The sequence below is a fragment of the Candidatus Halobonum tyrrellensis G22 genome (genome assembly GCF_000495475.1).
GTDB lineage: Archaea > Halobacteriota > Halobacteria > Halobacteriales > Haloferacaceae > Halobonum > Halobonum tyrrellense.
In genome coordinates, this window is record NZ_ASGZ01000064.1 from 1 (window position 1) to 115,343 (window position 115,343).

At 70.5% G+C, this 115,343-nt stretch carries 93 protein-coding genes and 2 pseudogenes (1 of these 95 running past the window's edge); 40 read left to right on the forward strand and 55 right to left on the reverse strand.

The genetic code is table 11. The features are described 5' to 3' along the window. The 3 genes from K933_RS15520 to K933_RS15530 form a co-directional block, all read right to left on the reverse strand. Positions 1-669, reverse strand: a 669-nt coding sequence (locus tag K933_RS15520; protein WP_023395701.1) for a UxaA family hydrolase, incomplete at its 3' end; no start/stop codon positions are given. Beyond that, a complete protein-coding gene (locus K933_RS15525) occupies positions 666-1,022 on the reverse strand; it encodes a UxaA family hydrolase (protein ID WP_023395702.1) in 357 nt (118 codons plus the stop codon). The genes K933_RS15525 and K933_RS15520, both read right to left, overlap by 4 nt. Then, positions 1,019-2,221 carry a UxaA family hydrolase gene (locus tag K933_RS15530; protein ID WP_023395703.1) on the reverse strand — a complete coding sequence of 401 codons (1,203 nt, stop codon included), beginning with the start codon at positions 2,219-2,221 and terminating at the stop codon, positions 1,019-1,021. The genes K933_RS15525 and K933_RS15530 overlap by 4 nt, the downstream gene beginning before the upstream one ends. Before the next feature lie 137 nt (positions 2,222-2,358). Here K933_RS15530 and K933_RS15535 point away from each other — a divergent pair, with 137 nt between their 5' ends. The 3 genes from K933_RS15535 to K933_RS15545 all read left to right on the forward strand — a co-directional run bounded on the left by K933_RS15535 (position 2,359) and on the right by K933_RS15545 (position 3,744). Then, positions 2,359-2,601: a hypothetical protein gene (locus K933_RS15535; RefSeq protein ID WP_049947939.1), complete on the forward strand. Its 243-nt coding sequence runs from the start codon at positions 2,359-2,361 to the stop codon at positions 2,599-2,601. 59 nt (positions 2,602-2,660) lie between these two features. Next, complete coding sequence (locus K933_RS15540) at positions 2,661-3,314, forward strand: ThuA domain-containing protein (RefSeq protein ID WP_049947940.1); 654 nt, start codon at positions 2,661-2,663, stop codon at positions 3,312-3,314. Between the two features lie 103 nt (positions 3,315-3,417). Then, on the forward strand, positions 3,418-3,744 hold the full coding sequence (locus K933_RS15545) for a hypothetical protein (protein WP_023395706.1): 327 nt from the start codon (positions 3,418-3,420) through the stop codon (positions 3,742-3,744). Positions 3,745-3,811: 67 nt separating this feature from the next. Here the strand turns inward: K933_RS15545 and K933_RS15550 are convergent, their stop codons facing one another. From K933_RS15550 to K933_RS15570, 5 genes are all read right to left on the reverse strand, one after another. After that, positions 3,812-4,894 carry an LLM class flavin-dependent oxidoreductase gene (locus K933_RS15550; RefSeq protein WP_023395707.1) on the reverse strand — a complete coding sequence of 361 codons (1,083 nt, stop codon included), beginning with the start codon at positions 4,892-4,894 and terminating at the stop codon, positions 3,812-3,814. A gap of 55 nt (positions 4,895-4,949) precedes the next feature. Next, positions 4,950-6,386 carry a family 4 glycosyl hydrolase gene (locus K933_RS15555; protein ID WP_023395708.1) on the reverse strand — a complete coding sequence of 479 codons (1,437 nt, stop codon included), beginning with the start codon at positions 6,384-6,386 and terminating at the stop codon, positions 4,950-4,952. A 171-nt stretch (positions 6,387-6,557) separates the two neighbouring features. Then, complete coding sequence (locus K933_RS15560; RefSeq protein ID WP_023395709.1) at positions 6,558-7,409, reverse strand: NAD-dependent epimerase/dehydratase family protein; 852 nt, start codon at positions 7,407-7,409, stop codon at positions 6,558-6,560. A 95-nt stretch (positions 7,410-7,504) separates the two neighbouring features. After that, positions 7,505-7,975, reverse strand: a complete 471-nt coding sequence (locus tag K933_RS15565; RefSeq protein ID WP_023395710.1) for a universal stress protein — start codon at positions 7,973-7,975, stop codon at positions 7,505-7,507. A gap of 106 nt (positions 7,976-8,081) precedes the next feature. Beyond that, complete coding sequence (locus tag K933_RS15570) at positions 8,082-9,218, reverse strand: mandelate racemase/muconate lactonizing enzyme family protein (RefSeq protein WP_023395711.1); 1,137 nt, start codon at positions 9,216-9,218, stop codon at positions 8,082-8,084. A gap of 189 nt (positions 9,219-9,407) precedes the next feature. On the opposite strand from K933_RS15570, the gene K933_RS15575 reads away from it, so the two are divergent. After that, positions 9,408-11,072 (forward strand): pectate lyase family protein, encoded by a 1,665-nt coding sequence (locus K933_RS15575; RefSeq protein ID WP_023395712.1) that lies wholly within the window; start codon positions 9,408-9,410, stop codon positions 11,070-11,072. Positions 11,073-11,146: 74 nt separating this feature from the next. On the opposite strand, the gene K933_RS15580 is transcribed toward K933_RS15575, so the two are convergent. After that, a complete protein-coding gene (locus K933_RS15580) occupies positions 11,147-12,394 on the reverse strand; it encodes a mandelate racemase/muconate lactonizing enzyme family protein (RefSeq protein WP_049947941.1) in 1,248 nt (415 codons plus the stop codon). Positions 12,395-12,484: 90 nt separating this feature from the next. Continuing rightward, on the reverse strand, positions 12,485-13,537 hold the full coding sequence (locus tag K933_RS15585) for a Gfo/Idh/MocA family protein (protein WP_023395714.1): 1,053 nt from the start codon (positions 13,535-13,537) through the stop codon (positions 12,485-12,487). Positions 13,538-13,657: 120 nt separating this feature from the next. On the opposite strand from K933_RS15585, the gene K933_RS15590 reads away from it, so the two are divergent. The 3 genes from K933_RS15590 to K933_RS15600 all read left to right on the forward strand — a co-directional run bounded on the left by K933_RS15590 (position 13,658) and on the right by K933_RS15600 (position 17,622). Beyond that, positions 13,658-14,491, forward strand: coding sequence for an aldo/keto reductase (locus K933_RS15590; RefSeq protein ID WP_023395715.1), 834 nt, complete (start codon positions 13,658-13,660; stop codon positions 14,489-14,491). Between the two features lie 100 nt (positions 14,492-14,591). After that, a complete protein-coding gene (locus K933_RS15595) occupies positions 14,592-15,530 on the forward strand; it encodes a dihydrodipicolinate synthase family protein (protein ID WP_049947942.1) in 939 nt (312 codons plus the stop codon). Positions 15,531-15,639: 109 nt separating this feature from the next. Beyond that, entirely contained in the window at positions 15,640-17,622 is a 1,983-nt protein-coding gene (locus K933_RS15600) for a hypothetical protein (protein ID WP_023395717.1), read from the forward strand. Between the two features lie 51 nt (positions 17,623-17,673). Here the strand turns inward: K933_RS15600 and K933_RS15605 are convergent, their stop codons facing one another. Then, positions 17,674-18,450 (reverse strand): IclR family transcriptional regulator, encoded by a 777-nt coding sequence (locus K933_RS15605; RefSeq protein ID WP_023395718.1) that lies wholly within the window; start codon positions 18,448-18,450, stop codon positions 17,674-17,676. A gap of 477 nt (positions 18,451-18,927) precedes the next feature. Between K933_RS15605 and K933_RS15610 the strand changes: the two genes are divergently transcribed. Continuing rightward, entirely contained in the window at positions 18,928-19,650 is a 723-nt protein-coding gene (locus tag K933_RS15610; RefSeq protein WP_023395719.1) for a ThuA domain-containing protein, read from the forward strand. A gap of 2 nt (positions 19,651-19,652) precedes the next feature. After that, positions 19,653-20,318: a carbohydrate-binding family 9-like protein gene (locus K933_RS15615; RefSeq protein ID WP_049947956.1), complete on the forward strand. Its 666-nt coding sequence runs from the start codon at positions 19,653-19,655 to the stop codon at positions 20,316-20,318. A gap of 13 nt (positions 20,319-20,331) precedes the next feature. On the opposite strand, the gene npdG is transcribed toward K933_RS15615, so the two are convergent. Next, positions 20,332-21,000, reverse strand: coding sequence for an NADPH-dependent F420 reductase (npdG, locus tag K933_RS15620; RefSeq protein ID WP_023395721.1), 669 nt, complete (start codon positions 20,998-21,000; stop codon positions 20,332-20,334). A gap of 194 nt (positions 21,001-21,194) precedes the next feature. Between npdG and K933_RS15625 the strand changes: the two genes are divergently transcribed. Then, positions 21,195-22,640 (forward strand): sulfatase family protein, encoded by a 1,446-nt coding sequence (locus tag K933_RS15625; RefSeq protein WP_023395722.1) that lies wholly within the window; start codon positions 21,195-21,197, stop codon positions 22,638-22,640. A 161-nt stretch (positions 22,641-22,801) separates the two neighbouring features. Beyond that, positions 22,802-23,788 (forward strand): LLM class flavin-dependent oxidoreductase, encoded by a 987-nt coding sequence (locus K933_RS15630; protein ID WP_023395723.1) that lies wholly within the window; start codon positions 22,802-22,804, stop codon positions 23,786-23,788. Positions 23,789-23,892: 104 nt separating this feature from the next. Here the strand turns inward: K933_RS15630 and aroE are convergent, their stop codons facing one another. Then, positions 23,893-24,699 (reverse strand): shikimate dehydrogenase, encoded by an 807-nt coding sequence (gene aroE / locus K933_RS15635; protein WP_023395724.1) that lies wholly within the window; start codon positions 24,697-24,699, stop codon positions 23,893-23,895. A 138-nt stretch (positions 24,700-24,837) separates the two neighbouring features. Between aroE and K933_RS15640 the strand changes: the two genes are divergently transcribed. Beyond that, positions 24,838-25,887, forward strand: coding sequence for a glycoside hydrolase family 88/105 protein (locus tag K933_RS15640; RefSeq protein WP_023395725.1), 1,050 nt, complete (start codon positions 24,838-24,840; stop codon positions 25,885-25,887). 175 nt (positions 25,888-26,062) lie between these two features. Here K933_RS15640 and K933_RS19500 read toward each other — a convergent pair. The 4 genes and pseudogenes from K933_RS19500 to K933_RS15660 form a co-directional block, all read right to left on the reverse strand. Continuing rightward, positions 26,063-26,155, reverse strand: a pseudogene (locus K933_RS19500) (RICIN domain-containing protein); the annotation flags it as partial. Between the two features lie 635 nt (positions 26,156-26,790). Continuing rightward, positions 26,791-29,013, reverse strand: coding sequence for an LUD domain-containing protein (locus K933_RS15650; protein ID WP_023395727.1), 2,223 nt, complete (start codon positions 29,011-29,013; stop codon positions 26,791-26,793). Continuing rightward, positions 29,010-29,603, reverse strand: a complete 594-nt coding sequence (locus K933_RS15655; protein WP_023395728.1) for an LUD domain-containing protein — start codon at positions 29,601-29,603, stop codon at positions 29,010-29,012. The genes K933_RS15650 and K933_RS15655 overlap by 4 nt, the downstream gene beginning before the upstream one ends. A gap of 138 nt (positions 29,604-29,741) precedes the next feature. Further along, complete coding sequence (locus K933_RS15660; RefSeq protein WP_049947958.1) at positions 29,742-30,611, reverse strand: amidohydrolase family protein; 870 nt, start codon at positions 30,609-30,611, stop codon at positions 29,742-29,744. Between the two features lie 85 nt (positions 30,612-30,696). On the opposite strand from K933_RS15660, the gene K933_RS15665 reads away from it, so the two are divergent. Next, complete coding sequence (locus tag K933_RS15665; RefSeq protein WP_023395730.1) at positions 30,697-31,005, forward strand: L-rhamnose mutarotase; 309 nt, start codon at positions 30,697-30,699, stop codon at positions 31,003-31,005. 62 nt (positions 31,006-31,067) lie between these two features. Here the strand turns inward: K933_RS15665 and K933_RS15670 are convergent, their stop codons facing one another. The 4 genes from K933_RS15670 to K933_RS15685 all read right to left on the reverse strand — a co-directional run bounded on the left by K933_RS15670 (position 31,068) and on the right by K933_RS15685 (position 35,103). Then, entirely contained in the window at positions 31,068-31,916 is an 849-nt protein-coding gene (locus K933_RS15670; protein WP_023395731.1) for a fumarylacetoacetate hydrolase family protein, read from the reverse strand. Positions 31,917-32,011: 95 nt separating this feature from the next. After that, complete coding sequence (locus K933_RS15675; protein ID WP_023395732.1) at positions 32,012-32,764, reverse strand: IclR family transcriptional regulator; 753 nt, start codon at positions 32,762-32,764, stop codon at positions 32,012-32,014. A 94-nt stretch (positions 32,765-32,858) separates the two neighbouring features. Next, complete coding sequence (locus tag K933_RS15680) at positions 32,859-33,896, reverse strand: LLM class flavin-dependent oxidoreductase (RefSeq protein ID WP_023395733.1); 1,038 nt, start codon at positions 33,894-33,896, stop codon at positions 32,859-32,861. Position 33,897: 1 nt separating this feature from the next. Beyond that, positions 33,898-35,103, reverse strand: coding sequence for an enolase C-terminal domain-like protein (locus K933_RS15685; protein WP_023395734.1), 1,206 nt, complete (start codon positions 35,101-35,103; stop codon positions 33,898-33,900). Positions 35,104-35,820: 717 nt separating this feature from the next. Here K933_RS15685 and K933_RS15690 point away from each other — a divergent pair. The 3 genes from K933_RS15690 (at position 35,821) to K933_RS15700 (ending at position 40,631) form a co-directional block, all read left to right on the forward strand. After that, entirely contained in the window at positions 35,821-36,855 is a 1,035-nt protein-coding gene (locus K933_RS15690; protein ID WP_023395735.1) for a zinc-dependent alcohol dehydrogenase, read from the forward strand. A gap of 99 nt (positions 36,856-36,954) precedes the next feature. Beyond that, positions 36,955-38,481: a right-handed parallel beta-helix repeat-containing protein gene (locus tag K933_RS15695; RefSeq protein WP_023395736.1), complete on the forward strand. Its 1,527-nt coding sequence runs from the start codon at positions 36,955-36,957 to the stop codon at positions 38,479-38,481. Between the two features lie 92 nt (positions 38,482-38,573). Next, positions 38,574-40,631, forward strand: coding sequence for a right-handed parallel beta-helix repeat-containing protein (locus K933_RS15700; RefSeq protein WP_023395737.1), 2,058 nt, complete (start codon positions 38,574-38,576; stop codon positions 40,629-40,631). An 85-nt stretch (positions 40,632-40,716) separates the two neighbouring features. Here K933_RS15700 and K933_RS15705 read toward each other — a convergent pair whose 3' ends face one another. Further along, a complete protein-coding gene (locus tag K933_RS15705) occupies positions 40,717-41,907 on the reverse strand; it encodes an oligogalacturonate lyase family protein (RefSeq protein WP_023395738.1) in 1,191 nt (396 codons plus the stop codon). Between the two features lie 102 nt (positions 41,908-42,009). Here K933_RS15705 and K933_RS15710 point away from each other — a divergent pair, with 102 nt between their 5' ends. The 8 genes from K933_RS15710 (at position 42,010) to K933_RS15745 (ending at position 49,732) form a co-directional block, all read left to right on the forward strand. Beyond that, positions 42,010-42,234 carry a hypothetical protein gene (locus K933_RS15710; RefSeq protein WP_023395739.1) on the forward strand — a complete coding sequence of 75 codons (225 nt, stop codon included), beginning with the start codon at positions 42,010-42,012 and terminating at the stop codon, positions 42,232-42,234. 168 nt (positions 42,235-42,402) lie between these two features. Next, positions 42,403-44,175, forward strand: a complete 1,773-nt coding sequence (locus tag K933_RS15715; RefSeq protein ID WP_235063458.1) for an ABC transporter substrate-binding protein — start codon at positions 42,403-42,405, stop codon at positions 44,173-44,175. 61 nt (positions 44,176-44,236) lie between these two features. Beyond that, on the forward strand, positions 44,237-45,256 hold the full coding sequence (locus tag K933_RS15720) for an ABC transporter permease (protein ID WP_023395741.1): 1,020 nt from the start codon (positions 44,237-44,239) through the stop codon (positions 45,254-45,256). Continuing rightward, positions 45,253-46,254: an ABC transporter permease gene (locus K933_RS15725; RefSeq protein WP_023395742.1), complete on the forward strand. Its 1,002-nt coding sequence runs from the start codon at positions 45,253-45,255 to the stop codon at positions 46,252-46,254. The genes K933_RS15720 and K933_RS15725 overlap by 4 nt, the downstream gene beginning before the upstream one ends. A 112-nt stretch (positions 46,255-46,366) precedes the next feature. After that, the gene (locus K933_RS15730; RefSeq protein ID WP_394295683.1) at positions 46,367-47,359 is read left to right on the forward strand and encodes an ABC transporter ATP-binding protein; all 993 of its coding nucleotides are present in this window, start codon (positions 46,367-46,369) and stop codon (positions 47,357-47,359) included. Beyond that, on the forward strand, positions 47,352-48,473 hold the full coding sequence (locus tag K933_RS15735) for an ABC transporter ATP-binding protein (protein ID WP_023395744.1): 1,122 nt from the start codon (positions 47,352-47,354) through the stop codon (positions 48,471-48,473). The genes K933_RS15730 and K933_RS15735 overlap by 8 nt, the downstream gene beginning before the upstream one ends. 106 nt (positions 48,474-48,579) lie before the next feature. Further along, the gene (locus K933_RS15740) at positions 48,580-48,840 is read left to right on the forward strand and encodes a hypothetical protein (RefSeq protein ID WP_023395745.1); all 261 of its coding nucleotides are present in this window, start codon (positions 48,580-48,582) and stop codon (positions 48,838-48,840) included. Positions 48,841-48,928: 88 nt separating this feature from the next. Then, positions 48,929-49,732 carry an SDR family NAD(P)-dependent oxidoreductase gene (locus K933_RS15745; RefSeq protein WP_023395746.1) on the forward strand — a complete coding sequence of 268 codons (804 nt, stop codon included), beginning with the start codon at positions 48,929-48,931 and terminating at the stop codon, positions 49,730-49,732. A 57-nt stretch (positions 49,733-49,789) separates the two neighbouring features. Here K933_RS15745 and K933_RS15750 read toward each other — a convergent pair whose 3' ends face one another. Next, positions 49,790-51,463: a glycoside hydrolase family 28 protein gene (locus K933_RS15750; RefSeq protein WP_023395747.1), complete on the reverse strand. Its 1,674-nt coding sequence runs from the start codon at positions 51,461-51,463 to the stop codon at positions 49,790-49,792. A 173-nt stretch (positions 51,464-51,636) separates the two neighbouring features. Between K933_RS15750 and K933_RS15755 the strand changes: the two genes are divergently transcribed. After that, positions 51,637-54,444: a family 78 glycoside hydrolase catalytic domain gene (locus K933_RS15755; protein ID WP_023395748.1), complete on the forward strand. Its 2,808-nt coding sequence runs from the start codon at positions 51,637-51,639 to the stop codon at positions 54,442-54,444. Between the two features lie 7 nt (positions 54,445-54,451). Here K933_RS15755 and K933_RS15760 read toward each other — a convergent pair whose 3' ends face one another. After that, positions 54,452-55,504: an SGNH/GDSL hydrolase family protein gene (locus tag K933_RS15760; protein ID WP_023395749.1), complete on the reverse strand. Its 1,053-nt coding sequence runs from the start codon at positions 55,502-55,504 to the stop codon at positions 54,452-54,454. Between the two features lie 52 nt (positions 55,505-55,556). Next, positions 55,557-56,720, reverse strand: a complete 1,164-nt coding sequence (locus tag K933_RS15765; protein WP_023395750.1) for an oligogalacturonate lyase family protein — start codon at positions 56,718-56,720, stop codon at positions 55,557-55,559. 217 nt (positions 56,721-56,937) lie between these two features. Here K933_RS15765 and K933_RS15770 point away from each other — a divergent pair, with 217 nt between their 5' ends. Then, positions 56,938-57,939, forward strand: a complete 1,002-nt coding sequence (locus K933_RS15770; protein ID WP_023395751.1) for a Gfo/Idh/MocA family protein — start codon at positions 56,938-56,940, stop codon at positions 57,937-57,939. A gap of 642 nt (positions 57,940-58,581) precedes the next feature. Continuing rightward, positions 58,582-59,616, forward strand: coding sequence for an alpha/beta hydrolase family protein (locus tag K933_RS17555; protein ID WP_023395752.1), 1,035 nt, complete (start codon positions 58,582-58,584; stop codon positions 59,614-59,616). 267 nt (positions 59,617-59,883) lie between these two features. On the opposite strand, the gene K933_RS15780 is transcribed toward K933_RS17555, so the two are convergent. The 3 genes from K933_RS15780 to K933_RS15790 all read right to left on the reverse strand — a co-directional run bounded on the left by K933_RS15780 (position 59,884) and on the right by K933_RS15790 (position 63,344). Next, a complete protein-coding gene (locus K933_RS15780) occupies positions 59,884-60,927 on the reverse strand; it encodes a zinc-dependent alcohol dehydrogenase family protein (RefSeq protein ID WP_023395753.1) in 1,044 nt (347 codons plus the stop codon). Between the two features lie 147 nt (positions 60,928-61,074). Beyond that, the gene (locus tag K933_RS15785) at positions 61,075-61,716 is read right to left on the reverse strand and encodes a cyclase family protein (protein ID WP_023395754.1); all 642 of its coding nucleotides are present in this window, start codon (positions 61,714-61,716) and stop codon (positions 61,075-61,077) included. A 338-nt stretch (positions 61,717-62,054) separates the two neighbouring features. Then, complete coding sequence (locus tag K933_RS15790) at positions 62,055-63,344, reverse strand: cytosine deaminase (RefSeq protein ID WP_023395755.1); 1,290 nt, start codon at positions 63,342-63,344, stop codon at positions 62,055-62,057. A 106-nt stretch (positions 63,345-63,450) separates the two neighbouring features. Between K933_RS15790 and codB the strand changes: the two genes are divergently transcribed. Further along, the gene (codB, locus tag K933_RS15795; RefSeq protein WP_080509304.1) at positions 63,451-64,836 is read left to right on the forward strand and encodes a cytosine permease; all 1,386 of its coding nucleotides are present in this window, start codon (positions 63,451-63,453) and stop codon (positions 64,834-64,836) included. Between the two features lie 33 nt (positions 64,837-64,869). Here codB and K933_RS15800 read toward each other — a convergent pair whose 3' ends face one another. The 3 genes from K933_RS15800 to K933_RS15810 form a co-directional block, all read right to left on the reverse strand. After that, the gene (locus K933_RS15800) at positions 64,870-66,186 is read right to left on the reverse strand and encodes an MFS transporter (protein WP_023395757.1); all 1,317 of its coding nucleotides are present in this window, start codon (positions 66,184-66,186) and stop codon (positions 64,870-64,872) included. A gap of 257 nt (positions 66,187-66,443) precedes the next feature. After that, the gene (locus K933_RS15805) at positions 66,444-70,919 is read right to left on the reverse strand and encodes a glycoside hydrolase family 2 TIM barrel-domain containing protein (protein ID WP_023395758.1); all 4,476 of its coding nucleotides are present in this window, start codon (positions 70,917-70,919) and stop codon (positions 66,444-66,446) included. Between the two features lie 231 nt (positions 70,920-71,150). After that, positions 71,151-72,212 (reverse strand): TIGR03842 family LLM class F420-dependent oxidoreductase, encoded by a 1,062-nt coding sequence (locus K933_RS15810; RefSeq protein ID WP_023395759.1) that lies wholly within the window; start codon positions 72,210-72,212, stop codon positions 71,151-71,153. Positions 72,213-72,487: 275 nt separating this feature from the next. Between K933_RS15810 and K933_RS15815 the strand changes: the two genes are divergently transcribed. The 5 genes from K933_RS15815 to K933_RS15835 all read left to right on the forward strand — a co-directional run bounded on the left by K933_RS15815 (position 72,488) and on the right by K933_RS15835 (position 78,845). Beyond that, positions 72,488-73,984, forward strand: a complete 1,497-nt coding sequence (locus K933_RS15815) for a uracil-xanthine permease family protein (RefSeq protein ID WP_049947964.1) — start codon at positions 72,488-72,490, stop codon at positions 73,982-73,984. 2 nt (positions 73,985-73,986) lie between these two features. Next, positions 73,987-74,535 (forward strand): hypothetical protein, encoded by a 549-nt coding sequence (locus K933_RS15820; RefSeq protein WP_023395761.1) that lies wholly within the window; start codon positions 73,987-73,989, stop codon positions 74,533-74,535. A gap of 497 nt (positions 74,536-75,032) precedes the next feature. Then, the gene (locus tag K933_RS15825; RefSeq protein WP_023395762.1) at positions 75,033-76,265 is read left to right on the forward strand and encodes a Zn-dependent hydrolase; all 1,233 of its coding nucleotides are present in this window, start codon (positions 75,033-75,035) and stop codon (positions 76,263-76,265) included. Between the two features lie 3 nt (positions 76,266-76,268). After that, on the forward strand, positions 76,269-77,318 hold the full coding sequence (locus K933_RS15830) for an LLM class flavin-dependent oxidoreductase (protein WP_023395763.1): 1,050 nt from the start codon (positions 76,269-76,271) through the stop codon (positions 77,316-77,318). Between the two features lie 147 nt (positions 77,319-77,465). Beyond that, positions 77,466-78,845, forward strand: a complete 1,380-nt coding sequence (locus tag K933_RS15835) for a dihydroorotase (RefSeq protein WP_023395764.1) — start codon at positions 77,466-77,468, stop codon at positions 78,843-78,845. Between the two features lie 3 nt (positions 78,846-78,848). Here K933_RS15835 and K933_RS15840 read toward each other — a convergent pair whose 3' ends face one another. After that, complete coding sequence (locus K933_RS15840) at positions 78,849-80,315, reverse strand: CoA-acylating methylmalonate-semialdehyde dehydrogenase (protein ID WP_049947944.1); 1,467 nt, start codon at positions 80,313-80,315, stop codon at positions 78,849-78,851. A gap of 172 nt (positions 80,316-80,487) precedes the next feature. On the opposite strand from K933_RS15840, the gene K933_RS15845 reads away from it, so the two are divergent. Both K933_RS15845 and K933_RS15850 read left to right on the forward strand, forming a co-directional pair. Next, positions 80,488-81,828 (forward strand): aminotransferase family protein, encoded by a 1,341-nt coding sequence (locus K933_RS15845; RefSeq protein ID WP_023395766.1) that lies wholly within the window; start codon positions 80,488-80,490, stop codon positions 81,826-81,828. Positions 81,829-81,898: 70 nt separating this feature from the next. Next, positions 81,899-82,420 carry an Lrp/AsnC family transcriptional regulator gene (locus K933_RS15850; protein WP_049947945.1) on the forward strand — a complete coding sequence of 174 codons (522 nt, stop codon included), beginning with the start codon at positions 81,899-81,901 and terminating at the stop codon, positions 82,418-82,420. A gap of 652 nt (positions 82,421-83,072) precedes the next feature. On the opposite strand, the gene K933_RS15855 is transcribed toward K933_RS15850, so the two are convergent. The 16 genes from K933_RS15855 to K933_RS15935 all read right to left on the reverse strand — a co-directional run bounded on the left by K933_RS15855 (position 83,073) and on the right by K933_RS15935 (position 102,102). Continuing rightward, on the reverse strand, positions 83,073-83,945 hold the full coding sequence (locus K933_RS15855) for a universal stress protein (protein ID WP_023395768.1): 873 nt from the start codon (positions 83,943-83,945) through the stop codon (positions 83,073-83,075). 288 nt (positions 83,946-84,233) lie between these two features. Further along, entirely contained in the window at positions 84,234-84,677 is a 444-nt protein-coding gene (locus tag K933_RS15860; RefSeq protein WP_049947946.1) for a DUF7577 domain-containing protein, read from the reverse strand. Between the two features lie 146 nt (positions 84,678-84,823). Continuing rightward, the gene (locus K933_RS15865; RefSeq protein WP_023395770.1) at positions 84,824-85,198 is read right to left on the reverse strand and encodes a DUF7344 domain-containing protein; all 375 of its coding nucleotides are present in this window, start codon (positions 85,196-85,198) and stop codon (positions 84,824-84,826) included. Between the two features lie 634 nt (positions 85,199-85,832). Beyond that, positions 85,833-86,252: a VOC family protein gene (locus K933_RS15875; RefSeq protein WP_023395772.1), complete on the reverse strand. Its 420-nt coding sequence runs from the start codon at positions 86,250-86,252 to the stop codon at positions 85,833-85,835. Positions 86,253-86,300: 48 nt separating this feature from the next. Continuing rightward, entirely contained in the window at positions 86,301-87,650 is a 1,350-nt protein-coding gene (melA, locus tag K933_RS15880) for an alpha-galactosidase (RefSeq protein WP_023395773.1), read from the reverse strand. A 120-nt stretch (positions 87,651-87,770) separates the two neighbouring features. Then, positions 87,771-89,624, reverse strand: a complete 1,854-nt coding sequence (locus K933_RS15885) for a DUF2264 domain-containing protein (protein WP_023395774.1) — start codon at positions 89,622-89,624, stop codon at positions 87,771-87,773. 83 nt (positions 89,625-89,707) lie between these two features. After that, entirely contained in the window at positions 89,708-90,487 is a 780-nt protein-coding gene (locus tag K933_RS15890; protein WP_023395775.1) for an SDR family NAD(P)-dependent oxidoreductase, read from the reverse strand. Between the two features lie 279 nt (positions 90,488-90,766). Beyond that, positions 90,767-91,249, reverse strand: coding sequence for a hypothetical protein (locus K933_RS15895; protein WP_023395776.1), 483 nt, complete (start codon positions 91,247-91,249; stop codon positions 90,767-90,769). 10 nt (positions 91,250-91,259) lie between these two features. Next, positions 91,260-93,089, reverse strand: coding sequence for a sodium:solute symporter family protein (locus K933_RS15900; protein WP_049947948.1), 1,830 nt, complete (start codon positions 93,087-93,089; stop codon positions 91,260-91,262). A gap of 3 nt (positions 93,090-93,092) precedes the next feature. After that, on the reverse strand, positions 93,093-93,404 hold the full coding sequence (locus K933_RS15905) for a DUF4212 domain-containing protein (protein WP_023395778.1): 312 nt from the start codon (positions 93,402-93,404) through the stop codon (positions 93,093-93,095). A 144-nt stretch (positions 93,405-93,548) separates the two neighbouring features. Beyond that, entirely contained in the window at positions 93,549-95,534 is a 1,986-nt protein-coding gene (acs, locus tag K933_RS15910; protein WP_023395779.1) for an acetate--CoA ligase, read from the reverse strand. Between the two features lie 190 nt (positions 95,535-95,724). Beyond that, complete coding sequence (locus tag K933_RS15915; protein WP_049947949.1) at positions 95,725-97,374, reverse strand: bacterio-opsin activator domain-containing protein; 1,650 nt, start codon at positions 97,372-97,374, stop codon at positions 95,725-95,727. Between the two features lie 110 nt (positions 97,375-97,484). Continuing rightward, on the reverse strand, positions 97,485-99,434 hold the full coding sequence (locus K933_RS15920; protein WP_023395781.1) for an acetate--CoA ligase: 1,950 nt from the start codon (positions 99,432-99,434) through the stop codon (positions 97,485-97,487). 137 nt (positions 99,435-99,571) lie between these two features. Beyond that, on the reverse strand, positions 99,572-100,870 hold the full coding sequence (gene aceB, locus K933_RS15925) for a malate synthase AceB (protein ID WP_023395782.1): 1,299 nt from the start codon (positions 100,868-100,870) through the stop codon (positions 99,572-99,574). A gap of 12 nt (positions 100,871-100,882) precedes the next feature. Then, complete coding sequence (gene aceA / locus K933_RS15930) at positions 100,883-101,920, reverse strand: isocitrate lyase (protein WP_023395783.1); 1,038 nt, start codon at positions 101,918-101,920, stop codon at positions 100,883-100,885. Further along, on the reverse strand, positions 101,917-102,102 hold the full coding sequence (locus K933_RS15935; protein ID WP_023395784.1) for a hypothetical protein: 186 nt from the start codon (positions 102,100-102,102) through the stop codon (positions 101,917-101,919). The genes aceA and K933_RS15935 overlap by 4 nt, the downstream gene beginning before the upstream one ends. 341 nt (positions 102,103-102,443) lie before the next feature. On the opposite strand from K933_RS15935, the gene K933_RS15940 reads away from it, so the two are divergent. Continuing rightward, positions 102,444-103,577, forward strand: coding sequence for a multicopper oxidase domain-containing protein (locus K933_RS15940; protein ID WP_023395785.1), 1,134 nt, complete (start codon positions 102,444-102,446; stop codon positions 103,575-103,577). 10 nt (positions 103,578-103,587) lie between these two features. Further along, a complete protein-coding gene (locus tag K933_RS15945; protein ID WP_080509305.1) occupies positions 103,588-104,685 on the forward strand; it encodes a halocyanin domain-containing protein in 1,098 nt (365 codons plus the stop codon). Positions 104,686-104,779: 94 nt separating this feature from the next. Here K933_RS15945 and dpsA (K933_RS15950) read toward each other — a convergent pair whose 3' ends face one another. The 5 genes and pseudogenes from dpsA (K933_RS15950) to thsB all read right to left on the reverse strand — a co-directional run bounded on the left by dpsA (K933_RS15950) (position 104,780) and on the right by thsB (position 110,983). Then, positions 104,780-105,355, reverse strand: coding sequence for a DNA starvation/stationary phase protection protein DpsA (gene dpsA / locus K933_RS15950; protein WP_049947950.1), 576 nt, complete (start codon positions 105,353-105,355; stop codon positions 104,780-104,782). Positions 105,356-105,357: 2 nt separating this feature from the next. Beyond that, positions 105,358-105,933, reverse strand: a complete 576-nt coding sequence (gene dpsA / locus K933_RS15955) for a DNA starvation/stationary phase protection protein DpsA (RefSeq protein ID WP_049947966.1) — start codon at positions 105,931-105,933, stop codon at positions 105,358-105,360. 896 nt (positions 105,934-106,829) lie between these two features. After that, positions 106,830-107,686: pseudogene (locus tag K933_RS19505) on the reverse strand (MBL fold metallo-hydrolase). Between the two features lie 80 nt (positions 107,687-107,766). Beyond that, entirely contained in the window at positions 107,767-109,389 is a 1,623-nt protein-coding gene (gene thsA / locus K933_RS15965) for a thermosome subunit alpha (protein WP_023395789.1), read from the reverse strand. Beyond that, positions 109,382-110,983 (reverse strand): thermosome subunit beta, encoded by a 1,602-nt coding sequence (thsB, locus tag K933_RS15970; protein ID WP_023395790.1) that lies wholly within the window; start codon positions 110,981-110,983, stop codon positions 109,382-109,384. The genes thsA and thsB overlap by 8 nt, the downstream gene beginning before the upstream one ends. Before the next feature lie 296 nt (positions 110,984-111,279). Between thsB and K933_RS15975 the strand changes: the two genes are divergently transcribed. From K933_RS15975 to K933_RS15985, 3 genes are all read left to right on the forward strand, one after another. After that, positions 111,280-111,519: a hypothetical protein gene (locus K933_RS15975; protein ID WP_049947951.1), complete on the forward strand. Its 240-nt coding sequence runs from the start codon at positions 111,280-111,282 to the stop codon at positions 111,517-111,519. Positions 111,520-111,684: 165 nt separating this feature from the next. Continuing rightward, positions 111,685-111,873 (forward strand): hypothetical protein, encoded by a 189-nt coding sequence (locus K933_RS15980; protein WP_023395792.1) that lies wholly within the window; start codon positions 111,685-111,687, stop codon positions 111,871-111,873. Positions 111,874-111,965: 92 nt separating this feature from the next. Further along, complete coding sequence (locus K933_RS15985) at positions 111,966-113,159, forward strand: MFS transporter (RefSeq protein WP_023395793.1); 1,194 nt, start codon at positions 111,966-111,968, stop codon at positions 113,157-113,159. Between the two features lie 102 nt (positions 113,160-113,261). On the opposite strand, the gene K933_RS15990 is transcribed toward K933_RS15985, so the two are convergent. Both K933_RS15990 and K933_RS15995 read right to left on the reverse strand, forming a co-directional pair. Beyond that, entirely contained in the window at positions 113,262-114,794 is a 1,533-nt protein-coding gene (locus K933_RS15990; protein WP_023395794.1) for an extracellular solute-binding protein, read from the reverse strand. Positions 114,795-114,917: 123 nt separating this feature from the next. Then, positions 114,918-115,343: the 3' portion of a carbohydrate ABC transporter permease gene (locus K933_RS15995; RefSeq protein ID WP_023395795.1), read on the reverse strand. It continues 402 nt past the right edge of the window; the window shows 426 of its 828 coding nt (coding positions 403-828); its start codon lies beyond the right edge, outside the window; it ends in the stop codon at positions 114,918-114,920.

Consider the following 115,343-nt stretch of genomic DNA (forward strand, 5'->3'; position numbering starts at 1 on the left):
GTCGGCGTCGAGCACCCGGTCGAGCGCGTCGGGGTGGCCGTCGACGCGCGCGCGCGCCGCCTCGGGGTGGGCCGCGAACCGCTCGGCGCCCGCGACCGCGACCCGGCCGCCCGCGCGGGTCACCCGCTCTATCACCCCCGCGAGGAGCGGGTGGGTACGCTCGACCGTCGAGTCGTCGAGGTCGGAGACGACGACACCCACGGTCAGGTCGCCCAGCCCCGCGGGGTCGGCGGTCGCCGCGGCCGCCCGTTCGGAGAGCGCCTCGACCGCCGCCGCGCCGCGGTCGGTACACGCCTCGGTCCCGCCGGCGTCCTGGATGGTGAGTTCGCGCACGGGGAGCCCCCGGTCGTCGACCGCCGCGGCCACGTCGCGGCTGCGCACCTTCTCACAGCCCAGGCCGACCACGAGCGTCCCGGCGACGTTGGGGTTGGAGGCGACGCCGACCAGCGCGCGCTTCGTCTGGTCGCTGTCGGCGCCCAACTGCCCGCAGCCGTGGTCGTGGGGCGCGGCGACCGCGTCGGGCGAGCGGTCGGCGATGCCCTCGGCGACGGTGTGCGAGCAGATGACCGACGGGAGCACCAGCACCCGGTTGCGCACGCCCAGCCGACCGTCCGGCCGGCGGTAGCCGTCGAACGTCCGCTCGCCGCGTTCCGCGCGCTCCGCGCTCACCGCTGGGCCTCCGTCCCGCTCGACTCGTTCCCGTTCGCTCCGTCCCCGTTCGCCGTTGCGGCCGCCACGTCGCCCCGGCCGCGCGCGCTCTCGCAGTTGTGGGTGTGGACCCACTCGCCCGCGCCGACGTCGCGGGTGACCCGGCCGATGGCCTCGCCGTACTTGTAGACGGTCGCACCCGCCGCGTGCGGTTCGAGCGCGAACTTGTGGCCGAACGGCACCTCCTCCGCGAGCGTGACCGTCCGGCCGTCGTAGTCGAGTTCGGTGCCCGCGGGGGCGTCTTCGAGCGCGGTCGCGACGGTGTCGTCGGCGTCGAGGACCAGGCCGACGCCGCCGACCACGACGCCCTTCACGCGCCCTCACCCTCGTTCGCCGCGAGTTCGTTCGGCTGAACCTCGGTGATGGCGAACTCCTCCATCCGGCGGCGCTCCGCGCCGGTCCGCCGCCCGTCGGCGACCGCGAGCAGTTCGTCGTACACCCGCGCGCCCGCCTCGCGGACCGACTCCTCGCCCTCGACGACGGTGCCCGCGTTCACGTCCATGTTGTCGGTCATCCGCTCGTACGTCTCGGGGTTGCCCGTCACCTTGAGCACCGGCGCGATGGGGTTGCCGGTCGTGCTCCCCCGGCCCGTGGTGAACGCGACCAGTTGCGCGCCGCCCGCCACCTTCCCGACGACGCTCTCGACGTCGTAGCCCGCAGTGTCCATCAGGACCAGCCCGCCCCCCACGGGGAGGGGTTCGGCGTAGTCGACCATCCCCCGAATCGGGGTGGTGCCGCCCTTCGAGATGGCGCCGAGGCTCTTCTCCTCGATGGTGGTGAGCCCGCCCTCCTGGTTACCGGGCGAGGGCTGGGCGCCCCGGAGGTCGACCCCCATCAGGTCCGCGGTCGCCTCGCGCTCTTCGACCCGGTCGAGCAGGCGCTCGCGGGTCTCCGCGTCGGCGCACCGCTCCGCGAGGACGTGTTCGGCGCCGATGAACTCGGGCGTCTCGCTGAAACTGGCGGTGCCGCCCGCCGCGACCAGTCGGTCGCACGCCTCGCCGACCGCCGGGTTGGCCGCGATGCCCGAGGTGGCGTCGCTGCCGCCGCACTCGACGCCGACGACGAGTTCGCCCGCGTCGGCGGTCTCGCGGCGCGCCTCGTCGGCGGCCGCCTTCAGGCCCGCGAGACGCTCCGCCCCGCGGTCGAGCGCCGCCCGCGTCCCGCCGGCGTCGCGGACCGACAGCGTCTCGACCGGCTTTCCGGTCTCGGCCACCCGGTCGGCCACCTCGTCGGCCGTCACGTCCTCGGTGCCGAACTCGACGACGAGGGCGGCGCCGACGTTCGGGTTGCGCCCCACGCCCGCGAGGACGCGCCGCGTCTGTTCGCGCGCCGGGTCGGGCTGGGTCGTCCCCATCTGGTGGGGGGTGGCCCGCGCCCACGCGCCCGCGTCGTCGGCGAGTCCGCGTGCGACGCTCGACGCCGCCACCGACGCCGGGAGGACGGCGACGTGGTTGCGGACGCCGACCCGGCCGTCCGCCCGCCGGTAGCCCGTGAACTCGTGGCTCGTATCCATCTACCGAGCGGTTCGGTAGCGCGGGTCATAGGCGTTTCGTCGGCGCCGTCCGCGGTCGGCCGCTCCGTCGTGTGACGGCCGTTCCGTCGCGGTCGGCCGACGGACTCTTCTCCGTCTCCCGTCGAGTTCCGTGTGCGATGACCCGACAGTTCACCGACGACGACCGCGGAAAGGACGTTCTGACCGCCGAGGGCGACCGGATCGGGACCGTGCGCGACGTCGACGGCGACCGGGCGACCGTCGACCGGGACGACGACGCGGCGCTCCCCGAGAAACTTCGCGAGATGCTCGGGTGGGACGACCACGCGTCGAACGAACTCCACGGCGACCACGTCGAGGAGGGAACCGCCGACGACCTCCGCCTCAAGTCGAACTGGTAGCCCGGCCGCACGACCCGCGCGCCGAAACGTTCTTTCTTCCGTCCGCCGAGAGCCGAGTCGTGTCTCCACCCACCGCGCTCGTGCTCGGCGAAACCCGCTTCCCGTTTCACGACCTCGACGACCTCGGCCCGGCGCTGGAGGCGGCGCTCGGCGACGCGGCCGACGCGACGCTCACCACCGACAAGGACGCGCTGACCGACCTCTCGGGGTACGACCTCGTGATAGACTACACCACCGACAGCACGCTCACCGACGACCAGCGGGAGGGACTGCTCGGCTTCGTCGCCGACGGCGGCGGCTACCTCGGCGTTCACTCCGCGTCCGACCTCACCAGCCTCGCCGACGGCGACGGCGGACTCGACCACCGCGACGACCCGTTCCCCGAACTCCGCGACCTCGTGGGGGGTCACTTCACGGGCCACCCCGAGCAGTCGACGTTCGGCGTCGACGTCGTCGACGACCACCCGGTGACCGAGGGGGTCGACGACTTCGAGGTGTACGACGAACCGTACGAGGTCGACGTGGACGACGACGTTCGGGTGCTCGCGCGGATGGACCACCCGGACCTGCCCGACCACCCCGTCGTCTGGGTGAAGCCGTACGGCGACGGCCGGGTGTGTTACGCCTCGCTCGGCCACACCGAAGACGCGTTCGAGACCGACTCCTACCGGCGGCTCCTGCGGAACGCCGTCGGCTGGGTCGCCGGCGCCTGAGCCGTCGGCGCGAGTCCGCACCCGGGGGTCCGCCCCCCGCTCTCGGGGTCTCGACGCCGCGGACTGTCCCGAGGTTTATCCTGCCCGCCCGCGTTCTCGGGGTATGGACTCGACCTCGACCGGCGTCCGGGCGACCGACCTGTCCGTGTTCGTGTTCGTGCTGGCGGCGATGCTGTCGGGAACGTGGCTCGCCGACCAGTTCGGGCCGGGGTGGACGCCGACGTACCTCGCCGTGACCGCGGCCGTCGCGGTCGGGTGGACCGTCTACCACCGCTACCGCATCGCCCCCCACTTCCGCCCGGACGACGACGCCGACGGCGACGACCCGCGCCCGGACGCGGCGGGTCGAGCGGGCGGGTCGCCCCCGTCGGACGCGTCCGACGCCGACCCCCGCCGCGGGCGGGAGACGGAGTCGGGGAGTAGCGAGTAGCGGTCGACGAGTAGGACGCCGGGTGAGACCGACCGCGAACCGGACGGACCGGGGAGCGGTCGGGCGGCTACTCGTCCGCGAAGTAGGGGATGATGGTCTCCTCGTAGTGGCGCACCGTCTCCTCGAAGTCGCCGACCGGGATCACGACGAGGTTGTCGACGCCCGCGTCGCGGAACGCCTCGACCCGTTCTATCGCGCGCTCGGGGTCGCCCGAGACGCTGATGGCGTCGACCGCCTCGTCGGGGATGCGTTCGGCGGCCGCCTCCAACTCGCTCAACTGGTCGTCGTCGAACGCCATCTGCCACATGACCGGCGTCTCCTCGGCCACCTCCTCGTACCCCATCTCGGCGAGCAGCGGCGGCCGGAGCGCGAGGTTGGTCCGGTTGCGCGCGATGGACGCCTCGCGGGCGGCGTCGCCGTCGTCGGCGACGGTGGTGGGGACCATCACCGCGCAATCGAGGTCGGCGGGGTCGCGTCCGCGGTCTTCGGCCACGTTCAGGACGTGTTGGAGGTCCCGCTCGTACACCTCCGGGGAGTACACCCACGGGAACCAGCCGTCCGCGACCGCGCCGGTCAGCCCGCGCATGCTCCGGCCGTAGCCGCCGACCCACAGCGGCGGCCGGGGCTCCTGGACGGGCTTCAACCCGAGGTGGGCGTCGTCGAGTTCGAAGTACTCGCCCGCGAACGACAGCGGGTCGGCCGCCGTCGACGCCCACAGCCCGTCGACCACCGACACCGCCTCGCGGAACCGGGTGTACGGGTCGTCCCAGTCGATGTCGCGGATGGGCGCGAAGTTGAACGCCTCGCCCGCGCCGATACCCAGGCCCGCGCGGCCGTCGGTCATCCGGTCGAGCGTCGCGGTGACGTGCGCGAGTTCGCTCGGGTGACGCCGCACCGAGTCGCTCACGCCGGGCATCAGCAGCGCCTCGTCGGTCCGCTGTGCGATCGCACCCAGCACCGAGAACGCCTCCCAGGCGGGTTCGGTGAGGTACTCCTCGGAGTCGGTCGGGTGGAACAGGTGGTCGGGGACGGTGATGGTGTCGAACCCCGCCCGCTCCGCGCGGACCGCGTGGTCGACCGCCGCCCCGACGTCGCCGTACGTGGCCACTTGACAGCCGAACGTCAGCCCCTCCGCGCGCGTGTCGGTCATCGTCCGCCGTCTCGACCGCCCGGAGTAAATAGCTACCCGCGTCCCGCGGGGGCGTCTACCCCTGGAGGACGTTCGCGTCGAGGTCGTAGTCGCCGAAGTAGTCGCGTTCGGTCTCGACCAGTTCGGCGAACAGTTCGCGCGCCTCGTCGCGCTGGATCGTCACCAGCGGTTCCGCGAGGAACGCCTGAAACGCCAGGTCGAGGTCGCCCGTGAAGCCCGCCTCGATGAGCGTCTCCTGGTTGGTGACGTGTCGGTCGACCAGCGTGCGGACCTGCTCGGGGAGGTCGCCCGCAGACAGCGGCGTCACGCCGCTACCGGTGAGCATGGCGTTCGTCTCGACGACCGCGCCCTCCGGGAGGTTCGCGACCTGGCCCTCGTTGGGGTAGTTGAGGTGGGTGACGAACGGCTCCTCGCCGAGGAGTGCACGCATGATATCGACCGCCTCCTCGCCCGAGTCGTGGAACTCGAACTCCTCGTCGCCCGAGAGGTACTCCTCCATCTCGTCGGGACCCTCGTCGTCGCCGACGCGCGCGGAACTCGGCGTGAGTCGGATCCCCCACCGCTGGACCTCCTCGGGTTCGTCGATGTCGAGGTACCAGGGGACGAACTCGGCGAGGTGGCGGTCGCCCGCCGCGCCCAAGAGCCCGAACCGGTCGTAGAAGTCGAACGCGATCTGTTGGTTGTTGACCCAGTAGGACTCGCCGTCCATGTCGCCCGGTTCGAACCCCGGGAGGGGTTTCCGGCGTTCGAGTTCCTCGTCGAGGTACTCGAAGAGGTCGTGGTCGCGCCAGTGCGCCTCGTCGACGAACGTGAAGTGGTTGATCCCCTTGACCTGGACCTCGACGTCGTCGCGGCTCACGTCGTCGGCGCCGTCGACGTACCGCTCGGCCATCTCCGCGAACAGTTCCTGCGTCTTGAACACCTCGTGACACAGGCCGATCGCGTTGATGTCGGGGTACTCCTCGTAGAGCGCCCGGGTGCACACCGTCATCGGGTTGGTGTAGTTGATCACCCACGCGTCGGGACACCGCTCGCGGACGGTCGCCGCGATGTCGCGGTACTGCGGAATCGCGCGGAGCGCCCGCACCGCCCCGCCGGGACCGACGGTGTCGGCGACGGGCTGGTAGATGCCGTACTCCTCGGGGAGGTCGATGTCGTGTGCGAACGTCTCCTCGGGGGGGTCTTGGGTCGAACAGACGACGAAGTCGGCGCCCTCCAGGGCGTCGCCCATCTCCTCGTACGCCTCGAACGTCCAGTCGCCGACCGCCTCGTCGCGGTCGGTCACCTGGTTGCCCAACTCGGCGTTACGCGCCGCCGCGTCGTGGTCCACGTCGTACAGCGCCACCTCGCCCGCCAGATCCGGACACTGCGCGAGGTCGTTGATCAGCGTGTGCGCCCACCCCTGACTGCCGCCGCCGACGTACCCCAACTTCACCGTCCGGGTCCGACCCGTCGGCTCTCGCTCCTGCTCGTGCTCCGTGAGCTGATACATGTGGTGCGTGCTACCGAAGCGGGCGACAAATAGCTGCTGTTGTCGGTCGGGTTCGCCGGTCCGCGCCGCGCCGGGCGGGCGGGTCGAACCCCACCGGGGCGCGTGCGTCGCGGCTTCGGACGCCGGCGCTCGGACGCCGGCGCTACCGCGTCCGACGACGCGGACGCACGCTCACGCCTCCTCGGGCGGGGCGTCCCACTCCGCGCCGTCGTCCTGCGGCGAGTAGCCCAGCCGCGCGCGGGCGTGTTCGAGGTCGTACCACCGGGTCCGGTTGTCGCTGACGCCCGAGAAGATGCCGAACTCCACGTCGTCGTCGTCGAGACAGCAGTCGACCAGGTGCGCGAAGTCGCGCCGGGACTGCCACATCGCCTTCATCCGCGCGACCCACTCGTCGTACTCGTCGCTGTCGCGTTCGAACTCCCCCTCCTCGACCCGCTGTTCGGCGTCGCCGTACGGGTGGTCGTACTCCGGGCCGTTGACCGTACAGATCCGGAGCGCGTAGAACCGCGTCGGGAACGCCTCCGCCTCGACGTAGTAGCGGCCGAGGTCCTCGCCGAAGCTCTTGGAGGCGCCGTAGTAGGAGTCCGGCCGGACCGGGTCGGTGTGGTCGAGCACCAGGTCGCTCTCCGCCGAGTAGAGCTCCGGTGCGAACTCCTCCTCGTACAGCCCCATCACGTGGTTGGTCGACCCGAACACGAACGACTCCACCTCGTTTTCGCGTGCGGCTTCGAGCGCGTTGTACATCCCGACGACGTTGGGCTCGAACACGTCGCTCCACGACCCGCTCGCGTGGGGGTACGCCGCGAGGTGGACGATGGCGTCGCGGCCCTCGGCGGCCGCCGTCAGCGCCTCCTTGTCGGCGACGTCGCCCACGACGGTGTCGTAGCCGCCGTACGGGTGGTCGTCGTCGCGGTCCGAGCGGTTGTAGTAGGTGAACTCGTACTCCTCGCGGTCGTGGAGGTGGTCGATGATCGCGGTGCCGCAGCGTCCGTACGCGCCCGTCACCAGCACGTCAGTGGCCATACGGGCAACGCGGCGACCAGCGGTAAAACGGTTCCGTCCGCGCCCGTCGGGTTCGACGGTCGCTCGGGGCGCACTCGGGCGGTTCGGGCGCCCTCTCAGCGCGTGGCGACGGTCACGAACCCGTCGAAGTCGAGCACGACCTGCTGGGCGGTGTCGCCGAACAGCGCCTTCCCGGTGGGCGAGCGCTTCCGCCCGGTGACGTACACGTGGTCACAGTCCCGCTCGGCGGCGGCGTCGAGGATGGCGTCGGCGGGGTCGCCGTCGGTCACGACGCTCATCGTCTCGTAGTCGACGTCGCCGTCCACCTCGGCGAACGCCTCCTCGGCCGCGTCGGCCACGAACCGCGAGACCACGTCGCGCGCCTCGCTCGCGTCGAACGACCCCCCCATCGCGTCGCTCATCGACTGGAGCGTCTCGGCGTTCTGTTCTACCTCGTCACGCGTCACCCACGCCAGCAGGACCAGCGGGCGGCCGGTGCCCGCGGCCGTCCGCCCCGCCTCGCGGAGCAGTCGCTCGTTCGCGTCGTCGGAGTCGTCGTCGTCGATAGCCACCAGTGCGGGTTGCATACCGGGCGATGGTGGCTCTCGTAGATAAAAGTACGGCGGACCGCGGGGGCGCGGACGGACCGCGGCAGGGGACGACCGACGCCCGGGCCGCCGTCGCCGCCGACACTCAGCCGTCGGCGCGGTAGCGCTCGACCGCCTCCTCGTCCACCTCGACCCCGATACCGGGGTCGGTCGGCACGGTCACCTCGCCGCCGCTCGGGTCGATGGGCGACGCCAGTATCTCCTCGCGCAGCGGGTTGTCGCTCCGGTCGAACTCGACCAGCATCGGCTCGGGCACGTGCCGGACGTGGGGGTAGTCGTCGACGCTCGCGGCGAACTGGACCGCCGCCGCCAGCCCGACCGCGCTGTTCCAGACGTGCGGGCGGACGGCGACGTTCTCGGTGGTCGCCATGTCGGCGATCCGCCGCGCCTCCGAGAGGCCGCCGCAGCGGCCGAGGTTGGGCTGGACCACGTCGACCGTCCGGTCGTCGATCAGCCGCTTGAACGCGAACCGGCCGTAGTGGGCCTCCCCCGCCGCGATCGGCACGTCGGTCCGCGACTTCACCTCGCGGTAGCCCGAGTAGTTCTCCGGCGGCACCGGCTCCTCCACCCACGCGACGTCGAACTCCTCCAGCGCCTTGATCGTCTCGATCGCCTGCCGCGGCCGGTAGTTGCCGTTGATGTCGACCATCAGCCGGCCGTCGTCGCCGAGGGTCTCCCGGGCGATCCGGGCGCGGCGCACGTCCTCGTCGGTCCCGCTGCCGATCTTGATCTTGACCGCGTCGAACCCCTCGTCGACGGCCGCTCGGACCTGTTCGGCGGCGTCGTCCTCCCCCTCGGTGAAGTACATCGTGGAGGCGTACGCCGTCAGCGTCTCGCGGCGGCCGCCGCCGAGCAGGCGGTAGGCGGGTTCGCCGGCCTCCTTCCCGCGGAGGTCCCACAGCGCCACGTCGATGCCGCTGAGCGCGCTCTGGACGAATGCGCTCGCGCCGAAGTGGTACGGGTCGGTGTACGACTCGGCCGCCAGCCCCTCGGCGTCGAGCGGGTCCATCCCGACGACGGCGTCGCGGAAGAACTCGTCGACGACGGGCGCGACGACGCTGCCGGGCGCGAACGCCTCGCCCCACCCGACTTGCCCGTCGGCGGTCTCGACCCGGAGGAGGCTGGTGGAGCGCGACCGACCGAACCCGCGGGCGTCGCCCAGTCCCTCGCCCTCGGGGAGCGTGTGTGCGATCGGTATCACCTCGACGTCGGTTACTCGCATGGCGGATCCGGCGGCGAGCGACGGGATATAGCTTGCGCTGCCCGTGTGCCGTCCGTGCGCCGTCCGCGCACTGTCCGCGCGCCGCCCGCGTCGACCCTCGCCGGGTGCCGTCGCTCCGCCACCCGGCGCTCGCGGACTCTACTCCTAAGTTTTATACTGATTTACTATTATGATTAGGCGGCGGTTTCGATGAATCACGACAGACGCACGCTCTTACGAGCACTCGGAGCGGCGGGTATCGGCGCCGGCGCGTTCGCCGGGAACGCGGCCGCGGACGACGGCGGAACGGAGTCGGACGGCGGTGGACCAGGAGAGTCGGACGGCGGCGGAGCGAGCGAGTCCGGCGGCTCCGGAGCGGGGTCGTACTTCGACCCCAGCGACGGGTTCGCCGACGCCGCGCCGTGGCTCGACGACGACACGCCGGTGTACAGGGTGACGGAACCGACGCGGGAGGCGTTCGAGGAGGCGGTCAACCGGAGCGGTCCGCGGGTCGTCGTGTTCGAGACGAGCGGCACCGTCGACCTGGGCGCGGAGCGACTCACCATCGAGGAGGACGGACTCTACCTCGCGGGCCAGACGGCGCCCTCGCCGGGGGTCACGCTGATCCGCGGCGGGGTGTGGGTCGACGCGAACGACTGTCTCCTCCGGCACGTCCGGGTGCGCCCGGGCGACGCCGGCCAGGAGGAGGGGTGGATCCCCGACGGCATCCGGACCGCGGACGGCACCGAGAACAACGTGATCGACCACTGTTCGATCACGTGGGCGGTCGACGAGAACGGCTCGCCCGGCTACGACTCGGTGGACACCACCTACTCCAACTGCATCATGGCGGAGGGGCTGGCGGACTCGACCCACCCGAAGGGGACCCACTCGTACGGGACGCTCGTCGGCGACGGGTCGACCGGAGTCGCCCTGCTGGGGAACGTCTGGGCGCACAACATCGGGCGCAACCCCCGGCTGAAAGCCGAGACGGCCAGCGCCGTCGTGAACAACGTGATGTACCACTACGACGAGGCGACCAACGTCGACGACTCGACGGTGGCGAGCATCGTCGCCAACTCCTACCTCCGGGTCGACGACGGCGACTACAACATCGAGGGCGGCAGCGCCGAGGCGTACATCGCGGACAACGTCACCGACCCCGAGACGCCGATGGTCGGTCCCGACCTGATACAGGTCGACGAGCCGCCGGTGTGGCCCGAGGGGCTTGAGCCGCTGTCGGCGGAGGCGGCCGAGGACCACGCGCTCGCGTACGCGGGCGCGCGGCCGGCCGACCGGACCGCCAACGACCGCCGGGTGATCAGCGACGTGCGGACGTTCGGCGGCGAGTGGATCGACAGCCAGGAGGCGGTCGGCGGCTACCCCGACCTCGCGGTCAACACCCGCTCGCTGGACGTCCCCGAGTCGGGGCTCGCGGAGTGGCTCGAATCCCACGCGGTCCGGGTCGAGCAAGCGCAGGTGGAGTACTACCAGGTCGACTTCCTCGGGGGCGAGCCGATAGAGGAGTTGGGCGAGGACGGCCTGTACGCAGACCAGGACCGGCTGATGCGGTTCGCGCGCGGCACGCCCGCCGACGGCATCGTCGACCGCGGGTCGGCGTGGGCCAGCGCGGAGCTCCGGAACTGCCTCGACTACGGCCACATCGTCAGCCACGACGACGGCGCGTCGGCGCACGTCCACTTCACCGTCGCCGACGACTGCGAGGGGGTGGTCCTGTCGCTGGCTGTCCACTCCGCGCCCACCGACGAGTTCTCGGTGGACACCGTCGACCAGCAGGAACTCCTCTCCGCGACGACCGGCACGTACGGCCCGGGCGACCACTCGATCCGGGTCGACCTGCCGAGCGAGCACTGACGCCGTCGCCCTCGGTGCCGGCCGGCGGCGTTTGAGGGAGCGAGGGTCCGCGGGTCGCCGCCCCCCGTTCGGACCTACTCGCCGTCGTAGTGGAACTCCGTCCAGGGACCCTCCTCGAACGGGTAGTCGTCCACCACGTCGAGGTCCACCTCGATCCCGAGACCCGGCCCGTCGGGGACGGTCAGTCGGCCGTCTTCGACCGACGGCTCGCCGTCGAGGATGTCGAACGCGAGGTCGAACGGGTACATCCCCGGGTCGGGGTCGTCGCCCGCATCGAGCACGGGGTCGTCCTCGAAGACGGGGTACTCCAGCAGCGAGACGTCGGGCGCGGCGGCGACCAGGTGGGCGTTCGCGAGCAGGCCCACCCACGTCCCGAAGTTGTGCGGGACGAACTCCACGTCGCGGCCGTCACAGAACTCGACCGCGGGGCGACAGCCCGTGTAGCCGTGGTGGTGACGCACGTCGCCCTGGAGGAAGTCGACCGCGCCCGTCTCGCCGAGTTCGACCAGCCCCTCGGGCGTGGGTTCGCTCTCGCCGCCCGCGAGCGGCGCGCCCGTCCCCGCGAGGTCGCGGTAGCCGTCGCGGTCGTCGGGCGCGACGGGTTCCTCCACCCAGTAGCAGCCGCGGTCGGCGGCGTGCGAGACGATGTCTCGAACCGTCTCGCGGTCGTAGCCGTCGCGGATCTTCCACCACGTGTGGACGTCGAGCATCACCTCCATCCCGTCGGTCGCCTCCGCGAGCAGGTCGACCGTCCGCTCGTCGCCGTCGGGACCGATGCCGGGGCGGTACTTGTAGCCGAAGAACCCCAGTTCTTCGAGGGTCTCTGCCTGCTCGGCGTACCCCTCCGGCTCCATGTACATCCCCGCGCTGGCGTACAGCGGCATCTCGCGGGTCGGCTCCGTGTCGTACTCCTCACAGAGGAGTTCGTAGATGGGCGCGCCCGCCTCCTTCCCGCGGAGGTCCCACAGCGCGACGTCGACCGCGGAGCGGGCCTCGGCGTGGAGCCGTTCGGGCAGGTTCAGGTCGCCGATCGGGTCGGCGGCGTCCGCCGGTTCGTCTATCGTCTCGCCTTCGAGCGCGTCGGCCACCTCGTCGTCGACCACGTCCGCGAACGTTCCCTGCGAGTCGCCCTCGAAGTACTCGCGCATGGCCGAACTGCTCGCGCCGGCGGTGGCGACGCCGCGGTCGCCGCCGGCCGTCTCGACGACCACGAGTACGACGTCCCGCTTCAACAGGCGTCTGACCCCGCCGTGGAACCGGCGCTCCTGGGGCGGGTCGATCGGCGACGAGAGCGCGTGACCGCTGACGTTCGTGATCCGCATACGCTCGGAGTTCCCCCCCAGGAGCATAAGTCCGGGGATGGGTCAGTTCGACGGCGTACGGGTCGGCCGGGGACGCGCGACCGGCCGAGCCTACGCGAACACGTCGTCGGCGAACGGGTACAGTTCCGAGAGGTCGACCCGCTCGTCCCGCCGGCCGGACTCGTAGGCGGCGAGCGTCACCAGCGCCGCCTTCAGCCCGTCGCGGGCGGTCGCCGGCGGCGCCTCGCCCGTCTCGACGGCGTCGAGGAACGCGGTCCCCTTGCTCAGCCGGCGCTCGTACCCCTGGTAGGGTCGGTGTTCGGTCCCCTCGTCGTCGATGACGAACCCGGTGCGGTCGTCCCACTCCTGCCCTTCGAGGTACACCGCGCCCTCCTCGTCCCAGATGTGGACGTGTTCGCGCGTGCGCGCGACGACGCCGGTGTCGGAGACGTTCGCGACGGCGCCCTCCTCGAACTGGATCGTGGTCGACGACTGCTTGTCGAACACCTCCTCGTCGTCGTGGAAGTCGACGTAGGCGTCGACGCGGGTCGGGGTCAGCCCCGTCGTCCAGAGGATGGCGTCGACGACGTGCGTGCCGACGTTGAGGAGGTGGCCGCCGCCCGAGAGTTCGGGGTCCATCCGCCAGTCGTCCATCGTCTCGTAGTACGACCGCCAGTCGTGGGTGATCTCGCCGGTGACGAACCGCGGCTCGCGGTCGCCCTCCGCCCACCGCTCGCGGGCGAGACCGTACGCGGGGTTGAGGTGGCGCTGGTAGCCCACCATGAACGTCCGGTCGCTCGCCTCCGCCTGCTGGGTGAGGTCGTACGCCTCGCGGGCGTCGGTCGCGAGCGGCTTCTCACACAGCACGTGCAACTCGCGGTCGAGCGCCGCCGTCGCCTGCTCGTAGTGGAGGCCGTTCGGCGTGGCGATGGCGACGGCGTCGAGCGGTGCCGCGTCGAGCATCGTCTCGTACGACTCGTAGCGCGACTCGGCGGGCACGCCGAGTTCCTCGCCCGCGGCCGCCAGCCCCTCGGGGTCGACGTCCGAGAGGGCGACGAGTTCCGACCCCGCGAGTTCGACGAACTGCCGGCCGAGCCTGATCCCGATGCTGCCGACCCCGACGAGACCGACCGCGACGGTGGACGGGTCTGTCTGGTGTGTCATGTGGCTGGCTGCGGCTACGGAGATCGGTCCCATAACTGTTGTCGTCGGCGAAACGGCCCCCGCGGCGTCGACGCGGCGCGCCCGCCGCGTTTATACCCGGACTGCCCGACCGTCCACACGATGGTCGACGACACGTTCGAGATCGGCGGCGAAGACGAGGTGCACCGACTGGGATTCGGCGCGATGAGCCTCGCGGGGTCGGGGAACTTGGGCTGGACCGACGACGTGGAGGCGGCGAGACGCGTCGTCGAGCGCGCGGTCGACTCGGGGGTGGACTTCGTCGACACCGCGGACATGTACGGCAACGGGTCGAGCGAACTCGTGGTCGGCGAGGCGGTGGACGCCTCGCGCGACGACCTGGTGGTCGCGACCAAGGGCGGCATCTGCAAACAGCCCGACGGCGACACCGTGCTCAACGGCTCGCCGGCGTACCTCAAGAACGCCGCGCTCCGGAGCCGCGTTCGGCTCCGGGTCGACGAGATAGACCTCTACCAGTACCACCGCCCCGACCCGCACGTCCCGTTCGTGGAGTCGGTGCGCGCGCTCGCGGAACTCCGGGACGACGGGGTGGTCCGCCACGTCGGACTCAGCAACGTCACCGTCGACCAACTCGAAGCCGCGCGCGACGTGGTCGAGGTGGCGACCGTCCAAAACGAGTACAGCCTGACGAACCGCGACGACGAGGAACTGCTGGAGTACTGCGAGTCGAACGGGATCGGGTTCGTCCCCTACTCGCCGCTCGACAAGGCCGACCTCGACGCGCGCGCGGAGGCGCTCGACGAGGTGGCGGCGGCCCACGACGCCTCGCGCTACCAGGTCGCGCTCGCGTGGCTGCTCCACCGCTCGCCGGTGTTGCTCCCGATCCCGGGGACGGCGAGCGTCGACCACCTCGAGGAGAACCTCGCGGCGGCCGACATCGACCTCTCGGACGACGAACTCGACCGGCTGGCGTAACCCGTCGACCCGGCACCCGCGTCGGCGGTCGCCCCCGTTTCGACGCGGTCGGCCCCCGCGAGGGACGAAGGTTTATGCCGATACACATGGATCCGTGGGTATGCCACTTTCCGACGACGGGGTGCGCGAGCACCTGCGCGGCGTCGCGGCCGGGCTCCTCACCCCCTTCGACGGGGATTCCGAGATCCAGCACGCGAAGATCCAGGAGAACGCGGACGCGCTCTACGATTCGGGCATCGGGACGTTCCTCGCGGCGGCCAACATCAGCGAGTACCACTCGCTCTCCCGGGAGGAGCGCGTCGACGTGACGGAGTCGGCGGTCGACACGCTCCCCTCGGACGCGTGCGTCCTCGCGGGTGTCGGCGGCAGCACCGCGGAGGCGCGCGAACTCATCCGCGCGTACGACCGGGTCGGCGTCGACGGCATGATGGTCATGCCGCCCGACCACTCGTACATCCACGAGGAGGGGCTGATCCGCTACTACGAGAAACTCGACGCGGCGACGGAGACGCCGCTGGTGCCGTACGTCAAGGGGTTCGACCCCTCGGTGCGCTACCTGCGGAACCTGACGCACGTCGACGGCGTGGTCGGCATCAAGTACGCCATCGAGGACGCGGTGAAACTCGGCGCGGCCGTCCCCGGGTCGGCCGACGACGTGGTGTGGGTCGACGGTCTCGCCGAACCGTTCGCGCCGTCGTTCTGGGCCGAGGGCGCCGAGGGGTTCTCCGCGGGCGTGAGCAACTTCCGCCCCGAGGTGGGGCTGGCGCTGTTCGACGCGCTCTCGAACGAGGAGTGGGAACGCGCACGCGAGATCCGCAACGTCGCGCTCCCCTACCAGAACCTCCGGGAGGGAACCGGCGAGGGGAACACCATCGCCAACGCGATCAGCGTCCCCGTCGTGAAGAAGGGGCTCGAACTCGCGGGTCTCAACGGCGGTGCGGTGCGTGAACCGATCCAGGGGCTCTCGGAGGCGGACGAGCGGCGCGCCGAGGAACTGTACGACCAACTCGACGACGACATCGAGCGGGTCATCGGCTGAACCGGCTCCCGACTCCGGTACCGACTCGACGGGGTGGACGGACACGAACGCGGCGTCGGTCGCGCCGGGACCGCACAACGCTTATTGAGCGACGACCCGCCCAACGGGTATGTTCGAGACGTTCGACGCGGAGGCGACAGCCGACGCCACGCACCCGCCCGCGTGGGCGCGGGAGCAACGCGACGTGTTCGACCTGCTGGCGGACGCCCGCGACCGCCTGCTCGACGACTACGTCGACGCCGACGGCACCCCGCTCTGGCCGCCGGACGACCACGTCGGCGTCGACGGGTTCGACGACGTGATAGAGGGGTTCTACAACTGGCCGCTGGTGTACGCGATGGGCGGCGACCGGGCGTTCCTCGACGAGTCCCGCCGGGTGTACGAGGCCGCCTTGGAGCGCGGCGCCGACACGCCGACCCCGTTCGGCCACCCGATGGTGGTCGACGAGTTCGAGCAGTGCCGCGACTGGTTCCACCTCGGCGAGGGGAACCTCTACACGTACAACATGGGGCTCGCCGCGCCCGGCGACGAGGCGGTGCGCGAACGCGCCGAGCGGTTCGCGGGGCTGTACTTCGGCGACCACCCCGCGGACAACTACGACGCCGACCGACGGCTGGTCCGCGGGCCGATGAACGGGAGTATGGGACCGGAGTTCTGCGACTTCTCGGCGTACGACCACCACCCGTACGGCGCGGAGTACCGCTGGGCGCGTCACGGCCTGCCGTGGCGCGACCTGGAGTTCGACGAGGCGGCGGACCTGCTCGACCCGGACAACGAGGAACGGCTGTTCGAGGTGTTGAACGAGCGGTGTGCGGCGGGCGACATCCCGCTCAACCTCAACGTCACGAGCCTGATGACGAACGCGTACCTCCACACCGGCGACGACCGCTACCGCGAGTGGGTCACCGACTACCTGGCGGCGTGGCGCGAGCGGACCGCCGACAACGGCGGGCTGATACCCGACAACGTCGGCCGGTCGGGTGAGATCGGCGAGCACCTCGACGGCTCGTGGTTCGGCGGCTACTACGGCTGGTCGTGGGGCGGGTGGCACTACGTCGGCATCGGCCCGACCGTCGCCGCCGAGAACGCCGTCCTCCTGGAGGGCGACCGCGAGTACCTGGAGTTCCCCCGGTCGCAACTCGACCGGCTGATCGACGCGGGTATCGAGGTGCCCGAAGACGACGTACACAGCACGCTGTACGTCCCCCACAAGTACGGCGCGCCCGGCGACTACCACTACGACGCGTCGGGGGGCGTCCTCACCGAGGACGACGGCGAGGTGCTCCACCGGGACGGCTGGTACGAGTTCAAACCCCACCAGGACGACCCGTACGCGGTCCACCTCTGGTACGTCTCTCAGACGGAGGCGGACCGCGAGCGGGTGCGCCGACTCCGCGACTGGGGGGCGCGCGACTGGAAGCGGGTCGACCCCCGCGCGTCGAACAAACACGGCGACGGCCACGAGTACGCCTGGCTGGCGTACCTCGACGGCGAGTTCCCCGACTACCCCGAGCGGATCCTCGACGCGACCCGCGAGCACGTCGGCGAGCGCCTCGACCTGATGGACGCCGAGGGCGGCGAGCCGACGACCGTCGACGAGGACTACCTCCGCGACCGCAACCCGGTGTTCCACAAGCCGCTGCTCCAGCTCACGATGGGGGCGCCCCAGCCCGTCTACTACGGCGGGCTGGTGATGGCGCAGGTCCGCCACTTCGACCCCGAGCGCGAGCGCCCTGGTCTCCCGCCGGGGGTGGCGGCGCTCGTCGAGGACGTGTCGGCCGAGGGGGTGGAGCTGACGCTCGTCAACTGCGGCGGGCGCGACCGCGACCTGTTGGTCCAGGCGGGCGCGTACGGCGAACACCGGTTCGGGTCGGTCACCCTCGACGGCGGGCGGGCGACCGGCGGACCCGAGAGCGGCGGTGAGACCGGGAGCCGGACCGACAGAGGGGAGGGCGCGGACGCGCTCCGGGTCGTACTTCCCGCGGGGAGTCGGCTGTCGGTCCGCGCGGCGCTCGACCGGTTCGTCGACGACCCGACGTACGCGTTCCCCTGGGACCGAGCGGACGGACGGACGGCGGCGGACGGGGAGTGAGGAGGGGAGAGCGACCGCCGGGGCCGACCGGATCGGTCCGCCCCGACCGGGTCAGTCGGCCGAGAACTTGGTGTTGAGTTCGATCACGTTCGCGGCCCGGCGCACCTGGTCCGCGAGTTCGCCGTGGAGTCGGTCGTCGGTGAACCGGCTGGTCGGGCCGGAGACGCTGACCGCGCCCAGCACCGTCTCGTCGTTCTTGACCGGCGCGGCGACGCAGCGGAGCCCGTCGATGTTCTCCTCGTTGTCGATGCCGTAGCCGCGCTCGCGGATCTCGTCGAGTTCCTCCCGGAGCGCCTCGGCGCTCGTGATCGTCTTCGCGGTCAACGGCTCGAACTCGCAGTCGTCGATGATCCGGTCGCGCTTCTCGGCGGGGAGGTGGGTGAGGATGGTCTTCCCGAGCGACGTGGAGTACATCGGCTGGTGGGTGCCGACCCGCGATGCGGTCTCGACCGCCCGGGCGCCGCGGGCCTTGTAGAGGTACGACACGCGGCCGTACTCCTCGATGCCGAACTGGGCTATCTCCTCGGTCTCGGTCGCGAGCGCCTCCACCTCCTCCGCTATCACGTCGTAGTTGCCGATCTGGGTGCGGACGTGCTCGGCCATGTCGAGGATGCGGAGGCTGAGTCGGTACCCCTCCTCGGTCGGAACGACCATCTCCTCGTCGACGAGCGTCCGGAGGTGGCTGTGGACGGTGCTCTTCGAGTAGCCGAGTTCGTCCGCGATCCCCGTCAGCGTCATCTTCTCGTCCCGCTGGAGCAGGTCCACGATCGAGAAGGCGATCTGAACGCCCCTGATCCGCCGTCCGGGTCCGTCGGGTTGCGTGTCCATACAGCGATCCCTGTCCCGCACCGACTTAACTCTGTTCCCGCTACGGGAACGTGAGATCGGCGGATATCCGGCGATACGGGGCGTCGCCGTCCGCGGTCCGTCGGCCGGAGCGCCACTGATCGCCGGACGGCCGGCGGAACCGCCGACACCGAACCCGCGACGGCCGGCGAAACTCGTTCTCGGCACGGGAACGTCCGTCGCCGCCGGCCGCGCGAATACTGCCGGAACTCGCCGGTCGGTCGGCGCGTCCGTCCGGAGACTGACACGCGTATCGGTGTCATTCTGGGTCCGGGACCGGGTGGTGTCACGTCCGGCCTGGCACCCCCTCGGGCGCGCCCGGCGGTTCGGACCCCGTGCGGCGCGGACCGACGGCCGTCGGACGAATTCCCCTCAGGGGAACGTCGGGGTGCGGCCCGACGGGGCGAGCGCTCGGGGGCCGACGCTAGGGTTTATGCCGGCCCGAGAGGTGGATCGCGTATGACGATACGGGTCACCGTCTGGAACGAGAACGTCCACGAACGCGAGGAGCCGTCGGTCGCCGAGCGCTACCCCGACGGCATCCACGGCGCCGTCGCCGACGCCGTCCGGGGGGAGAACCGTGAGGTGCGGACCGCGACGCTCGACCAACCGGACCACGGACTGGGCGGGGGGACGCTCACGGAGACCGACGTTCTGGTGTGGTGGTCCCACTGCGCGAACGACGAGGTGAGCGACGAGGTGGCCGACCGCGTGGTCGACCGGGTCCACGAGGGGATGGGGTTCGTCCCGCTCCACTCGGGGAAGAACTCCAAGCCGTTCAAACGCCTGATGGGGACGACGTGTGACATCAAGTACCGCCACGGCGGCGAACGCGAACGGGTCTGGGTCGCCGACCCCGGCCACCCCATCGCGGACGGTCTCGACGAGCAGTTCGAGATCCCGAACACGGAGACGTACGGCGAACCGTACGACGTGCCCGAACCCGACCGGACCGTCCTCGTCTCGTGGTTCGAGGGCGGCGAGGTGTTCCGGTCGGGCATCTGCTACCGGCGGGGTCGGGGCCGCATCTTCGCGTTCCGCCCGGGCCACGAGGAGTACCCCATCTTCCACCAGGAGGAGGTCAGACGCGTGGTCGACAACGCGGTGGCGTGGGCGGCACCCACCGAGGGGGCGTCCGCGCGGTACGGCGAGACCGACCCGCTCGAACCCACGGGGGAGTGAGCGTGGCGACGTACGAAGTCCGGCACGCGGAGGGACCGATACCGCTGTCGGGCGACGCCGCGGACGACGCGTGGCTGCGCGCGAACGCCGCCCACCTCGACCAGTTCTCGTGGGGGGAGTCGGGTCCCGACACCGCGGTCCGGGCGCTCCACGACGGCGAGGCGCTCTACCTCCAGTTTCTGGCCGACGACGACCGGATCCACGCCGACGTGACGGAGTTGAACGGCCCGACGTTCGAGGACAGTTCCGTCGAGTTCTTCGCCACCCCCGGCCCGGCCGGCGGGACGCGCTACCTCAACTTCGAGGCGAACTGCTGTGGCACGTTCAAACTCGGCTGGCAGGAGCCGCGGTGGCGCGAGCGCGGGGTCGGCCGCGACCTCGTCCCCCCGGGACTCGCCGACGAGATAACCGTCGAGACCTCCGAGCCGGGACCGACGCGCGACCCTCGCCCCGACGACGACGGCTGGTGGCTCGCGGCGCGGATCCCCGAGTCGACGCTCCGGTCGCTGACGGGCCGCGAGGTGACGGTCGGGTCGGGCGCGGTCTGGCGGGGCAACTTCTACCGGAGCGGCGTCCCCGACGAGCGGAAGGCGACGTGGAGTCCGCTCCCGCTGTCGACGCCGGAGTACCACTCGCCGGAGTTCTTCGGGTGGGTCGAGTTCGAGTAGGGCGGGCCGACCCTCAGACGAACTTGACGCCCACGTGTTCGAGGTCGTCGGTGTAGCGGGCGACGTTGATGACCAGCGGCGTGAGCGACTCCACCTCGGCGGCGTTCGCGAGCGGGCCGGCGTCGACCGCACCCAGTCCCTCGACACCCTCGGCCAGGTCGGCAACCCGCGCCTTCGCGTCGTCGTCGTCGCCGACGAGGGGCGTGTCGAGGTCGAACTCCTCGTCGAGGTCGGTGAGGCGGTCGGCCGAGAGGTTGGTGAACGCCGCGACCACCGGCACCCCCTCGGGCGCCGCGTCCGCGACGAGTGCCGCGACGCTGCCCGCCGACGGCGGGTGGTAGTGGAGGCCGTCGCCGTCGCCCTGCATCCCGACGGCGGGGCTGACGAGGACCGCGTCGTCGCCGACGGCGTCGCCGACCGAGTCGACGGTGTCCTCGGCGTGGTACGGCGGGACCGAGAGGATCACCACGTCCGCGCCCTCGACGGCCGTCTCGTTGTCCGCGCCCTCGATGGAGCGGTCGATGCCGCGGTCCGCGAGCGTCTCCTCGTACGCCGCCGCCGCGTCGGCCGCCTTCTCCGCGGTCCGCGACCCGACGACGAGTTCGTGGTCGGTGTCGCGGCCGAACCGGAGCGTCAGTCCCTCGCCGATGTCGCCCGTTCCGCCCACGAGTGCGATCTGCATACGTGACCCTCCGTCGTGCGGAACAAACCGGTTTCGGTCGCCCCCGGCCGCCGCGCGGATGCCCGACGGTAGCGGCGACCGGCTACCGGCCGGCGACGACGGCGACGACGGTAACGACGGCGACGGCGCCGACGACAGCGACGACGGCGACGAACGCCGCACAGTTAACTACCGCGCGGTCGAACCGGCCCGCAATGTCCTCCCGGCGGCCGAACGTCCTGTTCGTGATGACCGACCAGCAGCGGTTCGACACGGTCGGCGCGCTGGGGTACGACCACGTCGACACGCCCAACCTCGACCGTCTGGTCGACCGCGGGGTCGCCTGCACGAACGCGTACAGTAGCGCGCCGGTCTGCGTGCCCGCGCGACACAACGTCCGGACGGGCTGTGACCCGACCACGACCGGCTACCTCGGCAACGACAAGCGCCCCGCCGACCACCTCGAAGACGCCCACGGGCCGTTCCTCGCGCGCGCGATGTGCGAGCGGGGTTACCGGACGTTCGGGGTCGGGAAGTTCCACGCCCACCCCGACGGCATCGACCTGGGGTACGACCGGCGGCTGACCGGCGACGACTACGCGGCGTACGCCGAGTCGGTCGGCGTCGACCCGTCGGCCGACACCGGCCGGCTGGCGGCGACGAACTTCCTGCCGCAGTCGTCCGGGATCCCGCCCGAACACCGCCGGATGGCGTGGATCGCCGACGAGACCGAGGCGGAACTCCGACGGGAGGACGACCGCCCGTTCTTCGGGCTGGTCTCCTTCTCGAAACCCCACCCCGCGTGGAACCCCTCGCCGCCGTTCGACGACTACTACGACCCCGACGACGCGCCCGACCCGATACGCGGCGAGCGGACGGTCGACCACGCCGACGAGAAGGTGCCCGCCCAGAACCACCACTTCTGGAAGGCGCGCGACGACGACACGGGCCTCCACACGACGCGGGTGGCGCGCGCACACTACTACGGGCTGGTGACCCAACTCGACCGCGAGGTGGGACGCGTCCTCGACGCCGTCGAGGCGCGCGACGACGCCGCGAACACGCTGGTCTGTTTCTTCTCCGACCACGGCGAACTCCTCGGCGACCACCGCGGCTGGGGGAAGACATCGTTCTTCGAGCAGTCGACGCGCGTCCCGTTCCTCCTGAGTTGGCCCGCCGAACTGGAGGCGGGTCGCCGCTACGACGGCCTCGTCTCGCTGACCGACCTGTTCGGGATAGCGACGACCGCCGCCGGAGCGGGGGAACTCCGCGACGGGGCGGACCTGCTCGGCGCGCTGACCGGGACGGCACCGCCGCGCGAGCGGCTGGTCGGCTGTCACGAGACGCCCCGCGAGACGGACGCGTTCTCCATCCCGCACAACGCCACGGCGATGGTCCGCGAGGACGACTGGAAGTACGTCTACGCGGTCGACGGCGGCCGCGAGCAGCTGTTCGACCTCGGCTCGGACCCCCGCGAGACGGCCGACCTCTCGGCCGACCGGCCGGCGGTCGTCGACCGACTCCGGGGGGCGCTGGTCGAGCATCTCCGCGGGAGCGCGGCGGCGCGTCTCCTCGACGGCGACGGCCTCCTGTCGACTCCCTACGAACGGATCGACATGGGCCGGTACCACCCCGAGACGTACGGGCCGTTCGCCGAGTGACGGCGGGACGGGCGCAGTGAACGCGGAGAGGCGAGCGGACGCGGTGACGTGGACGCAGGAGCGAATGCAGTGACGGCGACGCGCGAGCGGATCCGGCGACGTGCGGGGCGAAGGATGACGAACTATTATGTACTCGCTCCACCGAGGCGACAGCGTACGCAATGAAGTTCGGAATCTTCCCCATCGAAGGGGGCGACACCTGGGAGGGCGTGGTCGAACAGTGTCAAGTGGCCGAGAACGTCGGCTTCGAGACCTGCTGGGTCAACGACCACCAGGCGACCGAGGGGGACAACTACTGGCCGTCGCCGCTGACGAGACTCACCAGCATCGCGACGGGCACCGAGGAGCTCGAACTCGTCACGTCGGTCCTGATCCTCCCGCTGTACCACCCGCTCCACGTGGCACAGCGCGCGGCGATGCTCGACAACATCTCCGACGGGCGGCTCACCCTCGGCGTGGGGCTGGGCTACGTCGAAAAGGAGTTCGGGGCGTTCGGCGTCCCGATGGACGAACGCGCCGGCCGGCTGATCGAGGGGATCCAGTTCATCGACGAGTTCCTCTCCTCGGAGGAGCCCATCTCGTACGACTGCCCGTTCTTCGAGGTGGAAGACTGGCAGCCGCTCCCGCAGACCATCCAGAAGCCGCGGCCGCCGCTGTGGATCGGCGGGTGGGGGGACAAACAGCTCTCCCGCTCCGTGAAGTTCTCCGACGCGTGGGTGCCGGGCGTCGTCGCCGACTTGGAGGCGGTGGAGGTCCGTAAGGAGAAACAGCGCGACATGGTCGAAGACAGCGACCAGAACTGGGACGAGATGGACCACCCGCTGATGCGCGAGGCGGTCATCGCCGAGACGGAGGAGGAGGTCATGGAGCGCAAGGAGTACGTCCACCGGACGTACCTCGACGAGTACGGCGGCGAGTTCTCCCACCCGCTGATGACAGCCGACTCCGTCGAGGACTTCGAGGAACTCGCGGACGACCGGTTCGTCTACGGCACGCCCGAGCAGGTGGTCGAACAGATCGAGGACATGCGAGACCGGTTCGCGCTCGACCAGTTGACCCTGCGGTTCCACCACTCGGGGATGCCCAAGGAGATGGTCGAAGACCAGATCCGGCTGTTCGGCGACGAGGTCATCCCGGAGTTCAACTGAGCGGCCGCCGCGCTCGCCGTTTTCGGGCGCGACGCGGTCGAGACCGGCCGACGGACCCGAGTCGGGCGGCGCTTCCGACCCCGGCCGGGGGTCGGATCGCGGTGTTACTCGGCGAGACGCTCGCGGAGCGCGTCGTCCATCGCCTCGACGGGCGCGTCGACGCCCGTCCACGTCTCGAACGCCTCGACGCCCTGAAAGAGCAGCATCCACGCGCCGTCGATGGTCTCGGCGCCGGCGTCGGCGGCGTCACGGAGGAATCGCGTTTCGAGCGGCGTGTACACCGCGTCGAACGCCACCTGGTCGGCGTGCCACGCGTCGGCGGGCGCGACCGACTCGTCGGACTCCAGCCCGACGCTGGTGGCGTTGGCGACCACGTCCGCGTCGGCCATCAGGTCGGGCAGGTCGTCGAGTCCGTGCCCGCTCGCGCCGGGCACGTCGTCGGCCAGGGCGTGCGCCTTCGACTCGGTGCGGTTGGCGACCGCCACCTCGGCGCCCGCCTCCTCGAACCCGAACGCGAGCGCGCGGGCGGCCCCGCCCGCACCGACGACGACGGTCCGCGCGCCGTCGAGGCTCACGTCGTGGTGGTCGAACGCGCGGACCGCCCCCGAGAGGTCGTAGTTGTGGCCGGTCGGCGGGTCGGTTGCGAAGTCGACGGTGTTGACCGCGCCGACGCGGCGCGCCCGGTCGTCGGGTTCGGAGAACTCCAGGGCGTCGCCCTTGAACGGGAGCGTGACGGTCAGGCCGTCGACTCCGAGCGCCTCGGCGCCGGCGAACGCCTCCCCGATCCGGTCGGGGTCGGCCTCGAAGGTGACGAACGCGGCGTCGATCCCTCGTTCCTCGAAGGCGGCCTCGTGCATCGGCGGCGACAGCGAGTGCTCGACGGGGTTCCCGATGATGCCGTAGACGTCCATACCGGTACCCGTTCGCGGGCAGGGGCAAAACGACTTCGGTGCGCCGGACTCCCGCGGCGACGCTCGGGGGAGAAACCGGCCGCCGGAACTCCGGTCGGGGGACATACGCTTATCACCCCGTCGGCCACAGGATCGGGTATGGTCGAACAGCGATCACTCGCGGAGTTGCTGCCGACGGTCGCCGACTACACGCTCGAACTCGACTTCGAGGAGTTCATCCAGGGCGAGCGGCCGATGGTGTTGCGCGGCCTGCTGGCGACGGACGACGACGACCACACGGCGGTCGCCGAGCGGTACGTCGACCGGGCGGTCCGCTCGCAGTCGAGCAAGGGTCAGATGGCGTACGGCTCCATCGACGTCGTCCCCGAGTGGGACGAACACCGGGTGTTCCGCCCGGTGCCCGACGCGGGCGCTGTGGCGTACCTCGCGCTCGACGTGTACGAGGACGGCGGTCCCGACTTCTACCTCGACGCGTGCCGCCGGCAGTTCGAGTACTTCCACGAGGACGCCCCCCGGACCGAGGACGGCGGCCTCTCGCACCACATCGACGGCGTCGAACTCTGGATCGACGCCATCTACATGATGTGTCCGTTCATGGCGCGGTACGGGCGGATCACGGACACCCCCGAGGCGATAGACGAGGCGCTCGACCAGATACTCGTCCACGCCGATCGGCTCCGTGACCCCCACTCGGACCTCTACCGGCACATCTGGCGGGAGACGCCCAACAGCTTCCCCGACGGGTCGCTGTGGCTCCGGGGCAACGGCTGGTTCGCGGCGGGCCTTCTCGACACCCTCCGGTACGTCCCCGACGACCACCCCGACCGCGACCGGGTGGAGGAGCTCCTCGTCGACCACCTCGAGAGCATGGCGGGCTACCAGGACCGCAGCGGTTTCTGGCACCACCTGATCGACGACCCGAGCATGTACCTCGAAACCTCCGGCACGCTCCAGTACGCGTACGCGTTCGCCGAGGCGGTCGAGCGGGACCTCCTCGACGACGACTACCTCGAACACGCCGAACGCGCCGTCGGCGCCGCCAAGACCGTCGTCACCGACGACGGCGCGGTCCAGCGGAACGCCGCGATGCCCGGCGGTCCCGAGGCGCCACAGGCGGTCAACCTCTACGGACAGGGCTGGTTCCTGATCGCGGGGACCCGGCTCCTCGACTCTGACGTCGACGCCTGAGGGCGCGATAGCGGTCGAACCCGAGGTTCGCCCGGACGGGTCGAACGGACCCGGTTCCGCGAGGGACGTGGAGTCGAACGGACCCGGACTCCGGGACGCGACCCGATGCTAGTGTTCCGGAGTGACGACGCGGACGCCGACGCGCTCTGACGGTCCGAGACGACCGGCGAGCGGCCTCCGCCGGGGAGCACGTCCACCGCTGGTTCGCGCCGCCGCCGTCGGACCACTGCACCACGTTCGCGCCGTCGGCCGTCGAGGCGCCGTCGACGAAGCGTCCGGGGCTGGCAGCGACCGGGCGCGAGTGTTCTCACGACGTTGATGGGTTCGGCGACGTCACAGCGATCGGAGACGAGCGCGGCGGGCCGACGGTTCTACCGGGTCGGGTCGCGGACCACCACGTCCCGGTCGGACCGCCGTGCGATCCGCGCAGGTGGGTGTGGCCGATGGCGGACGCGAGGGGTTCGACGCTGCGCCCGCCGTCGAGTTCGACCCGGACGGGTTCGTGCCCGAGACTCCGGTTCTCGTCGACGACGACGACCCGCGTCACGTCCCGTCGCTCGCCGCACGCGCCACAGACCGCTCGGACCACTGCGTCACGCCGTCGACCTCACCGGGGCCGTCGGCTCACTCGACGGACTCGGCGTCGGACTCGGACCGGAGGCGGGAGCCGAGAGGAACGTTCGGATTCGTCGTCGGAGACGGCGTCGGAGCCGTGTTCGGCGTCGGTCGCGCTCTCACCGTTCATAGCCGGAGGGAGACGCGGAACGGGCATGGACGCTCCGTCCGTACCGAGGGAGGGGGCGCTCCCATCTCGGCCGGCGCGGGCCGCCCGCGCCGCCGGCCCGCCCTCCCGGACGAGTCCGCCCGCGCCGAGCCGACGTATCGGGCGAGTAGTATACTACGCTATCTTACGTTACGTTCCTCCGACCGGTCGTCGAGGAGTTGGACCGGGTGGCGGCTCTCGCGGTCGAGCAGGTGGTCGAGTTGGTCGAGACACGACGTCCCGCTGGCGACGACGGTCCGGTCTTCGGTGTCGTCGGCCGTGAACTGCGCCGCGAGTTCCTCGCCCGCGGCCACGCTCACCTCGTAGTAGTCGCGCTTGTAGCCGAAACTCCCCGCCATCCCGCAACACTCCACGTCGGAGGTGGCCACGTCGAACCCGCGGCGTTCGAGCACCGCCGTCGTGTACGCGTCCCCGCCGAGCGTGCGTTGCTGGCAGTGGCCGTGGTAGGCGACGCGCTCGCCCGCCCCCTCCGCGAGCGCGTCGGCGCTCGCGCCGTTCTCCAGTAAGCCGTACACGTACTCCAGCACCTCGTAGCTGTTCGCGCGCAGGCGGTCGTGCCTCTCCGCGGGCAGCAGTCGCTCGTACTCGCGTTCGAACAGCGCGTGGTCGCTGGGTTCGATGACCACCACCTCCCGCCCGTCGTCGACGTGCGGGAGGAGCGCGTCCGTGACGCGTTCGGCGTGGTCGCGCGCCGTCGCGATCATCCCCTGTGAGAGCGGCGCCCGACCGCTCGACGGTGCCGGCGGCACCACCACGTCGACGCCGAGCGCTTCGAGCACTCTCACCGCCGCCTTCCCGCGTTCGACCTGGACGTGGTTGGTGTACAGGTCGGGGTACAGCACCGCGCGCCGGACGGGGTCGTCGACGGTCGCGTCGCGGTCGGCGAACCACTCCACGAGCGTCTCGCGCTCGAAGGAGGGGAGCTCCCGCCGGGGGTCGATGCCGAGCACCCGGTCCATCGCCCGGCGGGCGAGTCCCGTGTCGGCGACCCAGTTCGACAGCGGCGCGGTCGCGCTCCCCAGTTTCGCGACCGTCTCGAAGTTGCCGAAGAACCGCTTGCCGAGCGGCGGCGACCCGCCGTCGTCGTCCTCCCGGCCCTCCGCGTCGGGGGTCAGCCCGTCGACGAGGAAGTCGAACCGCTCCCCGTCCGACCGGTTGATCCGGTCGCGGACCACCGTGTTGATCCACGGGATGTCGATCCCCACCGGACAGGCGTTCACACACCGAGTGCAGCCGGTACAGAGGTCGTTGAACTCCGCGGCGGTGTCGAGTCCCTCGATGCCCGTCTCCCACCCGGTGGCGATGCCGCCCGAGTACGTCTCGCCGCCGAACGCGTGCCCACCGACCTCCTGGAAGTTGGCACACGAGTTCGAACACGCCGAACACCGGATGCAGTAGAGCGTCTCCTTCAACTCCTCGTCGTCGCGCATCGCCATCCGACCGTTGTCGATGAGGACCAGGTGGAACTCGCGGTCCGCGTCGAGTTCCGACAGCGGCGTCTCGTCGTCGGCGAAGTCGACCGTCGGCGTCCCCACCGGCGGGGTCAGAAGCGAGACGTACGACGTGATGTCCTGTCCGGTCCCGGAGCGGCCGATGAGTTCGACGAAGGGGCGGAGGTCCTCGACGCTGGGGACCACCTTCTCGACGCCCGCGACGGCGATCTGAGTGTCCGTCCCCGCGACCGTCTTGCGCGCGTTGCCCTCGCTGGTCACGAGCGCGAGCGTCCCCGTGTCGGCCGTGATGAAGTTCGCGCCGGTCATCCCCACCTCGGCGTCGTCGACCAACTCGCCGAGGTGGTCGCGGGCGAACCGGGTCAACTCCTCGGCGGTCTCTAAGGGTTCCTCGGGGTCGAACCGTTCGTTGAACAGGTCGGCGATCGCCTCCCGCGACTTGTGGATCGCGGGGGCGACGATGTGGGAGGGCGCCTCGTCGGCCACCTGCAGAACCCACTCGCCGAGGTCGGTCTCGACCACGTCGACGCCGTCGGCTTCAAGCGCGTCGTTCACCTCTATCTCCTCGGAGGTCATCGACTTGCTCTTCGCCACCCGGGAGGCGCCGCGGTCGGCGACCACCTCCCGGACGTACCGGTTGGCGTCGTCGGCGTCGTCGGCGACGTACACGGTGCCGCCGTTCGACTCGATGGTCGTCCGCAACTGGTCGACCAGCGCGGGGAGGCGCTCGATGGCGTCCTCCTTTATCGTGCGCGCCTCCGTCTTCAACTGCTCGTAGTCGGGGAGCCGCGCCGTCGACTCGTAGCGTCCCCGGTTGAACCCCCGGGTGTTCACGCCGACCGCCTCGCCCTCGCTCGACATGATCTCGCGGAGTTCGGCCGCGTCGGTCATCGGTCGTCGCCTCCGCGCTCCGTGCCGGATTCGTCCCCCGTCGTCTCGTCGCTCCCGTCTCCTGCTCGCTCCGCTCCCCCGTCTCCTCGTTCGACGAGGACCACGCGAACGTCGCTCGGGCCGTGCGCCCCGCGGACGAGCGCGCCCATGTCGGCGGTCGCGCTCGGCCCGGTGGCGACGATGGCGCTCAACCCGTCGGCGCGGATGGTCTCGCCGAACCGGTCGAACGCCGCCTCCATCCCCGGCAGTACGTCCCGGGCGTCGACGACCGCGACGTGTCTGTCGACGTAGAGGCTCACGAGTTCCGTCCCGTCCGCGGCCGACGGGATCACGACCGAACCGTAGTCGGCGACGGCGAACGCGCCGGTCGTCACTCCGGTGTGGGCCGCCTTCAGTTCGGCTGGCGTCGGGTCGACCGTCACGTCGGTTCCGGCGAGCGAGACGCCCGCGCCGTCGAGCGACACGCCGACCGCCGGGCTTCCGAGGTGGGGGGCGAGCGCCTCGTCGAACCCCTCGGGGGGCGTGCGCTCGACCGGAACGTCGAGCGACCCGAGCGACGAGACGAGCGTCTCCACCGGCGTTGCGGACATGGACTCCCCTACCGGACGGGGCGGCATGTACGTTACGGATACACACGCAGCCGACCGGTCGGTCGACCCGACCGACGGCCGCCCCGGTCGGCGGTCGCCCGCGCCCGCGTGCACGTGCGCGGTCCTCGTCCTCGGGCGCTACGCCACGCCGACGTGTTCGCGGAACGACCGCCCGAGGAGCCACTCGCGGTCGGCCGCCGACAGCGTCTCGACGTGCCGGAGCCAGTGGCGCGCCTCGCCGTACGTCGCCACGTCGCTGACGTTGGGGTAGTCCGACCCCCAGACGACGCGCTCGCGGCCGAACTGTTCGAGGAACCACCGGACGTGGTCGTGCATGTCGGCGTACGGGAACCCCTCCTCCGACCGGTGGACCACCTCGGAGACCTTGACCGCGGCGTTGTCGTACGCCGCGACGTCTTCGAACCGCGCGAGCGTCCCCTCGTCGAGCGGCACCCCGGGACCGGCGTGCGCGAAGTGGTCGAACAGGTACGTCAACTCGGGGTACGCGTCGAGGAGGTCGAGCGCCTGGTCGAGTTGGCGGTGGTCACAGAGTATCTGGACGGCCGCGTCCGTCTCGACGGCGGCGTCCCAGAACTCCGTCTCCTCGACGGCGTCGCGGAGCCACGTCACGCCCGGGTCGAACGTCTCCCACATCCGGTCGTACGGACAGGCGGCGCCGAGGCGGACGCCGACGACGCCGTCGACCGCCATGCACTCGCGGAGGCGGTCGGCCGCGCCGTCGGCGAACGGGTCGACCATCACGACTCCGTACAGCCGGTCGCTCGACTCGACCGCCTCCAGCGTGTAGCTGTTGTCCCGCCAGTCGCAGATGGGGTAGCCGACGACCACCGCCTCGTCGACCCCGTTGCGGTCCATGTCGCCCAGCAGGCGGTCGGCCGTGTACACCGCGGACACGTCGAACCCGTCGACGGCGGCGGCGATAGCCCCGTTGACCCACGGGCGGTCCGGACTCGGCGGTCCCCACGCGTGTGTGTGTGTATCGAGCACCATCGCTCCCACCGAGGGGTGAGCGGCTACTAAAGCTTGCCCGGCCGCGAGTAGAACTAAGCCGGCCCGCGCCGAACGGTCGGCGATGGCTCGGATAGCGTTCCACCTGGAGATCACGGACGGACAGCGCGAGGCGTACCGCGACGAACACGAGAGCGTCCCCGAGGCGCTCGAAGCCGCGTATCTCGACTCGGGTGCGGGGCTGGAGACCTACTCGGTGTTCGAGTCCGACGGCCACGTCTTCGGGTTCATGGAGGTCGACGACCCCGAGCGGATCCGCGAGGTGATGGCGGAGAGCGACGCGCAAGCCGAGTGGGACGAGGTGATGGACCCGATCCTCGAACCGGTCGACGGCGACAACCAGTGGATGGACGAGGTGTACCGGATGGTCTGAGCGGGGAGCTGCGGCGGAGGGAGCGAGGGCCGGGTCGGCGTGTTCGGCGACCCGCGAGTGCGCTACTCGTCTTCGGCGACGACCGGGTTCGAGAGCGTGCCGATACCCTCGATCTCGATCTCCACCTCGTCGCCCGGTTCGAGCAGTTCCGGCGGGTCGCTGAACACGCCGACGCCGCCGGGCGTCCCCGTCGAGATGACGTCGCCCGGCCGGAGCGTGGTGAACCCGCTGATGTACTCGACGACCTCCTCGACGCCGAAGATGAACTCCTCGGTGTTCGAGTCCTGTCGGGTCTCGCCGTTGACCCGGCACGCCACGTCGAGGTTCCCGGGGTCGAGATACTCGTCGGGGACGAGCGTCGGACCCATCGGCGCGAACGTGTCGTAGCTCTTCCCGCGGAAGTACTGCCCGTCGTCGAACTGGGCGTCGCGGCCGCTCACGTCGTTGACGCCCGTGTAGCCCGCGACGTACTCGCGGGCCTCGTCGGCCGAGACGTCCTTGGCGGTCCGACCGATCACGATCCCCAACTCCACCTCGTAGTCGACCTCCTCCAGTTCGGCGGGGTGGACGATCGGGTCCTCGGGGTTGGTGACCGATGTGCTCGCCTTCGAGAACAGCAGCGGGCTGTCGGGGATCTCCTCGTCCTGTTCTTCGGCGTGGTCGTGGTAGTTAAGACCCACGCAGACGATCTTGCTCGGCCGCGGAACCGGCGCGAGCAGGCGCGCCTCCTCGGTCGGGACCGTGCGTGCGCCCGCCGCCTCGACGGCGTCCTCGACGACGCGGAGGAAGCCGGGGCTGGACAGTTGTTCGTACGAGACCTCCTCGCGGAGGCCGGCGAGCGAGACGACTTCGTCGTCGCGGCGGACGCCCCACTCGGGTGCGCCGCCAGTGGTGTACCGAACCAGTTGCATGGTGTCTCCCCATGCTACTGCCGGGGTGGTAACTGTTGTGTTCCGCCCCACCGCCGCGGCGCCCGGGGTCCGGCCCGCGGCGGGCGCCGCACCGCTCACGAGTAGGTGAGGTTGACCTCGATCACGTTCGAGGTCCGGAGGACGAGTTCGGGAATCTCCTCGGTGAAGCGGTGCTCGCGCATCCGGCTCTCGGGTCCCGAGACGCTCACGGCGGCGATGGCGCGCCCGTCGTCGTCGGTGATCGGCGCGGCGACACACCGCATCCCCTTCACCCGCTCGGCGTCGTCGTAGGCGTACCCGCGCTCGCGGACCGCGTCGAGTTCCTCGAACAGGTCGTCGCGGTCGGTGATCGTGTTCTCGGTCACCGGCGGGAGACCGTGGCGGTCGACGATCGCATCCACCTCCTCGCGCGGGCGGTGGGCCATGATCGACTTGCCGAGCGCCGCGGTCTGGAGCGGCACCCGCATGCCCGCGTGGGTGTCGAGTTGGACGGCGTCGTCGCCGCGCGCCTTGTAGAGGAACACGCCAAGACCGTGTTCCTCGATCATCAGGTTGGCGTGCTCGCCGGTCTGGTCGGCCAAGTCGTCGACCTCCGGCCGCGCGATCCGGAACGGCTTGGTGCGCGCGCGCGCCTGTTCGCCGAGTTGGAGGAAGCGCGTCCCCACGTGGTACTCCCCACCCTCCTTGACGAGGTACTCCTCGGCTTCGAGCGTGCGGAGGTAGTCGTGGACGGTGCTGGTCGGTCGGTCCAACCGTTCGGCCACCTCCGAGACGCCCGCCCCGTCGAGTTCCCGAAGCGTCTCGACCACCTCGAACGAGACTTTCGCCGCGTTGATCGGGCCTGGCATACCCGCCCCCACGTGTTGCCGGAAGAAAAGCGTTTCCGATATAGTCGGATTCCCGCCCGAACACCGTCGATCCGCCCCACGACCGGCGGTCCGCTCACGCGAACTGCGGCATCACCTCGTCGGCGAACAGTTCCATCCCCTCGAAACCGGGGAAGTCGACGAACCAGCCTTGGAACTTGGTGACGCCCGCGTCGACCCGACGTTCGATGGCCTCGGCGCACTCCTCGGGCGTCCCCATCACGAAGTACTCGCGGGCGTCCGCTTCCGTCCGAATGGGCGCTTGGTCCTGGTACTCCTCCTCGAACTGGATCGGGAGCATCAGGTCCAAGAGACGGTCGAGTTCCGCCTCGTCGCGCGTACAGATCACGTGGCCGTCCCACGAGTACTCGATGTCGTCGGGGTCGCGCCCCACGGTCTCGCAGTGCTCCTCGATCACGCCGATCTTCCGCCTCAGGGTCTCGACGTCGCCGTTGAACACGTCGGTGTTCCACACGTCGGCGTGTTTGGCGACGAGTTTGAGCGTCACCTCCTCGCCCTGCCCGCCCACCAGGATCGGCGGGTGGGGATCCTGTACGGGCGCGGGCGCGCACGCGGCGTCCTCGATCCGGTAGCGGTCGCCGTCGAAACTCGCGCCGTCGGGACCCGCCTCCCACATCCGCTTCATCAGGCGGATCGACTCGTCGAGTCGCATCAACCGCTCGAACCCGTCGCGGTACTCCCAGCCGTACGCCTCGTACTCGGGTTCGTGCCAGCCCGCGCCCAAGCCGAGTTCGAGTCGGCCCTCGGAGACCACGTCGAGCGTCGCGGCCATCTTCGCGACCAGCGCGGGGTTGCGGTAGTCGTTACACAGCACGAGCGACCCGAGGTTGATGTCGTCGGTGAACCCCGCCATCGCCGACAGCAGGGTCCAACACTCGTACTCCGCGCGGTCGCGACCGAGCATCAGGTGGTCGGGCGCCCACGCCGCGTCGAAGCCGAGTTCCTCCGCCTTCTCGATGCCCGCCCGCGTCGTCTCCCAGTCGAGCGCCTCGTACTCGGGGGTGTCGCGGTGGACCGGTTCGTCGTCGCCCTCGTCGGGTGCGCCCGCGAAGACGGGCACGTTGTACTCGAAGCTGATCTCTGATTCGCTCATCTTACTCGTGTGCGAAGTGGTCGAGCGCCTCGCGGTTGAGTTCCGAACTCAGCCCCACGCCGTCGGGGAGTTGGATGACCCCGTCTTCGGCGTTCGGCGGGTTCGCGTAGATGGCGTCGGCGTACGTCGACTCCTTCTCCTCGCGTTGCTCGGTGTACCACTCGGGGATCGGGAAGTACTCCGCCATCGGCGCGTTGGTCGACCCCGCGATGAAGTGGAGGTGCGGGTTCGTCCCCGAGTGGGGGACCACCGGCACGTCGTGCGTGCTCGCGAGCGCGTCGATCTTCAGGAGTTCGGTCAGGCCGCCACAGCGGTGGACGTCGGGTTGGAGGATGTCCACGGCGTCGCGTTCGAGCAGGTCCTCGTGGCCCCACCGGGTGAACTCGTGTTCCCCGCCCGAGATGGGCATCGGCGCCGCCTCCCGCACCGCGGCGTAGCCGTCGATGTCGTCGGGGATGACCGGCTCCTCGACCCACTCCATGTCGTACGGCTCCAGCCTGTCGAGCATCTTCTTGGCGTACCGGACGGTCCACCCCATGTACGCGTCGCCCGCGATCCCGATCTCGTCGCCCACCGCGTCGCGGACGGTCTTTACGATCTCCTCGTTCTCCTTCATCCCCCGCCGGCCCGCCTCGGGACCGTGGCGGAACCGGAGCTTCATCGTCTCGAACCCGGCGTCGGCGTACTCCTGCGCCTCCCGCTCTAACGTCTCCGTGTCGACGGGGTGGAGGTTGCTCGCGTACGCGGGGATCTCGTCTTTCGTGGGACCGCCGAGGAGTTCGTACACCGGCTTGCCGGCTTCCTTGCCCGCGATGTCCCACAGCGCGCAGTCGACCGCACTGATCGCTTCGATGGCCGCGCCCTTCCGGCCGAACGGGATGGTCGCGCGGTACATGATGTCCCAGAGGCGTTCGCGCTCCTGGGGGTCCTCGCCGACGACGAGTTTCGAGAGCGTCTCGTCGACGATGGTGGCGATGGCGCCGGTCGCCCAGTTGCCGTGGCCCACGCCCGTAACTCCGGCGTCGGTCTCGACTTCGACGACCACGTCACCCACCGGGCCCATCCACTTCCGGCGGGCCTGCTCGTTGTCGCCGTCGGCGTTGTTGTACTCGTCGTACTGGCTCATCACGGTGACGAGCGGGAACTCGACGAACTCGCCCCACGACTCGGTGCTCACTTCGGTTGCGGATATGTCGGTGATCTCCATCGTGTCTCGGGTCGAACCCCGTTGGTCACGAAAGCGGCGAACAGCGACTTAACTCTTTGTAGATGATGGACTCCCGAGATACTCGACGACCGCACGGCGGCCGCGTCGGGGCGGGTCGAATCTTCCGACATGCTCGGAGCGATCCGTTCGCCGAAGCGAAATTCGAGCGCCCGTTCCGGCCCCACACCCGCCCTCGCGGCCGGGAACCGGCGAAGAACCGCACGTCAGCCTCGTCCGCCCCGCAGTCGCGGCTGTCGACGGCCCGGAGCGGCCTCGGCCCGCTCTCACACCGTCCGACAGAGTCGGAAACCCGACTCGAACGCCTCGTCCACCCCGATACCCGTCGATCTGAAGTCCAGACTCCCGGTCGCGGGGATTACGGTGGTACGCGTGTAATCCGCAGCATTTGCCGGTTCGACCCGGCGTGAGCGTGGATGTATGGCTCTTTGGGCCGATCCGGCCGACGGCGGACCCCCTGTCCAGATCGGTCCGACATCGTCGGATAATCGTCCGGCAGTGCCGTCCGGTCGTTCTCCGCGTCGCTCCGCGGCCGGACTGCGACTCGAGATCGGATCTGCGCACGCCCGACGGACGACGGATCGACCGAGTTAGCCCCGGAAATGCCGGAGTTCGGCAGGTCTGGCTTACTCCCAAGATTATTAACCACCGGTTCCGTACGGAGGGTGAGACGGCTTGCGGAGAGCCTCCCAGAAACCCATGAAAGCAATCGTTCAGACCGGACCCCGCTCCGTCGAGACGCAGGAACGGGCGGTGCCGACCCCGGCGACGGATGAGGTGCTCGTGAAAGTCCACACGGCCGGGCTATGCGGAAGCGACGCCCACGCGTACAAGTACGACGGCGGCTACGAGTGGATCCAGATACCCCGCGTCGTCGGCCACGAGTACTCGGGCGAGGTGGTCGACGTCGGCGCGGACGTCGAGGGGTTCACCGAGGGCGACAAAGTCATCGAGGAGCCCATCCACCACTGCGGCCGCTGCTTCCAGTGTAAGAACGGCCAGCCCAACGTGTGTCAGAACTTCTCGATCACGGGGATGCACCGCGACGGCGCGTACGCGGAGTTCGTCGCGGTCGGCGCCGACCACCTCCACGCCGTCCCCGACGGGGTGCCGCTCCACCAGGCGGCGATCACCGAACCGACCAGCATCGCCACCCGCGCGGTGCTCACCCGGTCGGGAACGAACCCCGGCGACAACGTCCTCGTCGAGGGGCCCGGTCCGATCGGCGTGCTCGTCGCCGCCGTCGCGGACTCGCTGGGGGCGAACGTCGTGGTGTCGGGACTCGACCGCGACGCGGAGTACCGCCTCCCGCTGGTCGAGGACCTCGGTATCGAGACGGTCAACGCGGCGGTCGAGGGGGCCATCGCCGACCGCGCGGAGTCGATGACCGACGGTATCGGCTTCGACGTGGTGTTCGACTCGACGGGCCACCACTCGGGCATCTCGACGGGGATCGACTACGTGCGGAAGGGCGGGGAGATCGTCGTCGTCGGCATCCCCAACCAGGCGAGCGAGGCGGACCTCGCGCCGGTCGTCCGCGGCGAGGTGGACGTCAACGGCTCGTACGGGTCGACGTGGACCAACTTCGAGCAGGCGCTCCGGCTGATGGAGCGCGGGGAGATAGCCGTCGACCGGATCGTCGACACCTCCTACAGCGTCGACGACCCCACCGCGGCGTTCGACGCGTTCCTCGACTCGCGGACCTGCAAGCCCGTCTTCCAGTTCGACGGGTGAGCCGGCCGGTCGGCCCGCCCGGAACGCGAGTTCCGCGCCGCTGATCCATCTATACTATTACATAATTATTATAGTGCCTCTTTCTGACGATACTGATGTATGGCCGACAGTGACAGCCGCAGCCGGCGGGACGTACAGGCGGACGAAGCGAGCGCCGAGAGGACGTGGTCGGGCGACGTCGACGCGAACGGTCACGCGCTCGGGAACCTCGGGGCGGTCGAGGTCGACCGGGTGTACACGGCCGCCCGCGAGGCGGACGTGGTGGTGTGGAAGGACGACGACGGCACGTTCTACGCGGACGGCCGCGACGGCCCGGTCGCCGAGGGCGAGCGCGTGCTCCCCGTCGCGCAGGCGGCGGTCGACAGCCTCTCGGAGGGGCGGAGCTCGGCCGAGAAAGTACTCGTCGCCTCGCCCGGCGAGGTGACCGCGGCGGACGAACCGCTCGACCTGCCGAGCTACACGACGCTCGACGCGCCGGTCACGCTCACCGGCACCGAGGGGGCGCCGCTCGTCGTGCAGGCGACCGGCGCCGAACACGTGACCGTCGAGTCGCTCTCCGTCGAGGGACCCGCCGGCGGGATGCGCTTTACGAGCTGTTCGAACCTCCGGATCGGCGACGTGAACCTGGTCGGCGTGACCGGCGACGGCATCCGGATCGACGGCCGCGGGGACGCCCCGCGGACGACCGACGTACAGATCGACCAGGTGTACGTCGAGGGGAACGGCCACCACGGCGTCGAGACGTACGGCGTCGACCGGATCCAGATCGACCAGGTGATCGGGGTCGACCCGGCGAGCTGTGTCGTCCTGCTCAACGACACGACCGACGCCACGGTCAACAGCGTCGTCGGGCGGGAGCCGGGCGTCCCGCCGGGCTACGCGACGTTCCGCGTGGCCAACGGCGCCCACGACGTGACCGTCGGGGAGGTGGTGAGCCGGGGCGGCGCCCGCGGTATCTTCGGCGTCTCGGAGTGTTACGACGTGACCATCGGCGAGGTGAACGTCGTCGGCGCGCGGGACCAGGGGATCTTGATCCAGAACTGCCAGAACTTCACCGTTGAGGGCGGCGTCGTCAAGAACACCGACGCCGACGCGGTCCGCGTCGACTCCCGGAACGACGGCGAGCAGATCCCCGCGGAGGGCGTCTCGATCAGCAACCTCCGCGTGGTCGACGACCGCGACGACCCCGCCCAGACGTGGGCCATCCTCGAAACCGGGCCCGCCTGTAACCACAACCGGTTCGTGAACAACGACGTCCGCGGCGGCGGCACCGACGGGCTGATCGGCGTCTTCTCGAACTCGACGGTCGTCCGCGGCAACGTCGGCGGCGGCTTCGCCGACGGGACGACGACGCTGACGACGGGCGCGTCGCCGGCCGCCCGCGTCGAGGGGATATCCGAGTTCGACGACCGCACCATCCCCGGTAGCGTCGACGAACTGGAGGAGTTCGAGCAGTCGGCGTTCGAGACGCGCGCGGAGCCGACGGACGCGCCCGACGCGAGTTACGCCTGGGAGACGTTCTACGAGTGGGACGCCGACGCGGGCGCGTGGGACCTCGTCTTCGAGTGGCGGGTCGACCCCGGCACCGACCTCGAACTCGACTACGTGGTCGACAAGGTTCGCTGAGCGGGCGCGGCCGGTCGGCCCGTCGTCGCGTTCGGTCGGCCGGCTCCCACCTACACAATTATTATGTATATTCGCTCGAAGAGTACAGGAGCATGCCACCAAGCGACAGCCGCGAGCCGCGGAGCGGACGCGACGGCGACGACCGGTCGGGACTCACGCGCCGGTCGACGCTGGCGTTGCTCGGCGCCGCCGGGTTAGCGAGCGGGCGAGTGTCCGGCGCGCCCGGGACCGCCGAGGCGAACGGGACCACGACCGACGACGGCGCGACCGGGAACGTCGAGACGACGTGGAGCGGCGACGTCGACGCGAACGGTCACGACCTGTGGGACCTCGGCGCCGTCGAGGCGGACCGCGTGTACGCGTCCGCACGGGACGCCGACGTAGTGGTCTGGAGCGACGTCGAGGGGACGTTCTACGCTGACGGCCGGGACGGCCCGGTCGCCAGCGGCTCAGACCCCATCGCCGTGATCCAGGCGGCGGTCGACAGCCTCTCGGAGGGGCGGACCTCGAACGAGCGGGTGCTGGTCGCCTCGCCCGCGACGGTCGGGCAGGACGCCGACTTCCCGATTCAGCTCCCGAGTTACACGACGCTCGACGTACCCGCGGGCATCCACGTCGAGGGGGAACCCGACGAGGAGAGCGCGGTGGTGGTCCGGGCGACGGACGCCGACTCGGTCGAGCTACCCAGCCTCACCGTCACCGGCTACCCCAACTTCTGCGTGTGGATCCAGAGCTGTTCGAACGTCCGCCTCGGCGACGTCTCGATCCGACACGCCGAGGACGCGCTGTCGAACACCGTAGTCAGGATCGACGACTTCGGCGAGACCGGGCGGACGACCGACGTGCAGGTCGACCAAGTGTACGTCGAGGAGGGCGGCCACCACGCGTTCGAGACGTACGGCGTCGACCGGATCCAAGTCGACCAGGTGACCGGCGTCAACCCCGACGGCTGTGTCGTCCTGCTCAACGACACGACCGACGCGACGGTCAACAGCGTCGTCGGGCGCGAACCCGGGGTTCCCGCGGGCTACGCGACGTTCCGCGTGGCCAACGGCACACACGACGTGACGGTCGGCGAGGTGGTGAGCCGGGGCGGCGCCCGCGGTATCTTCGGCGTCTCGGAGTGTTACGACGTGACCATCGGCGAGGTGAACGTCGTCGGCGCCGAGAACGGCGTTCTCGTCCAGAACTGCCGGAACTTCGCCATCGAGGGCGGCGTCGTCAAGAACTCCGGCGGCGACGGCGTCCGGGTCGACACGCGCGACGACGGCGAGCAGATCCCCGCGGAGGGCGTCTCGATCAGCAACCTCCGCGTGACCGACGACCGCGAGGAGCCACAGCAGGCGTACGGCATCCGCGAGACCGGCCCCCGCACGAACCACAACCGGTTCGTGAACAACGACCTCCGCGGCGCGGGGACGGAAGCCGCCCTCGCGGTGTTCGCCGACTCGACGGTCGTCCGCGACAACGTCGGCGCGGGCGTCGCCGACGGGAGCGTGACGCTCCGCCCCGGTCGGTCGCCCGCCGCGCGGGTCGCGGGCGTGAGCGACCTGCCGGGGGTCTCGCCGGAGGTCCGCGCGGAACCCGTCGACGCGCCCGACGCGAACTACGCGTGGGACCACTACTTCGCGTGGGACGGCGACGCGGGCGCGTGGGACCTCCACTTCGAGTGGCGGACCGACCCCGGCGCGCCGGTCGAGGTGTCGTACGTCGTCGACCGGAGCGACGCGGGCGCGCCCGGGACGCTGGAGGTGCCCGCGCGGTTCTACCAGGTGGACTTCGTGGCGGGCGAACCCATCGAGGAACTCGGCGAGGAGGGGCTGTACGCCGAGCAGGACCGGCTGATGCGGTTCGCGTTCGGGTCGGTCGAGGAGGGCATCACGGAGAAGGACACCGCGTGGCCGAGCGCGGAACTACGGGACTGTCTCGACTACGGTCACATCCGCGAACACGACGACGGCACCGCCTCGGTCACGTTCACCGTCGCCGACGACTGCGAGGAGGTGACGCTCTCGCTCGCCACCTACTCGCTGCCCGGCGAGGAGTTCTCGGCGGACACCGCCGACGAACAGGAACTCCTCGGGGCGACGACCGAGACGTACGGACCGGGCGAGCACACCATCTCCCTCGACCTGCCGAGCGGGGAGTGAGCCGCGCCGGGGGTCACGGTTCGACCCTGCCGGCCGCCGGTCGCGCGGACCCGCCGGAGTGCGGGACCCCTCGGGGCCGCCGGGGTCAGTCGAGTTCGTCGGCGCGCGGAAGCGCGTCGAGGTCCGCGGGCACGTCGACGAGGTAGACGTCGCTCCCGTCGCCGCCGCGGGCACTGTCGAAGACGACGGTCGACCCGTCGGGACTCAGCCGCGAGTGGGGGTGGGCGTCGTCGTCACCCGCCCACCCGTGGCCGGCGAGTTTCCGGGGAGTGTCGTACGCGTTCTCGCTCTCGTCCCACGCCCACAGCAGGAGGTACGGTACGCCGCGGTCGACGTACGTGCCGTCGCCGACGACCAACTCGCGGGTGTTGCTGTGGAAGTGGGTGTAGATGTCCGGCGCGGGCGCCTCCCGGCGGTCGGTGTCGTCGTACCGCACCTGCCCGAAGAACGCGTCCGGGTCGTCGCGGGTGCCGCGCCAGCCGTGGTAGCCGACGGTCTCGCCGTCGGCCAGCCAGTACTCGTGGCCGACCGCCTCGTCCGGCCCGGTCGGGCGGACGCGCCACGTCTCGTCGGTCGAGAGATCGAGCGCCCACACCCGGTCCACCTGCTCCCACGGTCCCTCCTCGCAGTAGGTGACGAGGTCGGGTCGGGTCGGCGAGGCGTTGACGTGGTTGAGCCACCGGTCGTCGTCGACGTGGACGGTCGGGTCGCCGCCGTCGGTCGGCACCGACACCACCTGCGAGTGGGGGCCGGCCGCCATCCGGCGTTCGATCCAGTCCTCGCGGTCGCCGTCGCCGCGGTCGACCCCGAGTTCCGCGTCGGTCGCCGACAGCGCGGTCACGACCCGGTCGCCGTCGGCGGTCGCCGCGAGGTGGCTCCCGCCGTAGCCGTCGGGGAGGTCGTACAGCGCGGTCACCGTCAGCGTCTCCAGGTCGACCGAGCAGAGGCGGTCGTCGTGCCAGACGTACGCGACCGGCTCGGAGGCGCACCGCGTCACGCCCGAGACGCGGCCGGGGAGGTCGGTCACCTGCGTGAGCGTCCCCGTCCGGAGGTCGGCCGAGTGGAGGTCGAGCGTCCCGTCGCCGCGGTCCGACAGGAACAGCAGCCGTCGGCCGCCGTCGTACCAGCCCGGTTCGGTGAAGTAGAGGTGGCTGTCCTCCCCGGGACCGGCGGTGAGACGCGTCACGCGCGCTCCCGTCTCGGGGTCGTCGTACCGCTCGGACTCGGACGGCCGCTCGCGCCCGGCGTCGGGTCCCTGCTGGGTCTCGGGGGGCATCTACCGTCCCATCCGCGAGCGAGCGGAAAAAGCGCTCGCCCCGCGCGCGGCGCTCCCCGACACGTAGCAACACTTGTGAGGGAGGAGCGTCTCGGCGTACCCATGGCCGACGTGTCGTTCGTGGACGTGCTGTGCGACTTCCGGAGACACCTCCGCTACCTCTTCATGATCTCCGTGCTCTCCATCGTGGTCCTCCTCGCGTCGCTCGTGTACGTCGACCCCGGGTCGGGCGGGTACGTCCTCGCGGTCGTCCAACTCGTCTCGTTCGGCGTCGTCCTCGTCCTGTCGGGCGGCGGGATGGTCGTCTGCGGGCGGCGGGCGGAGTAGGTCAACCCCGACGATCGTTCCCCTAATAAAGGATACAATAGGTATATACGTGTGTACGTGTACACCCAGGTAGCGGCAATGAGTGACAGTAACAGGTACTGGAACCGACGAGCGTTCGTCGGGGCCGGAGCAGGCGGCTTGGCGACGATACTGGCGGGTTGCGCGTCCGTGAGCAACGGCGACGACTCGTCGGGAGAACAGTCCACGATGGGCGGCGGGTCCGACTCGACGGGCACGACCGGGACGGGGTCGGAGGACGGCGGGAGCGACGGTGGCTCGCTGGTCGAACCCCGGTTCGACTTCGTCGGCGGTCGTACCCCGACCGACGTCCAGATGAACCCGTGGAACCTCGCGAACTTCGGACACACCTACCACATCTACTGGACGACCCCGATCGCGTCGGCGTACGCCGACGGGACCATCGCGTCGGACTACCTCGAGGACATGACCGCCGACGGGAACGAACTCGCCTTGACGTTCCCGGACGGCTGGACGTTCTGGAACGGCCGCGACCTCACGGCCGAGGACTTCTACGTCCAGATGGAGATCGAACGCTTCCAGGACCCCGAGGCGTCGCAGTTCGAGAGCGTCGAACTCACCGACGACAGCACGGTGACGCTCACGTTCAAGGCCGACGTCACGCCCAACCTGATGAAGGCGGCGATGGTCGGTAAGTACCAGATCACCCCGCGGTGGATCTACAACGACTACCTCACCCGGTACCAGGAGGCGTCCGGGTCGGAGGACCGCTCCGCGGTCACGGAGGAACTCCTCCAGATGACCGTCCCCGTCGAGCAGTTCGTCGACGAGGGGCTGGGTAACGGGCTCTACCAGATCGACAGCTTCGGGTCGGCCGAGACGCTCGCCTCGAAGTACGAGGACCACCCGTACGCCGACCGGACGAACGTCCCCGAGACGCGGATCATCCCGGTGGGCGACAACACCGAGTCGCTGGCGACCAACAACGAACTCGACCGGGTGTCGTGGATCCGCGAGCGGCAACGCCAGCAGTACCCCGAGGACCTCCAGAACCAACAGCAGATCAAGTGGTTCCGGACCCAGAAGTTCATCCTCAACTGGACCAACCCCCACCTCGCCAACCGCTCGGTGCGGCGGGCGATCATCTCGGCGATCGACCTCCCGTCGATCACCGCGGCCGCACGGCGCTACATCGCCGAGCCGACGCAGGTCCAGACCGGACTCCGGTCGTCGATCCACGACCAGTACCTCGGGAGCGACTTCGTCGACCAACTCATCGACTACCCCGTCGAGACGGACACGGAGACGGCCGCGAGCTACATGGAGCAGGCGGGCTACTCCCAGCAGAACGGCACCTGGACCAGCCCCGACGGCGAGACGGTCAGCCTCGACATCCTGACGCGGACGCAGACCGGCCAGGCCCAGCCCACGCAGGTGATGAGCGACCAGTTGAACACGTTCGGCATCGAGACGAACGTGAACGCTGTGGGCGAGAACTACTACACCAAACTCCAGGAGTGGGACTTCGACATGGGGTGGGTGTGGCACGTCGCCCGCGCGCTGTGGCACCCGGTCGCGTACTTCTCGAACGACTTCTACGGCGTCAAGGCCGACGACGTCGGGTCGGACGGTCCGGGACCGACGGGCGTCCCCGACACGGTCACCATCCCCGAGGAGGTCGGTGCGAAGGAGGTGTCCGGGTCGGGCGTCGAGTTCAACCCCGCGGAGCTGATGAACGAACTCCCCTCCTCGACCTCCCAAGACCAGGTCGTCGAGCGCACCCGGACGCTCTCGCAGTGGTTCAACTACGACCTCCCGGCGATCGTCTACATGCAGGAGAACACGGGCTACGCGGGCGACTCGGCCCACTTCACCTTCCCCGGCGACGACAAGAAACTCGACACCAACTACCCCGGCCGCGTCGCGTGGATGAAGGGGTGGATCTCGGGTCAGACCGAGTAGTCGCACGGCCGCGACTCACCGATGATTTTTAGTACGAACTGAGGATACTACACCAAAAACAATGTCAACGAACTACGCCACGAAACGGGTCGGACAGGCCGTGTTCACGTTCTTCGTCACGGTTTCGCTGTCGTTCTTCCTCTACCAGGCGATGCCCGGTGGGCCCGTCGAGGCACTCAAGAACATGATCCTCTCTCAGCAGTCGACCAGCGCCGGGACGGTCGACCTCGAACGGATCAACCGGCTGGTCAACCTCTACACCAACCTCGAACCCGACGCGCCGCTGTACGTCCAGTACTTCCAGTACTGGGCGAGCCTCCTGTTCGAACAGGACCTCGGCCGCTCCATCTACCAGAACGAGGACGTGACCGCGCTCATCTTCCAGCGGGTGCCGTGGTCGATGTTCATCAGCGTCTACGCGCTCGTGATCGGCTACGCCGGGAGCATCTTCATCGGCGCGCTGATGGCGTTCAAGGAGAAGTCGCGGTTCGACTCCGTCTCGTCGGTGCTGATGATCGTCCTCAACTCGATCCCGTACTACATCGTCGGCGTCGTCCTGATCCTGTTCGTCGCGATCCGCTGGGGATGGTTCCCCTACGGCGGGCGAGCGGCGTCGTCGCTCACCCCCGGGTTCTCCCCCGAGTACCTCTGGAGCATCGCCTACCACGCCGCACTGCCCGTCTTCTCGATGAGCATCCTGGGGTTGGGCGGCGCGCTCACGATGCGTGGTAACTCAGTGCGCGTCCTCGGCGAGGACTACCTCCGGGTCGCCGAACTCCGCGGACTGCGCAGTTCGCGGATCGCCACCCAGTACGTCGGCCGGAACGCGATCCTCCCGATGTACACCCAGTTCATGATCGGCATCGCGGGCGTGCTCAGCAGTTCGGTCATCGTCGAACAGATATTCTCCTACCCCGGCGTGGGGCTGCTGTTGTACCAGGCGATCCAGGTGCGCGACTACCCGCTGTTGATGGGCGGGCTGATCATCTTCACCACCGTGACGATCGTCGGCATCCTCGTCGCCGACCTGACGTACGGGTTCATCGACCCGCGGATCTCCGCCGGAGGTGACGACGCATGAGCAACCGAACTACCGACGACCCCGTCGACCTCGAGGAACTGTTCGACACCGACGTCGACCACGAACCGACTCCCCGGCGCGTGCAGTTGAAGCGGAGCTTCGACCTGTACGTCGCCGCGCCCGCTCGCGTCGCCATCCACGACTGGCGCGCGCTGGTCGGGATGTTGATCGTCGGCGCGTTCCTGCTCGTCGGCACCGTCGGCGTGTGGCTGGTCGAACAGCCGATCAGCGGTGACGCGCCGATCCTCGTCCAACCGTTCCAAGACCTCAGCTACATCCTCGGGACGGACACGCTCGGGCGGCCGATCGGCGCGCAGTTGATCCACGCCACGCCCGGGATGCTCAAGATGATCTTCGCTGGTGCGGTCGTGAGCATCGGCCTCGCCGCCCTCGTCGGCGTCCTCTCGGGGTTCATGCGCGGCAACATCGTCGACACCGTCCTGATGGCGGTGACCGACGTGATCATCACGATCCCGGGGCTGCCGCTCGTGATCGTCCTGATCGCGATCTTCCAGCCCGAGAGCCCGTACGTCGTCGGCGTCCTCCTCGGACTGGACAACTGGCCCGGTCTCGCACGCACGGTCCGCTCGCAGGTGCTGTCGATCCGCGAGGACTCGTACGTCGAGGCGTCGCAGATCATGGGGCTCCCGACGAGCACCATCCTGCGGCGCGACATCATCGGTCAACTCATGCCGTACATCACGGTCAACTCCGCGCTCGCCTCCCGCCGGATCATCTTCGAGTCGGTGGGGCTGTACTTCCTCGGGATCCTCCCGTTCACCAGCTTCAACTGGGGCGTCCTGATGAACCTCGCCTACCAGGGCGGCGCGCTCACCGACCCGCAACTGCTCCACTGGCTCGTGTTCCCCATGCTCACGATCATCCTGATGGCGTTCGGTCTGGTACTGCTCTCACAGGGGATGGACAGCGTGTTCAACGTCCGCCTGCGGGCGCGGCACGCGACCACCACCGGCGACGAAGCGACGGGGGAGGAGTGAGATGTCCGGAGACGCCCGCCGGTCGGTCGGCGCCGCCCCGGACGCCGCGGACGCCCCGAACGACCGCCGCGATACGGTGTTCGAGGTCCGCGGCCTCGACGTCGCCTTCGAGATGAGCCGCGGCCGCTCGCGGGTGGTCCGCGACGCCGACATCGACATCTACCGCGAGGAGACGCTCGGAATCGTCGGCGAGTCGGGGTCGGGCAAGTCGATGCTCGCCTCCTCGCTGCTCAACGCCGTGGTCGAACCCGGCGTCACGACGGGCGACGTGACCTACTACCCGCCCGACGGGGGCGACCCGGTGTCGGTGCTCGACCTCTCGGAGTCGGAGCTGAACCGGTTCCGCTGGGAGGAGGTCGCGATGGTGTTCCAGGGGGCGATGTCGTCGTTCAACCCCGTCACCAAGGTGAGGACCCACTTCCGCGAGACGCTCCAGGACCACGAGCGCAACATCCCCGCGGGGATGGACCGCGCGCGCGACCTCTTGGAGAGTCTGTACCTCGACCCCGACCGGGTGCTCGACTCGTACCCGCACGAACTGTCGGGCGGGATGAAACAGCGCGCGCTCATCGCGCTGTCGCTGATCCTCGAACCCGAGGTGCTGGTGATGGACGAGCCGACGGCCGCGCTCGACTTACTGATGCAGCGCTCCATCGTCTCGCTGCTGCGCGAACTGCAGGCGGAGTACGACCTGACGCTCGTGTTCATCACGCACGACCTCCCGCTCTTGACCAAACTCGCCGACCGCATCACCGTCATGTACGCGTTCAACATGATCGAGACGGGCAGCACCGACGAGATACTGTACAACGCCTCCCACCCGTACACGCGGGCGCTGCTGGCGGCGACGCCCGACCTCAACGTTGCGGTCGACGAGATGCACGCCATCGAGGGGAGCAAACCCGACCCCGTCGAGTCGATCCGGGGCTGTTCGTACCACCCGCGGTGTCCGCTCGCGGACGACGACTGTCGGTCGGAGGAGCCGTCGATGTTCACCGTCGAGTCGGGCCACGAGGTCGCCTGCTACCACTACGAGCAGGCGGCGGAGGCGATCCCGCTCCGCGGCGACGCGAACAGCGGTCGGGGAGGTGGGACGGATGAGTAAGCCCGACCCGACCACCCCCGTCGTCTCGCTGGAGGACGTGACCGTCGAGTTCTCCGACTCCGGCGGCCCCCTCGGCCTGTTCGGCGACGAGGAGGTGGTCACCGCCGTCGACGACGTCAGCCTCGACATCGGCGAACGCGAGATCGTCACGCTGATCGGCGAGTCGGGCTGCGGCAAGTCCACGCTCGGCAAGACCGCGATCGGCGCACAGCGCCCGACGGGCGGGAGCGTGAAGTACCGCGGGCAGGACGTCTGGGAGGCGAAGGACGGCAACGGCGACGTCCCCTTCGAGGAGATCCGCCGCTCGCTGCAGATCATCCACCAGGACCCCGGGAGCGCGCTCAACCCGAACCAGCGGGTCATGACGTCGCTGATGCTGCCGATCAAGCGGTGGAACCCGGATCTCAGCCGCGAACAGCGCGAAGAGCGGGTGTACACGCTGCTCGAACGGGTGGGGATGTCGCCCGCTGAGGACTACCTCAACCGCTACCCCCACCAACTGTCGGGCGGGGAGAAACAGCGGGTGGTGCTGGTGCGGGCGATGCTGCTCAACCCCGACCTAATCTTAGCCGACGAGGCGATCAGCGCGCTCGACGTCTCGCTGCGCGTCGAGATGATGGACCTGATGCTCGAACTGCAGGACGTGTTCGACACGTCGTACCTGTTCATCAGCCACGACCTGTCGAACGCGCGGTACATCGCGGAGAAGGCGGGCGGGCGGATCGCGGTGATGTACCTCGGGCAGATCGTCGAGATCGGGACGGTCGACGAGATCATCGACGACCCCACCCACCCGTACACGAAGGCGCTCAAGTGGGCGACGCCCAACCTGTTCGGCGAGGAACCCGACACGGAGTTCCCCATCCGGACGATCGACGTACCGGACCCGACGAACCTCCCCGACGGCTGCCGGTTCCACACCCGGTGTCCGGAGGCGCGCGAGGTCTGTACCCGCGAGGACCCGCCGCCGTTCGAGATCGGGGTGGAGGAGCACCGGGCGCGGTGCTTCCGGGCGGACCCGGACCACGAGTACTGGGACAGCCCCGAGATCACCGACGACGACACCGAGGCCGGTCCCGGCGCCGGCGCCGTCGGCTCGGAAGCGGGCGACTGACGCTCTCCCGCCGGTCCCCGCTCCTCCAACACGTCGGGGTCCCCGCCCGGCGCTTCGCTCCGCGCGGCACGGTACAACTATGTGGGATCGACACGACCGGTCGATCATGGCAGTCACGAACGAGTCACAGCAGGACGAGTCACCGCGGGGCGGGTCGCGCGCCGAGAGCGGGGGCGGGCCGTCGCTCCTCCCGAAGAGTCGACTGTTCTGGGGTGCGGTCGGGTTCGGACTCCTCTTGATCCTCCTCGGGATGTTCCTGATCACCGGACCGATGGCGGCGATCGTGGGCGTCTGGGGCATCTCGCTCATCGGCGCCGCGGTCGTCGGATTCGCGCTGTTTCAGGTGTGGTACCGAATGGGCACGTGAGTCGGTCCGGGCGGCCGGACCGACCGGAGGGGCGCGGGCGGTCGATTCGCGCCCCCGGCGGGACTTTCGTGACGCGCGAGGGCCGGCCGTGACCGCGGGGTCGGCGACGTACGAGTTCACCGACCGGGTCGCGGTCGTCACCGGCGGGAGTTCGGGTATCGGTCGGGCGGTCGCGCGCCGCTTCGGCGAGGCGGGCGCACACGTCGTGGTCGCGGACGTGCGCGAGCGACCGCGGGACGCGGACCGCCCCACCCACGAGGCGATACGCGACGCCGGCGGCTCCGCCGACTACGTCGACTGCGACGTCTCCGACCCCGCCGAGGTGGAGTCGGTCGTCGAGGCGGCCCGCGAGTACGGCGGCGTCGACGTGATGGTGAACAACGCGGGCGTCTACCGGCACGCGCCGCTGGTCGAGGCGGGCGTGGACGCGTTCGACCGCCTGTACGCGGTCAACGTCCGCGGCGCGTTCGCCGGCTGTCGGGCGGCCGCACGCGACATGCTCGACCGCGGGGAGCCGGGCTGTATCGTCAACACCGCCTCGATCAGTTCGCGGTACGCGCAGGTCGGCCACGCGGCGTACGACGCGAGCAAGGGCGCGATAGCGATGCTCACCAGGGTCGCGGCGCTCGAACTCGCGGGGTCGGAGATCCGGGTCAACGCCGTCGCGCCCGGGCGGGTCGACACCCGACTCGGCGACGGCGACGACGCCGACGCGTCGGCACCCGAGTCGGTCGAGGGGTGGGACGCCCCCGAGTTCACCAAGGACGTCCCGATGGGGCGGGCGGCCGACCCCGAGGAGGTCGCGGGAAGCTACCTCTTTCTCGCCTGCGAGGATGCCTCGTACGTCACGGGTCACCTGCTGTACGTCGACGGCGGCTACGCGGTCCTCTGAGTCGGACGCCGGCGCGTGACCGTCCCGACGCTCGTCCGCCGTCGGGCCGCCGGACGCTCACTCCCGTTCGCCCGCGTCGCCCGACGGGTTCGACCCCCGCGGCGGGAGGTTCCCCCGCGTCGTGAACCCGTGTTCCCCCTCGATACCGACCGCCGCCTCCGCGAGGTCGTTGTTCGCGAACAGCCGGTCGTCGTCGGTGTCGGAGACGGCGAGGAACGCCCCCGTCCCGGGGCGGGCGCGGCCGTTCCGGACCGTCGCGCCCGTCGTCGCCCGGAGCGCGACCGCGGGGTCGGGGTCCCCTCCCGTGTCGTCGCCGGACGCACGAGCGTGCGCGCCGCGGCCCTCGAACCCGTCGACCACGACACCGTCGACGCCGACACAGCGGAGCCCCTCCGCGTAGTACGGTTCGGGCGCGTCGCCCCACTCGACGGTCAGGTCGCGGACCGCGAGGTCAGAGACGTTCTCGCAGTGGAGCGCGGGGATGTCGCGCTCCCACACCGGCGGGACGACGCTCGTCGGCTGGAGGTCGAAGTTGCCGCCGACCGCGTCGGCGTGGGGACTCGACCCCACCCGGAGGCGGACGCCGTCGAGGCGCACGTCGCGCACGTCGGCCGTCTCGTGGGCGTAGACGACGCCGCCGTTGTCGGCGTCGGCGACGACGTCCGAAAAGTGCACGCCGCTGACCGACCCCAGGTCGGTGCCCTCGTCGCGCGGGACGGACGTGACGTAGACCGGTTCGGCCTTCCCCCACCACGGACCCGGGCGGAGGCGCGTCTCCACCGTGATGTCCGAAAAGCGGACGTTCTCGACGGACCCCTCGTCGCGGTGTTGGACGCCGAGTCCCCGGTTGGACGAGCGGACGACGCAGTTCGACACCAAGAGATCGGAGACGTCGCCGGCCGTCTCCGACCCCACCTTGACCGCGCAGGCGCTCGACGAGAGGACGCAGTTGGTGACGACGACCCCTCGGGTGGGCCGGTCGACGCCCGCGCGGGCGCCGACGGTCACCGAGTCGTCACACGAGTAGATACGGCAGTCGGCTATCCGGACGTCCTCCGAGTTCATCACCGAGACGCCGTCGCAGTTGGGCACGCGCATGTGGTTGTCGACGGTGACGCCCCGAACCGCGGCGCCGTCGCAGTCGTCGAGCGCGACGGTCCAGGCGGGCATGTCGCGGAGGGTCACGTCCGCGACGAGGACGTTCTCGCAGCCGTCGAACAGCAGCATCGGTCCCGGGCGGAACGCACCCTTGGCGACGGGCCACTCGTCCGTCCCGGCCGAGCGGTCGAGGTAGTCGTCGCCCTGCCGCGCGCGGTGTGGGCCGTTCGAGACCAGCGGGTGGGCGTCGCTCTCGGCGGAGTGGCCCCGGATGGGGTCGTCCATGTCGAGGAAGTCGGCGCTCCGGCCGTCGATACACCCGCGGCCGACCACCGCCACGTCGGCGCAGTCGTCCGCGAGGAGGAACGGCGGCTCCCCCTCCGGACCCGGTCGGTCGTCGGTGTACTCGGCGGGGTCGCGCGCGGCGTACACCGTCGCGCCCGCCGCCAGCCGGAGCGTCACGTGGTCGCGGAGGCGGACGGTGCCGGTCTCGTACTCGCCGGCCGGGACGGTCACGGTGCCGCCGCCCGCGTCGGCGACGGCGTCGACCGCGGCCCGGAACGCGTCGGTGTCGGTCGGAGCCGCGGGGTCGGTGTAGTCGGTGACGGCGACGCTCTCCGTCGGCGGTGACATACGCGGAGCGTCGACCGCGCCGCCGTTAGCTGTTCCGGTCGGGGTCGTCCGCCACGGCGGGCGACGAGCCGGTACGGCGAAGGGTCGGCGGGCGACCGCCGCCGCCGCAGCGAGCGGTCCGCGTCGGAGATGAGCACGCTTTAGCCCCGGGACACCCACGCACGGATATCCACATGAGCGACCAGCTACGGCCCGCCCGTCTACGGACCGAGTTCGCCGAGAACCCCCCGGGTATCGACGCCCGGACGCCGGACCTGCGGTGGCGGGTCGACGCCGACCGGCGCGGCGCGCGACAGACCGGTTTCCGCCTCCTCGTCGCGTCGACGCCCGAGACGCTCGCGGCCGACGAGGGCGACGTGTGGGCCGTCGAACGGCGGGGGTCCCGGCCCGCCGTCGAGTACGACGGACCCGCGCTGGAGTCCGAGGCGACGTACCACTGGAAGGTCCGGGTCCGCGACGAGGCGGGCGAGTGGGGACCGTGGAGCGACCCCGCCCGGTGGGGAACGGGACCGCTCGACGCCGACGACTGGGAGGCGGCGTGGATACGCCGCTCCGGGGAGAACGCGTTCGAGCGCGGCCAGTTCAGCTACTTCCGCCGGTCGTTCGACCTGCCGGGCGCCGACGCGAACGTCGGTACGGACGGCGACGCCGAACGCGAGGTGGTGCGCGCGCGGGCGTTCGTCTCCGCGAGCCACCAGTACACGCTGTCGGTCAACGGCGAGACGGTCGACCGCGGGCAGGCGTTCGACTACCCCGACTCCCAGTACTACCGGACCGTCGAGGTGGGCGACGCGCTCCGAGCGGGCGAGAACGTCGTCGGCGCACTCCACACGTGGAACGGCGAGGGGCAGGGCCGTCCCGCCGCGGAGCCGGGGTTCCTCCTCCGGCTGGTCGTGGAGTTCGCCGACGGGAGCCGACGGGTCGTCACCACCGACGACTCGTGGCGGGTCCGCGAGGGACCGTGGCTCGACGCGCCGCTCCGGAACGACGAGATAGCCGAACCCGTCGAGCGCATCGACGGCCGGCGCGTCCCGCACGGGTGGGACGAACCCGGGTTCGACGCCGACGCCGACGACGGCGAGTGGGCCGACGCCGCGGCGGTGGGGACTCACCCGACCGAGCCGTGGGAGCGACTGGTCGCGCAGGTCCGCGACGTCGACCGGCGGGCGGTCGACCCCGAGTCGGTCACCCGGCTGGATTCGCCCGACGCGGACGGCGACGTGTACGTGGTCGACTTCGGCCGGGTGTACGCGGGCGTCCCGGTCGTCCGGTTCGCGTCGGGAACCGACGGCCACCGCGTCCGGATGCGCGCGGGCTACCGGCTGGACGACGACGGCGACGTCGACCCGACCGAGGGCACCCAGTGGACCGACATGCGCTACGCGTACGTCCAGCCCGACGGCGCGAGCGAGTTCCGCCCGTTCAACTACCTCGGGTTCCGCTACCTCCGGGTCGAGGCGCCGGGGGAGGAACTGAGCGAGGAGCAGGTGGGGCTAGTCGCGTCGCACAACGCGGTCCCCGACGAGCGGGCGGCGACGTTCGAGTCGAGCGACCCCGGCGTCGACGACGTGTTCGAACTCGCGCGCCACTCCGCGCTGTACGGCTCCCAAGAGCAGTTCGTCGACACGCCGACCCGCGAGAAGGGGCAGTTCCTCGCCGACTCGCTCAACGTCTCGCGGGTCACGACGCGCGCGTTCGGCGAGCGCCGGCTGAGCCGCGCGTCGGTTCGCGAGTTCGTCGAGTCGCACTACCGCTACTGGGCGAGCGAGGGACGGCTGAACGCGGTCTACCCGAACGGCGACGGCAAGCGGGACATCCCCGACTTCACCGTCTCCTTCCCCGAGTGGGTGTGGCAGTACTACCGGACCGCCGACGACCCCGCGACGCTCGTCGCCGCCTACCCCGTGGTGCGGGCGATCGCCGACTACGTCGTCAGACACGTCGACCCCGAGACGGGGCTGGTCACGCGGCTGTCGGGCGGGGAGGGCGGCCCCTACGAGGAGGGTATCGTCGACTGGCCGGCCGAGATGCGCTACGGCTACGACCGCGAGTGGCCCGCGCGAACGACGGTCAACTTCCTGAGCGCGAACGCGCTCCGACGCGCGGCCGACGTGGCGGCCGAACTCGGCCAGCCCGAGGCGGAGCGGGCGTACTACCGCGACGCCGCCGACGGGATCGACGCCGCCATCGACGACCGACTGCGCGACGGCGAGCGGTACGTCGACGGCGCCGACGCCGCGGGAGCGAGCGACCACGCCTCCCAGCACGCCAACGCGCTGGCGCTCGCGCTCGGGCACGCTCCCGACGCCGCGGCCGACGCCGTCGCCGACCGGGTGGTCGAAGACGGGATGGCGATGGGCCCGATGATGGTGCCGTGGCTGCTCCGCGCGCTCGACGCCGCCGACCGGCCGGCGGCGATGGTCGACCTGCTGACCGACCCGACCCACGACGGCTGGGCGGACATCCTCGCGGAGGGCGGGACGTTCACGTGGGAGACGTGGGCGGCGCGCGACCCCGACCTGCCGGACGACGAGCGGCACAACCGCAGCGAGTCGCACGCGATGGGGGCGACGGTGCTCGTGTCGATACAGCGCACGCTCCTCGGGGTGAGCGTCGCGGAGTCGGGCGGCGCGCGCGTGCGGGTCGCCCCGCCCGCCGAGGGGCTCGAAACCGCGTCCGGCACCGTCCCGACCGAGCGCGGGCCGGTGTCGGTCGCGTGGGAGCGCGCCGACGGGGCGTTCGAACTCGACGTCTCGGTGCCGGTGAACGCGGCGGCGACCGTCTCGCTGCCCCCCGCCGACGGCGCCGCGGTGACGGTGAACGGCGAGACCGTAGACCCCGGCGCCGACTCGGCCGCCGGTAGCTCCGACGACGACGGTGCCCGGTCGCTCCCCGAGGGCGTCGACGCGGTCGGGTCGAGCGACGGACGCGCCGAGGTCGAGGTCGGATCGGGCGAGTACGCGTTCGTCGCCCGCGAGTGAGCCGGGATCAGTCGACCAGCGGGTCGAGTTCCGCGGCGACGTTCTCGGCCATCCGCGTCATCGCGTCGTCGCCCGGGTGGACGAGGTCGGTCGTGAGACCGGCGATGTCGGGGAGCACCTCCTGCCCTTCGAGCAGGTGGACGTTGTCGCGGTCCGCCTCGGCCACCACCTCGCGGAGCGCCCGCCGGTAGCGCTCACAGCGGTCCGGGTCGCCGCCCTCCGCGCGCACGTCGTCGGAACTCCGGTAGATGGTGATGGGGACGACCGGGTCGTCGGGGTGGGCGTCGGCCACCGTCTCGACCAGGTACGCCGCCCGCTCGCGGAACGTCTCCACGTCGAACGTCCCGACCATGTTGACCGACACCGCGAGCGTCGCCACGTCCCAGTCGTCGCGGGCGGCGACGTGGTCGGCCATCGCCTCGTCGCAGTAGGCGGTGCCACAGGAGCCGAGGTTGACGAGGTCGGCGTCGAGCCGTCTGGCGGTCTGGCTCACGTACGTCAGGTGTTCGGCGGTGGCCGCCTCGCCTTCGGTGATCGAGGTGCCGTACGCGAGGTACGTCCGGTCGGGGAGTTCCTCGGCGCGGGGCGGCCGCAGGTCGCCCGAGACGCCGTGGTAGTAGACGTGCCCGCCGCGGTGCTCGCCGGGGAGGCGGACCCGACAGACCCGCGGGTCGAACGCCAGCCCCTCGGTCTCCTCGGGGCGGAGGTCGCCGAGTTGTTCGGGGAACTCCAGCGTCACGGGCTCGGGGTCGGGACCCACCTCGAACGTCCGGTAGCTCTCGATCGGACCCCAGAACACCCGCGCGGTCCCCGACTCAGCGCCGTTACACGCCCGCGTCGAGAGGCTGAGTTCGACCGGGCCGTCGGGGACGAACCGGAGTTCGACCCCCGCGGGGTGGCACATCCGGTCTTGCCCGCCCTCGTTGAGGTCGGTCCGGACCGATTCGGGCACCCGCTGGAGGCGACGGCCCTCGTGGCCGTCGACCGCGCGGAGTTCGGCGGCGTTGTGGAACTCGATGCCGTCGCGCCGGACGGGGCCGGCGGTGTCGGTGTCGTCCATGGCGACGCCTCGGCGCGGCGCGGCAAGTAGCCACCGGAGCCGGCGGTCCGACTTACGCGTCGGGACCCCCGGGGTCGAACGGCGGGAGGTCGTCGAAGGCTGGCACGTCGACGAGGTAGACGTCGTTGTCGCCCGCGGGGTCGGCGTCGAAGACGACGGTCGAGCCGTCGGGCGAGAACCGCGAGTGGGGGTGGGGACTCTCGGGGTCCCACGCGTGGGTGGCGAGTTTTCGCGGGTCGCGGTAGCCGCCGTCGCCGTCGGCGTCGTACAACAGCAGGTGCTGGGTGCCGGTGTCGCCGTCGCAGACGAACCGCGAGCGGTCGTTGGCATGACAGTGTGTCTCGCGGACCGGGATGGGCGTCTCGCGTCTGTCGGTGTCGTCGTAGCGGACGGTTCCGAAGAACCGTTCGCCCGACTCGCGGCTCCCCCGCCAGCCGTGGTAGCCGACGTGTTCGCCGTCGCGGAGCCAGAACTCGTGGCCGACCGCCTCGTCGTCGTCCGTCTCGCGGAGGCGGTACGACTCGCCCGTCTCCAGGTTCAGGACGTGCATCCGGTTGTCGACGTGGTCCCACGGCCCCTCGTGACAGAACGTCAGGAGGTCGGGCCGGGTCGGCGAGGCGTTGACGTGGCTGATCCACCGCCCCTCCTCGTGGACGAGTTCGGGGTCGCCCCCCTCGACGGGGACGACGAACACCGCACAGTGGGGGCGGCGCTCGCGGGTCGCCTCGAACCCGTCGACGTCCGTCCGCTCCGTCGCCTTGATCAGGAGGCGCTCGTCGTCCGCGAGGACGTCGTCGACCGCGAGCGCGTAGCCGTCGCGGTAGTCGGGCGGTAGCCCCGTCACGTCGCGTACGGACAGGCGGTCGAGGTGGACCGCGACCACGCGGTCGCCGTGGGTGACGTACACCTCGTTCCGGGCGGGGTTGACCCGCGTCGACCCGTACACTTGCTCGGGGAGGTCTGTCACCTGCGTCAGGGTGTCCGTCTCCAAGTCCAGCGAGAACAGGTTGCGCCGGCCCTCGCGGCGCGACCGCAGGAGGAGGCGGCGGCCGTCGTCGTACCAGCCGTCGGTGGTGAAGTAGAGGTGGTGGTCGGCCGCCCCCGGCTGGTCGGTCAGCCGGCGGACGCGCGCGCCGGTGTTCGGGTCGACGTACGAACTCGTCTCGGCCGGCCACTTGACGCCGGCTCTCGGTCCCTGGCGTAGCTCCGCGGACATACCTCCCGCGTCGGCGGGCGGTCGTATAAGCGTTCGCGCGCCGGCACGGCGGCACGGGGGAGTAGGCGGGACACGGCGGCGCGTCGACCCGGGTCGGCGCACGCGGGCACGCGAGGCGCGCGGCACGCGTCGTCGACGGTCCGCGGCGGCGCTCGACCGCTCTCGGCGGGCGCCGATGGGAAACGCTAACTGTCGTCCAGCCGGCGGTCGAGGGGAGATGCTCACAACCGGCCTCATCGGACTCGGGGGGATCGGGTCCAACCTCGCCGCCGAGGTCCGAACGCACCCCGACGCCCGACTGGACGCCGTCGTCGACGTGAACGAGGAGTCGCTCGCGCGCGCGACCGACGAGTTCGGTCTCGACGAGTCGGCGTGTTACACCGACGAGACGGCGATGTACGACGAGCGCGACCTCGACGCGGTCGTGATCGCGACGCCGCCGGCGTTCCACTACGACCAGATCCTCGACGCGTTCGACCGCGGGCTACACGTGCTGTGTGAGAAGCCGGTGGTCGTCGACACGGCGGAGGCGCGTGCGGTCGCCGAGCGCGCGGCCGACGAGCCGACGGTGCTGATGGCGGGCTACCAGCGCCACCTCAACCCGGGGTTCGTGGCCGGGCGCGAGCGGTGGGCCGAGGGCGACCGCGAGCCGACGTTCCTCACGGGCGAACTCACGCAGGACTGGCGTCACCACTTCGAGGCGGGGACGAACTGGCGGCTCGACCCGGAGGTGGGCGGCGGCGGCCACCTGTTCAGCGTCGGCACGCACGTCGTCGAGTCGGTGCTGTGGATGACGGGACTGACGCCCGCGTCGGTCGAAGCGGAGATGGAGTTCTACGCCGACACGGACCGGATCGACACCCGCTCGGCGCTGAACGTCCGCTTCGAGAACGGGACGGTGGCCAGCCTCGCCGACTCGGCGGTCTGTCCCGTCACGCGCGAACACATCCACGTCTGGGACGACGCGGGCGCGGTCTACCTCGACGGGAAGGACTGGGAGCGGCGGACGCTGACGCTCGTCGACGCCGACGGGTCGGAGTCGACGCCCGACCTCGCGTACGACGAGGCGCCGACGAAGGTGGAGGCGTTCGTCGAGTCGGTCCGTACCGGTTCGGCCCCCCCGGCGACCGCCGAGGACGCCCTCCGGGTGACGGCGCTTTTAGACGCCGCCTACGAGTCCGCGCGAACGGGCGAACGAGTCCCCGTGACCGGTCTCTGAGCTGACTCCCCGCCGACTCCGCTATCGACCGTTTCGCTAAAGGGAACAAATGAGCGATCGTTCTCCGGAAAGAGAACTGCCGTTCTGTGTCTCTCACCCTCATACTAGCGCACAAACGAAGGGATATTGTCCTTAGATCGTGCGACAACCGTCTTTCGGTGGTAAAACAGTTAGTTCCCGTAGAGCGAACTTACCTGTGCGGTATGTATCTATTTCGTCCGGTATCATCGGCGGAAAGGCTACATACGCGGAGCGACGACGGGTCGCGGTCGGCATCGGGAGAATGCGTTCCCGATATGGGAACGACAGATCGAGCTCGTCGCGGGCGTCATTGTCGAGTCGCGAGCCCGTCCCGGTTACCGAGACGGCACCGCTCACCGCGCCGGCGCCGCAGATGGGGCGCCCGAGCGTGAAAACACCTCGTAGTACAGCCCCCGTTCTGGACCGTCTACCGCGGGGACCGTTCCGGTCGTCCGGTGAGAGGGATTGGGCGACGCTCGATTACGCACGTACGACTGTAACTGAATCACGACTCCGAAAACGACGTTCGGCGGCGCAGGCGCACGGGTATCCCGTACGACGTGGGTGGGCGGGGGAGGCACGCACCTTTTAGCCCTCCCTCCGTCGAACTGTGGTCGAACCATGGGCGACGAGACGGCGGGCGAACCCCGGACGACGGACGCACCGTACCACGATACCCGGCGGACGCGGGCGTACGACGGACAGACGGGGGCGGCGCTCGCCGCGTGGCGCGAGCGGTTCCGGGGGGACCTCCGGGGAGTACTCGGCCACGACGTGGTCCGCGAGCGGGCGGTCGCCGACCCGGCGCCCGAACGGGTCGGCGAGGGGTCGCACGAGGGCCACCGCCGACAGGAGTGGACGCTCGCGACCGAGGCGGGGTTCCGGGTTCCGTTCTCGCTGCTCCTCCCCACGGCCGGCGACCCGCCGTACCCCGTCGCGCTCGCACTCCACGGCCACACCGACCTCGGTCGGCGGCTGGCGGTCGGCGAGGTGCCGGACGACCGGCGGGCGGAACTGGTCGGCCGCGAGCGCCGGGACTTGGCGGTCCAGGCGGTCGAACGGGGGTACGCCGCGCTCGCGCCCGACATGCGGGGGTTCGGCGACCTCGCCGACCCCGCGGCCGACACCGACGGCCGGGCGTGTACGCGACTCCAGAAGACCGCGCAGGTGTACGGCCGGTCGCTGGTCGGCGACCGAGTGTGGGACGTCCTCCGCCTCCTCGACTGGGTCGAGGGGCGGTCCGAACTCGACGCCGACCGGGTCGCCGCCGTCGGCCACTCGGGGGGCGGCGCGGTCGCGCTGTTCGCGGCGGCGCTCGACGAACGGCTCTCGCCGGTCGCGCCGAACGCCTACGTCTGTACGTTCCGCGACTCCATCCTCGCGGTCGACCACTGCGCGTGCAACTACGTCCCCGGCGTCGCCCGCCTCGGCGAGATGTGGGACCTCGCGGGGTTGGTCGCCCCCCGCCCGCTGGTGGTCTCGACCGGGGCGGACGACCCCATCTTCCCGGTCGGGGGGACGCGCCGGGCGTTCGACCGCCTCCGGGAGATCTACGCCGCTGCCGGCGCCGAAGACCGGTGTCACCTCCACGTCGGCGACGGCGGCCACCGCTTCTACCCGGCGGGCGTCTGGCCGTTCGTCGACGCCCACCGCTGACCCCCGTCGTGGCTCGGGCTGGCGTTCTCCACCCTCGGGTTCGCGTCGCCCGGGTCGTTCGGCCGACGCGCGGCGGCGCTTCGACGGCACCGTTCGGACCGCGGGCGTCGGAACGACCCCCACCGCCGAAGCGGCGGTTCGGCCCGAAGAGCGGCGGGGAGTGAGTCGGGTAGAGGGCCGGACCGACGCCAGGAGAATATGTCGAGCGAATAACGCCGAGTCGGATAGATAACTACTCTGTCTGGAGATACCCGGCGGGCGGGCGAGTTACGCGTCGATCCGGACCATCACCTTCACCGCCTCGCGTTCGTCCATCGCCTCGTACCCCTCGGGGACGCCGTCGAGGTCGACCGTCTTCGTGAATATCGGTGACGGGTCGAGCGTCCCCTGGAGTACGTCGGCCATCAGGTCGTCGACGTACGCGCGGACCGGCGCGACGCCGCCCTCCAGCGATACGTTCTTGCCGAACATCGTCCCCAGGAACCCGGTGGTCTCGACGCCCGCGGGTACGCCGACGTAGCCGACGGTGCCGCCGGGGCGGGCGACGTCGGCGGCGGTCCCCATCGACGACTCCGCGCCCACGCACTCGAGGACGTGGTTCGCGCCGCCGTGGGTGAGATCGCGCGCCTCCTCGGCCGCCTCGTCGCCGCGGGCCGAGACCACGTCAGTCGCGCCGAACTCGCGGGCGATGTCGAGGCGGTCCTCGTGGTGGCCCATGGCGATCACCCGCTCGGCACCGAGGCGGTTGGCTGCGAGCACGCCACAGAGACCGACGGCGCCGTCGCCGACGACCACCGCGGTGTCGCCCGGGCCGACGCCGGCGCTGACGGCGGCGTGGTGGCCGGTCGACAGCACGTCCGTCAGCGGGAGGAGCGATTCGAGGACGTCCTCGTCGTCGGCGTACCGGTCCGGGACGCGGACGAGCGTCCCGTCGGCGTGGGGTGTGCGGATCCGCTCCCCTTGCGCGCCGCTCTCGTCGCCGCCCCACCCGCCGCCGTTCACGCAGGAGGTGTGGAGCCCCTTCCGGCAGAACTCGCAGTGCCCGCAACTGATCGAGAAGGGGGCGAGCACGCGGTCGCCGGGTTCGACCGAGCGAACGTCGTCGCCGACCTCTTCGACGATCCCCATCGGTTCGTGGCCGACGGGTGCGCCCTCCTCGTAGTCGGTCTCGCCCCGGTAGAACCAGAGGTCGGACCCGCAGATCGCGGTGTGGGTGACCCTGACAACCGCGTCGGTCGACTCCTCGATCTCGGGGTCGGGGAGCGATTCGATTCGCACGTCGCCCGGACCGCGGTAGACTGCGGCTTGCATGGTCGAACGCGTGAGACTGGGTCCGCGCGACGGATGAGTGTGCACCTACCGGCAACCGTCAGCGCCCCGCCCGCCCCGCCGTCGTACCCTCCCCGGAGAGAAGTACCAAAATAGAACTATGTGTGCCGATACGATTTTTTTTATTGTCTACTCGTAGCGCGCGACCGCCCTGACCGGCGCGCCGTCGCCGCCCGCGAGGTTCAGCGGGAACGCGAGGAACTCGAACCGGTCGGGCAGTCCCGCGAGACCGGTGAGGTTCTCGAATATCAGCCGGTCGTCGCCCAACAGCGCGTGGTGGGCGGGGACGCCCGCGGGTTCGTCCGGCGGCGCGTCGTCCGTCGGCGTCGGGTCGACGTTGAGCGCGTCGACGGCGACGTCGTACCCCCGGTCGGCGCAGAACGCCGCCGCGTCGGCCGTCAGGTACGGGTGGTCGACGTACCGGTCCTCGCCCCAGTGGTCGTCCCACCCCGTCTGGACGACCAGCAGGTCGGCGTCGACGGCCGGGAGCGCGTCCGCCCCGATGGGCGCGCGGGGGGCGCGTCCCCGGCAGTCGACCCGGACCGCGTCGCGGACGAACCGGTCGACGCCGAGGGCGTCGACGTCCCGACCGTCGGGTTCGGTGTGACTCGGCGCGTCGACGTGCGTACCCGTGTGGCTCCCGCACGCGACGGCCGACACGCGGTAGCCGTCCGCCTCGTGGGTCGCGTGGGGGTCGACGCGCACCTCGGGGTCGCCGGGGAACACCGGCATGCCCGACTCGACTGCGTGCGTGAGGTCGCGGTGGTTCACGGTCGTACCTCCGCGAGCGGACACAAAACCGCTGTGCCGACCCCGCTCCGACGACGGGTCACCGACCGCCCGTCCCGAACTCCCGTGGGATTCGCCTCGCCATCGCCGCCGGTTCCGCTCCGTTCCGACTGCTCGGGGGTGGATCCGACCGATCGCGAACCGAACCGGGGGCGGAATCTGACGTTTACGCGTATGTACACCCCGAGCGGATCGGTAACCCCTACCCAGTCCTATTACAGATATACCGGTGTAACGGGTGGGGGCCGGTCACCGACGGGAGTGGTCGCGGCCGGCGGTCGGGAGACTCCCGGCGGTGCGCCGTGGGCGACGGCCCGGCGTCAGCGCCCGTAGTCGACCGACCGCGCCTCCCCGTCGCGGTACACCTCCGTCTCCGCCGGCCGGGTCCGCGCCACCGCCTCGCCGCGGTGGAGCACGAGCGTCCGCGGCGCGCGCGTCCGCAGGGCGTCGAACGGCGTCGGCGCGTCGTAGACGACGAGCGACCCCTCCGCGCCCTCGGTGAGCCCGTAGTCGTCGTCGTCCACCCCGAACACCGCCGCGTTGGCGTCGGTCAGCATCTCCCACAGCGTCGGCACGTCGCCGTGGCCGCTCATGTGCGCGTAGTGGAGCAGGATGAACGCCGCGTCGAGTTGGTCGGCGACGCCGTAGTGGTACCACGGGTCGAGCACCGAGTCGTGGCCGACGCCGACGGTCACCCCCGCCTCGCGGAGTTCGTCGACGCGGGTGTGTCCGCGCCGGCGCGGGTAGTCGTCGTACCGCCCCTGGAGGACGATGTTGTCCGGCGGGTTGGTGACGACGGAGACGCCGGCCTCCGCGAGCAGCGAGCACACCTTCCGCGCGTACGCGTTGGGGTACGAGTGCATCGCGGTGGCGTGGCTCGCGGTGACGCGGTCGCCGATCCCCCGCTTGAGAGCCTCGCTCGCGAGCGTCTCGGTGAACCGCGACCCGGGGTCGTCGGTCTCGTCGATGTGCAGGTCGACCGGCAGGCCGTGGCGTTCGGCGGCGTCCATCGCCACCTCGACGGCGGCGACGCCGTCCTCTCGGGTGTGTTCGTTGTGCGGGATGCCCCCGACCACGTCGACGCCCATCCCGACCGCCTCGCGGAACAGGTCCTCGTGGCTCTCGTCGGTGAGGAGGCCGTCCTGGGGGAACGCGACCACTTGGAGGTCGACTACGTCGGCCACCTCCTCGCGGAGTTCACACAGCGCCTCCACCCCGGTCAGGCTGGTCTCGGTCGTGTCGGCGTGCGTCCTGACGCGCGTGACGCCGTGGCTCACCAGCCACTGTATCGTCCGCGTCGCGCGCTCCTTCACCCCCTCCTTCGTCAGCGACTCCTTGCGGTCGGCCCAGATATCGATCCCCTCCGCGAGCGTCCCCGACTCGTTCCAGCGGGGGTCGCCCGCGGTCCCCGTCGCGTCGAGGTGGATGTGCGGTTCGGTGAGGCTCGGCGTCACCAGTCGACCCCCGGCGTCGTACCGGCGGTCGGCGGCGACGGCCGCCGGGTCGCTCTCCCCCGCGTCGCGGACCGCCTCGACCCGCCCCTCGGCTACCTCCACGTCCACGCGCCGGCCGTCGAGCGTGCGGGCGTCCCGCAGCAAGTACTCTCCCATGCAGGCAGAGTCGCGGCCCGGGTGAAAACCCTGCCGTCCGCCGGCCGAGTTGACGCTTCCGATATTCTTATGCTCCGAGCTGCGGGCATCCGCACGTCACCAGAGAATGTCGTCACAAACGTCCTCGGAACGGTTGAAACGGTTCGTGTTCGGGCGTTCGGAACTCGACGACCCCGACTGGCCGGTCGACCACGTCCCCGAGAGCGAGCGGCGGGGGCTGTGGAGCATCTCGGCGGTGCTGTTGGGGTTCGTCTTCTTCGCCGGCACCATCTACGCCGGCGCGGAGGTTGGCACCGCCGTCGGGTTCGGGCGGATGCTCGGCGCGATGGGGGTTGGGTACGCCATCCTCGGTGCGTACGTGGCGACCCTCTGTGCGATCGGCGCGAAGGCCGGACTGACGACGGTACTGCTCTCGCGGTACACGTTCGGCCGCCTCGGCGCGAAGTGGGCGGACCTCCTCCTCGGCGGGACGCAGGTGGGCTGGTTCGCGGCGACCATCCCGATGGTCGCCGAACCGACGGCGCGCTTCTTCGGTGTCGACACGCCGACGTGGGTGGCCGCGCTGATCCTCGCGTGGGGCGTGCTCCACCTCGCGACGGCGTACGTCGGCTACGATGGGATGGAACTGCTCTCGAAGGTGGCGGTTCCCGCGCTCGTCGTCACCGGTCTGCTCTCGATGGGTATCGCCCTCGGCGACGTCGGCGGGTTCGACGGCCTGTTCGGCGGCGGGACCAACGAGATGGCGTTCGGCGCGGCCGTGACCGTCGTCGTCGGCACGTTCATCAGCGGCGGGACGCAGGCGCCCAACTGGGCGCGGTTCGCACGGAACGGCCGAGTCGGCTTCTGGGCCGGCCTGGTCGCCTTCCTCCTCGGGAACGGCTTCCTCTTCTTCAGCGGCGCGGTCGGCGGCGCGGCGTACGACGTGACGCCCGCGGGCGACCTCTACGCGGTGCTCGCGGCGCAGGGACTCGCGGCGCTCGGGCTGGTCGCGCTGATACTCAACATCTGGACCACGAACGACAACACCGCCTACGCGTTCGGCGTCGCCGGCAGCGAGGCGTTCGACTACGGCCGCAAGCGCCCGTTCGTGCTCGCGGGCGGCGCCGTCGGTATCCTCCTCGCGCTCACCGGCGTCGCCGACGCGCTCGTGCCGTACCTCAACCTGCTGGGCCAGTACGTCCCCCCGCTCGGCGGGGTGATCATCGCCGACTTCCTGCTCTGCTGGCGGCTGGAGATCCCGCGGATGGAGGACGTCGAGTTCGCCCCGCTGCGCGTCTCCGCGCTCGCGGGCTACGTCGTCGGCTGTGCGGTCGCCGCGCTCACCGCCGGGTCGCTCGTCCCCGGCGTCGCGCTCCCCGAACTCTTCCCCGGGGTCGCGTCGCTCAACGGGCTGGTCGCGTCGGTGGTCGTCCACACCGTCCTCTACTACGGGCTGGAACGCCGCGGGCTGCTCGGCGGTCACGACGTCGCCGACGACGCCGACTACTGCTGAGTCGACCCCCGGCGTCGGCGGACCCCGCTCGGCTCACTCCTCGCCCGCTCCGCCCGCCGCGTCCGGACGGTCGGTGCCCCCGCTCCCGGCTCGGGAGGGTTCGTCCATCCGGTAGCCGACGACCGCTGCGGCGAGGCTCGCGGCCGCCAACACGCCGAGCGCCGGGTCGAACGCCCCGGCGTAGTCGTACGCCGCCCCGACCGAGAACGGCCCGAGGAACCCGCCCACCTCGCCGACGGTGAATATCAGCCCGGTGGCCACCGCGGTCAGCCCCGGGCCGATCCCCGCCAACTCGATCGGGATCGCCCGCACGAGCGGCGACAGCCCGCCGATGGCGAACACGCCGACGAGCGCGAGCGAGGCGGACAGCGTCCACACCGACCCGGCGAACACCAGCCCCACGAGTCCGGCCGCGCCCGCGACGCCGCAGACCATGATCGGGTAGCGGCGCGTGCCGTACCGGTCGGAGAGTGCGGGAACGACCACGATGCCGACGACCCGGACGAGGACGAACGCGCTGGTCAGCGCGCCCGCAAGCGCCGCGGGCACCCCCCGCTCGTCGAGGATGGCGGGGAGCCAGTTCGACAGCCCGTGGCTGATGAACAACTGGGCCGTCCCGACCACCACCACGAGCAGCAGCCCGCGGTGGGTGACCACCTGACGGAGGTCGCTCCCCATCGACGCGAGCGTGAACGCCCGGCCGTCGTCGGTCTCCGAGAAGTGGTCGACCCGGCCCCAGAGTCGGCCCGAGACGACCAGCCAGACGAGCGCGAACGCCGCGACGAACCCGCCGGTGTAGCGGAAGAACTCCTGCCAGCCGGCGACCCGCGGGTCGACCAGCGGCCGTGCGACCGCGAACACCGTCGCGTTGCCGAGCGTCGCGCCGACGGTGTACACCGACGACATCGACCCGGCGCGCCCGGCGGGGAACAGCTCCGAGACCAGTTTCGGCAGCCCGAACGTGACCGCGGTGCCGCCGACGCCCAACAGGAGGGTGGCGGCAACGAGCGTCCCGAACCCCGTCGCGACGCCCCGGAGGACGTGCGCCACGCCGATCACGAACAGCCCCGCGCCGAGCGCGCGCCGCGACCCGAGCCGGTCGATGGCGAGCCCCGACACCAGCGCCAGCGGGACGTAACTCAACTGGACCGCGCCGGTGACGACGCCCGCCTGGGTCCCCGACAGCCCCAGCCCCTCCATCACCGGGACGAGGTACGCCGCCAACGAGAACCACGCGAACGTGTACAGGAAGTAGCCCGCGCTGGCGAGACCGAGCAGGACGTACGACCCGGCGGACACCTCGCGTTCCCGGTCCCGCTCGCGGGCGGCCTCCTCGGCCGCTCCGGTCACGCCAACCTCCCGTCGGGGCGGCCCGCTCGCTCGACTCTTCTGCCTCCGAACCCCGGCGGGGCGGAACCGAACCGGCCGACGGGCGGGGGGCGGGCGGGCGCGCGGTCGTCGCGCGTGCGGTGCACGCTCGGTGCCTCGGACGGGTGGGTGATAGGTGCTGAGGTCTCGGCGTTTACGACGGGCGTCGGCCGAGGGGGCCGCCCCCCGTCGACCCCCGGTCGAGAGCGGGGCGGGTCGACCGCCCTCGGACCGCCCCGTTACTCGGTCGTCCCGCCGGGCAGGTCGACCGTGATTGTGTGCTCGCCGGGACCGAACGTCTCGGTGGTCGCCCCCAGGAGTTCCTGTTCGTCGGCGGTGCTCGCGGAGAACTCCTCGCCGGGCATCGAGTAGGTGACCAGCGAGAGCGTCATCTCGTCGCAGTCGTCGGCGACGGTGAACGTGACGCTCGCGGTGCCGTCGTCGTGTTCGCGGATGTGGCCGTAGTCGAGACAGTCGCGGATCTCCGCGCTCGGCCACGCGGTGTCCTTCTCCGTGATACCCTCGTCGGCCGACCCGAACGCGAACCGCATCAGCCGGTCCTGCTCGGCGTACAGCCCATCTTCACCGAGTTCTTCGATCGGTTCGCCCGCGGCGAAGTCCACCTGATACCCGGTCGGGCCGAAGTCGACCCACTCGCGCGGGAGGCGACGCTTGCCGAGTTCCATCGGCGACGCGCCGTCGTCGCCCGCGCCGCCGAACGGCCGGAGACCGACGAGGAACGTCATCGGCTCGGGCTGGACCTGGTACTGCGGCAGCGGCGGCTGGGGCGTCCCGCCGACGCCCGTGACCGCGTGGTCGAGGTGGACCGTCGTGACGCCCTCCTTGGGTTCGAGTTCGGAGACGTGCTCCGCTTCGGCCAGGTTGTCGTAGCCGTTGAGGTTGACGTGGACGTCGGGGTGGCCGAACGACGCCAGCCCGACGCCGTCGTCGTTCGACAGCGCCGCCCACCGGGTGTCGGCCTTGTTGCCGTTGTCCGATGGCGGCTGGTAGGGGACGAACTGGTCGTCGACCGTCCCCTCGTAGACGCCGACTTCGGCGCCCCACTTCCGGTCGGGGTACGTCTCGTGTGGACCCCGACCGTACCACGAGAACTGCCCGAGACCGTCGGGTACGTCCATCGCGACGCCCACCCGCGGCAGCCAGTAGCTGATCGCGTCCACGAGCGACTCGGTCGGCTCGACGTCGACGCCGAGGAGGACGTCGCCGCTCCCGAACAGTTTGTAGCGGTACTCGGTCCGGAAGCCGGCGTCGCTCCCCGACCCGGTCACGAGACTCTCGACGGCGACGTGGACCACCGACTCGCCGGCGCGTTCCACCTCGAGTGACTCCACCTCGTGTTCGAGGTCGTCGAGACCGACGTCGTACCACTCGTTCGACTCCGCGGCGCCCCAGCTCTGGATCTCGTTTTGGATCGGCGGCCGGAAGAACTCCAGTTGCGGGCCGTCCGCGACGACTTCGGTCCCGCCGTACGTCGCCGACGAGAGCGTCCCGCGCTCGCGGTCGAACGCGTACTCGAACCCGTCGCCCGAGACGGCGACCGCGTCGCCGGCGTCGTCGACCGACAGCGCGGCCATTCCCTCGACCGACACCGTCGACGGCTCGGGCACCTCGAACGGCACCTCCATCTGCTCGAACGCGACCTGGTGGCCCGCGTCCGCCCACCGCGTGTCCTCGGTGGTGGTAAAGCGGAGCGTGAGCCAGTAGTCCACGCCGGGTTCCGGATCCGGCCGGTCGAACGGCACGGTGACCTCCGCGCTCTCGCCGGGCGCGATATCGGGCGAGAGCGACCCCGACTGGACCACCTCGTCGTCGGCGGCGAGTTCCCACGACCCGTCGAGCGCGTCGAGGTTCGCGAAGTCGAGGTGGTTCGTCACCGTGACCGTCCCCGCGACGAGGTCCGCGGGCACGACGCCGACCGGCTGGTGGCTCTTCTTCAACTCCTGGAGGCTGGGCTGGGGCGTCCGGTCCTCGAAGACGACGCCGTTGAGACAGAACGGGTTGCCGTCGTAGAAGCGTTCGACCGCCGGCTCCCCGTCGGATCCGGCGCGGTCGCGGTACACCGCCTGGTCGACCCAGTCCCAGACGAACCCGCCCTGGAACCGGTCGTACTCCTCGAACCGGCGGAACTCCTCGCGGGTGCCGTACTCGTCGAACTCGAGCCAGAGCACGGCGCCGTCGGACGGCGACGTCGCCTCGGCCGCGGATGCGACCTCCGACGCCGACAGCGCGCGGTCGTACACCCGGGCCTGACTCACCGTCGCGTCCGCGTAGCGGTTCGCCTCGGCGTTGTAGCCGACGGTGAGCGGGTAGCTGTACTCCTCCGGCTTGAGCGTCGTCGCGTCGTGAGCCGTCTCGCCGACGAGTTCGCCGTCGACGAACAGCCGCAGCGTCGAGTCGGTGGCGACGCCCGCCACGTCGTGATAGCCCTCCGACCAGCCGTCCGGTACGGGGACGTTGAGCGTCTGCCACGAGTTCTCGCGGTCGTAGACGAAGAACTGGAGTTGCGGCTCGGGGTCCCCGGGCACGATCTTGAGCGCGTACTGGCGGTCGCCGCGCGCGACGTACGGGTCGTCGTCGTCGGTCGCGGGGTCGGCGACGCGCGCCCACACGGTGAACCCGGGTTCGTCGAAGTCGAGGCTGTCGTTTCGTCCGACGTCGACGTAGCCGTCGTTGTCGAACGCGACCGCGCCGTCGTCCTCGTCGAGTATCTCGGGGTCGCCCACGACGGTCCCGTCGTTGCCCGCGGCCGACGCGTCGGCGAACACCGTCTCGGTCACCGTCCGGTGGTCGGGCTGGGCCCACTCCCAGAAGTCGTGGAACAGGCCGCCGCTGTTGCCCATCGCGTGGGCGTACTCGCCCATGATGATCGGCTCACCCTCGGGGTCGGCGTCGATGGCGGCGCGCATCGCGTCGGGCGCCGGGTAGCGCGGCCCGGCGATCGGCGAGTACTCCGCGGTGCCGCCGAACCCGCCGCCGAAGCCGTCGGCGTTGTCCTGGTGGTAGAGGAACCGGGTGGGGTCGACTCCCTTCCCCGCGTCGCCGTCGCCGTCCTCGTCCTCGCCGGTGACGTACTCCGCCATCTCGTAGTGGACGTCGTGGAGGCCCGCCTCGTTGCCCGTGCTCCACGTGAAGATGGACGGCCGGTTCTTCTCCGACTGGACCATCCGGCGGAACCGCTCGAACGCCTGGGCGTCCCACGCGTCGGTCTCGCCCAGCAGGTTCGTGTTCCAGTGGGTCTCGACGTTGATCTCGTCTTGGACGTAGAGGCCGTACTCGTCGGCGAGGTAGTACGTCGACGGGTCGTTGGGGTAGTGGGAACACCGGAACGAGTTGACGTTGTGCGACTTCATCAACTCGAAGTCCTCCATCACCGTCTCCAGCGGGACGTGCCGGCCGTGCTCGGGGTGGTGTTCGTGTTTGTTCACCCCCCGGATGTCAACCGGCTGGCCGTTGACCCGGAACTGGTCGTCGGCGATGGAGAACTCGCGGAAGCCCACGGGTTCGAACATCGCCTCGGCGGTCGACACCGACCCGCCGGTCCCGTTCTCGCCCGGCGCGAGGTGTTCGAGCACGAGCGTGTACAGCGTCGGCGTCTCCGCCGTCCACGTGTCGGGGTCCGATACCGGCGCGCTCGTCGAGAGCGTCGCGCCGTCCGGACCGACGGTCGCCGACGCCTCGAACGTGGTCACCTCGGCGCCGTCGTCGTCGAAGAGGTGACCCCGAACGGTGTGAGACCCCTGTGCCGACCCGGTGTAGTTGGCGAGTTCGGCGTCGACGCGGAGGGTGGCGTCCTCGTAGTCGTCGTCGAGGTCCGTCCGGACGAAGAAGTCGCGGAGGCGGACCTGCGGCGTCGAGTAGAGGTACACCGACCGGTAGATGCCCGAAAAGCGGAACATGTCCTGCGTCTCGAGCGCCTCGCCGTCGGAGAACCGGTACACCTGGACGGTGAGGCTGTGCTCGGAGCCGGCGGCGACGTAGTCGGTCAGGTCGAACTCCGCGGCCGTCATCGACCCCTGGTTGTAGCCGACGTACTCGCCGTCGACCCAGAGGAAGAACGCCTGCTTGACCCCTTCGAAGTTGACGAACGTCCGCCGGCCGTCCCAGTCGTCGGGCACCGAGAACGTCCGCCGGTACGTCCCGACCGGGTTGTAGTCGTCCGGGACCTGTGGGGGCGTGGTGTTCGTCGCCCGGTCGAGCCCCTCCCACGTCAACTGCGTGTTCCGGTAGACGTACTCGTCGTACCCCTCGGTCTGCCAGCAACTGGGGACGGTGATGGTGTCCCAGTCGGTCGAGGCGTACGAGTCGGGGACGGCCGCGGGGCGAGGGTGGAACGCGAACGCCCACTCGCCGTTCAGCGACCGAAAGCGGTCCGACTCGCCCAGCCGGCTTTCGAGCGCCGTAAACGGGGTGTTGGCCTCCCGGGCGGCCGTCACCGAGTCGAACGGGACCGCGGTGTGGACGCGCGGCGGCTCCTGGTTCTCCGCGAACGTCGTCGGCTCCTCGATGTAGGCGGCGAGGTTCGACACCGCGCCGGGGCCGTCAGAGGTGGTAGGCGCCGCGGCCGCCGGCCGGGAGGCTGACGCCGTCGTCACCCCCGCCAGCCCGCCGAACCCGGCCGCCTTGAGGAATCTGCGTCGGTTCGTCTCGATCGCTCGGTTCGTCCCGTCCGCCGAGTCGCGTTGGTTCCGTGTCACGGTTGGTCCGTGTGACGCGTTCACGCCACGCCGACACGTGCTCGCGGCGTGCACTTGAACGTACACGAAAGATGTGAGATATCCGGTACCGGTGGCTTGGAGAACGGGGTGTTCGGCGGCGCCGATCGACCGACTTAACGGTTGTGGATCCTCGGGGTGTCACCCGTCACCGTCGACGCCCGCGCGACTCGCGTCCGACCCGACTGCGACCGTCAGCTACGCCGTCGGACTTCAGGATTCGATCCCCGCCTCCGCGTAGCGCTTCCCGTCGACGAACTCCGGGATCACGTCCCGGCCGTAGCGCTCGACGTGGCGGGCCTCGTCGCCGGACATCAGGTAGACGTTGAACTGGTCGACCCCCTCCGCTTCGAGCGCGCGCAGTTTCTCGACGTGGTCGTCCGCGGTACCGACGACGCCGAACCGGTCGATGATCGACGGGGGGACCCACTCCAGGTGGTCGGCGTCCGCCTCGGCGTGTTCGGTGTAGTCGTACCCCTCGTCGGCGCCCTCGCCCTCCCGGCCCTCGATGTAGTCCGTGAGTTCGTCGGGGAGGTGGTCGCCCTCGTGGTGTTTGTCGACCAGGTCCGCGACGTGGTTGCCCACCATCGCGGGGAACCACCGCAGGTTCCGCCGCGCCTCGTCGACGTCGTCGCCCAGCCAGACGGGCGCACACGACATCACGGTGACCTCGTCGGGGTCGCGACCGTGTTTCTCCGCGCCCGCGCGCACCTGGTCGACGAACCAGCCCACGAGGTACGGGTCGGATATCTGGAGGACGACCCCGTCGGCCACCTTCCCCGCGATTTCGAGCATCTTCGGCCCGTAGGCGGCGACCCACGTGACCAACTCGGCGTCGGTCCACGTCAACTGCACCTCGTCGCCCGTCTCGGGGTGGTCGACCGGCTCCCCCCGGTGGAGGTGGCGGATGGCGTCCACCTCGGCTTCGAACTCGTGCCACGGCACCGGCCGCTTGCCGAGCATGCGGAGCGAACTGTCGCCGCGACCGATCGCCATCTCGGCGCGCCCGTCCGACTGCTGGTTGAGCGTCGCGTACGAACTCGCGGTCACGGAGACGTCTCGCACCTTGGGGTTGGTGACGAGCGTCCCCGTCTTCAGCGTCTCCGTCCGCTCTAACAGCTGCGCCATCTGGGGGTACGGGTCCTTCCAGAGGACGTGCGAGTCGTAGAACCACCCGTAGTCGAAGCCGGCGTCCTCCGCGAGCGTGCCGAGTGCGGCCGTCCGCTCGGGGGACATGTCTCCCTTGAACGTGATACCGAACTGCGTCAGCGCCATTCGACTGTACGAGCGCACGGTGAACGCATTAATCCTGTGGGTGCTGTCGAATACTGCTCGACGGGACCGACCGATCGACCGGAAGAGGTGGGACGAACCCGGCAGTCGGGTGGAAAACGCTCGCGCGTTCCCCTAACTATAAATACTCGTTCCCGTATCGATGACGTGCGATATGATCACACCCCAACGGTACGGCCGTCTCACCCCGGCTCGCGACGGCACGGAGGAGGCCCGTGGCTGACACCGACACCCCCGGAGCGGTCGAGGAGGGGAGCATGGTGACGTACGGTCTCGACGACAAGCCGCCGCTCGGCGAGTCGGTCCTGCTCGGCGTCCAACACTGGCTGACGATGGTCGGCTCCACCATCGCGATCCCGCTCGTGCTCACGGGCGCGCTGGGGTTCGACGCGGCCCAGACCGCCCAACTCGTCGGCACGTTCTTCGTCGTCTCGGGGGTCGCCACCGTCGCGCAGGCGACGGTCGGCAACCGCTACCCGATCGTCCAGGGGGGGACGTTCTCGATGCTCGGTCCCGCCCTCGCCATCATCAGCGTGCTCGCGGCGAGTAACGCCTCCCCGACGGTGATGATGCGTCAACTCCAGGGCGCGATCATCGTCGCGGGTCTCGCCGAGGTGGTGATCGGCTACCTCGGCGTCTTCGGTCGGCTCAAGAAGTACATGGGACCGATCGTCATCGCGGTGGTGATCGGCCTCATCGGGCTGGCGCTGATCAGCGTCGGCCAGATCACGTCCGCGACGCAGAACTGGTATCTCGCCGGGCTGACGCTCGCGCTCATCGTCCTGTTCTCGCAGTACCTCAACACCCACTCGCGGTGGCTGAAGCTGTTCCCGGTGCTGCTCGGTCTGGGGGCGGCGTACCTGATCGCCGTGCTGCTGTCGGTCGCAGGCGTGGCAAACATCGTTGACCTGAGTCCGGTCGCGTCCGCCCCGCTGATCCGGCCGATCGTCCCGTTCCAGTGGGGGATGCCGCTGTTCACCGGGTCGTTCATCGTGGGCATGATCGCGGGGATGCTCGCGTCGGCGATCGAGAGCTTCGGCGACTACCACTCCGTCGCCCGGATGGCCGGCGAGGGCGCGCCCAACGAGCGCCGGATCAACCACGGACTCGGCATGGAGGGGCTGGGTAACGTCTTCGCGGGGATCATGGGGACCGGCAACGGCTCCACCTCCTACACCGAGAACGTCGGCGCGATCGGTATCACGGGCGTCGCCTCCCGCTACGTGGTCCAGGTCGGCGGGGTCGTGATGGTGGTCGTCGGCTACGTCGGCTACTTCGGCGCGTTCGTCACCACCATCCCCAACCCGATCATCGGGGGGCTGTTCCTCGCCATGTTCGCCCAGATCGTCGGCGTCGGCCTCTCACAGCTCCAGCACGTCGACATGAACCAGAACCGCAACGTGTTCGTCGTCGGGTTCGGGCTGTTCGCCGGGCTCTCGATCCCCCAGTACGTCGCCAACGTCCAGGCCGCCGCCGACGTGAGCTTCCAGGCGGGGCTCGCGTCCGTCCCGGTGGTCGGGGCGGTACTCGGGATCCCCGAGGTGGCGAACGCGGTCCGGATCGTCCTCGGCACCGAGATAGCGGTCGGCGGCATCTCGGCGTTCGTCCTCGACAACACGATCCCCGGCACGCGCGAGGAGCGCGGCCTGACCGCGTGGGAGGAGATCACCGAGGACGACGACGCGTTCGTCCCGTTCCACGAGGAGTTCCTCTCCGACGGCCCGTCACGCGAGCGGCAGGTGGGGGACGACTGACCGTGTCTCACCCCAACGCACACGCCTCGGCGCGCGCCGCCGAGGACCGCGACGACGCTCCGGGGTCCGACCCCGCTCGCGGCTCCGCCCCGCGCGGCGACGAGGCTCACGGTGGCGGGACGGCCGAGTCGACCGACCGCGACCCGGCCGGGGCGGCCGATGGCGAGGTGGCGGTGCGACGGATGCCGCTCCGGGAGGGCGGCTGGGTCGGCTACGGCGACGACGCCGTCTACGTCGTCCGCGACGACGAGCCAGTCGAGGTCCGGACCGACGACGTGGTCCGCGTGTCGCTCCGGACCGTCGAGTGGGACCTGGCGGTGATGAGCCTGCTGCTCGTCGGCGTCGGCGGCTACGTCGCGGCGACGCGGAACCCGCTCGTCGGGGCGGCGTTCGCGCTCGTCGGGGTCGCCAGCCTCTATCGCACGTACGGCCACCGCCACCAGCTCCGCATCCACGTCGAGGGCGGGGCGAAACCCCTGACGCTCCACCCCGAACACCCCGCGGAGTGTCACGACACCCTCGCCGACCTGGCCGGTCTCCGGTCGGCCTGAGCGGCTACGGCCCGCGACCGGCTCCCCCCGTCGCCTCGGCCGTCGTCGGTCTCCCGACCGCGCCCGACCGCCGGCGTCGTCCGCCCGGCCGCTCTCCTCCCCGCCACCCCCGGCGACCGCGAGACGCGCGCGCGATCCGGTGGACAATTTTGATCGAGAGAGCGAGCGAAGTTTACAACGTTCTCTACCTCGACCGATCCGTACGTAGATATTCGACCGACGCCCGTATCGATCGGACGAATGAAGATATATCCGCTACCGAGCGGACGGGAGTCCAGATACGACTCCGTTACAGCGGTATTACTGTAATTCCTGGGCCGGACGGGCGGGCGGCAGGCGACGTGTGGACGCAACCTGGTATCCGGCGAGTAACTTCTACGTTCGTCCGGTCGGGCCGCTCGCGTCGGTCGGCGGCGCGGTCCGAACCCCGCCGGCGGTCCGGTTGGCGGCCGACGTCGGGGGAATGTTTATGTGACCGTCACCGTTCTCTCGAACGCATGTCTATCGAGGCAGACAGAGAGCGCTTCGTCGCCACGATGAGAGAGCAGGCGGAGATCGGCGGCACCGAGGACGGCGGTCTCCACCGGCTCACGCTCTCCGAGGAGGACGAACGGGTCCGCGACTGGTTCGCCGAACAGGCGGAGGCGGCGGGACTCGACGTGACCGTCGACGAGTTCGGCAACATGTTCGCCTACCGCGAGGGGACCGACCCCGACGCCGGCACCGTCCTCGTCGGGTCCCACCTCGACTCCCAGCCGTACGGCGGCATCTACGACGGCGCGATGGGCGTCGTCGCGGCGCTCGAACTCGTCCGGACGCTCGACGACGAGGGGATCGAGACCACCCACCCGATCGAGATCGTCAACTGGACCAACGAGGAGGGGTCGCGGTTCCAGCCCGCGATGCAGGGGTCGGGCGTCTGGGCGGGCGAACACGACGTCGACGAGGAGTACGCCAAGACCGACCCCGACGGCGCGACGTTCGAGGAGGAACTCGAACGGATCGGCTACAAGGGGGAGGTGGCGGCGGAACCCCAACGGGAGTACGACTCCTACCTCGAACTCCACATCGAACAGGGACCGTACCTGGAGGAGAGCGACGCGGACGTGGGCGTCGTCACGGGCATCGTCGGGTTCACGTGGGGGGCGATCACGTTCCACGGCGAGGCCGACCACTCGGGACCGACGCCGATGCAGTACCGGAGCGACGCCCTCGTCGCCGCCGCGGACGTGATCACCCAGATCCGGCGCATCCCGAGCGCGCTCGGCGAGCGCACGGTGGGGACGACGGGGTACATCGACGCCGAGCCCAACTCGATCAACATCATCCCCGAGGAGGTGACGTTCACGTGGGGCTTTCGCGACCCGACCGAGGAGGTGATAGCGGAGGCGCGCGCCCGGGTGCTCGCGGAGGCCGAGTACGCCGCCGACCGCGAGGGGGTCGACTGGGAGTACGAGGACCGCATGTGGGCCGACCCGGTGAACTTCGCCGACCGGTGTGTCGACGCCGTCGCGGACGCGACCGACGACCTGGGGTACGACAGCATGCGCATCTTCAGCGGCGCGGGCCACGACGCCCAGCACATGCACAAGCTGATGGACACCGCGATGGTGTTCTCCGTCTCCGAGGGGGGCAAGAGCCACAGCGAAGACGAGTACACCAGCTGGGACGACTGCTACACGGCGGCGAACACGCTCGTGAACGCGGCAGTCGACCTCGCGACGGAGTGAGCCATGGGGGCGAACTTCGACCGCGAGTTCACGCGCGCGGGCATCTGGAACTGGGAGAAACCCCGGATCGAAGACGAGATCCGGTACGCGCAGTACGCCGAGGAGGCGGGACTCGACTCGGTGTGGCAGGGTGAGTCGCGGCTGGTCCGCGACGCGATGACCGTCATGGGGGCGTACACGCAGGCGACCGACGAGATAGACATCGCGCCCGGCGTCACCAACTGCTACACGCGCAACGTCGCGCTGATGGCACAGACGTTCTCGACGCTGCACGAACTGTCGGGCGGGCGGACCAAACTCGGGATCGGCGCGTGGTGGGACCCGCTCGCCTCGAAGGTGGGGGTCGAACGCGAGCGTCCGCTCCGGCGGATGTGGGAGTACTGCACCGTCGTCAAGCGCCTGCTCGACCTGGAGACCGTGACGTACGACGGCGACACGCTCGGCGTCGACGGCATCGAACTCGACTTGGTGCGCTCGGAGGCCGGGCCGCGGGACGTCCCCATCTACGTCGGCGCGACGGGTGAGACGATGCACAAACTGACGGGCGAACTCGTCGGGACGGGCGTCGCGGGCGGCGTCTTCATGAACTACCTCATCCCCCCCGAACACAACCTGAAGGGGGTGGAGAAGCTCCGGGAGGGCGTCGAGAAGCAGGGCGGCGAACTGGCCGACGTCGACCGCCCCCAGTTGATCGCGGTGTCGATGGACGAGGACGCCGACAGGGCGATAGACGAGGCGCGCGGACTCGCCACCCAGTACATCGGCCAGCAGCCCCACATCACGAAGGCGTCGGGCATCGACGAGGAACGGGCCGCGCTCGTAAAGGAGGAACTCGGCGGCTGGCCCGCCACCGCCGCCGACATCGAACGCGCCTCCGAACACGTGAGCGACGACGTGGTGACCAACATCGTCGCCGCGGGCACCCCCGACGACGTGATCGACCGCGTCCGCGACTACTGCGAGGCTGGCTGTACCGAGCCGGTGGTCTACCCGCTGACCGACAACATGGAGGAAGTCATCGACGCGATGGCGGAGGCCAAAGCCGAGGGGTGACGGCCCCGTCGGGCCGACGCCGCCGACTCGCCCGTGACGCCTCGGACGACCAGCCCCGCCCGGGTAGCCTGCCGACCCGGTAGCCCGGCGCTCGGCGGCCGTGTCCGCCGGGTAACCTTTTTCATCCACCCCGCGAGTCACTGGTGTATGCCGGCCGACACAGTCATCAGCGGCGGTACGGTCGTGACCGCGACGGACACGTTCGAGGCGGACGTGGCGATAGACGGCGGCGAGATAGCCGCCGTCGGCGCGCCCGACTCGATGCCCGACGCCGACGAGACGGTCGACGCCTCGGGTCTGTTAGTCATGCCCGGGGTCATCGACCCGCACGTCCACGTCGACGACATGTTCTCCATCGACACCCACGAGACGGCGTCGGCGGCGGCGGCGCTCGGGGGCGTCACCTCCTACGTCGACTTCGCGTGGCAGGCGTGGGAGGGCGACCTCTCCATCTTCGACGAGGCGGGGACGCTACTGGAGGGGATCGAGCGGAAACGCGAGAAGGCGGCGGACGCACACGTCGACTACGCGTTCCACGCCGCCATCACCCGCGAGGACCCCGCGGTGCTCGACGAACTCGCCGACGCCGTCGAGGCGGGCGTCTCGTCGTTCAAGATGTTCACCGCCTACGAACACGGGCTCTCGAACGGGTTCATGCACCGCGTGATGGAGGAACTCGCCGACCTGGACGCGGTCGGGGTCTACCACACCGAGGACTCGACCATCACCGACATGCTGACCGAACGCTTCCAGGCGGAGGGGAAGGGGGACCCGACGTACTACCCCAAGTCGCGGCCGGACTACGCGGAGGCGATGGCCGCCGAGGACGCCGTCCGGATGGCGGCCGAGACGGGCGCGAAGTACTACGGTATCCACACCACCTCGCGGAAGGCGGCGGAAGTGATCGACGACTTCCGCGACGACGGCTCGCAGGTCCGCGCGGAGACGTGCACCCACTACACCACGCTCACGGACGACGTCTTCGAGGAGATGGGCAACCTCCCGATGATCGCGCCGCCGATCCGCAAGCGGGACGACGTGGAGGCGATGTTCGAGTACCTCTCGGACGGGACGCTCGACGTCGTCTCGACCGACCACTGCGGCTACGAGCGCGAGTCGAAGGAAGTCGAGAACTGGTGGGACTCCACGTTCGGCGCGAACGCGCTCCAGACCTCGCTGCCGGTGTTTCACGACGAGGCGGTCAACGAACGCGGGTTCTCCTACCCGTTCGTCGTCCGCGTGATGAGCCGGAACCCCGCGCGGGTGTTCGGGATGGCGGGGAAGGGGACGCTCGACCCCGGCACCGACGCCGACGTGGTGCTGTTCGACCCCGACGAGACGTACACGGTCACGGCCGACGACAACGCGTCGAACGCCGACTTCTCCATCTACGAGGGGCGGGAGGTCACCGGGAGAGTGGCGAAGACGTTCGTCCGGGGCGAACTCGTCGCCGACGACGGCGAGGTGGTCGGCGACGCGGGCCGCGGCGAGTTCGTCGAACGCGACCTGCCCGACTGGAGCGTCTGAGCTTCAGGCGTCGGGCCAGCGCTCGATGTACACCGCGGCGTCGGTGTAAAAGTGGATCATGTCCTCACCTTGTGCGTGGAGGTCGCCGAAGAAGGAGTCCTTCCACCCGCCGAAGTGGAAGAACGCCATCGGCGCGGCCGTCCCGGCGTTGACCGCGAGGTTGCCCGCCTCCACCTCGTGGCGGAACCGTCGGGCGTCGGCGCCGCGGTCGGTGAACAGGCTGGCGGCGTTGCCGAACTCGCTGCGGTTCACGATGGAGACGGCGTCGTCGAAGTCGTCCGCGCGCACCAACGCGAGCACCGGGCCGAATATCTCGTCACACGCCACCGTCGCGTCGGGGTCGACGTCGCCGAACACCGTCGGGCCGAGGAAGCTACCCTCCTCGGGTACGTCGGCGTCGCGGCCGTCGTACAGCAGCGTGGCGCCCTCGTCGATGCCCATCTCGACGTACCCCTCGACCGTCTCGCGGTGGTCGTCGGAGACGAGCGGTCCCATCTCGACGCCGTCGGCCATCCCCTCGCCGACGGTCATGTCGGCGACGATGTCGACGAGGCGGTCGACGAACTCGTCGTAGACGGCGTCGTCGACCACCGCGACCGGGTTGGCGAGACACCGCTGGCCGGTGTTGGCGAACGCGGAGCCGACGGTCTGTTCGGCCGCGAACTCGAGGTCCGCCGACTCGGCGACGACGACGTGGTTCTTCGCGCCGCCCTGCGCTTGCACCCGCTTGCCGTTCGCGGCCGCCGTCTCGTAGACGTGCTTCGCGACGGGGGTGCTGCCGACGAACGAGACGCCCTCGATGCCGTCGTGACCGAGGATGGCGTTCACCGTGTCGACGCTCCCGTTGACGAGTTGGACCACGCCGTCGGGGAACCCCGCCTCCGCGGCGAGTTCGACGATGCGCTGGGCGGTGACGGGCGTCTTCTCGCTGGGCTTGAGCAGGAACGCGTTGCCGGTCGCCACCGCGTACGGCATGAACCACAGCGGGATCATCCCGGGGAAGTTGAACGGGGTGACCGCCGCGAACACGCCGAGCGGCTTCCGCACCGCGGTCTCGTCGATGTCGGGGGCGGCGTTCGGCAGGTGACCCCCCTGCATCATCGAGGGGATGCCGCAGGCCACCTCGACGTTCTCGATGCCGCGGCGCAACTCGCCTTTCGCCTCGTCGAACGTCTTGCCGTGTTCGCGGACCAGCGTCTCCGCGAGGTCGTCTTGGTGGTGTTCGAGCAGCGACTTGAGTTCGAACAGCGGCTGGATACGCTCCTCGACGGGCGTCTCGCGCCACTCCTCGAACGCCGCCTGCCCGGCGGCGACGGCGTCGTCCACGTCGTCGTCGGTGCTGAATCCGACGTGGGTGACCGCCTCGCCCGACGCCGAGTCGACCACGTCCCGTCCGTCGTCGCCCGACGGGGCGCGCCACTCGCCGTCGACGTAGTTCCGCACGTCCTCCCAGGGAGTACTCTCTGTCATCTGCTAGGTGGGCGTTCCCGCCCCGCTCAATAAGTCTTTTCGACGATTTCCGAACGAGTCGGGAGAGACCGGACGCTGTCCACGGGATCGGCCGGTTCGAGCGACAGCGTCGTGTGAACCGCGTCGGAGGGCAAAGATTAATCAGCGGCACGCGACCACGTACCACGCACGGATGGCCGACTCCGACTCCCCCGACGCGCCGGGACCGAACCGGACCGAACAGACCGACAGGGAGCACGTCTTCGGGACGTGGTCGTACCAGAAGGACGTCGCGCCGACGGAGGTGGTCGACGCCGACGGGGTGCGTTTCACCACCGCCGACGGCGACGAGTACCTCGACTTCTCCAGTCAGTTGATGTGTTCGAACCTCGGCCACTCCGCCGACAGGGTCGCCGACGCCGTGGCCGACCAGATGCGGGAGGCGGCGTACGTCGCGCCGTCGTACACGACCGAGGCGCGCGCGCGCCTCGGGGAGATGCTCGCGGAGGTGACGCCGGGCGACCTCACGAAGACGTTCTTCTCGACCAGCGGGACCGAGGCCATCGAGGCGGCGATCAAGATCGCGCGCTTCTACACGGGCAAACGGAAGATCGTCTCGCGCTACCGGTCGTACCACGGCGCCACCTACGGGTCGATCAGCGTCACCGGCGACCCCCGGCGGCTCCCCGCCGAACCCGGCATCCCGGGAGTGATCAAGGCGCCCGACCCGTACGCGTACGGGTCGACGCTCGACCCGATGGAGAGCGTCGAGTACATCGACGAGATGCTCGAACTCGAAGGCGACACGGTCGCCGCGGTGTTGGTCGAACCGATCGTCGGGTCGAACGGCATCCTCGTCCCGCCCGCCGAGTACCTCCCGCGGCTGAAGGAGGTCGCTCACGACCACGGCGCGCTGCTGATCTGCGACGAGGTGATGTCGGGGTTCGGCCGGACGGGCGAGTGGTTCGGCTGTGACGTCTTCGGCGTCGAACCGGACATCGTGACGATGGCGAAGGGGCTGACCGGCGCCTACCAACCGCTCGGCGCCACCATCGTCTCGCCGTCGATCGCCGACCACTTCGAGGAGAACATGTTCTGTCACGGCCACACCTACTCGGGCCACCCGGCGGCGGTCGCCGCGGGCGTCGCGGCCATCGAGACGTACCGCGAGGAGAACCTGATCGAACGGGCGCGCGAGACGGGCGAGTACCTCGGCGAGCGGATCGACGATCTGGCGGCCGACCACCCGAGCGTCGGCGACACCCGGGGCGTGGGGCTGTTCCGCGGGATCGAACTGTCGAAGCGGGCCGACGAGCGGGTGCCGTTCGGGACGCGCGAGGACAAGGTGAGTTCGGGGTCGACCGTCGTCGACGAGGTGGCCGCGGCCGCCGCCGACCACGGCACCTACGTGGCGAACATGATCAACACCCTGATCGTCGCCCCGCCGCTGACGATCACGGACGACGAGGTGGACGAGGCGATGGACGCGCTCGACGCCGGACTCGACGTGTCCGACGAGGCGATGGAGGGGTAGCGTCGGGACCGCCGACTCGCCCGGCCGCCCGCGACGGGGAGTATAAGTGCGAGCGGGACCACCCCGAACCGTGTCCCGCCCCGTGGCGTCCGACGTGGAGTTCGACGAGACCGACCTCGCGCTGCTCGAACAGGTCGAGGGGGACTTCGACGTGAGCCTCGAAACCCTCTCCGACCGGCTCGAACTCTCGAAGTCCGCGGTCCACTACCGGCTGAACAAGTTGAAAGACAGCGGCGTCATCACCGGCGTCACCGCCGACCTCGACCCGCTCGCGTTCGGGCTCGACATGGTCGCGCTCACCGAGGTAACCGTCGACCACACCGAGGGGTACTCCGAGACGGTCGGCGAGCGACTCGACGCGGTCGAGGGGGTCGAACGCGTCTACTACACGATGGGTGACGTCGACTTCGTCGCCGTCGTCCGGGTGCAGAACCGCGACCAGATGAACGACGTCATCGACGACATCGTCGCCATCGACGCGGTCGACCAGACCTCCTCCCGGTTCGTCCTCGACGAAATCGGGGGCGACGCCGGCGTCGTCGGCAACGTCCGCGACGAGGCGACCGACGCGCTCCTCGACCGGGAGGGGTAGCGTCGCTCGCGCTCCCCGGTCGCCGAGCCGACCGCGCCGGCACCGTCGGTACGATCGCAATACAATATACATTATCACTTTCATATAATTGTAGTTGACACTCGGCATCGGGCCGGGACACGAACCCGTCGCGGGTGGGTCCGCCGCCACGCCGCACTCGGCGGTTCCCGACCGGGACGTGGCCTGCGCGTCTCACGCCGGCGCCCGCCGTCACGGCACGCTCACCGGTCGTGCCGGCACGCCGCCACGCGCCGCGAACGCCTCGGGCGTCAGAGCCCTCCGTCGGCGTCGACCCCGATCCGAGCGCGGCCGTCGACGAGTGAACCCGGAGCGCCGCGACCGGCCGGCCGACCGCCCCGTACGCCCACGAGTGCGACCGTTCCGACCGCTCGGGCGCCGTCGGCGGGGCGGAGTCGCGAGCGACGGACCGGGTCGCGAGCGCGACGGTACGGCTCGTAGAGGTCACGGAGCGCGTCTCGACGCCGTGTGACCGCGTCGAGACGCCGGATGGTACGACCGGCCGCGAATAGTATCGACTATCATATATAACGATAGACGTGACGAGCTACTGTATCGTCCGTCCCCGCCGCGATCGTCGAACGGGAGCGGTCCGGGCGGGCGGCACCGTGACGGGTCGCTCACCGGGCCGGGGTCACTGCTCGTTCGCCTTGATCGCGAGGACGGGTGCCTCGGCCTGGCGGACGATCCGCGTCGTCGTACTCCCGAGGATGTACCGCTCGAACCCGGTCCGGCCGTGCGTGCCCATCGTGATCAGGTCGATGCCGTTGTCGTCGGCGTAGTCGAGCAGGTCGTTCGACGCGTACCCCTCGCGAACCTCGGTGACGACCTCCACCCCGTCCGAGCGGCCCCGGTCGGCGACCGCCTGCGTCGCTCGCTCCCCCTCGGATTCGAGGCGGTCGAGCACCTCCGTCGGGTGGACGAACCCCGGGCTGACCGCGATCGACCCGATGTCGACGATGTTGACCGCGTGGACGCGCGCGTCGGCCCGCTCGGCGACCGCGAACGCGTGGTCGACGGCCGCCGCCGCGGGGTCGCTCCCGTCGGTGGGGAGGAGGATCTCGTCGTAGTCGTCGTCGACGTCGCTCGCCTCGGTCTCGCGGGTCGTGAGTACCGGCACGTCGGCCATGCGGACGACGCGCTCGGTCACGCTCCCCTCGACGTACCGTTCCAGCCCCGTCCGGCCGTGGGTACCCATCGCGACCAGGTCGGCGTCGTGGTCGTCGACGTAGTCGACGATCCCCCGCGCCGGCTGCCCCCGTACGACCGCGGTTTCGACCGGGACGCCCGCGCCCGCGACGGCTTCGACCGCCTCGACCGCCTCGGCGCCCTGCTGTTCGAGGTGGCCGAGCAGTTCGTCGTTGACCGTGCCGACCGTATCCGGCATCGTGACGACGTTGAGTACGTGGACCGTCGCGTCGAACAGTCGTGCCAGCGCGTACCCGTGTTCTGCGGCCCGAATCGCGTGTTCGCTCCCGTCCGTGGGGACGACGATGGTGTCGTACATGACAGCCGTCAGGTCGCTTTCAGTCATCATAAATCACGACGATAGTTCCCACGCGCCGAGGACCACGCACGGCGCGGAAACGGGCGCGTTCCGCCGCCACGCGGCGGCGCGTCCGCGTCGGGCCGTACCCGCGGTCCGTTCCGTCCCGTTTCCGTCCCCCGGTCGGTCGCGTCAAGACACTGCGTTAACACGTCGTTTCTCCCCTCCCGTCCCTCTCGGAGGGACGGGAACGAGGGTCGACTCCCTGCCAGTTTTCGAGATCGGTGGTCGGGGGCGGCGACGCGGCTCTCACCCGGGGTCGGGGAGCTGAGCCGAGCAGTTCCGGCAGTAGTCGAACCCGGGTTCGTTCCGCGCGCCGCAGTCCGGGCAGGCGACCGCGGCCCGGTCGCCACCGGACCGTTCGTCCGCCCCGTCGGCGGGGTCGGACGAGTCGGGCGGGACGCGGTAGCCGAGCCGTTCGAGCGTCGACGGCTCGGGCCGCCGCTGGGGCGGACCCGGGAGGCCGGCCCGGCCGGTGCGGTCGTCGCCCGCCCGACCGAGGAGGAGTCGCCCCGAGAGGAGGATCCCGAGGCTCGCCGCCACCGACAGCAGGTAGGAAGTGGGGAGACGCTCGGGCAGGCCACCCGCACGGAAGAGTAACTCCACCGTCAGCAGGCACGCGGCGGCCGTACCGAGGAGGTAACACGCCAGGCCGACCCCGTACAACACCAGGCTCGTCGTCCGCTGACGCACCTCTCACGCTCGGGACGCCAGCAGTATCAACCTACGCCCGCCCCGAGCGGCCGCGACGCGACCGGTCGAGCCCCGGCGCGGACGGCGCTCGGCGGGGGTGTCGACTCCCTCCCGCGTCGGCCCGAATCGGCGGGACGGGCGTCCCGTTATCGACGGCCTACGGACGGTTGCCACGGCCGGGACTGGCCGTCGGCCGACCCGTTCTCGGAGGCGACGAACGTGCGGAGCAACGGCGTGATGTCGTCGAAGTTCGGCCCGCGGCGGAGCCGTTCGTCGCCGATATCCCAGTCGACGTACCCCCTCTTCGCGAGCTTCGGCAGGTGCGAGTGGACGAGCTTCGACCGCAGGAGGTCGGCGTCGTCGTCGAGCGTGTCGGACGCGGCCAGCGCCGTCGCCACCTCCGTCTCGGCGAGCGGACTGTGCTCGGAGAGGGCGAACAGCACCGACCGACGGTACGGACTCGTCAACAGCGTCAGCGTACCGTCGAGGAAGACCGGGTCCGAGCCCGGAGCGTGGGACATGTCTACGTGGACGGCCGCCCACGGTATTGTAGTACACCGACTACCGGTCGGTAGGCCCGGATTTACGACGGTTCCGTCCGGCGATACGTTTTCAACCGTTCGAAACGGACGGAACGAATCTCCTCTCCGACCGAACGTCATCGTCGTTCGTCCACGAATCGGCGTTGGACTCGGGGGCGGCGCTCACGGCTCTACTCGCGAGCGCCGACGGGAGGAACACGAACCCGGAGAGGAACGCCGCCGTCCAGTGGAGGAGTCTCGACTGGACCGTCTTCCGGAGTACGCCCACGGCCACTCTTCACCGTTCGGTGGGTATCGTCGCGACTCTCGCCGGTGACGGCCGTAACCCGGTCGAGCGGGACGAGGGGACCCGACTCACACCCGTGCGTCCGTAGAACCGTCTGAAACCGTTCGCCCCTTCGTCGACCACAGGGTACCCGGTGACTCGACGTACGACCGGATCTGCCGCCGTGACCCCGCCGCGGGCACCGTCGACTCCGCGACGGTCACCGCCGCGCGCGACGCCGCCCCGGACGAGGGGGTGTACCCCACTCGCGTCCGGGTTCGGTTCACGGCGACGCGTCGACCCCGCCCCGTCCGGGTTCGAGTCGATAGGGGGCTGACGCCGCCGGGGCTACGGCTCGAGCAGTTCGACCAACGTCCCCTCGGGGTCGCGGACGAACAGGATCCGCGCGCCGCTGTCGGTCGTCTGAGGCGGGCTGAGCGTCTCGACGTCCTCGGGGAGGCCGTCGTAGAACGCGTCGACGTCCGACACCGACAGCCCCAGGTGGGTCGCGCCGGCCTGGTTGACCGACTGGTCGTCGACGGCGGCGCCCTCGGGGTCGTACTCGATGAGTTCGACGCGCACGCCGTCGGCGTCGAGGTGGACGAACGACCCGGTCGCGCCGTCGACGCCGACCGCCGTCGCGAACGACTCGTCCGACAGCGAGAACTCGTCGACCACGTCGAGTCCGAGGACGTCCCGGTAGAACTCCAGCGCTCGGTCGAGGTCCGCGACCGTGACCGCGTAGTGGTGTGCCTGCAGGTCGGTCATCACTCCGGCTTCGACCGGCGGGGTCGAAAGTCCTCCGACACGCTCCAGTCAGCGGCCGGCCGTCGCCTCGGCCGCCCGGCCGACGAGTTCGTCGGGGAGGTAGTCGGCGTTGGCTTCGAGCAGGTCGTCGACCATCGCGTCTATCTCGTCGAGCGTACACGCGGCGGCCGTCAACGGGTCGAGTTTCACCGCCTGCCGGAGCGCCCGCTGGTCGTGGTCGAGCGCCGCCGTCACCGCGAGTCGCTGGACGTCGACGTTCGAGCGGTCGATGGCGGCGAGTTGCGGCGGGAGGTCGCCCACCGCACACGGGGTGACGCCGCGGTCGTCGACCAGACACGGCACCTCGACGCACGCGTCCGATCCGAGGTTCGAGACGGCCCCCTCGGAGTTGCGGACGTTGAGGTTCATCCGGCGGCGCTCGCCCGTCTCCATCGAGTGGATGACCCGCGAGCCGTACTCCTCCGAGCGCTCTATCTCCGGGTCGATCTCGGAGGGGTCCATCTCGCGGGCCTCCTCTTGGTACTCACACCAGTGTTCGAAGTAGCGGCCGGTCGGCATCCAGTCGACGAAGTAGTCGTCGTGGTCCGCCTCGACGACGTACTCCTCGATGGTCGCCTCGTCCGTCCGGAAGTAGGGGACGTACTCGCTCATGTGGTTGCTCGACTCGGTGACGAACGCGTCGAAGTGCCGGAGGATCTCGAAGCGGACGTTGTCCCGGCTGTACGTCTCCGGGTCGTCCATCGCCTCGTAGAGCGCGGGGTACACCGACTTGCCGCCGTGTTCGGCTTCGAGGAACCACGCGACGTGGTTGATCCCCGCCACCGTGTACTCCAGGTCCTCCTTCGGGACCCCGACGTAGTTCGAGATGGCCTCGGCTGTGTGTTGGACGCTGTGACAGAGGCCGACCACGTCGATATCGGTCGCCTCGTCGACCGCCCAACAGAGCATCGCCATCGGGTTGGTGTAGTTGAGCAGTAGCGCGTCCGGACACAGTTCCTCCATGTCGCGCGCGATGTCGAGCATCACCGGCGCGGTGCGCATCGCGCGGAACACGCCGCCGGGTCCGAGCGTGTCGCCGACGGCCTGATTCACGCCGTACTCCTGTGGGATGCGGATCTCGTTTTCGAACGGTTCGCGTCCCCCGACGTGGATGGTGTTGATCACGTAGTCCGCGCCGTCGAGCGCCGCTCGGCGGTCCGTCGTCGGCTCTATCGTGGCGTCGACGTCGTTCTCCGCGACCATCGCGTCGGCCGCCGCCACGGTCCGGTCGAGGCGCTCCTCGTCGACGTCCATCAGCGCGAGCGTGCTCCCCCGGAGTTCGGGGAACGAGAGGATGTCCCCCATCAGGTTGCGCGCGAAGACGATGCTTCCCGCACCGACGAACGCGATCTTCGGCATGCGAACCGCCACGCGGGAGACTGTCATAAGTCATCGGCCGGGTTCGGGCCGGCCGCCCGGTGACGAGCCGTCGGCGTGCACGCCGGGCCGCCGCACGCCTCGTCGACGGCGCGGCGCGCTTCAGCGGTCGGACGGCGAACAGCGGAGCAGTGTCTCGCCGTCGGGCGTCTCGACCACGGCGGCGTCGCCGTCGACCGCGAACGTCGGCCGGCCGTCCGGGGCCGCCTCCGCGCCGGGGCTGGCGGCGACGGCCGCCGCCGTCCAGTGGGTGCCGGGCTGGTACGTCCCCCGGAGCGTCGGGACGACGGTCCGCGGGTGCAGCAGGTTGGTGTTCGGCTCCGCGGCGACGACCGTCGGCTCGCGGCCGCCGAACCCGTCGGCGATACAGCTCACCCCCGCGGGGTAGCGCGCGAGCGCCGTCGCCCCCTCCGTGCGGTGGGTGTACGCCCCCTCGTCGTCGCCCGTCCGGTCGAGCGGGAACCCGCCCTCCTCGGCGTGTAACGTCCGGTCGGTCTCGACGCGGTGGACGCGGACGTGCCACGGGAGGTGGGGCGCCAGCCAGGTGCGGACGGAGACGCCGTCCCACGGCTCCCAGCGGGTGGTGAGCGTCGTTCCGTCCACCGCCGTGTCCGTCGCCGTCGCGGGCGTCGCGTACCGCTCGCCGTCGAGGCTCAACGCGAGCGCGCCGTCGTGGCCCGCCCGCCCCGGTCCGGGCCGGCGGCTCGCGACCGAGAAGCCGAACCGCGCGGAGTAGGCGAACTTGGTGTACTTCTCGCGGCCGTGGACGCTCTCTTGGGGGACCGACAGCGCGAACAGGTGGTCGTGGTCGGCGTCGCCACCCTCGTCGCTCCCGCTCCGACAGAGCACCTTCCCCGCTTCCGGCTGTGCGGTCACGTCCGGGCGGTCGGGCAGCGGCGCCTCGTCGGCCCGCCAGAACGCGTGGTCGGCGGGGAGCGCCAGCGGCAGGAACGCCTTCAGCGCCCAGTAGGGCGAGTTGGGCGAGTTGTAGCTCTCCGACGTCTTCAGCGTCGGGTAGCGGTACCCGACCGACAGCAGCCCCCCGTCGGTGAACACCGGCTGGTCGAGCCACCAGCGGACGTTCCGCGCCCACAGCCCCCTGACCTCCCCCCACGAGAGCGCGTCGGGTTTCGCGTCGCCGAGCGCGAGCGCGCCCCAGAACGCCGCCTGCGCGAACCGGTAGGTGAGGCTCCGACCGTACGGTATCGCGCGCCCCTCGTCGTCGAACCAGTCGACGTGGTGGGTCGCGAACGCCGCCGCGCGCGAGCGGAACCGCTCGGCGCGCTCGGGGTCCTCGTCGCCCGCGAGGTGGGCGTACAACAGCCCGTAGAGGTGCATCGCCCACGGCAGGTAGTAGTCGACCGCGCCCTCGTCGGCCGGCCCGTCGGTGTACCAGCCGTCGCCCCGGTAGAACGACTCCAGCCGGTCGAGCGATTCCTGCGTCCCCTCCCAGTCGTGGCGCGCGCCGACCGCCCGGAGACCGACGTTCACCATCACCCGGAAGAACAGCCAGTTGTTGTCGTGGAGGTCGGCGTCGTTCACCTGCGTCAGCCACGCGACGAGTCGCTCGCGCTCGTTGGCCGACAGCGGCTCCCAGAGTCGTTCGGGCGTCAACGCGAGACCGACGCCGACCGCCGCCATCTCGACGTGTTTCTGCGAGTAGTCGCCCGCCGTCCCCCAGTATTCGTCGTGGGACGGGTCGGTGCCGTGGACCAGCCCCGCCCGGACCGTCTCCCAGTGGCCGAAGTCGGCGTGGACGCCAAGCGGGACGACCCCCCACAGCGGCCGGGCGAACCCCTCCAACTCCGCGGCGACGTCGGGGAAGTGTGCGCCGGTCGCCGTCGGCCGCACCCGCGCGCCCCCCGGGCTGACGTGTGCGAGCAGCGGTTCGACCAACTCGACGACCGCGCGTTCGACCTCCGATCGCGTCCGCAGCGACGACTCGACGGGATTCATACCCCACGGTCGACCATGCGGAGAATAAGCGTGGCGACCGGTCGCGGGCTGTCCGCGTCGTTCCGGGACGGCGCCGACCCGGTCTACCGGTTGTCGTGTTTCCAGCTGTCGATGGGGACCTGCCCGCCGTCGACGCGGAGTTCGTGGCCGTTGACGTAGTCGGCGGCCGGCGAGGCGAGGAACGCCACCGCGTCGGCGATGTCCTCGGGTTCGGCGTACCGCCCCAGCGGGTTGAGCTCCTTGATCTGTTCGTGCGTCTCGTCGGTGAACCCCTCGGTCATCCGCGTGTTGACCCACCCCGGTGCGACCGCGTTGACCCGGACCCCCTCGCGGCCGAGTTCGAGCGCGAGCGACTTTGTCAGCCCGAGCAGCGAGAACTTCCCCACGTCGTACTCGGGGGACATTCCGACGCCGTTCTTCGTGTGGATGGAGGTGATGTTGACCACCTTGCCGTAGCCGCGGTCGACCATCCCGTCGACGACTTCGAGCGTGCAGTTGATCGACCCCCAGAGGTGGACGCCGATGTTGAGTTCGAACCGCTCGCGGAGCGACGCCTCCTCGCCGAGGAACGGGCCGGCGTCGCCGACGCCCGCGTTGTTCACGAGGACGTCCACCGACCCCAGCGCGTCGGTCCCCTCCTCGACCATCGCCTCGACCGCCGCCTGGTCGCTGACGTCGGCCGTGACCGCGACCGCCTCGCCGTCCTCGTTCAGTTCCTCTGCCACCGCCTCGGCGGGGTCGGCTTCGAGGTCGTTGACGATGACGCTCGCCCCGAGGTTCGACAGTTCGCGTGCGATCGCCCGGCCGTTGCCGCGCCCCGCACCCGTCACCAGCGCCGTCCGACCCGAAAGATCGAGATCCATACGAGGGCGTCTCGCGGGCGACTCTTAATCACTGCGTCCGTCCGCGGTCCGTCGGGGCGGCCGTGGCGCCGCCACCGAATCGGGGTCGTGAACTGAGAACGTGCGAATAGCACGAATAGCACCCAATTCGGGATGTTCGTGCTATTCTACCGACTGTCGGTCGGTCCCGCTGTGGTCGGTCCGTCGCGCGAGACGGCCCGGGGTCCGGGACGGGTCGGCCGCGTCGGCGGCGTCGTCCAGACCGGCCGGGGACTCGACCGTCGACGCCGTCCCGCCCGGCTACGCCGGGGCGCAGTCGCGGTCGGCGTCGTCCGCGGGCTCTCGCCCGCGGTTCCGCTCGCGGTCCGCTTCAGCCCCGCCGTCGTCGCCCTCGTCGGACTCGCGGACGAACGTCGACCCCAGCCAGGCCGCCAGCGCGAAGATGGCGTAGATGGCCATGTCCGAGCGCGCCCCCTCGATCACCACCTGGAGGACCACCCCGATCCCGAGCGCCGGGACCGTGAGCAGCGCGGTCCGGACGACCCGCGGTATCCCCTGGTCGGCGGGGAGCGGCGAGGCGAAACTGAACGCGACGCCGAACGCGGTCCCCGCGAACACCAACCCGAGGATGAGGAGGACGTCCGCGGGCGCGAGGAACGGGTAACCCGACAGGTAGTGCAGGGCGATGTAGAACGCGTACAGCGCCACCGACACGCCCAGCGCTCGCCGGACCGCCAGCAGGGCGAGGCGGGGCGGGTCGGGGGAGGTGCGGTTCGTACTCATCCGGTCAGCCTCACCGGTCCTCCGTTTCCGGCCGGTCGGTCGTGTCGGTGTCGACCTCGGCGTCGGTTCCGCCGTCTGTCTCGACGTCGACGCCGCCGTCGGCTTCGACCCCCTCGCCGGTCACGACGTCGCGCGACCCGCGCGGGAGGCGGACCTCCTGGACGAGTTCCTGAATCTCCTCGGGCGGCGCGGGGGTGAACCGCGACACCACGAACGCGACGACGAAGTTGAGGATCGACCCGTAGATGCCGACCCCGAGCGCCCCGAGACCGAGGAACGTCTCGAGGAACGGCTCCTCCAGTCCGAGCACCACGTTCGCGCGCATCAACACGACGAGCACGAGCGTGAAGGTCAGCCCCACGAGAAGGCCCGACACCGCACCCTCCTTGTTCATCCGCTCGTCGAAGATGCCGAGCAGGATCGGCGGGAACAGGCTCGCGGCCGCCAGCCCGAACGCGAGCGCGACCACCTCCGCGACGAACCCGGGCGGGTTGATGCCGAGGTAGGCGGCGACCACCGCGGCGACGAGGATGACCACCCGCGCGACGATCAGCCGCTCGCGCTGGGTGGCCTCGGGGCGGAAGATCTTGTAGTAGATGTCGTGACTGACCGCACTCGACATGGCGATCAGCAGGCCGTCGGCCGTCGAGAGCGCGGCCGCCAGCCCGCCCGCGGCCACGACCCCGATGACGATGGGGGCGAGTCCCGCCACCTCAGGCGTCGAGAGCACGATGATGTCGGGGTCGATGAACACCTCGCTGGCGCTCGCGGTCAGTCCCTGGGTCATCTGGATCACGCCGTCGCCGTTGGCGTCACTGATCCTGAGGAGGCCGGTTTCGGTCCACCGCTGGACCCACGGGATCGACCGCGCCTCCGATACGGCGGTGCCGTTGAGCGTCCGGATCAGGTTGAACTTCGCGAAGATGGCGAGCACCGGCACCATCAGGTAGAGGATGGCGATGAAGAACAGCGCGTAGCCCGCCGACAGCCGCGCCTCCGACGCGCTCGGCACGGTGTAAAAGCGCATGATGACGTGCGGGAGACCGGCGGTCCCGATCATCAGCGTGAGCGCGATGGCGAACACCTGCAGTTGGCTGTACTCGCGGAACGGGACGATGTACTCGCCCATCTGGATCTCCGCTTGCAACTGGGTGAGCCGTCCCGCGATGTCGCTGGTCACGAGCGCCATCTGCGGGAACGGGTTGCCGGTGAGGTTGAGCGAGATGGCGCAGGTCACGATGACGAACGCGACGATGAGGACGAAGTACTGGATCGCCTGCGTCCACGTGATCGCCTTCATCCCGCCGAGCACGCCGATCAGCGCGACCAGCGCGAGCGCCGCGAGGATGCCGAGCACGATGTCCACCCCCAAGAACCGGCTGAGGACGATCCCGACGCCGCGCATCTGGCCCGCGATGTACGTCAGCGAGACGAACAGCGTCGCGAGCGCGGCGACGCCGCGCGCGGTGTTCGAGTAGTAGCGGTCGCCGATGAAGTCGGGGATGGTGTACTCGCCGTACTTCCGGAGGTACGGCGCGATCAGCAGCGCAAGCACGACGTAGCCGCCGGTCCACCCCATCAGGTAGATGGTGCCGTCGTAGCCGAGCGTCGAGACGATACCCGCAAGCGAGATGAACGACGCCGCCGACATCCAGTCGGCCGCCACCGCCGCGCCGTTGACGCTCGCGGGGATGGTCCGGCCGGCGACGTAGAAGTCGTCGGTGTCGGTGACGTGCATCAGGATGGCGACCCCGAAGTAGACGACTAGGGTGCCGACGATCAAGATCAGGCTCCAGGCGTCGACGCCGAGACCCAACTGGAGCGGCACTGCGGGGGTCATCGGTCAGTCCTCCACCCCGAACTCGCGGTCGAGCGCGTTCATCCGCCACGCGTACACGAATATCAGGACGACGAACACGATGATCGACCCCTGCTGGGCGAACCAGAACGACAGCGGGACCTGGCCGAAGGAGACGTCGAACAGCGGCTCCGCCAGCAGGATGCCCGCGAGGAACGACACCGCGAACCAGACCGCGAACAGCGCCCCGATCAGCCTGACGTTCCGCCGCCAGTACTCGCGGAGTTCGGCCTCGTCGGTGGTCCGCTCGGTCGCCTGGTCCGTGGCCGTCTCGGCTCCGGTTTCGACTTTACTCATCGCCGCCGCCTCCCGTCGTGGTGGTGGGTGTCATCGGTCTCGTGTCCGCGTTCGGAGTCGTACTCGCGTTCGTCCGCCGGTCGACGCTCGCGTCTCCGCGTCCGTCCGCCCGCACCGCCGCTCGCTCTCGTGGTCGCACGCGGATCACGCTCCCCGCTTCGCCTGGATCTCGTCGACGATTTCGGGGTTGCGCAGCGTGGAGGTGTCGCCGATGTCGTCGCCGTTGGCGATGTCCTCCAGGAGCCGGCGCATGATCTTCCCCGACCGGGTCTTCGGCAGTTCCGGCGTGAACACGACCGCTTCGGGTCGGGCGATCGGTCCGATCGCGTCTTCGACTGCGGTGACGATCTCGTCGCGGAACTCGTCGGACTCCGCCTGGCCGTCCTCGACGATCACGTACGCGTAGACGGCCTCGCCTTTCACCTCGTGGTCGCCGCCGACCACGGCCGCCTCCGCGACGCCCTCGACCCCGACGATGGCGGACTCTATCTCCATGGTACCGAGGCGGTGGCCCGAGACGTTGAGCACGTCGTCGACGCGGCCGAGGACGGTGATGTAGCCGTCGTCGTCGACTTTCGCGCCGTCCTCGGGGAAGTACACCCAGTCGGCCATGTCCTCGGAGTCCGTATCGGAGTACTCCCGCCAGTACTCGTCGACGAACCGTTCGTCGTTGTTGTACAGCGTCCGCAACATCCCCGGCCACGGCTTCTGGACCGTGAGGTGACCCGCACGCCCGGGGTCGACCGCCTCACCGCTGGGGTCGACGACGCGGACGTCCAGTCCCGGGAGCGCCGGACCCGCGGACCCGGGCTTCATCGTCCCGACCCCCGGGAGGGTGGTCACCATCATCCCGCCGGTCTCGGTCTGCCACCAGGTGTCGACGACGGGACACTCCTCGTCGCCGATATGGTGGTAGTACCACTTCCACGCCCGCGGGTTGATCGGCTCTCCGACCGTTCCCAGGAGCCTGAGACTCGATAGGTCGTGGTCGTCGGGGTACTGGTGGCCCCACTTCATGAACGACCGGATCGCCGTGGGTGCCGTGTACAGTTGGGTCGCCTCGTACTCCTCGATGATCTCCCACAGCCGGTTGCGGTCGGGGTGGTCGGGCGTCCCCTCGTACATCATCGTCGTCGTCCCCAGTGAGAGCGGCCCGTAGACGATGTAGCTGTGGCCGGTGATCCAGCCGATGTCCGCCGAACAGAAGTACGTGTCCTCGGGCTTGATGTCGAGCACCGAGTGTGAGGTCCACGTCACCCACGAGAGATACCCCGCCGTGGTGTGTTTCACCCCCTTGGGTTCGCCGGTGGTACCGGACGTGTACATCAAGAACAGCATGTCCTCGGCGTCGCGGTCGACGGGGTCGACCTCCGCACCCTCGTGGTCGGCCAACAGGTCGTCCCAGTCGTGTTGGGAGTCGTCTAACTCGTGGCCGTGGCCGTCGTCGCCGAGGCGGTCGACCACGACCGTGGTAGTGTCGTGCTCCACGGAATCGAGTCCCTGGTTGGCCTTCTGGAGGTGGTCGAGGGGGTCGCCGCGGCGGTAGTAGCCGTCACAAGTGACGAGGTACTCCGAGTCGGCCGCGTTCATGCGGGTGGCGAGCGCCTCCGCGGAGAAGCCCGCGAAGACGACGCTGTGGGGGGCGCCGATGCGAGCGCACGCGAGCATGGCGACGGGGAGTTGGGGGATCATCGGCATGTACATCGTCACCACGTCGTCCTCGCCGACGCCCATCTCGCGGAGCGCCGCCGCACACTCGTTGACCCGTTCGTACAGGTCGCGGTAGGTGAGGGTGACGTTCTCCTCGTCGGTGGGTTCGCCGACCCACTCGATGGCGGGCTGGTCGCCGCGTTCCTCCAGATGCCGGTCGAGGCAGTTGGCGGAGGCGTTCAGTTCCCCGCCGGTGAACCACTCGTAGAACGGTGGGTCGGAGGCGTCGAGCACTTGGTCGTAGTCGTCGGTCCAGTCGAGCATCGAGGCGGCCCGCTCCCAGCAGTCGGGCCAGTTCTCCTCGAACTCGTCGTAGATGTCCGAATCCGAGACGTTCGCCTGCTCGGCGAACGCGGCCGGCGGCTCGAACGCCTCCTGTTCGGCCAGTCGGGTCTCCAGTTCGACGTCTTGATCCGGCATGGGCGCGTTCACCTCTCCGTCGATGTCTCATAAACGACCATGCTAATTACTCAACGAGCGTGATGGATCGGACGTACCGCGTCGATTCAGCCGATAGAGCGCCTCTCTAGCGATCGTGTCCCTGTGGACCGTGGAGTGGATGCGCGTACGAGGCGTCGGCGGGGAGCGAGAGAGGCTAAACAGTTAGATATCAGTCGTCTTCGAGGAACGCCCGGAGCAGTTTCTGCTGGGCCGTCCGGAGGTGGCGGTGGAGCGTCGGCGAGGAGACGCCGAGCGAGTCGGCCAACTCCTCGCCCGTGGAGTCGCGCGGCCACTCGAAGTACCCCCCGTAGTACGCCGACCGGAGCGCCGCCGCCTGCCGTTCGGTCAGGTCGTCCGCGAGCCGTTCGCGCACCTCGCCGCCGGAGGCGGCTTCGGGTTCCGCCTCCCGCTTGGCCGTCAGGTGGACGCCCGGAAACGAGCCGGTCACCGCCTCGACGACGCTCCGGGCGTTCGCGTCCGTCGACAGCTCCGCGACCAGCCGCCCGCCGCGGGGGGCGACCCCGTAGGAGCGGACGTCGCCGCCGGAGTCGGCGATGGTCCGGACCGGCGACGACGCGAGTGCGAGTTCCAACAGGACGCCCACGGCGTCGCCGCCGACGAGTCGGACGTTCCCGACGGCGTCGGTCGCGGCCGCGTACTCGGAGACGGCGTCGGGCGTGACGTCCCGCGCGTCGACGTAACACAGGAGGTCCTCGGCGGGGACGATGCCGACCAGGTCGAACTCGCAGTCGAGTTCGGCCGCGGCGCTCGCGAGCGGCGCCGCCCCGCTCGCGACGTCGAACGTGAGTTCGGTCACCGTATCCGCGAGCAGTAGGCGTTTGTGCTCGACGGCCGCGAGCGCGGCTCCGACCTGCGCGCCGAGCGCCGACAGCGCGTCGCGTTCGGCGGCGCCGACCCCGTCGGCGTCGACGCCGACCCCGAGCAGCCCGCGGACCGACCCCCCGCCCGTCAGCGGAACCGCGACGACCGTCCCCGTCTCCGTCTCCGCGACGCGCGCCGTCCGGTCGTCCGTCGTCGCCGCCACCGCCGCCTCCCGGTCGGCGAGGGTTCGCTCGACCGCGTCGGCGTCCGTCCCCGCCGCCGCCCGGAGTTCGACCCCGTCGCCGGTGGCCGCCGCGGTCCACGCGAACCGGTAGGCGTCCGCGGCGGCGACGCGCTCGCAGACGAGTTCGTGCACGTCGGCGGACGTGGCGGCGTCGGCGAGCGCGTCCCCCACGGCGGCCGCGACGGTGACCGCGGCTTCGAGCCGCGCCGGCGGGCGGTCGGCCGCGCTCGCGTCGCCGGACAGCGCCGCCGCGACCCGCTCGGCGTCCGGCGAGTCGAGGTGGGGTTCGAGCGTCTCCAGCCGGTCGTAGGCGGTCACCGCGAGCACGACGCGGGGGTCGGTTCCGTCGTCGAGCAGTCGGCAAGCGTGTGCCGCCCGGAGGTCCCGGGTCGACACGTCCCGGAAACGGCCGTCGTCGGTCGCGTCGGCCGCCCGCTCGCCCGTCTCGCGGACCAGCATCTGGACCCGGCGCTCGGAGACGTCCACCAGCGGGTCGGCGTCGTCGACGGAACGGGCGTACTGCTCCAACGTGTGGGCCACCTCCGCCGGGAGGTACGCGTCGCGGCCGCCGGCGTCGAGAAAGCGCGCGTCGCCGACCGCCCGAACGTCGTCGGGACCCACCGACACCACCTCGCTCGGGCGGAGCCCCACCTCGCCGCAGAGTCGGACCACGAGGTCCGCGCGGTAGGTCCGGGTCGCGCGCCGGAGTCGGTCGTACCCGCCGGCGACGAGGAACCGAGCCATCCCGGGCATGATTCGGATCGTTTTGCCGAAACGAAATAGCTGTTACGCCGTAGCCGGCCGCTCGCAATCGATCTGTGATAGAGGGGTCGGCGCGACCGGAAGCACAGTTTCGGATCGAGCTACCGATCCGAAACGTCGCCGCCGTCCGACCCCGCGCCGCCCGACTCCAGTTCGCCGACGACCTCCGGGTTGCGGAGCGCGCTGATGTCGCCGTACTCCTCGCCGTTGGCGATGTCCTCTAGCAGCCGGCGCATGATCTTCCCCGACCGGGTCTTGGGGAGTCGCGGCGTGAACACCACCCGCTCGGGGGCGACCATCGGGCCGATGGCGTCCTCGACGGCCCCGACCACCGCCTCGCGCAGGCGGTCGTCGTCCGCCCGTCGCGCCTCGGGGGTGACGTACGCGTGGACCGCGGTGTCGCCGGCCGGCCGGTCGACGCCGACCACCGCAGTCTCGGCGACGCCCTCGACGCCGACGACCGCGCGCTCTATCTCGCCGGTGCCGACCCGACGGCCGCCGACGTGGAGCGCGTCGTCCGCGCGGCCGATCACCCGGACGTAGCCGTCGTCGTCGACCACCGCCTCGTCGCCCGCGAGGTACCACCAGTCGTCGCCGGCGGCGGCGTCGGCACCCCAGTCGGTCGCGGCGGCGAGTTCCCGCGGCATCCCCGGCCACGGCGACCGTATCGCCAGCAGTCCCGCCTCGCCGGGCGGTCGCTCGGTGCCGTCGGAGTCGACGACGGCGGCGTCGATGCCGGGCAGCGGCGGTCCCGCCGAGCCGGGTTTCATCGCGTCGACGCCCGGCAGCGTCGACACCAGAATCGCCCCGGTCTCCGTCTGCCACCAGGTGTCCACGACCGGACAGTCGCCGCCGCCGACGTGTTCGTAGTACCAGCGCCACGCGCGCTCGTCGATCGGTTTGCCGACCGTTCCCAACAGCCTGAGACTGGAGAGGTCGTGGTTCGCGGGGTACTCCGGTCCCCACTTCATGAACGATCTGATGGCCGTCGGGGCGGTGTAGAACACGTCGACCGCGTTCCGCTCGATGATCGAGAAGATACGGTCCTTCTCGGGGTGGTCGGCGGTCCCCTCGTACAGCGTCGTGGTGGTGCCGAGCGCGAGCGGGCCGTAGACGATGTAGCTGTGGCCGGTGATCCAGCCGATGTCGGCCGAACACCAGTAGGTATCGGAGGGCTTGATGTCGAGGACGTTCCGCGCGGTCCACGCGACGTGTGCGAGGTAGCCGCCGGTGGTGTGTGCGACGGACTTCGGTTCGCCCGTCGTCCCCGACGTGTACGAGAGGAACAGCACGTCGCCCGCCTCCCGCGCCACGGGGGCGAGTTCGCTCCCCTCGTGGGCGGCGACCAGCGCGTCGTAGCTCCGGTGGCCGTCGCCGCGGCGGCCGCCGTCCGTCCGGTCGCCGTCGAGTCGGTCGACCACCACCGTCGCGGTCAGGTCGTGGTCGACCGCCAGCCGGGCGTTGTCCGCCCGGCGCTTCTGGTTGATCGCGTCGCCGCGGCGGTAGTAGCCGTCGCAGGTGACGAGATACCGCGAGTCGGCCCGCTCCATCCGCGCCGCGAGCGCGTCCGCGGAGAACCCCGCGAACACCACCGAGTGGGGCGCGCCCAACCGGGCGCACGCCAGCATCGCCACCACCAGTTCGGGGACGACCGGCATGTACAGCGTGACCACGTCGTCCTCCGCGACGCCCAACTCGCGCAACCCCGCGGCGAACGCGTTGACCTCGCGGTACAGATCGAGGTAGGTGTAACTGCGCGTCTCGCCGTGGTGGCCCTCCCACCGGAGCGCGAGGTGGTTCTTCCGCTCGGCGACGTGTCTGTCGAGACACTCGTGGCTCGCGTTCAACCGGCCCCCGGCGAACCAGTCGAACGGCGGCTCCTCCCCCTCGCCGGCGAGCACCGCGTCGTACGGGTCGAACCAGTCGAGCAGGTCCCCAGCCTCGTCCCACGCCCCGGGCCAGCCGTCGGCGAACCGCCCCCGCGGGTCGGTTCGGAGGTTCGCCCGCTCGCGGAACGCCGCCGGCGGCCGGACCCCGTCGTCGGCCTCCATCGAGCGGAGGATCGGCCCTCGCGGAGAAAAGCGTTCCCACGACGGGCGACGGGCCGTGGTGCGCCCGCCGGTTCGCGGTGGCTCCCGTCCCCGCGGTGCCCCGTCGCTCCCGAACTCGTCGTCGCCGGGCGTCCCGCTCAGCCCACCGTCGTCGCGCGCTCGACCACGTCCTCGCCGTACCGTTCTTCGAGTTCCTCGCGCTGGTCCGGCCGGTGGTCGTACACGTCCTGGAACAGCCTGATCGGCGTCATCGCGGCCTGGTACGTCGCTTCGTCCCACATCCGGTCGCTACTGATCTCGACGTCGACGCCGTCGAGGCGGAGCGTCGCCGCCCGCTCGATGGCGATGGCGCCCGTGCCCGACTCGCGCGCCGCCTCGAACTCCTCCATCGAGTCGACCACGTCGCTCATGCTCGGGACGTACTCGACCAGTCCGAGCAGTTCCTCGCGGAGTTGCTCGGCGTCGAGGCGTCGCTCGTCGCCGCCGACGCGGAGGCGGTAGTCGTCGCCGGTCTCGTCGAGCGAGAGGCGGTCGCCGTCGTACGCCCACGCGCCGTCGCGGTCGTCGAGTTCGACCCGCCGGTCGCCGGCGCTCAGGAGCCAGCGGCCGGTCTCGGGGGGGAGCGGCGCGGTGTTCGCCTCGACCACCTGTCCGGGCGTCAGCGACCAGATGCCGGTCATCCCCTTCGCGCGGTTCGCCTCCATCCGCTCGCGGTAGCCCTCCACGTCGCGGATGTCGTCGTAGGGGCCGTCGACGGCGATGAGGCCGGCGGCGCTCGCTCCCCGCGAGGTGTTGTGTCGGAGTTCGGGCCACGGCGGGAGTTCGCCCGTTGGCGTCGTCGCGCGCATGTCCTTCGTGTAGTCCACCTCGCCGTCGACGAGGAGGAACAGGCGTTCGAGGCTGTTGGTGGGCTTGCCCACCTCCTCGCGGAGGTGTCGCATCGCGAGTTCGGCCTCGCCGCTCTCGACGATGACCGACATGGCGAGACTCCCTCGGTCGAGACCGTGCTCCGTCTCGACGAGCGTGAGCGCCTCGTCGGCCTTCTTCCAGTCGTCGATGTCGCCGACCTCCGGGATCACGAACCCGTCGATGTGGTCGACCGCGCCCCGGTCGGGGTCGGCGACGGTCAGCATCTGCTGGAACCCCCGATACCTGGCCGCCGGGTCGTCGCGGTGCCAGACGACCCGGGGGTGAATCTCGCCGGGGAAGTCGGCGCCGCTGTCGGCGACCACCTCGGCGACGTTCTCGGCGCCCTCCTCGCGCATCGACGGCGCGGTGGCGTCCTCGTTGTCGGGCACCCAGACGTCGGGCGCCTCCAACCCCCGGAGGTCGGCCGCCCGGCGGAGCATCTTCGCGGAGTCGTCCTCCCCCTCGACGGCGGTGGGCGAGGTGAAGAACGTCCGCACGAACTCGCGGTCGTGTCGGCGTTCGGTCATGGCGGTGTCACCTCAGTCGTCCTCCCCGGTCGTGCTCGTGATCGGGTCGTTCTCCTCGTCGCTGAACCCCTCGGACTCCTGCATCCGCTCGCGCGCCTCGGGGTCGAACGCGGCTTCGATCTCCTGGTAGCGCGACACCAGCGAGAGTTCGTGGTGACTCTCGGTCTCGTGGCCGAGGTAGCGCTCTTCGAGGTCGAACTGCGCCTGTTCGGCGTTGTCGGCGATGTTCTCGTAGTCCTCGTAGGCGGCGTGTGCGCCCGAGTGGAGCCCGTACAGCGTGATGAAGATGTACTCGTAGCCTAAGTCGCCCAACTCCGCGAACGTCAGCGGGTCCTCCTCCTCCGACCACGCGAACGACGACGAGTAGTTGAACGCCAGCGAGAGGTCGGGGTGGGTCTCGTGGATGGTCTCGGCGTACTCGACGGCGTCCTCCCGGCTCGGGTCGGGCATCTCCGGCCACACCAGGTCGACCCCGGCGTCGGCGTAGATCCGGCCGCGCTCCAAGTGTTCCTCCCAGTCGCCGTTGGCCGACCCGTACGCGTCGGTCCGGGCGATCACGACGGTGTCGTCGGACTGCTTGGCGTCGACGGCGGCCTCGAACCGCGAGCGCGCCTCCTCGCGGGAGACTATCTGCTTGCCCGCGATGTGGCCACAGCGCTTGGGCGTGGTCTGGTCTTCGATGTGGACCGCGGCCACGCCCGCCTTCTCGTACTCGCGGACCGCGCGGCGGACGTTGTGGACGCCGCCGTACCCCGTATCGCAGTCGGCGACCACCGGCAGGTCGCACGCGTCGACGATCCGCTTTGCGTTCTCGACCATCTCGGTCATCGTCACCATCTCCAGGTCGGGGAAGCCGAACTGCCCCAACACCGTCGAGTAGCCGCTCATGTACGCGGCGTCGAGCCCCGCCATCTCGGCGAGTCGCGCGTCGAGCGCGTGGTAGATGCCGGGCGCGAACACGTACTCCCGGTCGTCGAGCAGTTCGCGGAACTCCCGGCCCGCGGGGTTGTCGATGTCGCGGGCGGTGTAGTCGGGGTAGTCGGTGTTCATCGCGCACCCCCGTCGAGGCGGTGGCTCCAGACCGCCTCCGTCATCGTCTCGCGGCGTCGGTCGAACTCGGCGTCGGTCTCCGTGCCGGCGTCGGTCTCTCCGCTGGTCTCGGTGTCGGTGCTGGTCGGTCGCGGGACGGCCGGGAGGCCGGTGTTCTCCGCGTCGGTGTAGTGGCGTGACATTGGTCTCGTCCGTCTGGTGTCGTCGGGTCCGGTCGGACCGGTCGGACCGGTCGGCCGGGGCGGTCGGCGGCCGGTACCTCGGGTCGCTCGTCGTGCCGCGGGGCGTACGGACATCGCAGTCGGTTCGTCCCGCCATTCATAATTAAAGATAATGTACTATTGTGACGATACACCTCGATGATCGTTAATGAATAATATCGGTACTCACTCCCACACCCGACGGGCGGGACGGCGCGAACCGCGGGCGGCCGAATACGTTCGGGATCCTAGAACGGTGTTCCCGTCCCGTAGGAATCGGGTCGTGTTTATACGGTGCCGACGGCCGACGGATTACCTACAGCATGAGTAAACAGATCGGCGCCCCGGGCAAGGGGATCTCACGGCGGCGGTTCCTCGCGGCGACGGGCGGGACCGGCGCTCTCTCGCTCGCCGGCTGTACCGCACCCGCGAACTCGAATCTGGAGGCTGCGCTCGCTCAACAGACGGACGGGCTCCCGCGCACCGGCCCGCCCGAGGTGGTCGACCTCGACGAACTCGACGGCCAGGTGACGATGAAGACGGTCGAGGCGCGCCACGACGTCCACCCCGGCGAGACGATGGGCGGACCGATCCAGCTCCCGACCGTCTGGGCGTTCCAGGCGAACGACGGCACGCCGAGCGTCCCGGGGCCGATGCTCCGCGTCACCGAGGGTCAGGAGATCGAACTCACGCTCGACAACACCGAGATGTCGATGCCGCACACGTTCCACGTCCACGGGCTCTCCAAGACGTGGGAGAACGACGGCGTCCCCACCACGACGGGCGTGCAGGCCGACCCCGGCGAGTCGCACACGTACACGTACACCGCGAACCAGCCCGGCACCCACCTCTATCACTGTCACTACAACACGCCGTGGCACATGGAGATGGGGATGTACGGCATCATCCGGGTCGACCCCGAGGGGTACGAGGAGGCCGACCGGGAGTACTTCACGACGGTCCGCGAGTGGGACACCCGGCTCTCGCGGCAGTACGGCGGCGAGGACGCCACCTACGACATCACCGACCGGCGGCCCGACGCGTTCACCGTCAACGGCCGCTCGGCCCCCTACACGCTCCACCCCGAGGAGGGGTCGCCGATGATCGTCGAGTCGGGCGACACGGTGCGCATCCACTTCGTCAACGCGGGGTTCATGAGCCACCCGCTGCACTTCCACAACCACCGCTTTACGGTGGTCGAGAAGGACGGCGGCGTCATCCCGGAGGCCGCCCGCCACGGCGAGGACGTGATCAACGTCGCGCCCGCCGAGCGGTACACGCTGGAATTCGAGGCCAACGCCGACCCGGGGATCTACCTGATGCACTGTCACAAGGTGGACCACGTCCGCAACGGCACCTCCTACCCCGGCGGGATGCTCAACGCCGTCGTCTACGCCGACGCGATGGACACCGACATCTTCCGGACGCTCATGGGGTACGCGGGGTACGAGGTCTGAGGAGGGAGCCATGACCTCACAACCACCCACTCGCTCCCGCCGGTCGTTCCTCCGGGCGGGCGCGGCCCTCGGCGCCGGCGTGCTCGCCGGTCCCGCGGCGGCTCAGGAGACGGCAAACGGAACGAGTACGGGCACGCCGAGCAACGCGACCGCAACCGGCACGGCAACGCCGGGTAACGCCACCGCGACCGGAACGGCGGCGACCGGAACGTCGAGCGGTGGCGCCGACCTCGCGTCGTGGTTCTCGAACACGGACGGCGTCTCGGGCGTCGTCGACGAGCGGGGGTCGTCGGAAGTCACGGTCGACGTCGGCGCGTCGGGCAACGGCGGGTCGTACGCGTTCGCTCCCGCGGTGGTCAGGGTCGACCCCGGGACGACGGTCACCTGGGAGTGGACCGGCGACGGCGGGTCGCACAACGTGGTCGCCGAGAACGGGGCGTTCGAGTCCGATCTCCACGACGGCGCCGGAGCCACGTACAGCTACACGCCCGACGAGCCGGGCGTCGTCCGCTACGCGTGTGTCCCCCACAAGCCGATGGGGATGAAGGGGGCGCTCGTGGTCGGCGACGCGTCCGTCTCGCTCGGGACGGAGGCGGAGACGGAGACGGCGGGCCGCTCGTTCGACGGCTGGCTCGCGCGCACCGACAACTACACCGAGGTGGTCGACGAGCGCGGGAAGTCGACGGTGGTGGTCGACGTCGGCGTCGACGCCAACGGCGGCCCGTTCGGCTTCGGTCCCGCCGCCGTCAGGGTCGACCCGGGGACGACGGTCGTCTGGCGGTGGAAGGGGACCGGCGGTTCCCACCGGGTGTCCGCGCTCGACGGCTCGTTCCGGAGCGACCTGGCGAGCAGCCCCGGCCACGAGTTCGCGCGGACGTTCGACCGCGAGCGGGTCGTGAAGTACGCCTGCGAGGCCCACGCCAACCTCGGGATGCGCGGCGTGGTGGTCGTCGACGACGGCGACTCCGGCGGGATCTTCGGCGTCGACACCGGACTGGCGGCGGGCGCGGCCGTGGGGCTGACGGCGCTGCTCTCGCCGCTCGGACTCGGCCTCGCGGTCCGGTTGAACGGCGACGACGAGCCGGAACCCCCCGATCGACGGGGGTAGCTCGCCCGACTCGCGAACGGGGACGGCGGCTCGTCCGTCGACCGTCCGACCCCCGTCAGGACGCCGGCACCGCCGACGCGGCGCGGTTCGCGGCTCAGTCTACGTCGGGCGCGTCGGCGTCGACCAGCGTATCGTTCGCGAGGAGTTTCGCGAGTGCGTCCGCGTCGGCTTCGAGCGTCCGGAGCTGCCGCCGCAGGAGCTTCGTGGTGCCCGCGTCGCCGAGACGGTTGGCGAGCGCGACGTGTTCGCGGAACTGCACGACGAGCGTCGCGTACCCGTCGAGGTCGCGGTCGAGTGACGAGCGGACGTCGTAGCCGTGTGCCGCCTCGATGCGGAGGGGAGCGTGTTGGCGGATCCCCATCGGCCCGCAGACCGGAACGCCGCCGAGCGCGTGGACCCGGACCGCGAGTGCGTCGGTGACCGCGGCGAGTCGGTCGGCGGCGTCGCGGAGGAACGCCGCGACCTGTTCGAACTCGGCGCCCTCGGCGATCCAGCCGTGCTTGCGCACCTGGTTGAACAGGATGTACAGCCCCGAGAGGTCGTCGTCGAGCGCGTCGACCAACTGCTCGGCCGCCGCCCGGTCGAGGTGGAGCGCGTTGTCGACGACCGTGTCCCACTGTTGGCGCACGTGACTCGCGTCGGGTCGGCGGAGGTGCGGCGTCCCCGCCACGGTCACTCCACCTCCGTCCGTCGGACGAGCGTGTCGCCCGCGAGGAACTCCTCGACGCTGTGGGCGTCGTCTTCGAGGGTTTCGAGGTGGTCCCGGAGGCGCTCGACCGTGTCCTGATCGCCCAGGTCGGCCGCGAGACCGACGTGTTCGCGCACGCTCGCGACCAGCGCCGCGTACCCGTCGAGGTCGCCTTCGAGCGACGCGCGCAGGTCGTAGAGGTCCTCGGCTTCGAGGTGGACCGGCGCGCGCTCTTGGATCGTCGGCGGGGTGTTCGGAGGGATCCCTCCGAGTTCCACGATGCGGACCGCGATGGCGTCGTTGATCCGGCGCGTCCGCCGGTAGGCGTCGCGGAGGAACTCCGCGACCTCCCCGCGTTCGGACCCCTCGACCGTCCAGTAGTGCTTCCGGAGGAGGTAGAACAGGTTGAACGACCCCGCGAAGTCGACGGCGAGCGCGTCGACCAGTTTCTCGGCGTCCGCGCGGTCGATCCGGAGGTCGGTCTCGACGACGGTCCCCCACTCCTGGCGTCGCTCGCCCGCGTCGGGTTCGCGGACCAGTCGGCCGTAGTTCGTCGACATCCCGGTCACCTCACCGCCCCGCCCGGTCGCGGGCGGCGGCTTCGGGTCCGCGACGGCGATCCGTTCTGAGACACTCGACAACTCATCCCGTCGGTGTAGAACGGCCGGGTTCTTGAACGGTGCTGGTCGCCGCACCGCGGAGACGAGACTTCCCGGTCGCGACACGCCGCGATCTCGAACCCCCGTCCGGACCGTAGACAAACATATAGTATTTCGTAGTAGTGTGTAGAAAAGTTACTTCTGAGGGAAGTGGTCATCTCGTCCAGAATCGTTCACTCGAATGAATAGTTATCCGTCGCCGTCCTAGAGAGGAAATAACGGGGGTAGAGGCGGAAACACCGCCATCTCCGCTCGTCCCCTCACCCGAACGAGAAACCGATCGACCGATCGAGTCGTTCGAACGGGATCTCGCCGAAACACCGCCGAGTACCCTGATCCCGCGGGAGTAGCTCTCCAGTCGATATCAGCCGGATAGCGACTCTACAACTCGCTTGAAATACTAGATATACTATATTCGAATATAAGTAAGTATATTTTGATACTAATTGTAGCGGGAAAGGAATTACATCTGTATCTCTGTAATTCCGGTCCCCGGAACTCGCGGCGGTGACGGGCGGTCGGGGGTTCCGATATACCGAACGCGATTCGGTCGGAGTCGAGCGAGCGTCACCCGCAGGGGAACTCGTCTCGGGGGTGGGGTCGACCCCGTCGTCGCTCGTCGCGGGAGCGCGCCGTCGACTGCTCGGGCGTGGAGTCGCTTCGGGTCCCGTACCCGGCGGCAGGGGGAGAGGGGGCGCCGACCGGTCGCGGGTCGCGTTCCGTAAATCGGGACGGTCGACCGGTTCACCGCCCCGAGGGCGGAACGACGCCCCGGATGCGCCGTCGCTCGCCGCGCCTTATCGCGCCCACTCGGGCGGGAGGACACCCGGCCGGTCGACGTCGAGGCGGTCGCCGATCCGGGCCACCTCGACGACGCGGGGGTAGACGAAGGAGGTGGCGTGGTCGTGGAGCGACTTCGGGTCGGCCTCGAACCCCTTCCAGAGGTCGTAGTGGGTCGGCAGGAGCCGGTCGGCGCGGAGCGCGCTCGCCGCCTCGACCATCTCGTCGCCGTCCATGTACCACCGGACGGGTCGGGCTGCCGTCTCGCCGGGGCGGGTGAACTGGCCGACGGTGCCCAGCGCGAGCGCCGCGAGCGTCACGTCGAACCGTTCGTCGATCCGCGCGAGGTGGTCGCCGCCCTTCGTATCGCCGCCGTGATAGAACGTCCCGGAGGCGTGTTCGAACAGGTACGACACCGGTTCGGCCGCGTCGGAGTCCGCCGAGTCGAGGACGTGTACGGTCAGGTCGCCCACCTCGAACGCGTCGCCGGGGGTCACCGCGACCCGTCTGTCCGGGGGAGACGGAGTTCGCCGTCGTAGTCGGGGTCGGAGAGGCACGTCTCGGGTGCGTACAGCGCCGCGCCGGACCGCTCGACCAGCGGCCCGTACGACGGCGGATGCATGTGGTCGGCGTGTTCGTGCGTGACGACCACCGCGTCACACCGGGTCGCGTCGGCCGGGTCCATCGGCACCGGACACATCCGCACGGCGTCGGGGCGGTGGCCGCCGACCCCGAAGTACGGGTCGACGTACACCGTCGCGGCGGCGGTCCGGACGACGAACCCCGTCGCGCCGAGGTACCAGAGGCTCGGGCCGTCGACCGTCGCCGCCTCGACCTCCCGAACGAACCAGTCGTCCCACGTGGGTCGGATCATGGGTCAAGTGGTGTACGGTGGCGGGTCACATCAACGACGGTCGGCTCGGCGGTCCTCGGGCGGCGGGCGCGTTCGCCGCGTCATCCCGCCCCGGTCTCGAACTCGCGCCGGCCCACGGATATCACCTCGTCGACCTTGAGGAGTGCGGAGGCGACCTTCGCGGCGTTGTACGCGGCCTGTTCGAGCACGTACGCGGGCTGGACGACGCCCGCCGCCGTCGCGTCCGCCACCCCGCCGGTCGCGATGTCGACCCCGGCGGCCGTCCGTCCGTCCGCGTGCGCGGCGCGGAGGGCGACGAGCGCGTCGACGGGGTCGAGACCGGCGTTGCGCGCGAGAGTCGTCGGGACGGCTTCGAGCGCGTCCGCGAACGCCTCGACCGCGAGTTGCGGCCGGCCGTCGACGCCGGGTGCGGCGGCGCGGAGGCGCGCGGCGAGTTCGGTCTCGGTCGCGCCCGCGCCGGCGACGACGCGCCCGTCGCGGACGGTCCGCGCGACGACGTCCACCGCGTCGCTCACGGCGCGTTCGACCTCCGCGGCGACGTGGTCGGTCGACCCGCGGACGACGAGCGTCACGCCGTGGCCGTCGGGGTTCTCGACGTACAGCGGGCCGTTCGAACCCTCCCGGGAGACGTCGACACGCCCGAGGCTGTCGCGGGTCGCGTGCCGGGAGCCCGAGACGGCGGTCGCCCCCGTCACCTCCTGGAGGAAGCCGAGGTCGACCCCCTCGCGCTCGAGGTGTTCGACCGCGAGGACGCCCCGCGCGGCCAGTCGGGCGGCGATCCGGTCGTCGACCCGTTCGTGACAGAGCACGACGTCGACGCCGAGGTCCGTAACCCGGTCGGCGGCGTCGCGCGCGCGCCGGGTCTCGCGGCGGCGGAGGCGTCCGCGCCCGTCGGCGGTGCCGACCGCCACCCGCGCTTCGGTCTCGGGTTCCGGCAGGTCGAACGTCTCCTGGAGGACGAGCACGCGCGCGCCGGCGAGGTCGGTCGGCATCGAGTCGGCGACCGGCCCGGCGTCGAGGACCGCCCCGCGGCGGAGTTCGGAGGCGGCGGCGCTCGCGCCGGGTCGCGCGACGAGTTCGAGGTAGTCGAGGTCGACGACGCGCCCGACCCTGACCGCGGCGGTCGCGTCGAGCACCAGTCCGGCGAGCACGCCCGCGTGCCCCTCGACCGCCTTCCCCGTCAGGCTGGTCTCGGCGACCCGCCGGAGCAGGTCGTCGTCCGGGTCGTCCAAGTCGGCCGGGTCGACCGGGTCGGCCAGGTCGGCCAGGTCGTCGAGTTCGTCGAGCAGGCGGTCGGCCGCCCACTGGTAGCCGGTCACGACCGCCGCCGGGGGTGTCCCGTGGTCGAGCAGGCGGTCGGCCCCTCGGAGCAGTTCGCCCGCGAACAGCACCGCGGTCGTCGTCCCGTCGCCCGCCGCCGTCGCCTGCGCCTTCGCCACCTCCACGACGACGCGCGCCGCCGGGTGGTCGACGTCCATCGACTTCAGGATGGTCTCCCCGTCGTTCGTGACGGTGACCGACCCGCGCTCGGAGACGAGCATCGTGTCCAGTCCGGCCGGCCCGAGCGTCGACCGCACCGTGTCGGCGACCGCGCGGGCGGCGCCGACGTTGGACGAACGGGCGTCGGCGCCGCGGAGGTGCCCCACGTCGTCGGTCGCGACGGCCGCGAAGCGCGTGTCGCCCCTCCCCCGTCGCTCACTCATCGGCGTCCCCCGCGGGGACGACCGCGTCGACCCGGAGGAGCCGCGACGCCGCGTCCGCCGCCGCGGCGACCGTCCGCCGTCTCACCCACAGCGGGTCTACGATACCCGCCGCCGTCGCGTCCCCGAGGTCGGCCGTCTCGGCGCGGACGCCCGCCGCAGCCTCGCCCGCGTCGTGGCGCCTGCGCAACTCGACGAGCGCGTCGAGCGCGTCGAGACCCGCGTTCTCCGCGAGCGTCCGCGGGACGAGTTCGAGCGCGTCCGCGAACGCCTCGACCGCAAACTGCTCGCGACCGTCGAGGCGGGTCGCGTACGCGCGGAGGTCCATCGCCGCGCCCACCTCGGCCGCGCCGCCGCCGGGGACGACCCGCGGGTCACGCGAGAGCGCGCGGAGCGCCGCGAACCCGCTCCGCACCGCCCGCTCCATCTCGTTGAGCACCTGTTTGCTCCCGCCGCGCACCACTACCGCGACGCAGTCGGCGTCCTCGGTGGCGACGGTGAACACGTCCTCGCCGCCCAGCCTGCCGTGTTCGATGGACGCCGCCCGCCCCAGGTCCGAGGGGTCGACGACGCCGGCGTCGGTGACGGCGGCGCCCGTCGCGCGGGCGATAGCCCGCAGTTCGCTCTCGGCGACGCGCCTGACCGCGAGCACGCCCCGGTCGGCGAAGAACTGCTGGGCCCGCTCGTCGACGCTCTTGTCGCTGAACACCGCGTTCGCCCCGCTGTCGACGAGCCGTCTGGCCCGCGCTTCGACCGTCTCCGCCTCGAACGCGAGCAGCCGGTCGGCGTCGTCGGCGCCGTCGAGCGTCACGGGGCCGTGGTCGCCCGTCGTCGTCCGGGGGGTCAGGTTCGTGTTCAGACACGCGACCCGCGCGGGTTCGAGCAGTCGCGGCATGGCGGCGTGAACCGGTTCGCCCTCGTACAGCACCCCCCGCTGGAGGTAGCTGTCCGCGACCCGTCCGCCCGGAACCTTCGTCACCGTCACCCGGTCCCAGTCCACGTCGCCGGTCGCGGCGAGTTCCGTCGCCGCCTCGACGAGCAGCGAGGCGAGCGTCGCCTCGTCCCGGTCGTTCCCCCACCCGGCGACCGCCGTCCGCACCGCGCCCTCCGCCGTCGCACTGCCGAGGTCGCCCCCACCATCGACCCCCGGCCCGTCGTCAAGGGGCGCCGCGCTCGCGGCGTCCGCCAGCGCGGTTCCCGTCCGCCGGGCGGCGAGCGCGTAGCCGTCCGCCACCGTCGTCGGGTGCACCCCTCTCTCGAAGAGGTCGGCGGCCCGGCCGAGGAGGTCACCCGCGAGCGCGACGGCCGTCGCGGTCCCGTCGCCCACCGACTCGTCCTGTTCGACCGCGAGGTCGGCGAGCAGCCCCGCGGCGGGTACCAAGTCGAGGTTAACACGCATCTCCCCGAGGAGCGTCTTCGCGTCGTTCGTCAGGAGAACCATCCCGTTGCCGTCGACGAACATCTTGTCCATCCCCGTCGGGCCGAGCGTCGTGCGGACCGTCTCGCCGAGGGTGGCGCCGACGGCCGCGGCGGTTCGGCGGACCTCCGCCGTCGAGGGAGTTCCGTCGCCGGCGGTGGACGTGACTACCGTTCCCATACACCGTGGTAGTGGTCGGCGGTCTTAAACCTGTGCGCGCCGGGGCGCGGACGCGGCGGCTACCGTGCCCCGATCCGAGCGTTCCCGGCGTCACGAGCAACCGATCTGTGGCCGCGGATCGACTCGGGTCGTGGCTGGTCACGTGTTCGTAGGGGGGAGTCCGTCGACGACGCGCGCATCGATCTGTACCGGTACGGCCCGTTGGCCGACGAGCGAGAGCGAGCGACTGACGCGCCGGGGTCGGTCGCGCCGGTCGACCGAGCACATATATACCACGCCGTGGTACAGCATAGCGTATGTCCGAGAGCGCATCCACCGGTCCGGTCACGATGGCGAAGATCATGGTGAACTCGGGCCGCCAACTGCTGTTGACGGCGTTCATGCTGGTGTTGGCGTACGCCGCAGTCACGCTCGGCTACTCCGGCGCGGCGGCGTTCTTCGGCATCGTCGCCCTCGCCCTCGGGGTCGTCCTCTACCGGAAGGTGCAAAACGAGCGCGTCAGGGCCAAGTTCGGCGAGTACCGCATCGACCTGTAGCGGGGCCGTCCCGTAGCGCCGCACGGCGACGCCACGCGGCCGGCACCTCCGCACTGCCGGGACCGCCGTATCGCCGGGGGGAACCCGGGTCCCGGGCCGTCCCCAGCCGTCCGCGGCCGTCTCCGGTAGGAACAGCTACATGCGCTCGCGGTCAGAGATACGCCCATGTCGGTCGAGACCATCGGCTGTCCACACTGCGGCGAGCAGACGGAGATCACGGTACGAGGGGACGAACGCGTCACGGAGGTCAAGAAGGACCGGAGCCTCCTCGACGCGCTCCTCGTCTTTCAGGGGACGAGCGTACAGACGGTTGAGTGCCCGGAGGGCCACGAGTTCTGCATCTACAAGGAGTGACCGGTGACGAGTCGTCGCTCGCGCCGGCCGGGCGGGCCGCCCCCGGGCGCTGACGAGCGCCGCCCCCGGCCGAGTGGGGTCCGCGACCCGCGATGACCGCGGCGGATGGGCGGGAGCGCCCCGGACGCCTGGCCGGCGGGTACGCCGGGCGGCTACTCGGGTTGGTCGCGACGTGTTCGCTGCTGGTCGTCGGGGGACAGGCGCTGTTCGCGCCGCTGTTGCCCGCCATCATCGAGGGACTCGCGATCACGCCGTCGGAGGCGGGCGTCGGGGTGACCGCGATGGCGGCGCTGAGCGCGGCGTGTCGCTACCCGGGGGGCCGGGCGGCCGACCGACTCTCGCGGAAGACGGTCGTCGCGGCCGCGCTCTGCGCGCTCGTGTCGGGGTTCGCCCTCCTGTCGACCGCGACGGCGTACGCTACGTTCCTCGTGGGGATGGCGGTCGTCGGCGTCGGCGCGGGCCTGTACGTCCCGGCGGCGTTCGCGCTGCTGTCCGACCTGTACGCCGACCGTCGCGGCCAGGCCATCGGCGTCAACAACGCGGCGGTCAACCTCGGGGGCATCCTCGCGTCCGGACTCGCCGTCGCGGTGTTGGCGGCCGCCCCCTGGCGGGCCGCGTTCGTCCCCGTGGTGGTCGGATTCCTCGTCGTCCTCCCGCTGTTCCACCGGTGGAACGACGAGCAGTACGTGGTCTCGCGGGTGCGGCTCGCGCCGGTGTCGACCGTCCGGCGGCTGGTCCGCAGGTCGCGTATCCGCCGGACGGTGCTCAGCGCCGGACTGGTCATGTTCGTCCAGCGGGGGTCGCTGGCGTTCCTCCCCCTGTTCCTCCAGACCGAACGGGGGTTCTCGCCTCCGCTCGCGGCCGCCGCGTACGCCGGATTCTACCTCGTGGGGGTGGTGACGACCCCCGCGACCGGGTGGGTCGGCGACCGCATCGGACACGCGACGGTCACGCTCGGAGCCACGGCCGTCGGCTGTGGCGGACTGCTCGCCGTCGTCCTCGGCGAGGGGGCGACGACCGCCGTCGTCGGCGTTCTCGCGTTCGCGTTCGGGATGGCGAGCTACTGGCCGGGCATGAACGCCTACGTGCTGGCGCTGTTCCCCGACGACAGCGCCGGCGGCGACTTCGGCGCCCTCGGGACGGTGTATCTCGGCGTCGGGAGCCTCGGGCCGACGTACGTCGGGTTCGCCGCCGAACGGTGGTCGTACCTCGTCGCGTTCGCCGGCCTGGTCCCGTGTCTGCTCGCCGCGACGGCGCTCAACGCGTGGCTCTCGGCCCGCGGGTGAGCCGGCGCCGCGGACGGTCCCACGGGAGCGGACGACGACCGAACGCGTCGGCGGCGTCGCTCGGAACGGCAGAAAACTGCGAACCGACGGTGCCGCGGGTTCTTACGCCGCCCACTGAGAGTCGTTGACGAGTTCCATCCCCTCGTCGTACGTCTGTTCGAGCACCTCGTCGACGCTGAGTTCGCCCTGCGAGGCCTGCTGTTTCTTCGCGCCGAAGATGTCGTACCCGATGGGCCCGAAGTCGGGGTGGGCCGGGTAGCCGTACTTGGCGTTCTCCGCCGTCGACTTGATCGTCTCCGCGAACCCGTTCATCTCGTTGGGGATCTCCTCCCAGAGGTTCTGGTTGGCGGGCATGAACCCGAGGCTCGGCATGGTCTGAACTTGGAGGATGGGGTCGTTGAAGTACTTCAGCAGTTCGATGGCACCCTGCTGTTTCTCCTCCCAGGTCGCCTCGTCGGCGCCGTCGGGCGGGAGCATGAGCACGCCGCCGGGGATGAGCGCGCGGCCGTTGACGCCGGTTCCCAGCCCGAACGACGGGGCCCACCGGAAGTTCTCGCGGTACATGTCGCCGCCGCGCTCGACGAACCCGGGCAGGTTCATCGGCGCCTGGTTCGACAGCGCGACCCGGCCGTTGATCATCAGCGGCGTGATCTCCTCGTCGTTCATCGTCGGCGTGTCGGGCGTGCCGAACCCGTGTTCGCGGAACAGGTCGATGTCGCGCTGGAGCCACGTGTGCCACAGGTCGCTGTCGACGTTGAGGTCGGACCAGTCCTCGTTGAAGAAGTACCCCTCCGCGCCGCCGTCGGCGGCCATCCACTGGTTGAAGTAGACGTCCTGGTTGTCGACGGTGTCGTGGACGGGCTGGTAGCCGATCTGCGCGCTGGAGTCCTCCTGAAGCGCCGTCGCGTGTTCGACCAGTTCCTCGAAGTTCTCCGGCGGGAAGTCGCTGTCCGGGTCGAGCCCCGCCTCCTCGTAGAGGTCCATCCGGCCGACGAACGGCGCGAAGACGTTCGCGGTGATCGGGAACACGGTGTTCCCCTCGTCCCACCCGCGGAAGGTGAAATCGACCGCCTCGTTGAGCGCGCCGATCGAGTTCATCACGTCGTAGTCGAACTCGTCTTGGTACTCGGCGAACGGCCGGATCTGCCCCGTCTGCATCCAGTTGCCCATGCTCTGGGCGAACTCGGTCATCGCCTGGGGGTACGTCCCCTGGTTGAACGCGTCGATCAGCGGCTGTTCGTCGCCCTGGAAGTTGACGTTCACCGTCGCGCCCGTCTGCTCTTCGAAGTTGCCGATGATGGTCTCGAGCGCCTCTTGGGCGGCCGGCGACTCGTCGTAGTACTGCCGCTCCCAGAAGTCGAACTCGACGCCGCTCAGGTCGGCCTCGACGGTCGCCTGCGCCGTCGTCTCGGAGCCGCCACCGCCGCCGCCTCCGTCACCCCCGTCACCGCCGCCTCCGCCTCCGCCGCCCCCGTCGCCATCGCCGTCGCCGTTGCCGCTACAGCCGGCGAGGGCACCCCCGAGGAGGCCCGCGCTGGTCGCCTTGAGAAACGGGCGCCGGGAGATCGCTCCCGTGTCGTCCGCCTCGCGGTCACCGTCGTCCCGCCGCGTGGACTGGCGTCTCTTGTCTGCCATTTGCTATCGCCACCCACACGTAGCCCCCGGCCGCATATATAATTATCCATCATGAGGGTGGGGCGACGGGGAACCGAAAAACGAGCGGGAGCGGACGAGGAGTCGAGGCGGGTGAGAACGCGGTCAGAAGCTGAGCGCGTCCTCGAGGTAGCGCCGGGAGGCGACGTACATGACCGCAGGCGGGAGCCCGATGGTGAACGTCATCGCCATGATGTACGGCCAGGGGTTGGTGGAGTCCGGACTCAGCGCCGTGAACAGGTTCACGATCGCCGGTCGGGGGCCGCCGCTGGTCGTCAGCAGGTTGGGGAACAGGAACGCGTTCCACCCCCAGAGGAACCCCAAGAACGCGACGGCGATCATCGCCGGCGCGGCGAGCGGGAGGACGACGCGCGTGAACGCCCCGAACCGCGTGGTGCCGTACACCATCGCCGCCTCCTCGATGTTGGGCGGGAGTTTCTGGAAGTAGTCGCGGAAGATCCACAGCGCGACGGGGATCTGTCCGGGGACGATACCCAGCCAGAGACCGAGGATCGTGTTGTACAGCCCGAG

What these genes read in the sequence shown, in the direction of transcription:
- K933_RS15530 (WP_023395703.1), bottom strand. Translation starts at nt 2,221, where the DNA reads ATGGATACGAGCCACGAGTTCACGGGCTACCGGCGGGCGGACGGCCGG.
- K933_RS15535 (WP_049947939.1), top strand. Translation starts at nt 2,359, where the DNA reads ATGACCCGACAGTTCACCGACGACGACCGCGGAAAGGACGTTCTGACC.
- K933_RS15545 (WP_023395706.1), top strand. Translation starts at nt 3,418, where the DNA reads ATGGACTCGACCTCGACCGGCGTCCGGGCGACCGACCTGTCCGTGTTC.
- K933_RS15550 (WP_023395707.1), bottom strand. Translation starts at nt 4,894, where the DNA reads ATGACCGACACGCGCGCGGAGGGGCTGACGTTCGGCTGTCAAGTGGCC.
- K933_RS15555 (WP_023395708.1), bottom strand. Translation starts at nt 6,386, where the DNA reads ATGTATCAGCTCACGGAGCACGAGCAGGAGCGAGAGCCGACGGGTCGG.
- K933_RS15560 (WP_023395709.1), bottom strand. Translation starts at nt 7,409, where the DNA reads ATGGCCACTGACGTGCTGGTGACGGGCGCGTACGGACGCTGCGGCACC.
- K933_RS15565 (WP_023395710.1), bottom strand. Translation starts at nt 7,975, where the DNA reads ATGCAACCCGCACTGGTGGCTATCGACGACGACGACTCCGACGACGCG.
- K933_RS15570 (WP_023395711.1), bottom strand. Translation starts at nt 9,218, where the DNA reads ATGCGAGTAACCGACGTCGAGGTGATACCGATCGCACACACGCTCCCC.
- K933_RS15575 (WP_023395712.1), top strand. Translation starts at nt 9,408, where the DNA reads ATGAATCACGACAGACGCACGCTCTTACGAGCACTCGGAGCGGCGGGT.
- K933_RS15580 (WP_049947941.1), bottom strand. Translation starts at nt 12,394, where the DNA reads ATGCGGATCACGAACGTCAGCGGTCACGCGCTCTCGTCGCCGATCGAC.
- K933_RS15585 (WP_023395714.1), bottom strand. Translation starts at nt 13,537, where the DNA reads ATGACACACCAGACAGACCCGTCCACCGTCGCGGTCGGTCTCGTCGGG.
- K933_RS15590 (WP_023395715.1), top strand. Translation starts at nt 13,658, where the DNA reads ATGGTCGACGACACGTTCGAGATCGGCGGCGAAGACGAGGTGCACCGA.
- K933_RS15595 (WP_049947942.1), top strand. Translation starts at nt 14,592, where the DNA reads ATGCCACTTTCCGACGACGGGGTGCGCGAGCACCTGCGCGGCGTCGCG.
- K933_RS15600 (WP_023395717.1), top strand. Translation starts at nt 15,640, where the DNA reads ATGTTCGAGACGTTCGACGCGGAGGCGACAGCCGACGCCACGCACCCG.
- K933_RS15605 (WP_023395718.1), bottom strand. Translation starts at nt 18,450, where the DNA reads ATGGACACGCAACCCGACGGACCCGGACGGCGGATCAGGGGCGTTCAG.
- K933_RS15610 (WP_023395719.1), top strand. Translation starts at nt 18,928, where the DNA reads ATGACGATACGGGTCACCGTCTGGAACGAGAACGTCCACGAACGCGAG.
- npdG (WP_023395721.1), bottom strand. Translation starts at nt 21,000, where the DNA reads ATGCAGATCGCACTCGTGGGCGGAACGGGCGACATCGGCGAGGGACTG.
- K933_RS15625 (WP_023395722.1), top strand. Translation starts at nt 21,195, where the DNA reads ATGTCCTCCCGGCGGCCGAACGTCCTGTTCGTGATGACCGACCAGCAG.
- K933_RS15630 (WP_023395723.1), top strand. Translation starts at nt 22,802, where the DNA reads ATGAAGTTCGGAATCTTCCCCATCGAAGGGGGCGACACCTGGGAGGGC.
- aroE (WP_023395724.1), bottom strand. Translation starts at nt 24,699, where the DNA reads ATGGACGTCTACGGCATCATCGGGAACCCCGTCGAGCACTCGCTGTCG.
- K933_RS15640 (WP_023395725.1), top strand. Translation starts at nt 24,838, where the DNA reads ATGGTCGAACAGCGATCACTCGCGGAGTTGCTGCCGACGGTCGCCGAC.
- K933_RS15650 (WP_023395727.1), bottom strand. Translation starts at nt 29,013, where the DNA reads ATGACCGACGCGGCCGAACTCCGCGAGATCATGTCGAGCGAGGGCGAG.
- K933_RS15655 (WP_023395728.1), bottom strand. Translation starts at nt 29,603, where the DNA reads ATGTCCGCAACGCCGGTGGAGACGCTCGTCTCGTCGCTCGGGTCGCTC.
- K933_RS15665 (WP_023395730.1), top strand. Translation starts at nt 30,697, where the DNA reads ATGGCTCGGATAGCGTTCCACCTGGAGATCACGGACGGACAGCGCGAG.
- K933_RS15670 (WP_023395731.1), bottom strand. Translation starts at nt 31,916, where the DNA reads ATGCAACTGGTTCGGTACACCACTGGCGGCGCACCCGAGTGGGGCGTC.
- K933_RS15675 (WP_023395732.1), bottom strand. Translation starts at nt 32,764, where the DNA reads ATGCCAGGCCCGATCAACGCGGCGAAAGTCTCGTTCGAGGTGGTCGAG.
- K933_RS15680 (WP_023395733.1), bottom strand. Translation starts at nt 33,896, where the DNA reads ATGAGCGAATCAGAGATCAGCTTCGAGTACAACGTGCCCGTCTTCGCG.
- K933_RS15685 (WP_023395734.1), bottom strand. Translation starts at nt 35,103, where the DNA reads ATGGAGATCACCGACATATCCGCAACCGAAGTGAGCACCGAGTCGTGG.
- K933_RS15690 (WP_023395735.1), top strand. Translation starts at nt 35,821, where the DNA reads ATGAAAGCAATCGTTCAGACCGGACCCCGCTCCGTCGAGACGCAGGAA.
- K933_RS15695 (WP_023395736.1), top strand. Translation starts at nt 36,955, where the DNA reads ATGGCCGACAGTGACAGCCGCAGCCGGCGGGACGTACAGGCGGACGAA.
- K933_RS15700 (WP_023395737.1), top strand. Translation starts at nt 38,574, where the DNA reads ATGCCACCAAGCGACAGCCGCGAGCCGCGGAGCGGACGCGACGGCGAC.
- K933_RS15705 (WP_023395738.1), bottom strand. Translation starts at nt 41,907, where the DNA reads ATGCCCCCCGAGACCCAGCAGGGACCCGACGCCGGGCGCGAGCGGCCG.
- K933_RS15710 (WP_023395739.1), top strand. Translation starts at nt 42,010, where the DNA reads ATGGCCGACGTGTCGTTCGTGGACGTGCTGTGCGACTTCCGGAGACAC.
- K933_RS15720 (WP_023395741.1), top strand. Translation starts at nt 44,237, where the DNA reads ATGTCAACGAACTACGCCACGAAACGGGTCGGACAGGCCGTGTTCACG.
- K933_RS15725 (WP_023395742.1), top strand. Translation starts at nt 45,253, where the DNA reads ATGAGCAACCGAACTACCGACGACCCCGTCGACCTCGAGGAACTGTTC.
- K933_RS15730 (WP_394295683.1), top strand. Translation starts at nt 46,367, where the DNA reads ATGAGCCGCGGCCGCTCGCGGGTGGTCCGCGACGCCGACATCGACATC.
- K933_RS15735 (WP_023395744.1), top strand. Translation starts at nt 47,352, where the DNA reads ATGAGTAAGCCCGACCCGACCACCCCCGTCGTCTCGCTGGAGGACGTG.
- K933_RS15740 (WP_023395745.1), top strand. Translation starts at nt 48,580, where the DNA reads ATGGCAGTCACGAACGAGTCACAGCAGGACGAGTCACCGCGGGGCGGG.
- K933_RS15750 (WP_023395747.1), bottom strand. Translation starts at nt 51,463, where the DNA reads ATGTCACCGCCGACGGAGAGCGTCGCCGTCACCGACTACACCGACCCC.
- K933_RS15755 (WP_023395748.1), top strand. Translation starts at nt 51,637, where the DNA reads ATGAGCGACCAGCTACGGCCCGCCCGTCTACGGACCGAGTTCGCCGAG.
- K933_RS15760 (WP_023395749.1), bottom strand. Translation starts at nt 55,504, where the DNA reads ATGGACGACACCGACACCGCCGGCCCCGTCCGGCGCGACGGCATCGAG.
- K933_RS15765 (WP_023395750.1), bottom strand. Translation starts at nt 56,720, where the DNA reads ATGTCCGCGGAGCTACGCCAGGGACCGAGAGCCGGCGTCAAGTGGCCG.
- K933_RS15770 (WP_023395751.1), top strand. Translation starts at nt 56,938, where the DNA reads ATGCTCACAACCGGCCTCATCGGACTCGGGGGGATCGGGTCCAACCTC.
- K933_RS17555 (WP_023395752.1), top strand. Translation starts at nt 58,582, where the DNA reads ATGGGCGACGAGACGGCGGGCGAACCCCGGACGACGGACGCACCGTAC.
- K933_RS15780 (WP_023395753.1), bottom strand. Translation starts at nt 60,927, where the DNA reads ATGCAAGCCGCAGTCTACCGCGGTCCGGGCGACGTGCGAATCGAATCG.
- K933_RS15790 (WP_023395755.1), bottom strand. Translation starts at nt 63,344, where the DNA reads ATGGGAGAGTACTTGCTGCGGGACGCCCGCACGCTCGACGGCCGGCGC.
- codB (WP_080509304.1), top strand. Translation starts at nt 63,451, where the DNA reads ATGTCGTCACAAACGTCCTCGGAACGGTTGAAACGGTTCGTGTTCGGG.
- K933_RS15810 (WP_023395759.1), bottom strand. Translation starts at nt 72,212, where the DNA reads ATGGCGCTGACGCAGTTCGGTATCACGTTCAAGGGAGACATGTCCCCC.
- K933_RS15815 (WP_049947964.1), top strand. Translation starts at nt 72,488, where the DNA reads ATGGTGACGTACGGTCTCGACGACAAGCCGCCGCTCGGCGAGTCGGTC.
- K933_RS15825 (WP_023395762.1), top strand. Translation starts at nt 75,033, where the DNA reads ATGTCTATCGAGGCAGACAGAGAGCGCTTCGTCGCCACGATGAGAGAG.
- K933_RS15830 (WP_023395763.1), top strand. Translation starts at nt 76,269, where the DNA reads ATGGGGGCGAACTTCGACCGCGAGTTCACGCGCGCGGGCATCTGGAAC.
- K933_RS15835 (WP_023395764.1), top strand. Translation starts at nt 77,466, where the DNA reads ATGCCGGCCGACACAGTCATCAGCGGCGGTACGGTCGTGACCGCGACG.
- K933_RS15840 (WP_049947944.1), bottom strand. Translation starts at nt 80,315, where the DNA reads ATGACAGAGAGTACTCCCTGGGAGGACGTGCGGAACTACGTCGACGGC.
- K933_RS15845 (WP_023395766.1), top strand. Translation starts at nt 80,488, where the DNA reads ATGGCCGACTCCGACTCCCCCGACGCGCCGGGACCGAACCGGACCGAA.
- K933_RS15855 (WP_023395768.1), bottom strand. Translation starts at nt 83,945, where the DNA reads ATGTACGACACCATCGTCGTCCCCACGGACGGGAGCGAACACGCGATT.
- K933_RS15865 (WP_023395770.1), bottom strand. Translation starts at nt 85,198, where the DNA reads ATGTCCCACGCTCCGGGCTCGGACCCGGTCTTCCTCGACGGTACGCTG.
- K933_RS15875 (WP_023395772.1), bottom strand. Translation starts at nt 86,252, where the DNA reads ATGACCGACCTGCAGGCACACCACTACGCGGTCACGGTCGCGGACCTC.
- melA (WP_023395773.1), bottom strand. Translation starts at nt 87,650, where the DNA reads ATGCCGAAGATCGCGTTCGTCGGTGCGGGAAGCATCGTCTTCGCGCGC.
- K933_RS15885 (WP_023395774.1), bottom strand. Translation starts at nt 89,624, where the DNA reads ATGAATCCCGTCGAGTCGTCGCTGCGGACGCGATCGGAGGTCGAACGC.
- K933_RS15890 (WP_023395775.1), bottom strand. Translation starts at nt 90,487, where the DNA reads ATGGATCTCGATCTTTCGGGTCGGACGGCGCTGGTGACGGGTGCGGGG.
- K933_RS15895 (WP_023395776.1), bottom strand. Translation starts at nt 91,249, where the DNA reads ATGAGTACGAACCGCACCTCCCCCGACCCGCCCCGCCTCGCCCTGCTG.
- K933_RS15900 (WP_049947948.1), bottom strand. Translation starts at nt 93,089, where the DNA reads ATGACCCCCGCAGTGCCGCTCCAGTTGGGTCTCGGCGTCGACGCCTGG.
- K933_RS15905 (WP_023395778.1), bottom strand. Translation starts at nt 93,404, where the DNA reads ATGAGTAAAGTCGAAACCGGAGCCGAGACGGCCACGGACCAGGCGACC.
- acs (WP_023395779.1), bottom strand. Translation starts at nt 95,534, where the DNA reads ATGCCGGATCAAGACGTCGAACTGGAGACCCGACTGGCCGAACAGGAG.
- K933_RS15915 (WP_049947949.1), bottom strand. Translation starts at nt 97,374, where the DNA reads ATGCCCGGGATGGCTCGGTTCCTCGTCGCCGGCGGGTACGACCGACTC.
- K933_RS15920 (WP_023395781.1), bottom strand. Translation starts at nt 99,434, where the DNA reads ATGGAGGCCGACGACGGGGTCCGGCCGCCGGCGGCGTTCCGCGAGCGG.
- aceB (WP_023395782.1), bottom strand. Translation starts at nt 100,870, where the DNA reads ATGACCGAACGCCGACACGACCGCGAGTTCGTGCGGACGTTCTTCACC.
- aceA (WP_023395783.1), bottom strand. Translation starts at nt 101,920, where the DNA reads ATGAACACCGACTACCCCGACTACACCGCCCGCGACATCGACAACCCC.
- K933_RS15935 (WP_023395784.1), bottom strand. Translation starts at nt 102,102, where the DNA reads ATGTCACGCCACTACACCGACGCGGAGAACACCGGCCTCCCGGCCGTC.
- K933_RS15940 (WP_023395785.1), top strand. Translation starts at nt 102,444, where the DNA reads ATGAGTAAACAGATCGGCGCCCCGGGCAAGGGGATCTCACGGCGGCGG.
- K933_RS15945 (WP_080509305.1), top strand. Translation starts at nt 103,588, where the DNA reads ATGACCTCACAACCACCCACTCGCTCCCGCCGGTCGTTCCTCCGGGCG.
- dpsA (WP_049947966.1), bottom strand. Translation starts at nt 105,933, where the DNA reads ATGTCGACGAACTACGGCCGACTGGTCCGCGAACCCGACGCGGGCGAG.
- thsA (WP_023395789.1), bottom strand. Translation starts at nt 109,389, where the DNA reads ATGAGTGAGCGACGGGGGAGGGGCGACACGCGCTTCGCGGCCGTCGCG.
- thsB (WP_023395790.1), bottom strand. Translation starts at nt 110,983, where the DNA reads ATGGGAACGGTAGTCACGTCCACCGCCGGCGACGGAACTCCCTCGACG.
- K933_RS15975 (WP_049947951.1), top strand. Translation starts at nt 111,280, where the DNA reads ATGTCCGAGAGCGCATCCACCGGTCCGGTCACGATGGCGAAGATCATG.
- K933_RS15980 (WP_023395792.1), top strand. Translation starts at nt 111,685, where the DNA reads ATGTCGGTCGAGACCATCGGCTGTCCACACTGCGGCGAGCAGACGGAG.
- K933_RS15985 (WP_023395793.1), top strand. Translation starts at nt 111,966, where the DNA reads ATGACCGCGGCGGATGGGCGGGAGCGCCCCGGACGCCTGGCCGGCGGG.
- K933_RS15990 (WP_023395794.1), bottom strand. Translation starts at nt 114,794, where the DNA reads ATGGCAGACAAGAGACGCCAGTCCACGCGGCGGGACGACGGTGACCGC.